Origin of the sequence: Nonomuraea sp. NPDC049714 (assembly GCF_044465295.1) — a bacterium.
Taxonomy (GTDB): domain Bacteria; phylum Actinomycetota; class Actinomycetes; order Streptosporangiales; family Streptosporangiaceae; genus Nonomuraea.
The window spans coordinates 284470-397394 of sequence record NZ_JBITLM010000010.1 but is presented as its reverse complement, the minus strand read 5'-3'; the positions used below and the strand labels follow the sequence as shown (position 1 = coordinate 397394).

General features: G+C 68.2%; 103 protein-coding genes, 2 tRNA genes and 2 pseudogenes (2 of these 107 only partly in view). 50 read left to right on the top strand and 57 right to left on the bottom strand.

The window, feature by feature from the left end:
• From ACIBQX_RS35115 to ACIBQX_RS35095, 5 genes are all read right to left on the bottom strand, one after another.
• Window positions 1-4617, bottom strand: partial view of an FtsK/SpoIIIE domain-containing protein gene (locus tag ACIBQX_RS35115; RefSeq protein ID WP_397012221.1) — the 5' portion only. Its footprint begins 414 nt before the window's first position; the window shows 4617 of its 5031 coding nt (coding positions 1-4617); it begins with the start codon at window positions 4615-4617; its stop codon lies beyond the left edge, outside the window.
• A complete protein-coding gene (locus ACIBQX_RS35110; RefSeq protein ID WP_397012219.1) occupies window positions 4614-6059 on the bottom strand; it encodes a hypothetical protein in 1446 nt (481 codons plus the stop codon). The genes ACIBQX_RS35115 and ACIBQX_RS35110 overlap by 4 nt, the downstream gene beginning before the upstream one ends.
• Complete coding sequence (locus ACIBQX_RS35105) at window positions 6059-7882, bottom strand: hypothetical protein (protein ID WP_397012217.1); 1824 nt, start codon at window positions 7880-7882, stop codon at window positions 6059-6061. Before ACIBQX_RS35105 ends, ACIBQX_RS35110 begins: the two co-directional genes overlap by 1 nt.
• A gap of 845 nt (window positions 7883-8727) precedes the next feature.
• The gene (locus ACIBQX_RS35100) at window positions 8728-9774 is read right to left on the bottom strand and encodes a DNA cytosine methyltransferase (RefSeq protein WP_397012215.1); all 1047 of its coding nucleotides are present in this window, start codon (window positions 9772-9774) and stop codon (window positions 8728-8730) included.
• A 288-nt stretch (window positions 9775-10062) separates the two neighbouring features.
• Window positions 10063-10266 carry a hypothetical protein gene (locus ACIBQX_RS35095; protein WP_397012213.1) on the bottom strand — a complete coding sequence of 68 codons (204 nt, stop codon included), beginning with the start codon at window positions 10264-10266 and terminating at the stop codon, window positions 10063-10065.
• On the opposite strand from ACIBQX_RS35095, the gene ACIBQX_RS35090 reads away from it, so the two are divergent.
• Window positions 10168-10416 carry a transposase gene (locus ACIBQX_RS35090; RefSeq protein ID WP_397012256.1) on the top strand — a complete coding sequence of 83 codons (249 nt, stop codon included), beginning with the start codon at window positions 10168-10170 and terminating at the stop codon, window positions 10414-10416. The two genes, ACIBQX_RS35095 and ACIBQX_RS35090, sit on opposite strands and share 99 nt — an antisense overlap.
• Before the next feature lie 516 nt (window positions 10417-10932).
• Here the strand turns inward: ACIBQX_RS35090 and ACIBQX_RS35085 are convergent.
• Together ACIBQX_RS35085 and ACIBQX_RS35080 are read right to left on the bottom strand one after the other, a co-directional pair.
• Entirely contained in the window at window positions 10933-11886 is a 954-nt protein-coding gene (locus ACIBQX_RS35085) for a hypothetical protein (protein WP_397012211.1), read from the bottom strand.
• Window positions 11887-12442: 556 nt separating this feature from the next.
• On the bottom strand, window positions 12443-12667 hold the full coding sequence (locus tag ACIBQX_RS35080; RefSeq protein ID WP_397012254.1) for a GntR family transcriptional regulator: 225 nt from the start codon (window positions 12665-12667) through the stop codon (window positions 12443-12445).
• 770 nt (window positions 12668-13437) lie between these two features.
• Between ACIBQX_RS35080 and ACIBQX_RS35075 the strand changes: the two genes are divergently transcribed.
• Window positions 13438-14652, top strand: a complete 1215-nt coding sequence (locus tag ACIBQX_RS35075; protein ID WP_397012209.1) for a helix-turn-helix domain-containing protein — start codon at window positions 13438-13440, stop codon at window positions 14650-14652.
• A 186-nt stretch (window positions 14653-14838) separates the two neighbouring features.
• Here ACIBQX_RS35075 and ACIBQX_RS35070 read toward each other — a convergent pair whose 3' ends face one another.
• Window positions 14839-15222, bottom strand: a complete 384-nt coding sequence (locus ACIBQX_RS35070) for a GntR family transcriptional regulator (RefSeq protein WP_397012207.1) — start codon at window positions 15220-15222, stop codon at window positions 14839-14841.
• 143 nt (window positions 15223-15365) lie between these two features.
• Between ACIBQX_RS35070 and ACIBQX_RS35065 the strand changes: the two genes are divergently transcribed.
• The 8 genes from ACIBQX_RS35065 (at window position 15366) to ACIBQX_RS35030 (ending at window position 21411) form a co-directional block, all read left to right on the top strand.
• Window positions 15366-15695, top strand: coding sequence for a hypothetical protein (locus tag ACIBQX_RS35065; protein WP_364233279.1), 330 nt, complete (start codon window positions 15366-15368; stop codon window positions 15693-15695).
• Window positions 15688-17022 (top strand): FtsK/SpoIIIE domain-containing protein, encoded by a 1335-nt coding sequence (locus ACIBQX_RS35060; protein ID WP_397012205.1) that lies wholly within the window; start codon window positions 15688-15690, stop codon window positions 17020-17022. Before ACIBQX_RS35065 ends, ACIBQX_RS35060 begins: the two co-directional genes overlap by 8 nt.
• A 25-nt stretch (window positions 17023-17047) precedes the next feature.
• Window positions 17048-17758, top strand: coding sequence for a DUF2637 domain-containing protein (locus ACIBQX_RS35055; RefSeq protein ID WP_397012203.1), 711 nt, complete (start codon window positions 17048-17050; stop codon window positions 17756-17758).
• Window positions 17759-17771: 13 nt separating this feature from the next.
• A complete protein-coding gene (locus tag ACIBQX_RS35050) occupies window positions 17772-18101 on the top strand; it encodes a hypothetical protein (RefSeq protein WP_397012201.1) in 330 nt (109 codons plus the stop codon).
• A gap of 12 nt (window positions 18102-18113) precedes the next feature.
• The gene (locus ACIBQX_RS35045) at window positions 18114-18275 is read left to right on the top strand and encodes a hypothetical protein (RefSeq protein WP_397012199.1); all 162 of its coding nucleotides are present in this window, start codon (window positions 18114-18116) and stop codon (window positions 18273-18275) included.
• 255 nt (window positions 18276-18530) lie between these two features.
• Window positions 18531-19862 (top strand): replication initiator, encoded by a 1332-nt coding sequence (locus ACIBQX_RS35040; RefSeq protein WP_397012252.1) that lies wholly within the window; start codon window positions 18531-18533, stop codon window positions 19860-19862.
• A complete protein-coding gene (locus ACIBQX_RS35035; RefSeq protein WP_357690089.1) occupies window positions 19859-20050 on the top strand; it encodes a helix-turn-helix domain-containing protein in 192 nt (63 codons plus the stop codon). The genes ACIBQX_RS35040 and ACIBQX_RS35035 overlap by 4 nt, the downstream gene beginning before the upstream one ends.
• A complete protein-coding gene (locus ACIBQX_RS35030; RefSeq protein ID WP_397012197.1) occupies window positions 20047-21411 on the top strand; it encodes a tyrosine-type recombinase/integrase in 1365 nt (454 codons plus the stop codon). Before ACIBQX_RS35035 ends, ACIBQX_RS35030 begins: the two co-directional genes overlap by 4 nt.
• A 932-nt stretch (window positions 21412-22343) precedes the next feature.
• Here ACIBQX_RS35030 and ACIBQX_RS35025 read toward each other — a convergent pair.
• Entirely contained in the window at window positions 22344-23087 is a 744-nt protein-coding gene (locus ACIBQX_RS35025) for an AAA family ATPase (RefSeq protein ID WP_397012195.1), read from the bottom strand.
• A 220-nt stretch (window positions 23088-23307) separates the two neighbouring features.
• Here ACIBQX_RS35025 and ACIBQX_RS35020 point away from each other — a divergent pair, with 220 nt between their 5' ends.
• Together ACIBQX_RS35020 and ACIBQX_RS35015 are read left to right on the top strand one after the other, a co-directional pair.
• Complete coding sequence (locus ACIBQX_RS35020) at window positions 23308-25071, top strand: hypothetical protein (protein ID WP_397012193.1); 1764 nt, start codon at window positions 23308-23310, stop codon at window positions 25069-25071.
• Between the two features lie 2 nt (window positions 25072-25073).
• Window positions 25074-25367 (top strand): hypothetical protein, encoded by a 294-nt coding sequence (locus ACIBQX_RS35015; RefSeq protein WP_397012191.1) that lies wholly within the window; start codon window positions 25074-25076, stop codon window positions 25365-25367.
• A gap of 6 nt (window positions 25368-25373) precedes the next feature.
• Here the strand turns inward: ACIBQX_RS35015 and ACIBQX_RS35010 are convergent, their stop codons facing one another.
• The 4 genes from ACIBQX_RS35010 to ACIBQX_RS34995 form a co-directional block, all read right to left on the bottom strand.
• A complete protein-coding gene (locus ACIBQX_RS35010) occupies window positions 25374-25745 on the bottom strand; it encodes a hypothetical protein (RefSeq protein WP_397012189.1) in 372 nt (123 codons plus the stop codon).
• 360 nt (window positions 25746-26105) lie between these two features.
• Complete coding sequence (locus tag ACIBQX_RS35005) at window positions 26106-27029, bottom strand: hypothetical protein (protein ID WP_397012187.1); 924 nt, start codon at window positions 27027-27029, stop codon at window positions 26106-26108.
• Between the two features lie 397 nt (window positions 27030-27426).
• Entirely contained in the window at window positions 27427-27834 is a 408-nt protein-coding gene (locus ACIBQX_RS35000) for an ACT domain-containing protein (RefSeq protein ID WP_397012185.1), read from the bottom strand.
• A gap of 349 nt (window positions 27835-28183) precedes the next feature.
• Window positions 28184-28256: transfer RNA gene (locus ACIBQX_RS34995), tRNA-Arg, on the bottom strand.
• 965 nt (window positions 28257-29221) lie between these two features.
• On the opposite strand from ACIBQX_RS34995, the gene ACIBQX_RS34990 reads away from it, so the two are divergent.
• The gene (locus tag ACIBQX_RS34990; RefSeq protein WP_397012183.1) at window positions 29222-30274 is read left to right on the top strand and encodes a D-alanyl-D-alanine carboxypeptidase family protein; all 1053 of its coding nucleotides are present in this window, start codon (window positions 29222-29224) and stop codon (window positions 30272-30274) included.
• Here ACIBQX_RS34990 and mscL read toward each other — a convergent pair.
• From mscL to ACIBQX_RS34975, 3 genes are read right to left on the bottom strand one after another with little or no spacing between them, the layout of a single operon-like run.
• Window positions 30271-30672: a large conductance mechanosensitive channel protein MscL gene (mscL, locus tag ACIBQX_RS34985; protein ID WP_397012181.1), complete on the bottom strand. Its 402-nt coding sequence runs from the start codon at window positions 30670-30672 to the stop codon at window positions 30271-30273. The two genes, ACIBQX_RS34990 and mscL, sit on opposite strands and share 4 nt — an antisense overlap.
• 23 nt (window positions 30673-30695) lie before the next feature.
• A complete protein-coding gene (locus ACIBQX_RS34980) occupies window positions 30696-31268 on the bottom strand; it encodes an SAF domain-containing protein (protein ID WP_397012179.1) in 573 nt (190 codons plus the stop codon).
• The gene (locus ACIBQX_RS34975; protein WP_397012177.1) at window positions 31265-32071 is read right to left on the bottom strand and encodes an S-methyl-5'-thioadenosine phosphorylase; all 807 of its coding nucleotides are present in this window, start codon (window positions 32069-32071) and stop codon (window positions 31265-31267) included. Before ACIBQX_RS34975 ends, ACIBQX_RS34980 begins: the two co-directional genes overlap by 4 nt.
• A gap of 133 nt (window positions 32072-32204) precedes the next feature.
• Here ACIBQX_RS34975 and ACIBQX_RS34970 point away from each other — a divergent pair, with 133 nt between their 5' ends.
• Window positions 32205-34172: an MFS transporter gene (locus tag ACIBQX_RS34970; protein WP_397012175.1), complete on the top strand. Its 1968-nt coding sequence runs from the start codon at window positions 32205-32207 to the stop codon at window positions 34170-34172.
• Here the strand turns inward: ACIBQX_RS34970 and ACIBQX_RS34965 are convergent.
• From ACIBQX_RS34965 to ACIBQX_RS34955, 3 genes are all read right to left on the bottom strand, one after another.
• Window positions 34169-34474, bottom strand: coding sequence for an FmdB family zinc ribbon protein (locus tag ACIBQX_RS34965; RefSeq protein ID WP_397012173.1), 306 nt, complete (start codon window positions 34472-34474; stop codon window positions 34169-34171). The two genes, ACIBQX_RS34970 and ACIBQX_RS34965, sit on opposite strands and share 4 nt — an antisense overlap.
• A gap of 68 nt (window positions 34475-34542) precedes the next feature.
• On the bottom strand, window positions 34543-36048 hold the full coding sequence (locus ACIBQX_RS34960) for a potassium/proton antiporter (protein WP_397012171.1): 1506 nt from the start codon (window positions 36046-36048) through the stop codon (window positions 34543-34545).
• Window positions 36049-36072: 24 nt separating this feature from the next.
• On the bottom strand, window positions 36073-36642 hold the full coding sequence (locus tag ACIBQX_RS34955; RefSeq protein WP_397012169.1) for a 5-formyltetrahydrofolate cyclo-ligase: 570 nt from the start codon (window positions 36640-36642) through the stop codon (window positions 36073-36075).
• Between the two features lie 24 nt (window positions 36643-36666).
• Here ACIBQX_RS34955 and galU point away from each other — a divergent pair, with 24 nt between their 5' ends.
• From galU to ACIBQX_RS34920, 7 genes are all read left to right on the top strand, one after another.
• Window positions 36667-37569, top strand: a complete 903-nt coding sequence (galU, locus tag ACIBQX_RS34950) for a UTP--glucose-1-phosphate uridylyltransferase GalU (protein ID WP_397012167.1) — start codon at window positions 36667-36669, stop codon at window positions 37567-37569.
• Window positions 37556-38743 carry a gephyrin-like molybdotransferase Glp gene (gene glp, locus ACIBQX_RS34945; protein WP_397012165.1) on the top strand — a complete coding sequence of 396 codons (1188 nt, stop codon included), beginning with the start codon at window positions 37556-37558 and terminating at the stop codon, window positions 38741-38743. The genes galU and glp overlap by 14 nt, the downstream gene beginning before the upstream one ends.
• Window positions 38740-39210 carry a cyclic pyranopterin monophosphate synthase MoaC gene (moaC, locus tag ACIBQX_RS34940; RefSeq protein WP_397012163.1) on the top strand — a complete coding sequence of 157 codons (471 nt, stop codon included), beginning with the start codon at window positions 38740-38742 and terminating at the stop codon, window positions 39208-39210. Before glp ends, moaC begins: the two co-directional genes overlap by 4 nt.
• Window positions 39207-39683, top strand: a complete 477-nt coding sequence (locus ACIBQX_RS34935; RefSeq protein ID WP_397012161.1) for a molybdenum cofactor biosynthesis protein B — start codon at window positions 39207-39209, stop codon at window positions 39681-39683. The genes moaC and ACIBQX_RS34935 overlap by 4 nt, the downstream gene beginning before the upstream one ends.
• 72 nt (window positions 39684-39755) lie before the next feature.
• Complete coding sequence (locus ACIBQX_RS34930; protein WP_397012250.1) at window positions 39756-40409, top strand: GNAT family N-acetyltransferase; 654 nt, start codon at window positions 39756-39758, stop codon at window positions 40407-40409.
• Window positions 40410-40533: 124 nt separating this feature from the next.
• Window positions 40534-41118, top strand: a complete 585-nt coding sequence (locus tag ACIBQX_RS34925) for a hypothetical protein (protein ID WP_397012159.1) — start codon at window positions 40534-40536, stop codon at window positions 41116-41118.
• Window positions 41119-41165: 47 nt separating this feature from the next.
• A tRNA-Ala gene (locus tag ACIBQX_RS34920) sits at window positions 41166-41239 on the top strand.
• Between the two features lie 84 nt (window positions 41240-41323).
• Here ACIBQX_RS34920 and ACIBQX_RS34915 read toward each other — a convergent pair.
• On the bottom strand, window positions 41324-41608 hold the full coding sequence (locus ACIBQX_RS34915) for a tyrosine-type recombinase/integrase (protein WP_397012248.1): 285 nt from the start codon (window positions 41606-41608) through the stop codon (window positions 41324-41326).
• 66 nt (window positions 41609-41674) lie between these two features.
• Here ACIBQX_RS34915 and ACIBQX_RS34910 point away from each other — a divergent pair, with 66 nt between their 5' ends.
• Window positions 41675-42124 (top strand): 2'-5' RNA ligase family protein, encoded by a 450-nt coding sequence (locus ACIBQX_RS34910; RefSeq protein ID WP_397012246.1) that lies wholly within the window; start codon window positions 41675-41677, stop codon window positions 42122-42124.
• Window positions 42125-42717: 593 nt separating this feature from the next.
• On the top strand, window positions 42718-43071 hold the full coding sequence (locus ACIBQX_RS34905; protein ID WP_397012157.1) for a hypothetical protein: 354 nt from the start codon (window positions 42718-42720) through the stop codon (window positions 43069-43071).
• Window positions 43072-43935: 864 nt separating this feature from the next.
• On the opposite strand, the gene ACIBQX_RS34900 is transcribed toward ACIBQX_RS34905, so the two are convergent.
• The 8 genes from ACIBQX_RS34900 to ACIBQX_RS34865 all read right to left on the bottom strand — a co-directional run bounded on the left by ACIBQX_RS34900 (window position 43936) and on the right by ACIBQX_RS34865 (window position 53927).
• Entirely contained in the window at window positions 43936-44763 is an 828-nt protein-coding gene (locus ACIBQX_RS34900; RefSeq protein ID WP_397012156.1) for an ankyrin repeat domain-containing protein, read from the bottom strand.
• A 474-nt stretch (window positions 44764-45237) separates the two neighbouring features.
• Window positions 45238-45879 (bottom strand): response regulator, encoded by a 642-nt coding sequence (locus ACIBQX_RS34895; RefSeq protein WP_397012154.1) that lies wholly within the window; start codon window positions 45877-45879, stop codon window positions 45238-45240.
• On the bottom strand, window positions 45872-47068 hold the full coding sequence (locus ACIBQX_RS34890; RefSeq protein WP_397012152.1) for a sensor histidine kinase: 1197 nt from the start codon (window positions 47066-47068) through the stop codon (window positions 45872-45874). Before ACIBQX_RS34890 ends, ACIBQX_RS34895 begins: the two co-directional genes overlap by 8 nt.
• Before the next feature lie 13 nt (window positions 47069-47081).
• A complete protein-coding gene (locus ACIBQX_RS34885) occupies window positions 47082-47786 on the bottom strand; it encodes an ABC transporter permease (protein WP_397012150.1) in 705 nt (234 codons plus the stop codon).
• 13 nt (window positions 47787-47799) lie between these two features.
• Window positions 47800-48723 carry an ABC transporter ATP-binding protein gene (locus ACIBQX_RS34880; RefSeq protein WP_397012148.1) on the bottom strand — a complete coding sequence of 308 codons (924 nt, stop codon included), beginning with the start codon at window positions 48721-48723 and terminating at the stop codon, window positions 47800-47802.
• Between the two features lie 119 nt (window positions 48724-48842).
• Window positions 48843-51470 carry a DUF6493 family protein gene (locus tag ACIBQX_RS34875; protein ID WP_397012146.1) on the bottom strand — a complete coding sequence of 876 codons (2628 nt, stop codon included), beginning with the start codon at window positions 51468-51470 and terminating at the stop codon, window positions 48843-48845.
• A 178-nt stretch (window positions 51471-51648) separates the two neighbouring features.
• Complete coding sequence (locus tag ACIBQX_RS34870) at window positions 51649-53121, bottom strand: MFS transporter (RefSeq protein WP_397012144.1); 1473 nt, start codon at window positions 53119-53121, stop codon at window positions 51649-51651.
• Window positions 53118-53927, bottom strand: coding sequence for an SDR family oxidoreductase (locus ACIBQX_RS34865; RefSeq protein ID WP_397012142.1), 810 nt, complete (start codon window positions 53925-53927; stop codon window positions 53118-53120). The genes ACIBQX_RS34870 and ACIBQX_RS34865 overlap by 4 nt, the downstream gene beginning before the upstream one ends.
• 79 nt (window positions 53928-54006) lie before the next feature.
• On the opposite strand from ACIBQX_RS34865, the gene ACIBQX_RS34860 reads away from it, so the two are divergent.
• A complete protein-coding gene (locus tag ACIBQX_RS34860) occupies window positions 54007-54615 on the top strand; it encodes a TetR/AcrR family transcriptional regulator (RefSeq protein WP_397012140.1) in 609 nt (202 codons plus the stop codon).
• A gap of 41 nt (window positions 54616-54656) precedes the next feature.
• Here the strand turns inward: ACIBQX_RS34860 and ACIBQX_RS34855 are convergent, their stop codons facing one another.
• Window positions 54657-55571: an SDR family NAD(P)-dependent oxidoreductase gene (locus ACIBQX_RS34855; protein WP_397012138.1), complete on the bottom strand. Its 915-nt coding sequence runs from the start codon at window positions 55569-55571 to the stop codon at window positions 54657-54659.
• 67 nt (window positions 55572-55638) lie between these two features.
• Between ACIBQX_RS34855 and ACIBQX_RS34850 the strand changes: the two genes are divergently transcribed.
• From ACIBQX_RS34850 to ACIBQX_RS34840, 3 genes are all read left to right on the top strand, one after another.
• Complete coding sequence (locus ACIBQX_RS34850; RefSeq protein ID WP_397012244.1) at window positions 55639-56553, top strand: helix-turn-helix transcriptional regulator; 915 nt, start codon at window positions 55639-55641, stop codon at window positions 56551-56553.
• Between the two features lie 103 nt (window positions 56554-56656).
• Entirely contained in the window at window positions 56657-57505 is an 849-nt protein-coding gene (locus ACIBQX_RS34845; RefSeq protein WP_397012136.1) for an oxidoreductase, read from the top strand.
• Window positions 57505-58128, top strand: coding sequence for a TetR/AcrR family transcriptional regulator (locus tag ACIBQX_RS34840; protein WP_397012134.1), 624 nt, complete (start codon window positions 57505-57507; stop codon window positions 58126-58128). The genes ACIBQX_RS34845 and ACIBQX_RS34840 overlap by 1 nt, the downstream gene beginning before the upstream one ends.
• Before the next feature lie 119 nt (window positions 58129-58247).
• Here the strand turns inward: ACIBQX_RS34840 and ACIBQX_RS34835 are convergent, their stop codons facing one another.
• A complete protein-coding gene (locus ACIBQX_RS34835) occupies window positions 58248-59471 on the bottom strand; it encodes a cytochrome P450 (protein ID WP_397012133.1) in 1224 nt (407 codons plus the stop codon).
• Window positions 59472-59573: 102 nt separating this feature from the next.
• A complete protein-coding gene (locus ACIBQX_RS34830; protein ID WP_397012132.1) occupies window positions 59574-60515 on the bottom strand; it encodes an RNA polymerase sigma-70 factor in 942 nt (313 codons plus the stop codon).
• 231 nt (window positions 60516-60746) lie between these two features.
• Here ACIBQX_RS34830 and ACIBQX_RS34825 point away from each other — a divergent pair, with 231 nt between their 5' ends.
• Entirely contained in the window at window positions 60747-61598 is an 852-nt protein-coding gene (locus tag ACIBQX_RS34825; RefSeq protein ID WP_397012131.1) for an SDR family NAD(P)-dependent oxidoreductase, read from the top strand.
• A gap of 44 nt (window positions 61599-61642) precedes the next feature.
• Here the strand turns inward: ACIBQX_RS34825 and ACIBQX_RS34820 are convergent, their stop codons facing one another.
• The 4 genes from ACIBQX_RS34820 to ACIBQX_RS34805 form a co-directional block, all read right to left on the bottom strand.
• Complete coding sequence (locus ACIBQX_RS34820; RefSeq protein ID WP_397012130.1) at window positions 61643-62599, bottom strand: sigma-70 family RNA polymerase sigma factor; 957 nt, start codon at window positions 62597-62599, stop codon at window positions 61643-61645.
• 10 nt (window positions 62600-62609) lie between these two features.
• Complete coding sequence (locus ACIBQX_RS34815; protein ID WP_397012128.1) at window positions 62610-63830, bottom strand: NAD(P)/FAD-dependent oxidoreductase; 1221 nt, start codon at window positions 63828-63830, stop codon at window positions 62610-62612.
• A 113-nt stretch (window positions 63831-63943) separates the two neighbouring features.
• Window positions 63944-64867 (bottom strand): RNA polymerase sigma-70 factor, encoded by a 924-nt coding sequence (locus ACIBQX_RS34810; protein WP_397012126.1) that lies wholly within the window; start codon window positions 64865-64867, stop codon window positions 63944-63946.
• Window positions 64864-65256 (bottom strand): hypothetical protein, encoded by a 393-nt coding sequence (locus ACIBQX_RS34805; RefSeq protein ID WP_397012124.1) that lies wholly within the window; start codon window positions 65254-65256, stop codon window positions 64864-64866. The genes ACIBQX_RS34810 and ACIBQX_RS34805 overlap by 4 nt, the downstream gene beginning before the upstream one ends.
• A gap of 186 nt (window positions 65257-65442) precedes the next feature.
• On the opposite strand from ACIBQX_RS34805, the gene ACIBQX_RS34800 reads away from it, so the two are divergent.
• Window positions 65443-66138, top strand: a complete 696-nt coding sequence (locus ACIBQX_RS34800; RefSeq protein ID WP_397012122.1) for an NAD(P)-dependent oxidoreductase — start codon at window positions 65443-65445, stop codon at window positions 66136-66138.
• A 34-nt stretch (window positions 66139-66172) separates the two neighbouring features.
• Here ACIBQX_RS34800 and ACIBQX_RS34795 read toward each other — a convergent pair.
• Window positions 66173-66301: pseudogene (locus ACIBQX_RS34795) on the bottom strand (ATP-binding cassette domain-containing protein); the annotation flags it as partial.
• Between the two features lie 62 nt (window positions 66302-66363).
• On the opposite strand from ACIBQX_RS34795, the gene ACIBQX_RS34790 reads away from it, so the two are divergent.
• The gene (locus ACIBQX_RS34790) at window positions 66364-68298 is read left to right on the top strand and encodes a hypothetical protein (RefSeq protein WP_397012120.1); all 1935 of its coding nucleotides are present in this window, start codon (window positions 66364-66366) and stop codon (window positions 68296-68298) included.
• Window positions 68299-68417: 119 nt separating this feature from the next.
• Window positions 68418-68876 carry a hypothetical protein gene (locus ACIBQX_RS34785; protein WP_397012118.1) on the top strand — a complete coding sequence of 153 codons (459 nt, stop codon included), beginning with the start codon at window positions 68418-68420 and terminating at the stop codon, window positions 68874-68876.
• Here ACIBQX_RS34785 and ACIBQX_RS34780 read toward each other — a convergent pair.
• Entirely contained in the window at window positions 68870-69037 is a 168-nt protein-coding gene (locus ACIBQX_RS34780) for a hypothetical protein (RefSeq protein WP_397012116.1), read from the bottom strand. The genes ACIBQX_RS34785 and ACIBQX_RS34780 overlap by 7 nt on opposite strands.
• 298 nt (window positions 69038-69335) lie before the next feature.
• Here ACIBQX_RS34780 and ACIBQX_RS34775 point away from each other — a divergent pair, with 298 nt between their 5' ends.
• The gene (locus ACIBQX_RS34775; protein WP_397012114.1) at window positions 69336-70298 is read left to right on the top strand and encodes a quinone oxidoreductase family protein; all 963 of its coding nucleotides are present in this window, start codon (window positions 69336-69338) and stop codon (window positions 70296-70298) included.
• A 16-nt stretch (window positions 70299-70314) separates the two neighbouring features.
• Here ACIBQX_RS34775 and ACIBQX_RS34770 read toward each other — a convergent pair whose 3' ends face one another.
• The 4 genes from ACIBQX_RS34770 to ACIBQX_RS34755 all read right to left on the bottom strand — a co-directional run bounded on the left by ACIBQX_RS34770 (window position 70315) and on the right by ACIBQX_RS34755 (window position 73405).
• Complete coding sequence (locus tag ACIBQX_RS34770) at window positions 70315-70923, bottom strand: TetR/AcrR family transcriptional regulator (protein WP_397012112.1); 609 nt, start codon at window positions 70921-70923, stop codon at window positions 70315-70317.
• Window positions 70924-70992: 69 nt separating this feature from the next.
• Window positions 70993-71163 carry a hypothetical protein gene (locus ACIBQX_RS34765; protein ID WP_397012110.1) on the bottom strand — a complete coding sequence of 57 codons (171 nt, stop codon included), beginning with the start codon at window positions 71161-71163 and terminating at the stop codon, window positions 70993-70995.
• Between the two features lie 28 nt (window positions 71164-71191).
• Window positions 71192-72256, bottom strand: coding sequence for a helix-turn-helix transcriptional regulator (locus tag ACIBQX_RS34760; protein WP_397012108.1), 1065 nt, complete (start codon window positions 72254-72256; stop codon window positions 71192-71194).
• Window positions 72257-72304: 48 nt separating this feature from the next.
• Window positions 72305-73405, bottom strand: a complete 1101-nt coding sequence (locus tag ACIBQX_RS34755; protein WP_397012106.1) for an epoxide hydrolase family protein — start codon at window positions 73403-73405, stop codon at window positions 72305-72307.
• Window positions 73406-73535: 130 nt separating this feature from the next.
• Between ACIBQX_RS34755 and ACIBQX_RS34750 the strand changes: the two genes are divergently transcribed.
• Window positions 73536-74102, top strand: coding sequence for a hypothetical protein (locus tag ACIBQX_RS34750; protein ID WP_397012104.1), 567 nt, complete (start codon window positions 73536-73538; stop codon window positions 74100-74102).
• On the opposite strand, the gene ACIBQX_RS34745 is transcribed toward ACIBQX_RS34750, so the two are convergent.
• Entirely contained in the window at window positions 74010-74879 is an 870-nt protein-coding gene (locus ACIBQX_RS34745) for a hypothetical protein (RefSeq protein ID WP_397012102.1), read from the bottom strand. The genes ACIBQX_RS34750 and ACIBQX_RS34745 overlap by 93 nt on opposite strands.
• A 45-nt stretch (window positions 74880-74924) precedes the next feature.
• On the opposite strand from ACIBQX_RS34745, the gene ACIBQX_RS34740 reads away from it, so the two are divergent.
• Window positions 74925-76040 (top strand): SMI1/KNR4 family protein, encoded by a 1116-nt coding sequence (locus ACIBQX_RS34740; RefSeq protein ID WP_397012100.1) that lies wholly within the window; start codon window positions 74925-74927, stop codon window positions 76038-76040.
• Between the two features lie 125 nt (window positions 76041-76165).
• Here ACIBQX_RS34740 and ACIBQX_RS34735 read toward each other — a convergent pair whose 3' ends face one another.
• The 3 genes from ACIBQX_RS34735 to ACIBQX_RS34725 form a co-directional block, all read right to left on the bottom strand.
• Window positions 76166-76594, bottom strand: coding sequence for an SgcJ/EcaC family oxidoreductase (locus tag ACIBQX_RS34735; RefSeq protein ID WP_397012098.1), 429 nt, complete (start codon window positions 76592-76594; stop codon window positions 76166-76168).
• Window positions 76595-76628: 34 nt separating this feature from the next.
• The gene (locus ACIBQX_RS34730; RefSeq protein ID WP_397012096.1) at window positions 76629-77132 is read right to left on the bottom strand and encodes a hypothetical protein; all 504 of its coding nucleotides are present in this window, start codon (window positions 77130-77132) and stop codon (window positions 76629-76631) included.
• A gap of 531 nt (window positions 77133-77663) precedes the next feature.
• Window positions 77664-78620: an NAD(P)-dependent alcohol dehydrogenase gene (locus tag ACIBQX_RS34725; protein ID WP_397012242.1), complete on the bottom strand. Its 957-nt coding sequence runs from the start codon at window positions 78618-78620 to the stop codon at window positions 77664-77666.
• Between the two features lie 194 nt (window positions 78621-78814).
• On the opposite strand from ACIBQX_RS34725, the gene ACIBQX_RS34720 reads away from it, so the two are divergent.
• The gene (locus tag ACIBQX_RS34720; protein WP_397012094.1) at window positions 78815-79711 is read left to right on the top strand and encodes a hypothetical protein; all 897 of its coding nucleotides are present in this window, start codon (window positions 78815-78817) and stop codon (window positions 79709-79711) included.
• Window positions 79712-79805: 94 nt separating this feature from the next.
• Complete coding sequence (locus tag ACIBQX_RS34715) at window positions 79806-80333, top strand: hypothetical protein (protein WP_397012092.1); 528 nt, start codon at window positions 79806-79808, stop codon at window positions 80331-80333.
• Between the two features lie 13 nt (window positions 80334-80346).
• Here ACIBQX_RS34715 and ACIBQX_RS34710 read toward each other — a convergent pair whose 3' ends face one another.
• Together ACIBQX_RS34710 and ACIBQX_RS34705 are read right to left on the bottom strand one after the other, a co-directional pair.
• Complete coding sequence (locus ACIBQX_RS34710; protein WP_397012090.1) at window positions 80347-81525, bottom strand: hypothetical protein; 1179 nt, start codon at window positions 81523-81525, stop codon at window positions 80347-80349.
• A 113-nt stretch (window positions 81526-81638) separates the two neighbouring features.
• A complete protein-coding gene (locus tag ACIBQX_RS34705) occupies window positions 81639-83273 on the bottom strand; it encodes a dolichyl-phosphate-mannose--protein mannosyltransferase (RefSeq protein WP_397012088.1) in 1635 nt (544 codons plus the stop codon).
• Window positions 83274-83330: 57 nt separating this feature from the next.
• Between ACIBQX_RS34705 and rsmI the strand changes: the two genes are divergently transcribed.
• Together rsmI and ACIBQX_RS34695 are read left to right on the top strand one after the other, a co-directional pair.
• Window positions 83331-84200, top strand: coding sequence for a 16S rRNA (cytidine(1402)-2'-O)-methyltransferase (gene rsmI, locus ACIBQX_RS34700; RefSeq protein ID WP_397012086.1), 870 nt, complete (start codon window positions 83331-83333; stop codon window positions 84198-84200).
• Between the two features lie 52 nt (window positions 84201-84252).
• Window positions 84253-85797, top strand: a complete 1545-nt coding sequence (locus ACIBQX_RS34695) for a dolichyl-phosphate-mannose--protein mannosyltransferase (protein ID WP_397012084.1) — start codon at window positions 84253-84255, stop codon at window positions 85795-85797.
• Here ACIBQX_RS34695 and ACIBQX_RS34690 read toward each other — a convergent pair.
• On the bottom strand, window positions 85691-87226 hold the full coding sequence (locus ACIBQX_RS34690) for a hypothetical protein (protein ID WP_397012082.1): 1536 nt from the start codon (window positions 87224-87226) through the stop codon (window positions 85691-85693). The two genes, ACIBQX_RS34695 and ACIBQX_RS34690, sit on opposite strands and share 107 nt — an antisense overlap.
• 150 nt (window positions 87227-87376) lie before the next feature.
• Between ACIBQX_RS34690 and ACIBQX_RS34685 the strand changes: the two genes are divergently transcribed.
• Together ACIBQX_RS34685 and metG are read left to right on the top strand one after the other, a co-directional pair.
• On the top strand, window positions 87377-88606 hold the full coding sequence (locus ACIBQX_RS34685) for a glycosyltransferase (RefSeq protein WP_397012080.1): 1230 nt from the start codon (window positions 87377-87379) through the stop codon (window positions 88604-88606).
• Between the two features lie 45 nt (window positions 88607-88651).
• Window positions 88652-90433: a methionine--tRNA ligase gene (gene metG / locus ACIBQX_RS34680; RefSeq protein WP_397012078.1), complete on the top strand. Its 1782-nt coding sequence runs from the start codon at window positions 88652-88654 to the stop codon at window positions 90431-90433.
• On the opposite strand, the gene ACIBQX_RS34675 is transcribed toward metG, so the two are convergent.
• Window positions 90402-91604 (bottom strand): FAD-dependent monooxygenase, encoded by a 1203-nt coding sequence (locus ACIBQX_RS34675; RefSeq protein WP_397012076.1) that lies wholly within the window; start codon window positions 91602-91604, stop codon window positions 90402-90404. The two genes, metG and ACIBQX_RS34675, sit on opposite strands and share 32 nt — an antisense overlap.
• A gap of 39 nt (window positions 91605-91643) precedes the next feature.
• On the bottom strand, window positions 91644-94829 hold the full coding sequence (locus ACIBQX_RS34670; RefSeq protein ID WP_397012074.1) for a BTAD domain-containing putative transcriptional regulator: 3186 nt from the start codon (window positions 94827-94829) through the stop codon (window positions 91644-91646).
• On the opposite strand from ACIBQX_RS34670, the gene ACIBQX_RS34665 reads away from it, so the two are divergent.
• Together ACIBQX_RS34665 and ACIBQX_RS34660 are read left to right on the top strand one after the other, a co-directional pair.
• The gene (locus tag ACIBQX_RS34665; protein ID WP_397012072.1) at window positions 94816-95703 is read left to right on the top strand and encodes a TatD family hydrolase; all 888 of its coding nucleotides are present in this window, start codon (window positions 94816-94818) and stop codon (window positions 95701-95703) included. The two genes, ACIBQX_RS34670 and ACIBQX_RS34665, sit on opposite strands and share 14 nt — an antisense overlap.
• 80 nt (window positions 95704-95783) lie before the next feature.
• Window positions 95784-96704: a ubiquitin-like domain-containing protein gene (locus ACIBQX_RS34660; protein WP_397012070.1), complete on the top strand. Its 921-nt coding sequence runs from the start codon at window positions 95784-95786 to the stop codon at window positions 96702-96704.
• On the opposite strand, the gene ACIBQX_RS34655 is transcribed toward ACIBQX_RS34660, so the two are convergent.
• Both ACIBQX_RS34655 and ACIBQX_RS34650 read right to left on the bottom strand, forming a co-directional pair.
• Window positions 96690-97889, bottom strand: a complete 1200-nt coding sequence (locus ACIBQX_RS34655) for an FG-GAP repeat protein (protein WP_397012068.1) — start codon at window positions 97887-97889, stop codon at window positions 96690-96692. The genes ACIBQX_RS34660 and ACIBQX_RS34655 overlap by 15 nt on opposite strands.
• Before the next feature lie 11 nt (window positions 97890-97900).
• Complete coding sequence (locus ACIBQX_RS34650) at window positions 97901-99604, bottom strand: protein kinase (RefSeq protein ID WP_397012066.1); 1704 nt, start codon at window positions 99602-99604, stop codon at window positions 97901-97903.
• Between the two features lie 91 nt (window positions 99605-99695).
• Here ACIBQX_RS34650 and rsmA point away from each other — a divergent pair, with 91 nt between their 5' ends.
• On the top strand, window positions 99696-100535 hold the full coding sequence (gene rsmA / locus ACIBQX_RS34645) for a 16S rRNA (adenine(1518)-N(6)/adenine(1519)-N(6))-dimethyltransferase RsmA (RefSeq protein ID WP_397012240.1): 840 nt from the start codon (window positions 99696-99698) through the stop codon (window positions 100533-100535).
• A 120-nt stretch (window positions 100536-100655) separates the two neighbouring features.
• Window positions 100656-101237 carry a C40 family peptidase gene (locus ACIBQX_RS34640; RefSeq protein ID WP_397012064.1) on the top strand — a complete coding sequence of 194 codons (582 nt, stop codon included), beginning with the start codon at window positions 100656-100658 and terminating at the stop codon, window positions 101235-101237.
• A gap of 34 nt (window positions 101238-101271) precedes the next feature.
• Here ACIBQX_RS34640 and ACIBQX_RS34635 read toward each other — a convergent pair whose 3' ends face one another.
• On the bottom strand, window positions 101272-102072 hold the full coding sequence (locus tag ACIBQX_RS34635; RefSeq protein ID WP_397012238.1) for an arginase family protein: 801 nt from the start codon (window positions 102070-102072) through the stop codon (window positions 101272-101274).
• 385 nt (window positions 102073-102457) lie between these two features.
• Between ACIBQX_RS34635 and ACIBQX_RS34630 the strand changes: the two genes are divergently transcribed.
• The 3 genes and pseudogenes from ACIBQX_RS34630 to ACIBQX_RS34620 all read left to right on the top strand — a co-directional run.
• A complete protein-coding gene (locus tag ACIBQX_RS34630) occupies window positions 102458-103486 on the top strand; it encodes a 4-(cytidine 5'-diphospho)-2-C-methyl-D-erythritol kinase (RefSeq protein ID WP_397012062.1) in 1029 nt (342 codons plus the stop codon).
• A 109-nt stretch (window positions 103487-103595) separates the two neighbouring features.
• Window positions 103596-105401, top strand: coding sequence for an ABC-F family ATP-binding cassette domain-containing protein (locus tag ACIBQX_RS34625; protein WP_397012060.1), 1806 nt, complete (start codon window positions 103596-103598; stop codon window positions 105399-105401).
• Window positions 105402-105530: 129 nt separating this feature from the next.
• Window positions 105531-106193, top strand: a pseudogene (locus ACIBQX_RS34620) (alpha/beta fold hydrolase); the annotation flags it as partial.
• Window positions 106194-106303: 110 nt separating this feature from the next.
• On the opposite strand, the gene ACIBQX_RS34615 reads toward ACIBQX_RS34620, so the two are convergent.
• Window positions 106304-106804, bottom strand: a complete 501-nt coding sequence (locus ACIBQX_RS34615) for a MarR family winged helix-turn-helix transcriptional regulator (protein WP_397012058.1) — start codon at window positions 106802-106804, stop codon at window positions 106304-106306.
• Between the two features lie 56 nt (window positions 106805-106860).
• Between ACIBQX_RS34615 and ACIBQX_RS34610 the strand changes: the two genes are divergently transcribed.
• From ACIBQX_RS34610 to ACIBQX_RS34600, 3 genes are read left to right on the top strand one after another with little or no spacing between them, the layout of a single operon-like run.
• A complete protein-coding gene (locus ACIBQX_RS34610) occupies window positions 106861-107637 on the top strand; it encodes a methyltransferase domain-containing protein (RefSeq protein ID WP_397012056.1) in 777 nt (258 codons plus the stop codon).
• A complete protein-coding gene (locus ACIBQX_RS34605; RefSeq protein WP_397012054.1) occupies window positions 107634-107795 on the top strand; it encodes a VOC family protein in 162 nt (53 codons plus the stop codon). The genes ACIBQX_RS34610 and ACIBQX_RS34605 overlap by 4 nt, the downstream gene beginning before the upstream one ends.
• Before the next feature lie 53 nt (window positions 107796-107848).
• On the top strand, window positions 107849-109324 hold the full coding sequence (locus tag ACIBQX_RS34600) for a CHAD domain-containing protein (RefSeq protein WP_397012052.1): 1476 nt from the start codon (window positions 107849-107851) through the stop codon (window positions 109322-109324).
• Window positions 109325-109340: 16 nt separating this feature from the next.
• Here the strand turns inward: ACIBQX_RS34600 and ACIBQX_RS34595 are convergent, their stop codons facing one another.
• The 3 genes in view from ACIBQX_RS34595 to ACIBQX_RS34585 are tightly spaced (at most 53 nt apart) and all read right to left on the bottom strand, a layout consistent with a single transcriptional unit that may run on beyond the window.
• A complete protein-coding gene (locus ACIBQX_RS34595; protein WP_397012050.1) occupies window positions 109341-110174 on the bottom strand; it encodes an NUDIX domain-containing protein in 834 nt (277 codons plus the stop codon).
• The gene (locus tag ACIBQX_RS34590; RefSeq protein WP_397012048.1) at window positions 110164-112224 is read right to left on the bottom strand and encodes an RNA degradosome polyphosphate kinase; all 2061 of its coding nucleotides are present in this window, start codon (window positions 112222-112224) and stop codon (window positions 110164-110166) included. Before ACIBQX_RS34590 ends, ACIBQX_RS34595 begins: the two co-directional genes overlap by 11 nt.
• 53 nt (window positions 112225-112277) lie before the next feature.
• Window positions 112278-112925 carry the 3' portion of a TetR family transcriptional regulator gene (locus tag ACIBQX_RS34585; protein WP_397012046.1) on the bottom strand. 270 nt of this gene lie beyond the right edge of the window, so 648 of the gene's 918 nt are visible here — the last part of the coding sequence; its start codon lies beyond the right edge, outside the window; it ends in the stop codon at window positions 112278-112280.

Sequence of the window (112925 nt, the reverse complement as noted above, 5' to 3'; positions counted from 1 at the left end):
CTCGGTCATCTCTTCGACGGTTGCCTTAAGAATTTCGATCGCATCGGCGGCGTCCATACCGATCACGCCATCAAGGTGAGGGTCGTCCTCGAAGTCGACAAGCTCGGTGCCCTTAGGATCAACGAGACGGAGCCGCAGGGCACTCTTGTCATACCGGATCAAGCCCCTGAGGATCGTGTCCAGGGCAACGGACTTTCCCGATCCGGTCGTGCCGGCCACCAGCAAGTGCGGTGAGTCCGCGGAGGAGAGGTCAATAGTGACCAGGTTGCCCTCGATGTCGGCGCCCAGTGGGGCGATGAGACTCTCGGGATCGACTGGGCACTGCTGCCACAGCACCTTGGCGTCAACCCCGTACATTTCGTCGTCGATCTTGGGGATTTCAAATAGTACGGAGCCGCGGTCGCTGCGGGTGCGAATGCTGAACCCGGAGGGTAGCGCCAGAGCCAGGAAGATCTCGTCTCGCCGGTTGGTCAGTTTGTCAACGGTGACCCCAGGATGGGGGATGAACCGGAAGATGTAGAAGCCGGGCCCCTCCTGCCACTTGCCGACCTCCGGGGAGGTGACGTCGACCTTGTGGCGGACGAAGACGTCAAGGACCTTGTTGTATCGAAGCCTCAGCTCCTCCTCGGAGAGCCCACCGTGGTGAGCCTTCCGAGGGAAAAGATCCGCCTCGGGGGCAGAGTGGCGCGCAACTACCACTCCCGGCCCGTTTGTTGGAGCAGTCGTTCCGACAGCCTCGGCAGGTGCCGTCGGTTCTTCCGAGGTAGGAATGATGGTGGAGATGTCTGTCGAGGTGGTCTGGGCGGCGGGGTCAGAGACCTTCACGGTCCCGCCGAGGTCAACAAGGGGGTCTGCGTTGGCGGGGTCCTGATTTGCCCGCAGAGCGCCGATGAGGTTCAGCAGCTCGTGCTTGTTCAGCCTCACCAGAGCGTGCTTGCCGAGGCTTCCGACCATCGGAGCCGGCTGGTCGTCCTCGGCCGAGATAGCCACGGCAACGCCAGTAACCTGACCGAGCTGGACATCCGCGGAGCGTAGGGCGTCAAGGACCTTCGCCTCGATCTGACGGTGGTCGTCGTAGCCGATCACGGTACGAGCTGGAAGGTCTGCAGCCCTTAGGACGTTTCCACTCGTTTGAGCGATCGCGGCGGCAAGCTCGTCCAGCCAGAAGGGACGGTCGTGGCGAACCTCGCCATCCGAGCGAAAAGCATCCCTGCATAGGTCGGTGGTGCGGTTGAGTTGTTCCTCGGCCGAGCCGACGTCGTAAGCCTGGCGGAACTTGGACTCGGCGACCAGGACATCCAGGCGAACTATGCCGTCATCTTGGACGGTCAGCACGAAGCGGCCCAGATCGGCACGAGTCTTGAGTCCCCGGCCGAACCAGCGGTGGTGCTCGTCGAAGCTGATCCAGGTGACCAGGCTCGTGTCCCGCGGAGGGACGGGGAACTGCTGGTCAATGACGAACCGGGTGGCGACTAGGCCGACGACTTCGTTGACCGTGGTGCCGATGCCGAGGGAGCGCAGCACGGCGCCAGGGGCCACGTTGCGGCCTACCTCATAGATCCGCTTAGCGGTGCCTTCGGAGTCCTGCGGAGTAACGACCCCGATCTGCTCCAACCGGCGCCGCAGTCGCTGGACGACGAACTGCTGGCCGGTCTGCGAGCTGACAATAAGGGTGTAGGACTCGTTCTTGCCGACACTGGGCTTGACGAGGATGACGTCAGGACGGTTACGCAGGGCATCAATCTGCTCGCGTCCGATGAAACTGTCGAGGGTGACGACCCAGTGGGCCACGCGGTGCAGGGTGGTGAACAAGCCTTGGTGCTGGTCGAACTGCACCTGCATCTCGAAGTAGTCGATGCCGTCGACGCTCTCTCTGGAGACCGGAGAACGGCGGTCGTAGCGCACGCACAGGGTTGACCAGGACTCGAGTGTCTCGTCGGCGGTCTCGGGCAACAGCGCTCTTACGACGTTCTCGCTGGTTTGCGCCAGATTGTGGGAGGCCGGGTGCTTCCAGGAGTTGAAGGAGCCCGACAAGGATTCCTTCTTCGTGCTCTCCTTGATACTGGTCTGGGTGCCGAAGAGCGCCGGGGCCAGGGCGAGGTCAATGGTGTCTTCCAGCTCTGACAGGTCTGCTTCTTGTTCGGGCTCCCATGCTTGCAGGATGAGTTGGACGTCAGGCAGGAAGCTGTCCTCGGACATCTCCGCGCTGGAGAACTGCGGGTCGAAACCCTGGATGATCTCGTGATGGGTTGCTTGGGGAGCCAGCACGACCAGATCGACCTTCAGACGAGGGTTCTTGGCCCGCAATTGCTTTGCCACGCGCATGGGCAGTACGGGGTCGCCGTTGCGATCCAGGAGCAGTAAGCGTAGGCCGTCGAGCTTATGGGGGTAGGTCGTCAGGTAGTCGGTGATGACGCGAACCATCTCATCGATCGCGGTCTCATCAACGCTGGAGAGCCAGTCCTTGGACTCATTGCCGCCGTGGCGGACAGGCGCGTACTCCTCGTGCCCGGCCGATTCCCGCATCGGAATGGCAATCGTGCCGCCGGGCCCGACGAGGATCGCAGGTGTCCCATGTGGGGATATACGATCGATGGCGTCAAAGAAGAGGTCCTCGTTCTCCTGGTTGAGGCTCAGCCCTCCCTCCTTGTTCAGGGCCGTCTTGATGCTGTCGGCGGCCTCCGCGTAGTTTTTTGCCAGCCAGCGCAGCTTCAGTGGGTGGGTGGCCAGCATCATCATGCGATGGTCGGCCAGCCCGACGACGTCGGTCAGGACGACGGCCTCGAGATCTGCGTTCGGGGCGTTGTTGGGGATCAGGGCGGTGCGAGCTGCGCGAAGTATGCCTTCCCATTCACGTACGTACTCGTTGATGTTCTCGGCGTCGAGCCCGTCCGAGAACCGCTTGAAGTGATTCTGTTTGAGGCGCTCCATCTGGCCGGCGAAATGTGATGTGAGTTCGGGCACGGGCTCGCCGACCCGCCAGTGCCTGGGCTCGTTGAACTGCTGAAGGAAGGCGTCGAAGGTCAGATTGCTGGCATGGCCGGGGGGAGGTCTCCAGCCGCGGATGAGGGCCGCCATAGCGATCTGACCAGGGATGCCCAGGGGGTCCCAGCGGAAGCGCCGCTGGGCGGCACCGTCCACCTCGACCAGGATGCGCAGCGGGGCCCACTCGATGTTCGGGTCGAACGGCTCGTCTTCCTTCGGCAGGCACGGCATGTTCAGGTCCAGCAGGCACTCCCTGACCTCGAGAGTCAGGCGAAGTCCGGTGGAGTCCTGGACATCTCGCAGGGTGCGTGCGTGCAGAAAGGCGAACAGCCAGCGGCTCCACTGTCCGGTTTCCTGGTTGCCTTCAAGCCCGACGACGACAGAGCCTTCCTCTTCGTCGGAAAAATAGGTCAGCTCCCGCAGCAGGGCACGCAGTGGGTCATAGACGAATTGAGAGTCCGGAAAGGCGAGCTTTTCCACTTTGCGGCGACATCGCTTGGACAGCAGGTCGGCTAGCGGTTCGGTTCCTCCGACGGGAGCCTCGTCAAGGAAGCGCTGTGCGGATTCCTGATCGCCGCGGTCGAGCGCGTCTTCGATCACCATGTCGTCGTACTCGTTGATCCGCTCTGCGGCGGTCCGCTCGATCTCTTGACGGATCTGCTGGCCCAGGCCGATCTTCTTGGACTTCTGCTCGAAGACTTCGAGCCAGAGGGTCAGGTCCTGCTCGCGGCGAAGCTGACGAGGATCCTGTGGGCTAGAGCCACTGCGGTTGAGGTTGAGTACGAGGCTGCGCATGCGCATTTTGGCAGTCTTGGAGTCCGTACCGATGTACTCCAAGGACTCCTTGCTGAACTCGGTGGTGGCAATGCGGTCTATCAGGTCGTCTTCGGTGATCTCCTTGCCAGTGGGCTGTTTGAAGGCACTGACCCAGACGTTCTTCTTGATTCGGGCGGGCAGCGCGGCGAGCTTGATGGAGAGCCCTCGGTCCGGAAAGAGGTCAAGAGCGGGCAGTGCTGCAGAGATCTCGGGATAGACCGCTTCAGGGGTGTGGACGTGAGTTGCTGCGACTCTCTGCGCGGTTTCGACCAGGAAGGTCGCCCAGCGGTGCAAGGACCGAGGCTCCTCATCGGTGACAGCACGCCAGATCTCCGGGAGTAGGGTGGCCATGAGGGCCGGAACGGTACCGATGCCACCGGCTTCCCGCCACGCTTCTGCCATGAACCTTTCGAACCCGTGCTCGCCAGAAGTGTTGTGGTGGTCCCCCAGGATTGCAGCATCGTCAAGGGCGTTCATGGCCGCCAGCCCCTGTGCGTCCGGAGATTCTCCCCACTCGAAGAGCAGCACCGCCGCACCCTGTCCAAAGTTTCGCCACTTGGTCAGCTGGTCCTGCGGGTCCAGCAGGTAGTCAACCGGTACGCCTTCGATTGGCTCCGAGGTGCCGACCTTGACGACAACCTGACGGCCCGGCGACTCCGACAGCCTCTGGGCGGTTCGACGGAGCGCTTCGGCTACGGTCGGCCGATCGAATCCGCTGACTCGCAGGACGGCACGGGCTCCACTGATGTCGGTGACCTTGCGGAGCGCTTCGTCGGCGACGAACCGACCGAGCGCTCTGATACTACTGTCGGTCACCGGGGCTCCCCTCGGACCATGCTGGTCGCATCTGAATACTGAGTGAGCAAACCGATAGCGGCCAGCTTTTCCCTGAACGCCTTGCCATTGTGGTCAAGGAACGATGAGTCGACCTCGTAGGCCAACGGGCTCGCAGACGCGACCTTGTTCTCTACTACGAGCCCGTACTTCTCGTACAGCAGTTTACAGAACTGGTCGAACTCCATCTCAGTTCCTTGCGAGATGGTGGCGGATACCAGACTCTCGAGCATCGGGGGCTTCATGGTGAAGTGTCGGCGGCCGGCCGTCGCGTTCAGGGCCCCCACAGCGGCTAAAGTCTCGCTGAAGAATGCTCGGGGCGAGGCGACCGCGTTGCCCGCCTCCTTGGTGAATCTCTCGTAGCGGCGCCTCTTGTCCTCGTCGCCCTCGGCTTCGTCGATCATTTCTCGAGCCTGAACGTTGATCGCGTTGACGATGTCGTTACGGAAGCGGGTTAGGCTCTTCTGCGACTCTGTACGCAGCGGGGTTGCCTCGTTGCCGAAGTCCAAAAGGATCGACACCTGACCGGTGGCGCCGAGCTTCATGCGTGCGAGATGCAGCTGGTGGCGCGCCAAGCAGTACGGGACCCAGTGCATGAGGCTCTCGGTGCGCTTGGCTCTGGGGACCGTTGCGATCCGAGCGACGATGTTGCGAGTTCCTTCCCGGAGCAGATCGGGCCACGGGCTGAGATCCTCGTGCAGCGTGATTCCCTTGTCCATGCCCTCCACGGGTGCTTCGTCGTAATCGAAGTCATGCGCGCTGAGGGCTTTGGCAAGATTGCCCAACGGGGTGCCACTGTCCTGCACGAGGTCGGCCATACCCTTTCGAGTCGCTTCCTTGCGGTCGGGATCAGGGTCGCTGCGCAGGACTTTGTAGGCCCATTCCCCGCCATCGCGGAAGAGGTAACGCTCGATACTCGGAGCATTAATGCCAGGGGCAACCTTACCGGCCTGCTTGCGCTTCTTTTCGCTGTTCTTGGAGGAGGCATCGGATTGCTTGATTCGTCGTTCGACTGCGTCGTAGTGGATGAGCTCACCGACGAACGGATAGATGTGCACGCCGAACCAACCGGGTTGGCTACGACGCCCGGGGATTTCGACCAACAGGGAGGAGAACAGGGCGTGGAGCGTTGCCATCGTCTCGGGGGAATCCAGCTCGACGGCCTTGCTCAGTTCCTCGTCGCCCTCGACGATGTAGGCCTTGGTCGCGATCCGCCGGGCCAGGTCGTGCGAGGTCCTTCTATAAACCATATCGGCTCCGCCGTCCAGGAGCCCTGCGAACTTCTCCGGGTTTTCCTGATGCGCCAGGTAGACGCCGCGGGCGATCGCGAGCATCTCGAGCGGGACGTAGAAGCCGCGGCCCTGTCGTTCGAGATTCACCCCGAAGAGCCGAAGGACGACCTCAGCCTTGGAACGATCAGCCATCAGGCGCGCACCGACCTGATCTTATCGCCGACGTCGATCATGAGCTTTCTCATGGTGTTGCCCGCCAATACCTGGATCTCGTCGTCCTTGTTCGACGAGTCGGCCAGCTCTGCCAGGGATCCACTCAGACCGCGGATCTCTGCCTCGTGCTGGACCTCGCTGCGCAGGCCAGCGGCCCACCGTGTGAGCAATTCAAAGCGCAACAGGTCTGCTTCCACCGAGACCGCGTCATGCCCAGGCACGACGGCCGGGATACGGATGTAGATGGCTCGGTTGAGCCACTCGACGGCGTTCTGCATCTCAGGGGCGACGCCCGTCTGTTGCCACTGGGTGACCTGGTCAACAACCTCGACACCCTTGCTTGGTACTCGACGAGAGATCACGGCCGCACGGCCGCGGTGGGTGAAAAAGGCTGGGTCTAGTATCAGGAAATCGGGGTTGCTCCCCGCCCGGTGGATGCCCTGGACGGCCTCCAGCCCCTTGAGAAAGCGGTCTCGTACCCTGGTGTCCGCCGGGTCCCGATTCTTGTCCTGGACAATGACAAAGTCGTCGCCGGCCAGCAGGCCCATACGGGCGAACCGGTCCCTATCGTCGTCGCTGTTGAAGAAGTCAGCTCGCCGCAGGAACGTGTACACGCTTCGCAACTGTTCGGCCTGTTTCTGGGCGTCCCGACTCGTACGGACCTTCTGCAGGTAGCTGCCAGTGTCCGCGGGAGGGAAGTCGCCGGCCGTGTCCGGGTCCAGCCGGTCGTCGACCTGGCGGCGGGAAACCTTGCCGGGGTCCAGTTTTCGTAGTGCGAAGAAGGCAGGTACCAGATGACGCTGTTGCTGTGTCAGCCGGTCACCGAAAAGGGCCTGATGGTACAAGTGAGGTGCTTGCCATAATCTGTTCGAATGTGACCGCTGGTACCTGGCGTGAACGTTCTCGCAGGAAAGGCCACCCGTGAGCATGTAGCTGATCACCGATAGCGCCTGACGGGTCGTAACCACGGCCCCGGTGCGCTCGGCTGCGGCGAACAGGTCCCGGACCGCGGTCCGGCGCTGAGGCCCACGGGTGGGATCGCTGAGCTCGATGCGGTTGGCCAGGATGGGGCAGACTACCCGTGCATCGCAGGTCTCGCAGGACTTCCATCGCGACCATTTAGGCGTCGTCCACTGCTTCAGGACCCACAGGATGAGCCCGCCGTTGGAGCTGTCGGCCGCTACGGATTGGTAGTTGAGGTTGATGACAGTGACTGTGTCGTCGGGGTCGCTCACCTGCCCGCAGAGGATGCCTTGAGTGAGGGTCGTCACCAGGATCTTGGCGCGCCCTGTACCGCCTTTGTCGAGGTTATCGTCTTCAGCGGCGCACTTGCGTAGCTGGCCCTCATTCGCGCAGATGATCGCGATACCCCCATCTGCAGGGTCGAGCAACTCCACGAGCTTGCGAGCGCCGGCCTGCACGCTGAGCTCGCTGAGATCCTTGAGGATGTAAAGCGGACGTCCGCTATGGGTCCGGCCTATGGGGCGGCTGGCATCGCCAGCGTCGGACAACTCGCGGAAGACCGTCTTCCGGGTCTCTGATGTGATCGCCTCGGCATCGCCCCGCAGCCTGGCCAGGAGGCTGGCGCACAGACTTGTCTTGCCATGCCCGGCGTCCCCGGTCAGGACGATGGTCTTCGTGGTTGGGCGTTCGATGGCATCGAGCAAGTAGGTCAGCGTAACGACGGGGAACAAAGACTGCGTCCAGTCCGCCTGCAGCTCGTAGATCATCTCGGAGCTGTCGACGTCGAACGGCTGGTACCGACGTATCCGTTGGACGTGTTTGTTGACCTCTAGCGGCATGCTGCTGTCCTTTGTCGACCCGAGCCGAGAGCGTTGTGAAATTCTAGCGGTGGGGGCCGCTACCGGTAGATCAAATTCCCTGACCGATCGCTGAAGTTTGCCTGGTTCACGCTGTGTGACTGTGTTGGAGACCACGAGGATCATTGATCACCATGCTTGGTGATGAGGCACTCAATGTTGATTGCGATCGCGCTTACGATGTGTGCGACGTGGGCTTTGACGACCTCTGGGTGGCGATGGTTGTTGATGAGTTTTATTCAGGATGCCCGGGATGCCGGCAGATGAGGTGTAGAACCGCTGCGATCAGCGCGTCAGGTTACATTTAGATATCGGTCGACGCACGCACTCATCCTTGATCCTGCGGTGACCGCTCGTTCCGCCAGTTCAGAGAGGCTCGGACCGGTAGGGGATCACGCATGGATGAGCGGTGCCCCTTGCGGGCCAAGCAGAGACCGAAGTTTGAGAGGGCGTCGTTCCCTCGCTATTCGTGAACCTTGCGCTGACTGCGGTAGCTCATCCTCGGTATCGCCCAGGGCGGCCCAGAAGCATGACGTCTTGCTCGATGCTGGTCCCGCAGTTGTCTTAGGGCAGCTCTGTACGCCTCATGTGCTGGGCTACCAACGGGCTGCTCCGGCTATAAACCGTCGGAAATAATGTTGCTGTTGAGCTGCAGTCGTTCGATCGAGAACTTGTTCGTTTCAGCGCTCAGGTGATTTCCGTCAGCCTAGACGGGTCGGCAACAGAAGTGCTGGAAAGGACGATTTTTCTGCGGCCCGATGACCGTCATTTCGACGATTATTCAAACCCGGAAGAGTCACCGCTTTTGGCCGCTATTCGTAAATCCCCTAGCGGGCCTGCTGATTGACTGCCGCGAGAAGGGCGCTCCCCACTGCTTGTGCGATCGCAGGAGGAACAGCATTTCCGATCATCCGACCTATGGAGTTGAACTCCACGCGTTCCCCTGGCCGGACGAACTGGTAATTCTCTGGAAACCCTTGAAGTATCGCCGCTTCTCGCAGGGTAATCGCACGATCTTGCTCCGGATGGCCGAACCTTCCGGTGCCGAAATTGTACGACATGGTCGTGATAGTCGGAGACGGCTTGTCCCATTCCATGCGGGCGTAGACATTCTTGAACGTAGCGCCAGAAGGTCTAGTGTGGCAAGGAGATAGCAGCTCTGTTGGCCAGTCATGCCATGTCCCCCCTGGCCTGGATGCTTTGATTCGCCTCAGGTTCAGAGGGCTTAAGGCTCTTGCCTTATGCAGGCTATCAAGGTCATGCGTTCTCCCTTGAGGAACTGCCGGGAGGCCGGAAATCGCATCTCTCACCGTCGTGAATTCTTCGGGCTTGCGACTACCTCCAGGGACCCGAATGTGTCCGATGCGCGACGCAATGAGAACAAGTCGACGGCGCTCTTGCGGAAGGCCATATTCCGGGCCGTAGCAGCTCTTGAAGGAAACTTCGTAACCAATTTCTTCGAGGGAGTCGAAAAACTCCCTGAAGATCTTGGAACTCGCAATCCGAGGGACATTTTCCATGGTTACAAGCTCAGGGCGAGACTCTTTGACGAGTCGTGAAAATTCACCAAGGAGCGACCATTGCGGATCTGAAGACGTATCTACGCCTCGCCTGTATGGCGAGAAGGGTTGGCAAGGCGCGCATCCTGCCAAGAGGCGTATTGAACCTGGCTCCCATAGAAGTTCAAGCTGCTCTTTAGAGACCGTCCGGACATCTTGCTCAATGAACGGAGCCTTAATATTCTTCTCGAATGGGTATTTGCATCGAGGATCTATATCAAAACCGGCGACTACGTTCAGCCCAGCCTGCATCAGCCCATGCGACAGCCCGCCCACTCCGCAGAAGAGATCTATCGCTGAGATGCGCTTCGCCATGTCGCCCATACTCTGAACTTAGCGTAGATCGCGCGCCTCGTCGACGGGTGGAGGAGGACGACACGAGCTCATCATCGCAGTGCTCCTTGGCTGCCAGCGGCAGCCCTCTCCTGCCCCAGGTCTTGGGGGACGGGAACAGGCACGGCATTGGAGCGCTTGGGGTTCGGTGGGAATACGGAACGTAGTCGGTTGATAGTCGGTACGTGACCTTCCTGCTGACCTACGGTCTGGTCATGTCCTGAGACACCATCCTTCAGGCCTGACCAACCTTATCGTCTGGGCCGCTGTTCACCGGCCCGCACCGCGTTCCGTCTTCGGCGGCCTGGTCCGCGCCTTGCTCAGCGACGTACCACGCAAGAACTCCTGGCAACTGCCGACCACACCGGCCACTCCATCGCCAACCGCTTCGAGCACCTGCTCGCCCGAGCCAAATGGGACGCCGACCCTGTCCGCGACGAGGTCCGCCGCTACGTCGTTGACGATGTCGCCCACCCTCAAGCGGTCCTGATCGCCGACGACACCGCAGCCATCAAACGCGGCGACAGATCCGCCGGCGACGCCTGCGAGTATTGCGGCCCACTGGGCAGGTCGAAACTGTCAAGTCATGCCCATGCTGTTCATCTCTGCCTCAAACTCTATTGATCACGTGCTCGCATGGTCCTAGTTCCGGCGCCTACACCAGACACGAGTGCTGCTCGGCCGATGCGAAACTACGGCCACACCATCCCAGCGAATCTGCGGATGTAGTACCGCCGAGGCCGGTCTGGGGCAGCCGATCGCCTGTCGAGACATAAGAATCAAAGTCGGCGATCGTCCCCGGCTCAGCTGAACACTTCATTACGAGTGAAGCGGAGGACCGTCGTCGAAGGCCGACGCTGCTGCTCAACCGTGCGATGCCGTACGAGACGATTAGGCTACGTGAGGCGGTGGTGCTGTACTTCCCTGCTGTACAGCAGATCACAGCAACCCGCGTGTCCGGTGGCAAGCCGACCCGGAGCGCAGGGCCGCCAGGCCCGAGCACCGGAAGCGGTGCGGCAGCCTTGATCTTCCGCATTCAGTCAGTTCATCAGGAGAAGCAACAGCAATGCGTGCGAGCCCGCAGTCTGCTGAACTGTTTGCTGTTGATGGGGCACCGTACGGCTTGACACATACGTATCACTACGACGCATCGGATGCGCCATCAGGCGATGGAGTCAACTTGGGCGGGAACCCATCAAGATAGGCCGTCTCACTTTCGCCTTTATGCTCAACGGTCAAGCTGTAACGGGTTTTATGGGTGTTAGCTTGGATCGTTATGATGACCGGCTCGCCATCTTTTTCTAGCACCACTTTGGCTCCCCTGCCAAGGGTATCGTCATTAACCACATATTCCAGATGCTGAAGCAGATTTAAAGGAATAGCCCCTACGGTGCAGTCACCGGCGATCCTGATTCCCGTCAGATGTGCCGGACCGTCCTGTGTCTCAATGACGTATCCACGTTCTGGTGCCGCTACCTTGATGGTGTAGCCATTAGGCCGGTGCGACACCGGTTCATCTATAAAGTGCTTCTCTCGGTGCCACACCTCACGCCAAACGTCATGCGGCGTCACTAGCTCGCCGTCGAGTACTCGAATGATACGGGGAGGCGATGGGAGCTTCGGATGGACGATGGACTCAGGTCTATCCATGTTGTTAAATTGCAGGGTAATAGCATCCAGCCGATGTATCTCGAAAACGGTCTGTTTAACAGATACCCATGGCGAGACGGTGCCGTCGTCGACATCCGTGAAGGCGCGCAGGTCGACATCCTTGGCCTTGGCCATTTTTTTGGCTGCAATTGAGAAACCGGTGCGAGATACCGCTATTGCTTTATTGGCGCCTACATCTTCCCGTTTCGTCGCTATTTCTTCTATCCAGCGGACATCTTGCACGGCGTTACGGTCGCGACACTCGATGATGACAAGCAGCTGAACTGAGCCAACGCGAGCACATAGGGATATATCTACCTCTCGAAGCACGCCGGTGATCTTGCCCATAATGAAGTCCGGGGAGGAAATTTCAACGGGAGTGTCGGCGATTAGGCGTTCGAGTTTGCATACGAACTCCTCGAAAGCGCGTCCCTTCTTTTTCACGGAAGCTCCCTTCGATATGTTCGTAGGTTGGCTCAGTCTACGCCATGCGATGCACGGCCAGAGTGCGATGCTTACGTAGGTCCGATTAGGAGGCAGGCTGCAACTTATGATGTTGTTGGCAGCCCCTGGTCGCGTCGAAGGCAACGCGCGGAGTGTTAGCGTGTGGGCGGTGCTGGCCGCGACCGGCCGAAGAGCCGCAGCGCGGCCAGCGACCGCCCGACGCGCGGCAGGCCGCCGCAGGCGGGCTGCCCTTGAAACCGTAGAGAAAGTTCTCATCCGGTCGCTAGACGGACTGCCTGACCTGCAGTTTCGTCGACTTCTCGCCTCAGAGCAGTCTCAGTTGATGCTTGACGCCGTTGGGTCGAAGAAGTGCCACTGTGCCTTCAGCAGCTCGCGTCTGACGCCGGAGCAGGGTGGGCTCTTGGCCGGCGACTGGTCGGTGTCGGTCTCGTCCCGATGGCGCACTCGGAGAGGAAGATGTCGCTGGTTGTCATGGCCTGATGTCTGTGGGCACCGTCCGAGGTGTCGCTACTCAAGGATCACGCGTGGCCACTACTTACTGTGGGGCCACGATGGAGCCCTTGCCCGGCTTGGTGGTGATCAGCTCTCGTTTCCTGAGGGCTTCCATAGCCTTGCGGACGGTCACTCGTGCAACGTCGAACTCCTCTTGCAGCTTCACCTCGGAGATGAGGGTGAGGGGCGGGTAGGTGCCGTCTGCGATGCGCTCGGAGACGACGTTGGCGATCTGTTCCCACTTGTAGAGCCGTGGGTCCCATTCCATCACGGGACGACTCTAGGTATCCCTGGACCTAGCGGCATAGAACAGGCATTGCTAGGAATGCCGTAGACAGGTTAAGACAGGTTGAGTTAGGTTATGGCTATGGCGTTGGTGAGCGACGGTCCAGAGCTCCTCCGGGTGGGGCTCCGCGTGTGCGCTCAGGCCTGCCGCCCCGTGAGGGTGCATCGCGCGGCCAGAGCTGGCTACCGCTCACCAACGCCTCCCCCCGACGTTCGCGACCTGGCCCGGCGTCGCCGATCAGGGCACCCCCCGACCTACGGAGGTTGATGGACCTGTGACCGCGCTCGACGACTTTCACAGCATGCATCCCGCTTCACCCCGGCCCGATGCGCTCCCCGTGAGCTGGTCGTCCCCTCAGCCACGCTCGGTCAGAATCCGCGTCCGGGACTACACCTGCGAATGCCTGCCCCTGGTCTTCGAGCAGTGCCTGGCCGGCGGGCTGGCCTTCGTCCGGCGGCATGACCGGTCGGTCTTTCCTTGGGTCATCACTGAGGGCCCGTGGCAGAGCGTCAGCGACACCGAACTGTTGTGGCGGCAGCTCATGGCCGGGAAAGCGAGGTAGTGACACACCGAATCAACCACCAGCACACACTCAGCGTCACGATTTATCACTGATCTGTGACGGCCATTACCGCAGGTCGAAGGCTGACCTGCGGTTTCGCGCGTCCGCCGACTGGCAGTTTTTCTGCCAGTGACGCAGATCACCCGCCTTATCGTCGAAGCAAGCGACGGCGAGAGGAAGGGGCTCGGACGTGGCAACAGAGTATGTGACGCAAGGCCAGCGGATCGCGCGGGCTCGTCACCGCAAGGGCTGGGATCAAGCAACGCTCGCCGAGAAGATCGGCCGTTCTGTCTCCTGGCTGTCGAAGGTGGAGAACGGACGGATGCCGCTGGACCGGATGAGCGTCGTCGGCCAACTCGCCGAGGTACTCGGGACAGAGGTCGCCGAGCTGACCGGCCAGCCGTACCGACACGAGACAGCCGAACTCGACTCCGGTCACGCGGCGGTTCCAGGACTACGGCTTGCGCTTCAGCAGGCCTCGCTACCCAGTGGCGTCATGGTGTCGACGGCCCGGGAGCCGCGGACCTTGCAAGAGCTGGAGGCGAACGTTCGCCTGGCCGAGCAGCTCCGCCAGGACGCCAAGTTCACCGCCCTGGGTGAGGTGCTGCCCAGGATCCTCACCGACCTGATCGCGATCACCAGCAGTTCTCCAGACGATCGCGACCGGGCCGAGGCGCTGATGCTGCGGGCCTGCCACATGGCGCGGGTGTCGTCGAACCTGCTGGGACACCATGACCTTGGCTGGACGGCCGTCCAGCGAGAACTCGTCGCCGCGCAGCGCGTGGGCTCGCCTGATCTGATCGCGGCGGCAAGCTGGGATCTGTGCGGGGTGTGGCTGCACGAAGCGCAGCTCGACCCCGCCAAGGACGCGGCTCTGTCGGCGCTGAACCAGATCGAGCCGCATGTGAGCGGAGACGACACGATCAAGGCGATGTGGGGCGCCCTGCATCTGCGGGCCGCCGTGGCGTACTCCCGGCTGTGGGATCAGACAGAGGCGGAGGGCCACCTTGCGGAGGCCCGCCGCGTCGCCGAGGTCCTGCCGCGCGACGGCAACGCGTTCCAGACCCAGTTCAACCGCGTCAACACCACCATTCACGCCGTCGAGGTCAGCATGGAGCTGGGCCGGCCGCGTGAGGTCATCTCGCGGGCCGAACACGTCGAGATCGCCGAGATCGCCTCGTCCGAACGCCAGGCTCACTACTGGACCTGCACCGCTGCGGGCTACCACATGAACAGAAAGGAGAACGAAGCCGCAGATGCTCTGCTGCGTGCCGATCGGATCGCTCCTCAGCACGTCCGGAACCGTCCGTTGGTCCGCAACATCGTGCGCGACCTGCGAGACAGCGGCAAGCTGCATCGTCAACGCGAGATCCTCACCCTCGCCAAGGTGATGCGCCTGCTCTGAGTACGACAACGGAGGGCTATCCGCGCATGGCTCCCCACCCATCAGGTAACCCGGGGGCGCTTCGGCGTCCTACCTACACAATGGGGTGGTACGTGAGTCTCAGTGAGACGGAACGACAGATCTTGCTTCGCGAGCTGGCGGAAATCACGGTCGACCTGGCTGAACTCCACCAGCGCGCGATCAGCATCACTTCTCGGCTTGATCAGGGCGAGTCCGAGCGTCGAGCTCGTCCAGCCTGACCGCCAGCTTGCCCATGTGCTGACGGATCTCGCGCAACTGCTCGGAGATGATGCGGAACTCTTCGCTGTGCTCGCCGGGAGCGGGGGTGGCCTCGACATCGTCAGGGGTACGGGTGACGAAACTGCCCGACCCCTGACGGGTCTCGATGAGCCCTTCGTCGCGGAGTACGGCCAGGGCGTTGCCGATGGTCATCATGGCCACGCCGTACTGTTCGGACAGCTCGCGCGCCACGGGGAGCTGCTCCCCCACGGCATACCGGCCTGAGGCGATGTCGCGCCGGATGTCTTCGGCAATCCTCAGGTACGGCCGGCGCCGATCAGTAGGTGCCATGACTCCACATTAGAGGTTCTAGATGCCTAGGTCTCTGGGCAACCTGTAACCAATCTCGAAACGATCACGGCGTTCTCGGTTTGTAGAGCTAGATATCTAGGTATCTTGATAACCAGTACAGTCACTCGAAGGAGATCAGCCCCATGCGCACCGTCCCCATCCCCGTCGACACGAACAAGCTCACCATCACCTGCGTGAAGGCCCCACGCCCGCGCGTCCTCAACCGCGACACCGGCGAGATCAAGACCGACAAGAACGGCAACACCGTCTACGAGGTCACCGTCTCGGTGGAGGACGAGTTCGGCCGGATCGAGCTCGTCAAGATCGGTATCACCGGTGAGCCGCCCATCAAGGCCGGTGACCCGGTCAACGCGGTCGGCCTGCTCGGCTACGTCTGGGAGATCGCCGGCAAGTGGGGCATCTCCTACCGCGCCACCGCGCTCCTGCCCTTGCGGGAGGCCGCCGATGTCTGACCAGCACTGGTGGACGCTCGCAGTCCTGGCCGCTACGGCGGCCGGGCTGTGGGCCTGGCGCCGCTGGCACTACCGCTCCTTCTGGCTGACGCTCGGCTACCCGATCACCGCCGTCACCGTCGTGGCCACCTGGCGCAAGGTCGCGCTCGGCTGCGGCTTGACCAAGAAGCGGCAGCGCTTCTGGTTCACCACCGTCCCCGGCCTGGTCGCCTCCACCGGCGTCGTCCGCGTGCGGCGCAAGTGGCAGCGCATCGCCGTGGACACCAAACCGTGGATGTGGCTGCCGATGCCCACCCGGCACGGCTGGCGCGTCACCCTGCACACCCTGGAAGGACAGATCCCCGCCGACTACGCCGACGCCGCCGAACGGCTCGCCCACTCCTGGGGCGTGCACGCCGTCCGCATCACCTCCGACAAACCCGGACGGGTCCGGCTGGCCGCGACCATCCGCGACCCGCTCGTCACGGTCGACGACCTGCCGCCCTCGACCGAACTGCTCAAGGTGACCGTGGGCCGGTTGGAGACCGGCGGGCCGTGGGTGGTCGACTTCCGCACGGTGCCGCACTGGCTGAATGCCGGCGCCACCCAATCCGGCAAGTCCAACCTGGCCAACGCGCTGATTGTCGGCCTCGCGCCGCAACCGGTCGCGCTGGTGGGCTTCGACCTCAAGGGCGGGGTGGAGTTCACCCCGTACGCGCCTCGGCTGTCGGCGCTGGCCACCAGCCGGGCCGAGTGCGGCGGGCTGCTGGATGACCTGGTGGCGCTGATGACGGACCGGATGGGCGTGTGCCGGATGGCCGGCGCGCGCAACATCTGGCAACTGCCGCCCGCTATGCGGCCGGTCCCGGTCGTGGTGCTGGTGGATGAGCTGGCCGAGCTGTATTTGATGGCCGACAAGAGCGAGAAGGACGAGATCGCCAAGACCTCCACCGCGCTCCTGCGCGTCGCCCAGCTCGGGCGGGCGTTCGGCATCTACCTGTTCTGCTGCGGCCAGCGCATCGGCTCCGACCTCGGCCCCGGCGTCACCGCCCTACGCGCCCAATGCTCCGGCCGGATCTGCCACCGGGTCAACGACCCCGAGACCGCGACCATGACGCTCGGCGACCTCGACCCGGCCGCACTCGACTCCGCCCGCACCATCCCGTCCGAGACACCCGGCGTCGCCATCGTGGCCGGCCAGGACGGCCAGTGGTACCGCGCCCGCTCCTTCTACGTCTCCGAAGCCGCGGCCGAACACGCCGCCCGCACCTACGCCGACCGAACTCCGGCCTGGGCCGAGGTGATGGCCACCCAGCCGTACGAGGCCCCCGACTCCCGAACCGCCTGACCCACCAGAAGGGAGGGAAACGCTGATGCGCCGCTTGGCCGCCTGGCTGCTCGACACGGGCCCTGTTCTCGTCCTGGCCCTCATCGCCGGAGCCGGGTCGTTCACCCACATCCGCGACACCGCCACAGAACACGGCCAGCACGGCTGGATGGCCTGGGCCGTAGCCGTCTGCATCGACCTCACCTGCGTCATGGCCGCCCGCGAACGCCAACGCGACAAGCACACAGGCCGCACCCGGCGCGGCCCGCTGTCCTGGCCCGTCCTCGTCCTGACCGGCGGCATCATCCTGTCCCTGGCCGCGAACCTGCAACAGGCCGACCCGACCGTGTGGGGCTGGATTACCGCAGCTACCCCGGCCGCTGCCTTCCTCGTCGCGGTCTCCATGCTGGAGCGCCGCGCTACCGGCACCAGCGAATCGTCCCCGGACGTCTCGCAGACGTCCCCGTCCTGGACGGCGGCGTCCCCGTCCGTCCCCGACCGTCCCCAAGCCGTCCCGCCAGCGGTCCCGGCGGCGGACCGTCCCGCGCTCGTCCCCGCCCACCACGACGACCGCCAGGCCGACCGCCAGGACGACGGACCCGCACCCGACCCGGCGCTACTCGACTACGCCCGCCGCGTCGCCGACGAACACCACGCCGCTCACGGCAAGCCCATCACCCGCGACCAGCTCCGCGCCCGCCTGGGCGTCTCCAATCACCTCGCCGCCGCCCTGCTCCACACCCTGACCACCCGCTGAAAGGAGATCACCATTGACCGACGACCGGACCGCCCTCGTCCACGGCCTTATCCAACTGGCCGCCTTCCTCCAGGCCAACCCCGACGTGCCGGCCCCTCGCGGCGTCACCGTCCACCACTTCATCCCACGCGGCGAGGACGACCAGATGCGCGCCCAGCTCGACCACCTGGCCGCCCTGCTCGGCAGCGACATCGACGCCGAGGGCGGGCATCACTGCGCCTCGCTGTTCTTCGGACCCGTCGAATACCGGGCCGTGGCCATCCTCGCCGACGCCCGCGCCAAGTACGCCGCCCACGACAGCTACCGCGACTGCGTCACACCCGACACCACCGACACCCACTGAGGAGATCCGATCATGCGCATCCGCCTCGAAGGAAACCGCGCCGAGCTCACCCTCGGCCTGACCCACCTGCGCGAGGTCTTCACCGTCACCGCGATGTCGCGGGCCTACCCCGACCGCTCCCGTCCGCGCAGCTACCGCGTCTACGTCCGCATCACCCCGCGAAAGGAGCGCTGAGCATGGACGACACCTTCATGTACTACCGCTGCTGCACCTGTAGCGGCACCGGTCTCACCGACAACGACACCTGCGCCGACTGCTCCGGCACCGGCACCGGCATCGAAACCCACGGCGCCTGAATCGCTGTAGCGCCCCCCGCCTGGCCACACATCCGCCAAGACCTGTGCCAGGCCGGGGGCCATCCCACACCAGATGACTGGAGAGGACGGTCCCATCTTGCCCTGCCTTGCCCACTCCCACGCCGTCGCCGGGATGATCGACCGGCTCAACCAGCCCGACTACGACCGCTGGGCCAACCAGATCAAACGCGCCGGAGGATGCCGACAGCCCATCCACCTACGCGGCAAGGTCGACCACTATGACCAGGCCACCGGCCAACTCCTGCACCGCTACACCACCCGTACCGAACCGGACGGCATCCTGCGCGTGCCGTGCAAGACCCGCCGCGCCTCCCGCTGCCCCGCCTGCGCCGAAACGTACCGGGCCGACACCTACCAACTCGTCCGCGCGGGCCTGGTCGGTGGGAAGGGCGTTCCGGAGACGGTCAGCGCGCACCCGTGCCTGTTCGTCACCCTGACCGCGCCGTCCTTCGGCACCGTGCACACCCGGCGGGAGAAGAACGGCAAGGTCCTGCCCTGCCACGCCCGCCGCGACGCCGAGACCTGCCCGCACGGACAGGTGATGTCCTGCACCGACCGGCACGGCCCCGATGACCCCCGGCTCGGTGAGTCCCTGTGCCCGCACTGTTATGACTACGCGGGCTCGGTTCTGTTCAACGCCATCAGCCCGGAATTGTGGCGGCGCTTCACCGAAGCCCTGCGCCGGCGCTTCGCCAAGCTCTCCGGCCTGACGCTGAAGGCCCTGCGTGAGCAGGCAACGATCTCGTTCGCCAAGGTCGCCGAGTACCAGCGGCGCGGGGTCGTCCACTTCCACGCCGTCGTACGCCTCGACGGACCGGACGGACCGCAGACACCGCCACCGGCCTGGGCCACCGCCGACGCCCTGACCCAAGCCGTACAACACGCGGCCTCAGTCGTGACCGCGGATATCAAGCCGCTGAGCCGTACCTTCCGGTGGGGCACACAGCTCGACGTCCGCCGTATCACCATGACCGGCGACCTCACCGAGCAGGCAGTAGCCGCCTACATCGCCAAGTACGCCACCAAGGCCGCCGAATGCGTCGGCACCCTGGACCGGCGCATCCAACCCCTCGACAACCTCGACGCCCTACCGATCCGTGAACACGCTCGACGCCTGATCGCCGCGTGCATGCGCCTGGGCGCCCTCGACGACCTGGCCGATCTCCGGCTCACTCACTGGGCGCACATGCTCGGATTCCGCGGCCACTTCTCCACTAAAAGCCGCCGCTACTCCACCACCCTCGGAGCCCTCCGCGCCGCCCGCGAAGAACACATGCGCGCCGAGGAGATCACCACAGGTCGCCTGCCCCTCTTCGAGGAAGACACCGTCCTCGTCATCGCCCACTGGCAGTACGCCGGACAAGGCCTCTCCGCCGGAGACCAACTCCTCGCCGCCGCCATCACCGGCACCCCGCTTCCCACAGAGAGAGGCGATGCCCGATGAGCAGGCGTGACGAACTGCTGACCGTCCCGGAGGTCCTCGCCGAACTCGGCGGAGTCTCCCGCCGCACCTTCTACCGCTGGCGCGAACTCGGCCGCGCGCCGGTCTGCATCCAACTACCCAACCTCGAACTTCGCGTCTGGCGGAGCGACCTCATGGCCTGGCTCGACTCTCGACGGGAGGCAGCGTGAACACCACCTACGACGTGAAGCTCGGCGGGATTCAGCACCGCTCCGACCGCGATACTCCCACCTACATCGCTCGCTGGCGGGTGGCCGGCAAGCAGAAGTCCAAGAGCTTCAGGACCAAGGGTTTGGCCAATGCCTTCATGTCCGACCTGCGGCAGGCCGCCAAGGCGGGGGAGGAGTTCGACGTTGCCACCGGTCTGCCGGTGTCAATGCTGGCACCGCAGTCTTCCGGTCCGTCGTTCCTGGAGTTCGCCCAGGCGTACACCCTCCAGCGCTGGAACACCTCGGCGGCCAGGACCCGAGAGACGGACGCGTACGCGCTTCTCAGCCTCATCCCCGCCCTGGTTGCCGACGCGCCGCGCCGTCCCTCCCCGGCAGATCTGCGGGAGGTTCTCCGTATTCACGCGCTGCTTCCGGAGAAGCGGAGGGCTGGCCTGACCACGGTACAAGCCGCGGTTCTGAACTGGCTGGAGCGGGCATCGCTCCCGCTGTCGGCACTGGGGGAGGCGCATGTTCTTCGCGCGGCCCTCGACGCCATCTCGGTCACTTTCGCCGGTGTCCCGGCGGGCGCGAACACAGTGCGACGTAAGCGGGCAGTCCTTCGTCACCTGCTGGAGCACGCGGTTGAGCAGAAGGTGTTCAGCTGCAACCCACTGGACGAGATCAAGTGGACGGTTCCGAAGGCTGTGACGGTTGTTGACCCTCGCACGGTGGTCAATCCGGCCCAAGCGCGACAACTCCTCGACGCCGTCCCGAAGGTGGGCCGCAAGCGAGGTCTACGGCTCAAGGCGCTGTTCGGCTGCATCTACTACGCAGCGCTTCGGCCGGAGGAGGCAGCGGACCTGCGGCTGAGCAACTGCACGCTGCCGGAGGCCGGGTGGGGGCTGATCGTCCTGGAGCGGGCAAGGCCCCAGAGTACGAAGCGATGGACGAACTCAGGTAAGACTCACGAATCCCGGAGCTTGAAGCACCGCGCGGACAAGGAGACGCGAGAGGTTCCGATTCCGCCCGTCCTGGTCGCCATGCTCCGCGAGCACATCGCCGAGTACGGCACTGCGAAAGACGGCCGGATCTTCCGCACCGGCACCGGTGGAACGTACTCCAGCTCGGCGCACTCTTACGTCTGGCAGGAAGCTAGGAAGCTCGCCCTCACTCCCGCCCAGGTGACGTCATCCCTCGCCGCGCGTCCGTATGACCTACGTCATGCGGCGGTGTCGCTCTGGCTGAATGCGGGCGTCCCGGCGCCCGAGGTAGCAAAGCGGGCTGGCCACGGCGTGGACGTCCTGCTCCGGGTTTACGCCAAGTGCATGGACGGCCAGCAAGAGCAGGTCAACGGGAAGATCAATGACGCTCTCGACGAGTAGAGAAACTGTCTTCGGCCCCGGCTGCGGCTGGGGCCTTCCCTCTACGCGTTCCAGCGGTCCTGCTCCAGGCGACACGCGACACGTGGTTGTGATCGCGTCGGATCTCGGAATCTTCCGGCACGCTGGCAAACACTCTGTGAGCTAGGAGGACTATGCACGGTGATCGCTCCTCAGCCGGGGCCCCTCGGCCGCTTCGACGGCCGCCGTACGGCTTGCCCATGCGTAGGCGCACCACGCTCCATGAAGATCCCGGCTCACCCGCCGAGTCGCCGTCGCCCGATGCTCTAGCCAGCCATAGAGACGCGTCCATCTTGGGGAGGAACCCCCATTGGCCTCGGATGTACTCGACTCCAACGCCGCCGGGGGGAGACCTTCACGGCCTCAAGGACCGCTGGCTGAGGCCGGTGCTCATCGCCGGCTTCCTCTCCTGTCTGGCCCTCGGGATGTGGTCCGGTGTGCCCGGAGTGGGGACCGTATCACCAGAGACAGGTGTCGTCCCCACGCCCAATCCCCGTCCCCACACAACCGGCCACACCATGGCGATCACTCCGAGGCCGACTCTTACCTCCACCTCCCGCCCGCGGCCCTCTGCCATGGCGCGGCCAGAGCGTAAGAACGCGATGAAGACCTCGAAGAACAGGGCCACGCCGTCTGGGCGGAGTCACGGACATAGAAACCGGACCGTACGACACACCGAGCAGAACGCGGCAGGCAGGCAGCGCAGCACGAAGAAAGCGAAGCGCGGAGATCACGGCGGACGCATCGGAAAAGGATCATCTCGATCGGTTGCGGCGAAGTGTGACCGGCTCTTCCCGCCATCTGCGCCCAAGTTCCGGGTCCGCAATCGGGTGTGCCACCAAATCTACGGTTAGCGCCCAACCCTGCGAGACACGGCGCCCCTCTAGCATGTGGGTCGCGAAACGGGTTGCCAGTCATTTGAGGATTCGCTGCCACTTGTCGCCGGTCTGATGAATCAGACTGATCGCGGCACCGAATCGGTTGTCGACGGTGATGTGTGCCGAGGGTGGGCTGTTGTCGATGTCCAGGCCACTGGCGTAGGCGTCCCAGTTGGCCAGCTTCCAGGCATCGCGAGGGGCTCCGCGGAGCTCGATGTGCCGGCGCATGGACGCAACGTCGCAGCGCATCCAGATAATCGTCACTTCGACGCTCATGGCTGTGCACTGGTCAGTCAGCCGGTACGTCCAGCGGGGGTCGGTCAGTTCGGCGATGAACGGCGCGGACAGGATGGCCGAGGTGCCCGCCCGCAAGTTCGCGAAGGCGGTCTCCAGCAGGCACCGGTACTCCAGTGGCCGCACTTCACGCAGGTAGAGTTCGGTGTGCCGGTCGTGAGGATCCCCGCCGAGTGAGAGCAGCAGGCGTTCGGCCATGGCGCCGGACAAGGAATCCTTGTCGAGGAGGGCCCATCCGGTGATTTCGGACAGATATCGAGAGAACTCGCTCTTTCCGGACCCGGCATAGCCACCCACAAGGACGAGCGTCGGCGCGGGGGCGTCCCGGCCGTTACGGCCACGCCATGCGTCCAGAACGCGGCCGAGGAGTCCCGCCTGTTCGGCATCTGATACGGCTTGAGCAACCCTCGTAAGGCTTTGCTCGATGACCTTGGCGGCGAGGTCGCTGGTGGCTGGCGGGGGCAGAGCTGATTCGGAATTCTGCACTGCTTCATCTTTGCCGGGTGTGCCTGGCGCGCGGACCGTGATCCCGCGATATCTCCGCCAGTCCGCGATGAGAAGTCGGGCAATGAGGCCAAGATCTAGACTTATCGTGACTAACCGTACATGAGCTATTCCACTTTAATATGAGGAGGTATTACGGGTTCACCTGAGAAGTCCTTTGTGTTTGACTCCTGGCGTGTAGCCACGCCCTCTGGGAGGGGCCATGGGGGAGTTCGTCGGGATCGATCCCCTCGGGGCAGAGAAGCTGATCCGTCAGATGGAGGCCGGGAAGAACGTCCTGGCCAGGGCGCGGCCGGGGCTCGAAGCGGCGATCAGGGAGGCCGGCGATGAGTGGGCCGGCCGCGAGGGCGTTGCAGCCATGCATCGTAGTTGGGCGTTCTTCCACGAGTCGCAGCAGGATCTCAAATGGCGTATCGGGACCATCAAGCGGATCGTGCCGACCCAGCAGAAAGGCATGCTGACCGGCACCTTCCCCTTCACCAGCGGGACTGAGGCCGCGGAGGCGGCCAAGCGGGACGCGAACGCCATCACTGCCGCGCTCGATTACCACGACCAGTTCCTGTCCGGGCCAAGCTGGGCCGGAGTGGAGAAGGCCCTGTCAGCGCTCAAGGGCAGGATCGACGATCCGAACTACTCAGCGGCCCTGCTGACCGCGCTCGGTCCCACAACCTTCCAGAAGTTGCTCCGTGACTGGATGAACACACAGGCCCCAGGGGCTCGTAGAGGACTGACACCGGACGCACTCAACCGCGCCGGTGAGGCCTCGCCTGGACTGCTGACCAGGGCCTTCGCCAGCGCTGAGAGCTCTGGACGGCTCGGGAACGAGTGGCAGAAGATGGTGGAGACAGCACCCTCGGACATCCTCACGTCCCTCGTCGCACTGGCTCCCCAGTCCGGCACCTTCCTCAACCGGGTAGCGACCAACCTGCTGAACCGCCCACCGAACTCCGACTCGTTTCCAACTGATCCCAACTGGAACCTGCACAACCTGGCGAAGGCGTACGAGGCGAATCCAGAGGCGTTCCGGCGCCTGCTGGCCGAGCAGCCGAACGAAGCCGGCGTCATGCTGGACGCCTACACCATCAGGTCGTCAGGCGTCCCTGCGTACGAGGAGGCGTTGGCCAAGGCGCTGCACGGGGCGTTGAAGCCCGGCGCCGGGGCTGACGACATGCGAGAGCGGGCCTGGATCACGGTCATCAACAGCATCGGATCCGAGCACACGTTATGGGTGGGTGGTGGTATCGGCACCTTCGCCGATTCGCCGATCAGCCGGGTTCTGGCCCAGGACATCACGCCCATCCTCGACAAGCTCGCTAGGGGCCAGGCTGAGCGGAACTCGCCAGACGTGCCGTACCTGGAGCCCAGGGCGCCTTGGGACAAGCTCGATCCCACGGTGAGCGCCCGGTTCCTGGGTGCGCTGATGCAGGACTCCGCCGCGGCCGACACGTTGATGAAGGCGGGTCAGAACTACACCTGGGAACTGGACATGGGCCGCTTCCATCCCTTCGACCCAGATCTCTACGGGCGGGCGGCACATGTGAACTTGGCCGCGCGGACGGGGGCGCTGTCGAACCTGCTGCTTTCCGGCTCGACATACGCCGAGTGGAGCGACGACGAGTATGCCGAGCGAATAGCCGGTTACCTCCTCATGCCCGTCGACTTTTTCAACAACAAGTCGATACCCATCGACAGCGCGCTTGTGTCCACTGGTAAGGACAAGGGCCTCGACGACGTCAAGGACGTCATGAAAGGAATGATCACGGACTATCTCGACAAGAAGACGCCCAAGGACGCCGGAGTCGTTGCCAACGCTCTGGTGGAACAGCAGGCGAACTTCCTGGTCAACTCTCTCAAGGAGCACGGGCAGGCCCCGCTCGCCGCAGAAGACAGAGAGTTGATGCGGGAAGCAATCAAAGGACGACTCCTTAGCGCCCTGCTCCAAGCGCTCCAAAGGCGGGGTGGTTGAGCATGCCCGTCAAACATCAACTGCTTCGCGAGGCCGACGAGAAGGAGGCGCTCGCCTCCACCTTCACCAGATACGCGCGTACCTTGGCCGAAGCGTTCGAAGGCATCCCGTCGAAGCCTGGCGACAGCGAGTCCTACTGGAAGGGGCCCGCCTCAGAGCGATATCTCACGCACGCCGTGCGGCTCAGACGCGAGATGAGCGACCTGGAGAACTCGTGCCTGACCACAGCCGAGAACCTCCGTCGCCGCGCGAGGCAACTTCGTGAGGACGCCGCGAAGGTGCCCGACCCCATGTGAGCGCGTTCAGCCGGCGCGAGGATAGCACTCCGTCTTACCGACGATCACCAGGTTGGGAGCCTCAGAGGCTCGTCCGACCAGCACGAAAGTTAGATGAGCTTCCGCATGGTGTGTCACCACGACGCCAAGCTCGTCCTCGGAGACGTCAAGCTCGTCCACTACCTCCCGATAGCCCAACGCCTGAAGCTTGCCTTTCAGTAGCCCGATGCGGCTGATCGGATCCTGGCCGGCCAAATTCGCGAAGTTCCCCTTAGCCGTGAAATACCGCTGGATCTCGCTCGGCTTGCATGAAGTCGTCCGGTCCTGGTTGGCGCGCTCTTCAGTGAGCCCGGTCAGGTCCGTCTTGACCATCGACAGCAGTGCGTTCCCGTCGTTCACGAGCTGCTGTGTCGCTTTCTCAAGCGTCGGCCGCTCTGGCTCTCCCGAACAGGCCGTCAGGGCTGCGAAACATACGAGTAACGCAGCAACTGACCTCGAACTGGCATCAAGGCGCACGACCCGGACCTTATCCCGTCCGGCCCTGCCCGTACATCGATTCGTTGCAGCTATAGCGAGCCGTGATAAAGGTAGGCACACGCAGTCGACACGGTGCCGGTCCCGGTCAGCATGGGGCACAGCCGCGACTTGAAACCGTCGCTCACTTCGGAAAACGCAGCCAAGTTCGTCCGCCCGTATGTCCTTGATCAGATCAACGGCACCTGTACCCAAGTCGGACCTGTGGCGGCTGTGCTCGTACGGTCATCGCACCCACGTCTGCGGCTCAGATGATTGAAAAGGAAGGATGAGCGTCTGGCCCGCCTCGACCGCCTCCCTGACGCTCTTTGCGAGGACCTCACTCGCCGCCAGTGACTGCTGGGTCAGGTACCGCATTCCCTCGGCGTCATCGGTTTGTGCCAGCAGGGCGCGATACCGCTCATTGTCCCCCAGCATCTCCTGCGCGCGGAGCGCGGCGTCGGCTTCCTGGACACGCCGGGCGTACTCTTCGACGATTCCAACGCGCTGCATCGTTGCCCGGACCGAGCGTGACAGCGCCGCCTCCTGAGGAGCCAGGACCGCCTTAAGTTCGGGGGTGAGCACAACACCGCGGCGGGCCTCTAACTGACGCTGTGTCAACAGAGTCTGCGTGAGCAGCAGTCGGGCGATCTCCCAGGTCTCGCGAGGCAGGATGACGTCGTTAGCTACGTCATCCAGCAGCCTCAAGCGTTTGACATGTGAACCATGCACCGTCAGCGCGGCCTTCCGGACGCGCTCCAGGAGCATTCTGGATTTAGGCGTGAGATCGTTTACGACGACGAGTCGGTCATTCAGAGGCCCGAACCGGGGGTCGGGCACGCCTTGCGCGCGGAATTCGGGGATGAATCCATCGATGATGCGGAGTTGTTCCTCCTCAGTCAGGGAGGGATCCAGCACCATGTCGACGGATCGCCGAACGCGGTCGCGGGCTGCCACCAGCCTGCGCGCGGCTAGGTCACGCTCGATCGCCGCACGATTTCGTTCTCGTATGATGCAGATCCCGGCAACAATCGCGCAAGTCAGAACGAGCGTCCCAAGCACGGCGAAGAGGTCGAGATACCGACCGATGTTGACCAGTAAGCCCAGGTAGAGATAGATGCCCAGGAGTGCAAGAAGCATCATCCCCCAACTCGGACGTCTCTTGGCCATAACTTCCCCATCCTGGCGGAAAGCGCTGATTTGAAGGACCGGAGACGAAGAATAGTGTGCGTTATCTCCCCGCGCCAGGCACGAGGCGAACGTACACAGGCAGGTGCGCGCGGCCTGCGAGGCTCGGCGTCATTTGACCGAGGCCCCCTCTAATGCGTATCTCATTATGGCGCTGGGTCTGGGAGATGTGGGTCTGGGCCGCGTCGATGGGCTCGTGGCACTCGGCCCCCGCGCGGCCACTGGGTGCGACGCGTCATACATGACTCTTCAGCCTCAGTCGGATACGTCCTCGTGCCGCTCCCCTCGGTTGTCTGCAGGGGCGCTGACAGTGTGCACGTGTTGGCGCGATCATCTGCAACAACGCCCCAGGCTGCGCTCCACCGGCGGCAGGTGATCGCTAGTGCTGTGACCAGAAAGGTCCACCGGCCTCGGCATCCCCGCTTTCCACCTGGTGTCCCGCTTCCGCCAGGACGATGACGGCCCGCTGCTCTCTCTGCTGGGGAACCAGAACCAGGTCGGCGTGGGAAGTCGAGGCGACGAACACCGGTATCGCCGCCTCTGCCAGCGGCTGGACAATCGCCGCCAACATCCCGGGAATGTCCAGACCATGAGCGGTGGCGTCACCGTAGAAACCGATCCACCGTTCCCCTGAGTCCAGAGGCCGGGCCGCACGGACAACGGTCAGCCCTTCCGGTCCGCGGACAAGCACGACCCAGTCGTCCCCGGGCGACGCCGCATGCGGCAGTTGCTCAATGACGAACGCTGGGGAAACGACGCGCAGGTGTTGAGCCGTAGGCGAGTTCATGGACGGGTGTCTACCAGAGATCCTGCGACCCACGCTTGTTCGGCCAGCGGTACCCGGCGAACGTTTCCGGTCACAGCACTAGGCGGCCTCCCGGGCGGGTGTAGATCCGCTGTTCTGATCTTCTTCGGGCTCGTCCCGGACGGTGATAGCGGGTTACGGGGAACCCGAGTAACCCAGAATCAGGGCCTGACTTGGGGAAACACCATAAAGATCATCCCCCGTATGTCCCCTGATCAAGGTCCTACGGCTGCATACGGGGGCCTTCGGCGGCATAGCAACGGTCTGGAAAGCAAAAGACCTGCGGCCAAGAAACCGCAGGTCAGCGTACGAAAAGCCTGGTGGAGATGAGTGCCCCCGGCAGGATTCGAACCTGCGGCACCCGCTTTAGGAGAGCGGTGCTCTATCCCCTGAGCTACGGAGGCGGACGACGTAAGCCTAGCGAAAGTTCGGCAGTGCGTGTGCCGTCGGGCTGGGGTGAGTTCTAGGGGTGTTGGTTATGGGTGGTGTGAGCTGCGGTAAAGCCATGACAAGTGATCACCTTCCGGTGTGTGTCCGGTGGGTACCGTCGGCGCCGTGGATGCGAGGCGACGTACACAGGTGCGCAGGCGGCCCGTCGTGCTGTTTGCGGCGTTGCTGGCGCCGGCGATCTTCGCTGGCGGGCTGATGGCGGGAGAGGCGGGCCGGTACGAGGGCTCGAAGGTGCGGCTGGACTCCAAGGGGGAGGAGTGGGTGGCGTTCGAGCCCGTGTTCGTGCCTGCTCCTGCTCATCCCAGCCGGCGGTATGTGGCAGCGGTGCCTGCGCCGGTGGTGGAGGCGCCGGTTGTCCGGGTGGTCGCGGCGCCTCGGCAGGTTGAGCCGTCCGTGCCGGCGCGGGAGTCTGTGCCGACTCCGACCGTGGAGGCGAGTCCCGATGCGTCTGCGACCTCCCGGTCTCAGTGTCCGGGGGCGTGGGAGGACACGTGGCTCTGGGAGTTGTGCCGGGAGAATGAGCAGCGGCCCGGGCGGGGGCAGTCTGGGGGATTGCTCGGTGGGCTTTGAGGGAGACGCCGTCCTGTTCTGCGGCATGGGTCAGAGATACGCCGTCGGGGCCGCCTTGCGAGCGAAAGCTTGAGCGGGCGAACGAACCCGGCCACCTTCCCAGCCGTACTGACCATGTAAGAGCCGACATGAACCGCGCCGAGCCCCCGAGAGGGCCCACGGGCGCAGACAAGGAGCTTTCACGGCCGAGCCGTACAAAAGCGTCGTTCGTGTCCTAACGGCTCTTCGGAGTTCGGTCCGGACACTCGGAGGGCTGTAGTAACGTGCGTGCCGGACCCGGGTCACGAGTTTGCAAACGGAGGAGTCGAACGTGCCAGCCCCTCGATCAGCAGGTCTGATCGCGGTCGTCATGGCGATGACTTCGCTGTTCGTGCTGCCCGACCAGGCGCAGGCTCAGGTCATGACTCAGGCCGAGGCGGCGGAGCAGCGCCGGCAGGACCCCTCGAACCTCACCGAGCTCCGCAAGGAGGCCGAGCAGGCCGCCAAAAAGCTCGAAGACGCGACCAAGGCGCTGGAGAAGCGGCAGGCCACCGCCAAGGCGGCCCGGGATCAGCTCACGACCAAGCTGAGGCTCCTCCGGGAGGCCGAGCTGCAGTTGGGGCGGATCCGCCAGCCGGTTTCGGAGCTGGCCGAGCTCCTCTACGAGCAGCCGATCGGAGCCGACGGGGTCGTGCCCTTCCTGTCGGGTGACGCCGACATCGACATGCTGCCGGCCATGGGCAGCGTCAATTACATGTTGTCGGTCCGCCAGCAAGCGGTCGAGCGGACCAGTGCCCTGGCTCAGCAGACGGAGACCCTGGCCGGCGAGGCGCAGGAGCTCAGGGCGGGCAACCTGCTGGCCGAGGCGCAGTTGGCGGCCGAGGTGGACCTGCTCAGGAAGCAGTCGGACAAGATCGTCAAGTCGCTCACCGCGGCTCTGGTGAAGCTGGGGATCAAGATTGACAAGGTGGGGCGGGCGGCGCTCGGCTGCAATCCGCTGAGGGCGGCGACAGCCGGTAACTATCCCAACGGGCTCATTCCCCGGGCGATGCTCTGCCCGTTGCAGCAGAAGGGCCACAGCCTGCGGGCCGACGCCACGATCGCGTTCGTCAGCCTGAACGAGGCCTACAAGCAGACCTTCGGGCGGCCGATCTGCGTGACCGACGCCTACCGGAACCTGACCGAGCAGCAGTCGATCTACTATCGGCGGCCCGGTTTCGCGGCCGTGCCCGGGCGGAGCAACCATGGGCTGGGGCTGGCCGTGGACCTCTGCGGTGGGGTGGAGAGATTCCGGTCGGCGGAGTTCAACTGGATGGAGAAGAACGGCAAGAGGTATGGCTGGTTCCACCCGGACTGGGCCTACAGCAGCCCGTTCGAGCCGTGGCACTGGGAGTATGACCCGAAGATGGACAAGCTGCCCTAGGCGGCGGCGTCGAGCTCGGTGGTGCAGAACGCGCAGCGGGTGGCCGCCAGGGGGATCTCCGACAGGCACTCCGGGCAGTCGCGGTGGGTGAGCTCCTCCTGGGCTTGCGCACGGTCCTTGAAGTGTGTGTACGGCTTGACGATCAGGAAGTAGAGCACCAGCGCCACCAGCAGGAACGAGATGACGGCGTTGATGAAGTCGCCGTACATGAAGTTGGACCGGCCGACGGTGAGCCTCAGCGACGAGAAGTCGGGCAACCCGCCGAACGCCGAGATCAGGGGCGTCAGCAGGTTGCTCACGAAGGAGCTGACCACGGCGGTGAAGGCCGCTCCGATGACGACCGCCACGGCGAGGTCGATGACGTTTCCGCGCATGAGGAACTTCTTGAAACCACTCATGGCTACAGATCGTAAATGATCGGTCACTTTAAGTGTGGTTGGATCGTGATCGACAGGTGTCCGCCGGCTTGGGCGCCTGCCAGCTCGTTGGCCTGGGACGGGGTGGTGGCGAGCACCACCAGGGCGCCGTGGTCGTCCTTGGCGGCCGGGATGGTGAGCACGGTGACCTGCTCGGCCACCGGCCTGGCGGGCCGGCCCTCGTGGGCCGCGAGCACGCTGATCGTCGAGCCGGGGGAGATCAGGCGCACCGCGTCGGGGTCGGCGATCCGTACGGGCGTCGCCACGGCTCCCGGCGGTAGCCGCAAGGAGTCCAGCAGTCGCACGTCCGTGAGCGGCTCGCCGCGCCGCATCGCGGTCGCGAGCACACGGCCCGTGGCGCCGGTGCGCAGCGCGCCGTCGGGCGGGTGCGGCAGGGAGACTGCGCGGAGGTCTCCAGGGCGGAGTACGCCGGGGGACAGGTCGCGGGCGGCGACCAGCACCGCAGGGCCGGCCGCCGGACGTAGCGCCAAATATCCGGATGTGACGGCGACGGCGGCGAGCGCGGCGGCGATGAGCCGGCGCCGCCGCTCGCACCGTCGTAGCCAGATTCGGATCACGGCAGCTCGAAGGGGAGCTTGACGCCGTCGAGCGCCGAGCCGCAGGCGCACGTCCGGTGCTCGGGCAGCGCCCGCACCGCCTCGGCCACCAGGGTCCGCATCCGGGTCACGTTTCGGCCGAAGAACTCCAGCACCTCTTCGTGGGTGACCCCCTGGCCGGCCTCCACTCCGGCGTCATGGTCGGTCACCAGCGACAGCGACGTGTAGCACAGGGCCAGCTCCCGGGCCAGGACCGCCTCGGGGAAGCCGGTCATGCCGACGATCGTCCACCCGTTGCCCTGGAACCACTGTGACTCGGCCCGCGTGGAGAAGCGCGGGCCCTCGATGACCACCAGGGTCCCGCCGTCGACCGTTTCCCACTCGCCTGAGCGGGCGGCCGCCACGGCGACCGCGCGGCCCGACGGGCAGTAGGGGTCGGCGAACGAGACGTGCACGGCCCCGCCCAGGTCGTAATAGGTCTGGACGCGCCCCGAGGTCCGGTCGACCAGCTGGTCGGGCACCACGATCGCGCCCGGCCCCACCGCCGCCCGCAGCGAACCGACGGCACTGGGCGCCAGCACCTGGCGCACCCCGAGGGAGCGCAGCGCCCACAGGTTGGCCCGATAGGGGATGCGGTGCGGGGGAAAGCGGTGGTCGCGGCCATGCCGGGGGATGAACGCCACCGAGCGCGAGCCGATGCGCCCGACGGTGACGACATCGCTGGGCGGGCCGTAAGGGGTGCTGAGCTCGACCTCCTCCGCGTCGTCGAGCAGGGAGTAAAAGCCGGAACCGCCGATGACGCCGATATCTGCGCGATTAACCATGGCGCAGAGGGTAGCCGCATCGTGGTCGGGCCAGGAGGGGCCGAGCGGAGTTCTGTGGATAACGGCTTTTCAGCCTGTGGACAACCATCGCTCCGTAAAGTGATCGTTCCGGCACAGAGAGTATGATCAGCGCATGCGGCATCGGGGTCTTGGGCTCATCATCATCGCGCTCATGCTCGGCATGCTGCTGGCCGCACTCGACCAGACCATCGTGTCGACGGCGCTGCCGACCATCGTCAGCGACCTCGGCGGCCTGGCGCACCTGTCGTGGGTGGTGACGGCCTACATCCTGGCCTCCACGGTCTCCACCCCGCTGTGGGGCAAGCTCGGCGACCAGTACGGCCGCAAAAACCTGTTCCTGGCCGCGATCGTCATCTTCCTGGCCGGTTCGGCGCTGTGCGGGCTCAGCCAGAGCATGGCGCAGCTCATCGTCTTCCGGGGGATCCAGGGGCTCGGCGGCGGCGGGCTGATGGTGCTGGCGCAGGCCATCGTCGGCGACGTCGTGTCGGCCCGCGACCGGGGTAAGTACCAAGGCTACTTCGGTGCCGTGTTCGCCGTCTCCAGCATCGTCGGGCCGCTGCTCGGCGGCCTGTTCGTCGACCATCTGTCGTGGCACTGGGTGTTCTACGTCAACCTGCCCCTGGGGGCGGTCGCGTTGTTCGTGATCGTCGCGGTGCTGCCGGGCGACAGGACCCACACCAGTCACCGGATCGACTACGCCGGCGTGGTGCTGCTCGGCGGCGCCACCTCATGCCTGGTGCTGATCGCCACCTGGGGTGGCACGGTCTTTCCGTGGCGCGATCCGGTGATCGCCGGGCTCGCCGTGGCGGCCGTGGCGATGCTGGCCGGGTGGGTGGTCGTGGCGCGGCGGGCGCGGGAGCCGGTGCTGCCGCTGGAGCTCTTCCGGATCAGGGCGTTCACGATGTCGTCGATCGTCGGGTTCGTGGTGGGGTTCGGCATGTTCGGCGCGCTCACCTATCTCCCGCTCTACCTGCAGATCGTGCACGGGGTGAGCGCCACGCTGTCCGGGGTGTACCTGCTGCCGATGATGGCGGGCATGCTGACGATGTCCGTCATCAGCGGGCAGGCCATTTCCAAGACCGGCAAATACCGCTATTTCCCCATCGTCGGCACGGCGTTCGCGACCGTGGGCATGTTCCTGCTGTCCACGCTCACCGAGTTCAGCAGCCTGGCGGCCCTGGGCGTCTACCTGCTGGTGCTCGGAGTGGGCCTGGGCATGACCATGCAGGTGCTGGTGATCGTGGTGCAGAACGCCGTCGACTTCAAGGATCTCGGCGTCGCCACCTCGGGCGCCACGTTCTTCCGGTCGATCGGCGGCTCGTTCGGGGTGGCGACGCTCGGGGCGGTCTTCACCGGGCGCCTCGCCGCCGACGTCAGCGAGGTGCTCACCAGGACGACGCTGCCGGCGGGCTTCGATCCGGCGACCGTCCAGCAGGACCCCACGGTCATCCAGCGGCTGCCGTCCGATCTGGCCGCGGAGTTCCTGCATGTGTACGCCGACTCCGTCGCCACCGTGTTCCGGGTGGCGGCGCCCATCATGCTGGCCGCGTTCGTCCTGACCTGGTTCATCCCGCAGCAGCGGCTGCGGCAGACCACCAAGGCCGCCGACATCGGCGAAGGGCTGGGCGCCACGTCCGCCGAGCGGTCGTCGCTGGCGGAGGTCGAGCGAGGCCTCGTCCGGCTCGCCGACGCCAACCTGCGCAAGGGGTTCTACACGCGGATGGGCGACTTGGCGGGGCTGGAGGGCATGTCGCCCGAAGGGGTGTGGATCATCGCCAGGCTGGGCGGCGAGGACTGGGTCTCGGCCCAGTCGCTGGCCGAGCGCGCGCAGGTCAGCAGGAGCCACGGCAGGCCGTACGCCGACCAGCTCATCGACGACGGCTTCGTCGAGCGGTCACGGGACGGCGACCACCTACGGCTCACCACGCGCGGCCAGGAGGCCGCGCTGCGGCTGCTGCGCAGCTCACGCGAGGCGCTCAGCCGGCTGGTGGCCGACTGGGGGCCTGATCCACAGCTTGAGCAGCTCCTCGACAGGATCGCTCCGGAGCTGCTCGGGGCGCTGGGGGACCGGCCTCGCTAGTTGGCGGCGGCGGCGGGAGCCGGCGTCGAGGCGGCGGGCTTGCTGCTCTCGGCGGGCTTGCTGTCGCTGGACGACGATGAGCCGGTCTCGGCGGGCTTGCTGGAGGGAGCCGAAGAGGTCGACGACGAGCGGTTGTCGGTGCGGTAAAAGCCCGACCCCTTGAACACGATGCCGACGGCAGAGAACACCTTGCGCAGGTTTCCCTCGCAGCTCGGACATACGGTCAACGTGTCGTCGCTGAACTTCTGGACGACCTCGAGCTGCTCACCGCAGTCGTTGCAGGCGTACTGGTAGGTCGGCACGCGCTCCTCCTAAAGGCTTTGGCACTCGAGTGATGCGACTGCTAATGGTAACTGATGCGTCCAAACTCCTATTCCAGTCCCCGCTCGCCGTACCATCCGGCCAGTTTCCCGCGGCGGCTGACGGCGCGCAGACGGTGTTCGACCTGGTCGCGGTAGGCCACCGTGGTCACGATCAGGAGCTGGTCGTCCGACCTGATCCTCGTGTTGTGCGACGGCACGAACGACTTTCCTTCGCGGACGATCAGCGTCACCTGGGCCCCGGGCGGCAGCCGCAGCTCGAAGATCTCCACGCCGTGCAGCTGGGAGCCGGGAGGGACCCTGACCTGCAGCAGGTCGGCGTTCAGCTCTTCGAGCGGCGCGGCCTCCACCTCCAGATCGTGCGCCTCGCCGGGGGCGGTCACCCTGAGCAGCCGGGCCACCAGGGGCAGCGTCGGCCCCTGGAGCAGTGTGAACACGATGACGATCACGAAGACCTGGTTGAAGATGTCCTTCGAGCCGTCGACCCCGGCCGCCCACGGGATGGTCGCCAGCACGACCGGGATGGCGCCACGCAACCCCGCCCAGGACAGGAACGCCTGCTCGCGCAGGCTCACTGTGCCCAGCCGCGCCAGCTGGGCGACCAGTGAGCTGGCCAGGACCGTCAGCGGCCGCGCCACCAGCACGAGGATCGTCCCGGTGATCAGGCCGGGCACGATCGACGACGGCATCTCCTTCGGGCTGGCCAGCATGCCGAGCATCACGAACAGCCCGATCTGCGCCAGCCACGCCGAGCCCTCCGCGAACCCCCTGGTCGCCGCCCGGTGCGGCAGTCGCGAATTGCCCAGGATCAGGGCGGTCAGGTAGATCGCCAGAAACCCCGAACCGTGCAGCAGCACGGCCCCGGCGTAGGAGACCATGGTCAGCGCGAGCACGGCGATCGGGTAGAGGCCGGAGGCCGGCAGGGCGAGGCGGCGCAGCGCGTACGCCCCGGCGGGGCCCACGGCGAGGCCGACGGCGGCGCCGATCAGCAGCTCGACCGTCGTCTCCAGCAGGAAGACGCCGACGCTCGGCGCCGCGTGTGCGCTGCTGCTCAGCAGCACCACGGCGATCACCGTGGGCGCGTCGTTGAACCCGGACTCGGCCTCCAGGATGCCCGCCAGCTTGGGCGGCAGCGGCAGCCTGCGCAGCACGGAGAACACCGCGGCCGCGTCGGTGGGGGCCAGCACGGCCCCCAGGATCAGCGCGGTGGTGACGTCGACGCCCAGCAGGAAGTGCACCGGCAGTGCCACCGCCGCGATGCTGACCGCGACACCGAAGGTGGCCAAAATCAGCGCAATAGGGACCGATCCACGTACGTGGGTCCAGTTCGTGGTCAGGCCGCCCTCGGCCAGGATGATCGCCAGCGCGAGGAAGCCGATCTCCTTCGCGATCCCCGGGTCGCTGAACGGGATGCCGGCTACGGAATCGCCCAGGACGAGACCGAGTCCCAGGAACAACAGCAGACTCGGCAGACCGCTGCGATGCGCCACCCGTACGGAGACGATGGCCGCGATGACGATCGCGGCACCAAGAAGGAGCCAGACATCAAGCGTCATCTGGCCCCCTCTATGTGTGTGTGGTCACTTAAGACTAATGAGTCCCGATGGTGTGACCGCAAAGCGGATCGGCCTGTCATGCGGCTCGGCCGGCACGTCGTCCCTGAGCTCGCCGTCGTGCAGCAGCGCGACCGTGGGCACGTTCGGCCCCACCCGGCTCAGCGCGCGGTCGTAGGAGCCGCCGCCCCGGCCGAGGCGTACCCCGGTCACTCTGTCCACGGCCAGCGCGGGGACGATCACCAGCGCCGCCGTGCGGATCGCGTCGATCCCACGCCGTGTGTCCACCGGCTCCATCAGGCCGAACCGGCCGGGCGCGAGCGTGTCGGGACCGTCGTACACCGCCCAGTCGAGATCATTGTCCTCCCGCAGGACCGGCAGCATCACGGTGGCCCCGTGTTTCCACAGGGCGAACACCAGCCCGTGCGTCTCCGGCTCGGTGCCGATGGACCAGTAGCAGGCGACGAGCCCGGCCATCTGCGCCCAGGGCTGGTCGAGGAGCGTTTCACGGATATTGGTGGCGTTCGAGCGCAGTTGCTGGGGTGTGAGTGAGGCGCGCGCCGAAATCAGCTCACGGCGCAGGTTCAGCTTGTCCACAGGTACCTCCACTAGGGTCTACTCATGGCTGACTTCGACCCTGTGACGAAAGCCGTCGTGCCCGCCGCGGGTCTGGGCACCCGGTTCCTTCCGGCGACCAAGGCGACACCCAAAGAGATGCTGCCCATCGTCGACAAGCCCGCCATCCAGTATGTCGTCGAGGAGGCCGCCTCCGCCGGGCTGCTCGACCTGCTGATGGTGACGGGCAAGAACAAGCGGTCGATCGAGGATCACTTCGACCGCGCGTTCGAGCTGGAGGAAGTGCTCGAGGCGAAGGGCGACGAGCACCGGCTCTCCCAGGTCCGCGAGCCGGCCGCCCTGGCGACCCTGCACTACGTACGGCAGGGCGAGCCCAAGGGGCTCGGCCACGCGGTCCTCTGCGCCAAGCACCACGTCGGCGACCATCCGTTCGCGTGCCTGCTCGGCGACGACCTCATCGACCGGCGCGACCCGCTCCTGCAGCGCATGATCGAGGTGCGCAACATGTACGGCGGCAGCGTGATCGCCCTGATGGAGGTCCCCAAGGAGCAGGTCTCCCTGTACGGCGTGGCCACGATCGAGGCGACCGGCGAGGACGACGTGGTGCGGGTGACCGACCTGGTGGAGAAGCCGCCGGTGGACGAGGCGCCCTCCAACTGGGCGATCATCGGCCGTTATGTCATCGACCCCGCGGTGTTCGAGGTGCTGGAGAACACCCCGCCGGGCCGCGGCGGCGAGATCCAGCTCACCGACGCGCTGCGCACGCTGGCCGGGCAGAGCGCGGCGGAGGGCGGGCAGGTGCACGGCGTGCTGTTCCGCGGCCGTCGCTACGACACCGGTGACAAGCTCGACTATCTGCGCACGGTGGTGAAGTTCGCGGCGGACCGGCCGGACCTCGCGCCCGACTTCCTGCCCTGGTTGCGAGAGTTCCTCGATGAAATCAGTTGACGCGCACCTGGCCGACATCCTGGCCACGGTGCGCCCGCTCGCGCCCCTTGAGCTGGAGCTGGAGCAGGCTCTCGGCGCGACACTGGCCGAGCAGATCACCTCCCCGGTGCCGCTGCCGCCGTTCAACAACTCCGCCATGGACGGCTATGCCGTACGGTCCGTCGACATCACGCAGGTGCCGATCACCCTTCCGGTGATCGACGACGTGGCCGCGGGCTCCGGCGAGCTGCGTGCCATCGGCCCCGGTCACACGATGCGGATCATGACCGGTGGCCCGCTGCCCGCGGGCGCTGACGCGGTGGTGCCGGTGGAGTGGACCGACGGCGGCACGGCCTCGGTCCGGATCGACCGCGTGGTCGAGGCCGGCAACGCCATCCGGCACGCGGGCGAGGACGTGCCGTCCGGCGCGGTCGTGCTGGAGGCCGGCACGGTGATCCGGCCCGCCCAGCTCGGCATCATCGCCGGGGTGGGCCGCCGCCGCGTCCTGGCCCGTCCCCGGCCGCGCGTCGTCGTGCTCGCCACCGGCGCCGAGCTGGTCGAGCCCGGTCTTCCGCTCGGCCACGGGCAGATCTGGGACTCCAACAGCTTCACGCTGACCGCCGCCGCCCTCGAAGCGGGCGCCGACGCCTTCCGCGCGCCGACCGTGGGCGACGACCCGGCCGCCTTCCTGGAGCAGCTCGACGCCCAACTCCTCAGGGCCGACGCCGTCATCACCAGCGGCGGCGTCTCCATGGGCGCCTACGAGCCGGTCAAGGAGGCCCTCGCGCCTCTCGGCACCGTACGCTTCGAGAAGGTCGCCATGCAGCCCGGCATGCCCCAGGGCTTCGGCGTCGTGGGCGACGACGAGGTGCCGGTCTTCGCGCTGCCCGGCAATCCGGTCTCGTCGTTCGTCTCTTTCATGCTCTTTGTACGGCCTGCGCTCGGCAGGATGCGTGGGCTGCCCACCAGGCAGGCCGAGACGGTCACCGCCCGGGTCGCCGGAGCGTTGCGCTCGCCCGCGGGCAGGCGGTCGTTCCTGCGCGGGCAGCTCGACGACGGCGGCGAGGTGACGCCGCTGCGCGGGCAGGGCTCCCACCAGCTCGCCGCCCTGGCCTCGGCGAACGCCCTGATCGTGGTGCCCGAGGACGTCACCGACGTGCCGGCCGGCGAGAAAGTACAGGTGATCAGGCTGTGAGTGAGTTCACCCATCTGGACGAGACCGGGGCCGCGCGGATGGTCGACGTGTCGGCCAAGGACGTCAGCGCCCGCACCGCCACCGCCACCGGGCGGGTGCTGCTGACCGGCGAGGTCGTCGAGCTGCTGCGCTCCGGCGAGGTGCCCAAGGGCGACGCCCTGGGAGTGGCGCGGATCGCCGGCATCATGGGGGCGAAGCGGACACCTGACCTCATCCCGCTCTGCCATCCCATCGCCCTGCACGGGGTGAAGGTGACGCTGGACGTCGAGGACTGGGGCGTGGGCATCACCTGCCGGGTCAAGACCGCCGACCGGACGGGTGTGGAGATGGAGGCGCTGACGGCCGTCACGGTCGCGGCGCTGGCGCTGATCGACATGGTCAAGGCCGTCGACCCGGCCGCGGTGATCAGCGACGTGCGGGTCGAGGAGAAGACCGGCGGCAAGACCGGCCTCTGGACGCGGCCATGATCCGGGCGCTGGTGGTCACGGCGTCGAACCGGGCATCCGCCGGGATTTACGAGGATAAATCCGGACAACTGCTGGTGACGCTGCTCGGCGAGGCGGGCTGTACGGTCGACGGTCCCGTCGTGGTGCCCGACGGCGAGCCCGTGGAAGGCGCGCTGCGCGACGGGGTCGCCGGAGGCTACGACGTGATCGTGACCACGGGCGGCACCGGGCTGACCCCCACCGACCTGACGCCCGAGATGACCGCCCGAGTCATCACCCGGGAAATTCCCGGCATCGCGGAGACCATCCGCTCGGCCAACCGCGACAAGGTCCCCGCCTCGATCCTCTCCCGCGGCCTCGCCGGTCAGGCGGGTGCCACCCTGATCGTCAACCTGCCCGGATCCAGCGGCGGCGTACGCGACGGCGTCGCCGTGCTCGCCCCGATCCTCCAGCACGCCGTCGACCAGATCCGCGGCGGCGACCACCCCCGTTGATCCCCACTGATTCCCGAGTGCACGAAGTGACCGGAATCGAGCCGTGGCGGCATCGGGCGTGATAGGGGGATGATGAGAGATGTGGATCGACTACGCGGCTGGCCTGCGACGCTGAGCGAAGGTCCGGTCGGCCTCCGGCCGCTCCGGCTGGGGGATGTGCGCGCATGGCGCGACACCCGGGTGCGCAACGCCGACTGGCTACGCCCCTGGGAGCCCAGCAACCCCGAAACGCCCTTGTTCAAGACCGGACTCGGACCGTACATCTCCATGGTCGGCACGCTGCGCCGCGAGGCCAGGCAGGGCCTCGCCCTGCCCTGGGTGGTCACGTACGGTGGTCGCTTCGCGGGACAGCTGACCATCGGCGCGATGGTCTGGGGCTCGGCCCGCTCCGCACAGGTCGGCTACTGGATCGACGGCGCGCTCGCGGGCCGGGGCATCACCCCCACCGCGCTCGCCCTGGCGGTCGACCATTGTTTCTTCACCACGGGATTGCACCGGCTGGAGGCGAACATCCGACCCGAGAACCAGGCCAGCCGTAGGGTGGTTGAGAAACTCGGATTCAGGGAAGAAGGCATTCGGCGTCGTCAACTCCACATCGATGGAGCCTGGCGCGACCACATCTGTTACGCGTTGACCGTTGAGGACGTTCCTGGCGGGCTGCTCGTGCAGTGGCGTCGCGCTCGTGAGGCAGCAGCTCACGGCGGGTCTCCAGTAGAAGAGGTTTGACGATCTCGCGACACACCGCATCGAATGCTCGTCAACTAGTGACACACGGTCTTACGGTGCGTGACGTGAGCACATTGAAGGCGCCAGAAGCACAGAGGCGCTTTCGTGCTGCCCGGAGGTGCCCATGAGCGGCGCCTTCCTCTACCTCGCCATCGTCGTCATGTGGCTGTGTGTCCTGATCCCGATGTGGCTGCGCAGGGACAAGACAAACCTCGCCGAACTGGCCGAACTCGAGGAACACTACACCGGCGAGCACCAGCTCCCCGACCTCGCCGAGGCGGACGGCACGCAGGAGTTCGAGACCGCGCCGGCGGAGTACGAGCGCGTCGACCCCCGCCAGTTCCGGGCCAGACGGCGAGCCATCATCGTCGCCCGCCGCCGCCGGCTGCTCTTCTTCACCGGCCTGCTCGTGGTGGCCACCGTGGTGACGGCCGCCGTGCGGGTGATCCCCTGGTGGGCCGTCGCGCCGGCCTGCGGCATCATGCTCGGCTACATGGTGTTCCTGCGGATCGCCGTACAGGTGGACCGCGAACGGCGGCAGCGGGCCGTACAGGCGCGCGAGCGGGCGCGGCGCGTGCGCGCACAGCGGCGCGCGGCGGAGATGGCGGCGCAGGCGGAGGCGGAGATCATCGAATTCGCGGCCCGGCAGGGGGACGTCCTCTTCGACCAATACGCCGAACCGCCCAGGCGAGCGGTGGGCGACGGGTAAGTGTGGCGCGGGGACCCCTGGAAGTTTGCTAACCTGGTCGAGTCCTTGGGGATGTAGCGCAGTCCGGTAGCGCACTTCGTTCGCATCGAAGGGGTCAGGGGTTCGAATCCCCTCATCTCCACCCAGGTAAAAGGCCACTTCCGATCATCGGAAGTGGCCTTTTTGATCTTCTGAGTGACAAACTGAGTGACATGCTGGCGAGCCGCTAGGCATCCCCGAGGTCGTCGAAGATACGGTCCATGGCCAACGCGCCGGTTTGGATCACGGGCCGGATCTGATGCCGGTAGACGGTCTCGGTCACAGCTGTGCTGGCGTGTCCGCACGTCTTTGCGATCTCGTCTATCGACAGACCGCCGTCGTCGGAGAGCAGCGACACGAAGCTGTGTCGTAGCTCACGAGGTGTCCAGGCGTTGGCATAGATGCCCTTGATGCCTCTGATCGCGTTGCGGAACTCGCGCCGTACGTTGTGGGCATCAAGCGATGTGCCGATGCGGCTTGTTGATCGTTACCAGGAAACGTTGAGGACCTTCCCAGTTCTAGATCTGATCCCGCGCCCCTGGCTACATCTCACCATGCAGGGCATCGGATTCACGGACGAGATCGGCAATGGGGCAGTACAGGCGATCGAAGACGCCCTTCGATCAGAGCTACGGCGGACAACTCCTCCTGTCGTGACCTTCCATCGGCCAGTCATCGTGCCGAAGCTATCTACCTACCGGCCGTACCTGCCACGCCGATCCAGAATCTCCGGGCGGCTTGCCGCAGGGCCATCACGACGACACGGACCATAGATCCTGACTCACGCCCATACCGTCCGCATGTCAGCATCGCGTACGTCAATGGGGAGAGTCCAACGGACCGCATCGCGCAGGCACTCACCATGACCGACACGGACGCCATCGAGGTCACGATCTCACACGTGTCACTCATGGTGTTCCACCGTGATCGCCGCATGTACGAGTGGACTAAGGCAATCCACATCCCCATTGGCGACAACCCAGCATGACGGCGGCACGGCCGTAGAACCTGTGAGAACTTTCTCTACAAACTGAACCTGTGAGAACTTTCTCTACAAACTTAAAGCGGCCCTGACCGGGCCCGCACGCGCCGCCGACTCGGCGCGGGCCGGACACGTCCACTTAGGCTCCCGTGCCGTCCCGCAAAACGCCGGTCGGCAGGCGCGGACGAGAACAGGGCCGCAAAGCTGGGAAGAGCAGAGCTCGGGTCACGGGGTCGAGCTCATCAGCGCAAGCACACGTGATTACGGCGCCGGCCTTACCGCATTGCCTCCGGCGGGGGCGCTCCGGCTCCGGGCAGGCCGAGATCGTCAGCTGAGGTGGCTTCGGGTTGCGGTGGAAGCCTGCCCGCCTACCGCCGTCCCAGAGCAAGCCCTAGCAGACCAGCCGCGGGGCCGCCTTCGCTCCATCACGGCCCTGGGCGCCGGGCGACCGGGGGCAGCCCCGCGGCTGGCCCGCTACCCCTACGGATGGGACGACGGCAGACGGGCAGGCCAAGGGTGATGCTGGCGGGAACATGCGCATCCTTCGTGAGCCGTCGAAAACGTATCCACGACATACCAGAAATATACCGCCGCACTCTATGGTTGCATCCACAACCTTGGCAGGACATCCAGGATGCTATCCGGTGATTGTCGGGTGTTCGCTCGACATTTATTCGGCCATCGTTGAACTAGCCTCTAGTATCAACTTCAAGGGAAGGCGTTTTGTGAAGCGATTCTTTACGATTGCCATGCTGGCAGCAGCGACTTGTTTGACGCTGACGGTCAACGCGGCCCCGGCCAGCGCAGATACTTTCGTGAAGTACTACCCCTCTAGTAAGGCGTGCTACAATGCCGCCAAGATTATGAACGCGCTCGCTATCGGGAAAACGCGGTACTATTGCTCGTCCAATTCGCGCCTCGCCATCTATAAAGTGATGCGTGTGACGAAATAGTGCGGTTGTCTGGCCAGGCAACACATGTGCTCAATCGATCCCCTCGGATGCTTCACACCGAAGCGATCAGAAGTCGCTGCCGGTAAGCGGCCAAGTGACAAAGTGAGTGACACCGAGGGTGCCCAGAGTGACCCGGCGGCACACTACGATGCACATGAACAGGCGGATTGACCTGGCAATACGCAAGGTGGAGCGATCAACTCGAATGCTTCGCATCGAAGGGGTCAGGGGTTCGAATCCCCTCATCTCCACCCAGGGCCGTTCTTGAGACGGCCGGACTGAAGTTGATGGATCCCGTCTGATCATGGCGATCAGGCGGGATTTTGTCGTTTCAGGGGTTTCCGAATTTGGTTCGTCCTGGTTGGGGACCGTGGAGCGGGTGTCTGGGAAGGCCCGTGTGGTGTCAGGCCGCTGGCGGGGGAGCGAGATCAGGCGAGCACCTCCTGGCGATCGACGCACTCTTCCCCAGGCGGCAGGAACACCATGCCGGCCTGGCCCGATGGCCCGAGCTGCAGGGGATGACAGACTTCTTCGCCGAGCCCTTTCCGAGGGCCTCCACGAGGACGAGGACGACCTCGACGACCGCGCCGACTACGACTGGAGAGCCGCCTGCCTCGCGGTCATCCGACCGCACCACCGGGGCGCGGCTGACCGGCGAGTGGCTGGAGCGGCCGCATCCTTACGTCACGGTCCGCATGCCCGACGCGACTCGCTGACCCCCGAACGGTCAACGCCCGGGCTGCGTACGCGGGAAGCGATCTTCTCAACCCTCTTGCGCCCCAGACCAGCCTGTTCGTGAACGCCCCAGCAGGTGGGAAGGCCTGGTTCCAGAACATGGAGCCGGGCCTTTCGTCATGCCGCTGATTAGCTCCACCAGTCCTTGTCGGGCAGCGTGAGCCACACGTCAGGTTGATCTGTGATCGACCGGGCGTCGGTCGGTCGCAGGCTTGCACCGGCGAAGCAGTAGGCCACGGCTTGGCCGTGGTAGAGGTAGGCGGTGAGGATGTCTTCCGCGGGTTCGTCGGTGGAGGCACTGCCCCCGCCGGGGTGGGTGTCCCATTCCTCGATGACGCCGTTGCGGGCGACGGCTCCCTGGTTGCCGCTCTTGGGGTTGGCGAACATTCCGTAGCAGACAGTGCCGACCGACAAGCGCTCCATGACGCCGGGGGTGGACGCGTTGTATCCCCACGGCTGGAAAACGACGCATCCGCCGGGCACGTCCGTCATGCCGATGACGGCCAGGCTGCCATCGAGGTCCGAGAAGGGATCATCCATGATCTCTTCGATGTCGTCGTCATCGGCCGGTATGGCCTCCAGTCGCCGGGCCGCCTCGGCGGCGGTGATGCCGGCCACGCAGGCGACGCTGAAGCCGTCGTCCTCAAAGCGGCCCAACGCGGTGATCAGATGCCTGGCCTCGGCCACGGCGGCGGTCTCGGCGGCAGACAGGCCGGCCTCGCCGGCCGGAAGAGTGAACAGACCAGGGGTGGGAGTGGCCTGGCTGAGCCGTCCGGGGGACCAGCCGTTCATCATCGGCCGCCACGGGTCCGCTCCGGCGGCGACCAGGGCGCGGGCGTTGTCGGGGCGGTTGTTGAAGACGGCTTCCCACATGATGCACGGGGCCGACAGTTTCGGGCCGTAGCCGTTGACGCGCCCGCGGACGCACGCTGCTTCTGGCCGGACTGTCCTGGGCATGGGGGATCTGGCAGATCCTGCGCGGGCCGTTGGCGGGGCCGCTGCCTCAGCAGGACCGGAACACCCTGTGGTTGCGCGTGGCGCTCTACGCCGCGACGGCTACGACGTGGTTGCTCCACGTCACCGCGTCGTGGGCCTGGGCGTATGCGACGGTGATCGACTCTGCGGTGATGTGGGCGGTCGTGCTGTTGTTCATGCGGGTGTTGGGCGGTGACCGGCCGTACACGCGGGGCGCGGGGGTGCTGGGGGACGGCGACCGTCGCGTATGGTATCGCCGCCCTGGTAGTGCCGATCTTTCTGGTATTGGCGGCATTGCCGTTCCCGGACGAGGGAAGCGCCGTCGAGGCTCTCGGGGTGGTCTCGAGCGTCCTGATCTGGCTGGCCCGCTCCGCTCACGATTTTGCCGCGCCACGCCACCAACCGGCTGCCCAGACCACGCTGGGAGCATGAGCCGAAGAGCAGCGGCGCAACAGGTCAGTCGTTCTCCAGGGTGAGCAGGCCGCGCCGGAAGGCCACGGCGACGGCCGCCGCTCGGTCGTTCACGCCGAGTTTCGCGTAGATGTGCAGCACGTGGCTCTTGACCGTGGCCTCGCTGATGAACAGGCTGCGGGCCGCCTCGCGGTTGGTGGAGCCCTGCGCGATGAGGCGGAGCACCTCCAGTTCGCGGGCGCTCAGCGAATCGGCGGGAGCGCGTACCTGGCCGAGGAGGCGGGTGGCGACCGATGGGGAGAGCACGGCCTCACCTCGTGCCGCCGTGCGGACCGACCGTACGAGATCTTCGCGCCCGGTGTCCTTCAGGAGGTAGCCGGTCGCGCCTGCCTCGATGGCGGGCAGGACGTCCTTGTCGGTGTCGTACGTGGTGAGGACCAGGACCCGGGCGGGGAGGCCCAGCCTGGCGAGCTCCGTGATGGCGGCGACGCCGTCCATGACGGGCATGCGCAGGTCCATGAGGATCACGTCGGGGTTCAGCGCCCGCGCGAGTTCGACGGCCTGCGCGCCGTCGGCGGCCTCGCCGAGCACGTCGAAGTCCGGGTCGCCGGCGAACATGCCGCGGATGCCGTCGCGCACGATGGGGTGATCGTCGGCTATCAGCAACCGGATGGGCGTCTCAGCCATGTACGGTCTCCCGCGCGATCGCGGGCACGCTCGCGGAGATCGCGGTGCCGCCTCCGGGCTCCGACTCGATCTCCAGGGTGCCGGCCAGGCGGCTCACGCGCTTGCGCATCGACGTCAGGCCGAAGCCGCCGCCGTCGGTGACGCGTTCGGGGTCGAATCCGGCGCCGTCGTCACACACGTCCAGGGTGACCACGTCGTCCATGTACGACAGGGTCAGCCCGACCCGGCGGGCGCTGGCGTGCTTGGCGGCGTTGGCCAGGGCTTCCTGAGCTGTGCGGAGCAACGTCTCCTCGACCTCCGGATGCATGGGACGGACCGTACCAGTTGTGGTGAAATCAGCACGGGTCGCGTTGAGCTCCGACCATTGGGCGACGACGGCCTCCAGCGCCTCGGGCAGGGGCGCGGCCTCCAGCTGGCCGGGGCCGACCGCGTGGACGGAGCGCCGGGCCTCGGCGAGGCTCTCGCGGGCCAGCCGGACGGCGTTGCCGACGTTGCGCCGCCAGTCCTCGGCCTGCTCCGCCGCCTGGAGCTGGGTGATGATGCCGGTCAGCCCCTGGGCGAGGGTGTCGTGGATCTCGGCCGCCATGCGCTGGCGTTCGTCGAGCACGCCCGCCTCCCGCGCCTGGACCAGCAACTGGGCGTGCAGGCCCGCGTTCTCCCGCATCGCTTCCTCAAGCTGGATCACCATCCGGCTCCGCTCGGCGCTGCGCTCGGCCGTGATCTCGCCGACGAAACTGAACAGGCTGACCGCCAGCACGATGGCGACCGTGAAGAACAGAAAGGTGAGGATCCCGTACGGGGTGAGCTCGGGCGGCTCGCCGTTGTAGGCCGTGACGCTGATCGCCGCCGTGGCGGTGATCCCGGCGAGTCTGGCCTTTCCCCGCAGGTACTGCGACGAATGGAAGAACCCGGTGAAGCCGAAGAAGCTCGCGAACCACATCCCCCGCGTGCTGAGCACCGCGATGAGAATCACCAGCCCGGCGACGTAGAGACCCTTCCTGTCGCCCCGCGACATCACCCAGATCCAGGCCGCGGCCAGCAGGGTCAGGCCGAGCGTGGTGAAGCGGTGACTCCACGCCTGCTCCCCGGTGACCCAGACGAGCCCGGCGGAGAAGACCAGCAGGACGTACGGCGCGGCGGCCATCTGACGCGCGAGACGCCTCTCCCACAGGTCCAGATGCCCGTTCACCGAGGTCACCTTTTCACTCCCATCGGAAAAGTCTGGCGGCGGCGACACTCATGATCACCGCGTACGCGGCCAGAACCCCCCACAGGAGGAGGCTGGGCGAACTACCCGCCCAGACGTCCTGCAGCGCTTGCCTGAATGCCCCCAAAGGGGTGTATCGGCCGATTGACGCCAAGATAGTGGGCATCTGGTCCACGGGCTGCATCAGGCCGGCGAGGAAGGCCATCGGGAAGTACAGCAGGACGCCGATCCCGTTGGCGGCCCGCCCGTTGGGGGCCAGGGCCGCGATGAGCAGGCCGACCGCGAACATCGCCGCCGTGCCGAGCAGGAAGGTCACCACGGCCGGCAGTGCCGCGCCGGGCAGCCGGGCGCCCAGCACGGTGCCGGCGACCGTCAGGAGCAGCCCGCAGGCGGCCACCACGAGGACGAGCTGCAGGATCAACTGCACCACCAGCATGCTGCCGGGACGTACCGGGGTGGTGGAAAGCCTGCGCAGGATGCCCCTTTCGCGATAGGTCGCCAGGGTAGTGGGCATCAGGTAGAGCCCCACCAGCCCGACGGCGATGGCCAGCGACATCGGCACGAGCACTGTGTCTCCCGGCTCGATCGAGCTGCCGAAGACCACCAGGATGAACAGCGGGATGAGGAGCGCGAACATCGCCCCCGGCTCCCTGACCAGCAGCTTGATTTCGACGGAGGTGAGTTTGGCGAGAGCGGTCATGAGGGGTTCTCCGTCAGTTGTCAGAGGTGAACGAGCGGCCGGTGAGTGCGAGGAAGGCGTCGTCGAGCGTGCGCTTGTCGATGCGCAGGTCGCTGACCAGCACGTGGTGGCGGGCGAGCCGGGCGGTCACGGCGGTGGCGAAATCTCCCCGGCCGGTGACCACCACCCGGTTGCCCGTCCTGCTCACGCCGGAGACGCCGGGTACGTCGTCGAACAGGCCGGCCGGGTCGGCGCCGTTCTCCGTCATCACCGTGAACCGCATGTGGTGCTCGGCATCGATCCCCTCGATCAGCCCGGCCGGGCTGTCGAGCGCGATGACGGAGCCTCTGTCGAAGACGGCGACCCGGTCGCACAACTCCTCCACCTCGTCCATGAAGTGGCTCACCAGCACCACGGTCACGCCGCTCGCCCGGACCTGCTTGATCAGCTCCCAGGTCGTCCGGCGGGCCTGCGGGTCGAGTCCCGTGGTCAGCTCATCGAGGAACGCCACCCGGGGATTGCCGACCAGCGCCAGCGCGATGAACAGCCGCTGCTTCTGACCGCCCGACAGCTTGCCGAAGCGGGCATTTCGCTTATCAGCCAGCCCCCACTGCTCCAGCAGCTCACGCCAGTCACGAGGCTTGGCGTAGAAGGAGGCGTACAGGTCCAGCGCTTCCCAGACCTTGAGGTTCTCCGGCAGTTGCGTGTGCTGGAGCTGTACCCCGATCTGCTCGCGCAGCGCCCGGCCGTCCTTGACCGGGTCGAGCCCGAGCACCCGGATCCGCCCGGCGTCCGGCCGCCGCAGCCCTTCCACACACTCCACGGTCGTGGTCTTGCCGGTGCCGTTGGGGCCCAGGATGCCGAAGATCTCGCCGTCCTCCACGGAGAACGACACTCCGTCCAGAACTGTCAGATCCGCGTACCTCTTGGTGAGGTCGGTGACTTCGATGACTGCCATGCCTCAAGCATCTTTCACCTGGTCAGCAGGCGAATCGACTGAGCGGCCACGATCGGACATGGATGCGGCTGACGCCAAAATCAGCCGTTCGGTTGATGCGCTGCGAGGCCGGAAGGATGCTACCTCGACAGCACCTCGTACAGGTGCCGGGCCTCGTGCAGCACGAGGCTCGACCCCTTGCGTGCGGTCATTTCCGCCAGCCCGTCGATCTCCCCTCTCGCGTCCGCAAGCGTGGCCGCCCGTGCGGCGACGCTCAGCAGTTCGCCCAGCCCGGTGCGCGGTCGTTCGCCATCGGGGGGCATCAGGTGGGGCAGGGCCACGGTGAGCATCTGCCACACCTCGGCGTGCGCGCCGGCGTCCGTCAGGTGGCCGAGCGCTGCGGCGATCCGCTTGAGTACGACGAATTCGAGCCGGATCAGCTTGACGAGGGCCGCCCCGAACGCGGCGGCCGGGAACCGCCCGCGCGCGGCCAGCGTGAGCGCCGCGTCGGCCGCCGCCGCCCGCTGCTCGTCCCGCCGGTGGCCCAGCCCGCTGACGAGCACGGACGCCGTGGCCGCACCCACCGGGCCGTCGCCGTGGACCAGGGCTGCCAGGGTCTTCATCCTGGGGTCGTTCGAGCTGGACAGGCCAGGCCCGGAGCGGATGAGCCAGGCGGCCACGATCTCGCTGTGCGACGGCATCATCACCGGCCACCACAGGACGTCGTTCCGGTAGGAGAGGTAGAGGTAAGGGGAGTCGAGGACCCACAGCTCCTCCAGCCAGTCCGGCAAGCCCTCGGGCGGCACGACCTTGGGCAGCAGCCGGCGGTCGGACAGGTAGTACGCCTGCCCGTTCTGCACCGTCCAGTCCACGTCGGGATCGGGCTGACCGCCGTCGCGCAGCCAGGCGGCCAGTGTGCGGCCCGCCTGTGAGGGCAGTTTCTCCGCTCGTACGAGCAGGCCGGGATCGGTGCTCCGGGGCAGCCGCAGCAGCGCCTGCTTGAAGTCGGTGGGCAGCGGCTCGGTGCTCGCCAGCCGTTCCATGCGCTCCACCAGGGTCGCGGCGTCCACCTGGCCGGTGGGAGCGGTCGGCGTGGCGAGCAGCGCGGGGATCGTCTCGCCGCGCTCGAAGAGCGCGATCACCTCCTCCAGGCGGTGCCGGAGCAGACGCTGGGGTGGCCAGTCCTCAGAGCCGTGGTACGTACGCGTCTCGGCCAGCGACGCGCTCACGCGCCGGCTTTGCTCGGGCGCCACGATCGCCAGGGCGCAGCGGGCCAGCAAGGTACGGGTGTCGCGGTCGTAGGCGTTGCGATCGAACACCTGCCTGTCCGGGTCGCCCGGCAGTGATCGGGTCTCCTCCCACCACTGCCATAACGCCGCCGTCATCGCGTCACGATCGCCATGGGTCAGCTCGACCAGCCCGGCCAGGACGCGTTCGCAGCGCAGCGGTTCATCGATCCAGCCCAGCGCCCGCAGCTCCGTGACCAGCTCGGCCGGTGAGGTGAACGGCGGCGCGAGCCCGGGCAGCGGCGGCACGCGCAGCACGGCGGCGACCGGCCGCTCCGGCTCCATCTCGTCGATCGGGCCATAGGCAGCGGCGACGCGTTCGCGCAGGGCGCTGGGCAGCCTGGTCGCGGCCTCACGGATCGACTCGCGGCCGGCGGAGTCCGCGTAGGGGGCCAGCTTGACCGCGAGCCGTACCGCGCGTTCGCGCAGGGCAGGGGTGTCCGCATCGAACACGGCGGCCAGCGCGGGCACCGCGCCGCCGCTCCTTGACGCGGGTGTGCGCGCCAGCCACTGTACGGCGGCCCGCAGGAGGCCCTTTTCCGGCCGATAAACCAGCGACCCCATGACCTCGGCGAACAGCTCGTCGTCCAGCAGGTCCGCGGCCTCGGCCCGCTGCAGCTCGTCCACCGCGAGCTGCGCCAGCGGCGGGGCGGCCGACGGCATCAGGCGCACGAAGTCCAGGACCGGGATGTCCGCCGGTGCGGGCCGTAGCAGCCGCCACAAGCGTACGAACGGGGTGATCTCCTCATCCGGGCCGCCGCCCATGAACCGCCTGACGCAGCCGCCGAGGAGCGTCGCGAGCGGCACCCGGCCTGTGGCCGCCAGTTCGGCCAGCTCGCCGATAGTGCTCCTCCCCAGGTCCCAGCGCAGCTCCAGGGCCAGGGGAGCGGCCACGCCCTGCGCCTCGAACAGGCGTGGCAGCAGGGCGTCGAGCAGCGGATCGCCGTCGAGTCGGTTGCCGCGGACGCGTCGCCGCCAGACCTGCCGCCAGACCCATCCGGCGACGAACGCGTCGCCGTCCGGCGGCACAGCGCCCGTCTCGGACACCAGTGCGGCGGCCAGCTCCCAGCCCGGCATGCCGTCGCTGCGCCGCGACGCCCTGCCGGTCGGCGGCCTCAGCCGGCCCGCCAGCCGGGCGGCCAGGTCACGCCGCCACTCCAGGGGACGGTGCCGCAGCAGGGACACGATGTGGGCGGCGTCCTGCTCGGGGGCGCGCGGCTCGCGCAGCTCCCTGCGGTTCAGCCAGGTCGCCACCTGCTCGGCTCCCGGCAGGCAGGCCGCCCCCGCCAGCCGGTACCCGGACGCCAGCGCCTCGACCTCCCATCGGGCCTCGAACCCGCCCCGGAGCTCCTCAGCCAGATGCGCGGGAAGCTGTCCAGCGACCGCTTTGCGGCCCAGGTCGTTCAGCCCGTCCAGGAAGGCCGCCAGATCCTCGTCGTCACGCGCTTCGATGCGGTCGAGGACCTCCTGCCACGGGTTCATCCGGGCACCTCACACAAAGAATCGATCATGGTCCCGGACCCTAACCACCGGCTCCGACAATCCGACGGTGCTCTACGACCGGAATCCCGGGGCGGCTGGACGAAAAATGACGTGATCCCGGCTGATCATGGTGATCAGCCGGGCTCCCGCCACGGATCGCCGGGGGATGAGGCAGATGTCAGGCCGCCGGCGGAGATCCGCTCGTCATTCTCGTGGGTGTGTCATCGGGGGGGCGGATGAGTCGGGTCAGGAGGGCGGCGACGAGGGCGGTACCTGCAGCGGTGGCCAGTGCCGGGGAGTAGCCGGAGACCTGTGCGGCAGTCTGGCCGGTGGTGGCGATGGCGACCAGCGCTGCCAGGCCGATGGCGCCGCCTACGTACTGGTTGGTCGTGGCCATGCCGGAGGCTGCTCCGGCGATCGCGCCGGTGACCCCTGCGGTGCAGGCCGCGAAGGCGCTGACGAGGGCGATGCCGGCGCCGAGCGACCACAGCGCGGTAGGAGCGAGGAACTCGGTGACCAGCTGGTCGTCCGGGCCGACCGCGGTGGCCCACCAGGCCAGCCCGGCAGCCTGGATCGCCAGGCCGATCAGCAGCGCGTTGCGGGGCCCCCGGCGGAGGAGTCTGGGGGCAAGCTGGGTGCCCGCCAGCATCGCCAGCGGGATCGGCAGGTAGATCACCCCGGTCATCAGGGGGGTGTAGCCGCGTACCCGCTGCAGGTACAGGGTGATCAGGAAGAACGTGCCGATCATCACCGCTCCCACCAGGGCGATGATGGCGTTGCCCAGGACCAGATCCCGCCGGCGCAGCAGCGCGGTGGGCAGCAGGGGCGCGCGGGCGGTGCGCTGGCGGATGCCGAAGGCGGCCAGCAGTATCACCGCCAGGGGCAGGACGACCAGCATCGGGGTCGAGGTCCAGCCTTGGACGGGGCCTTGGGTGACGGCGTAGGTCAGCGCAGTGACACCGGCGGTGCCGGTGAGGGCGCCGATCAGATCCAGGCCCCCGCTCGCCTGGGGCCGGGTAGCCGGGAGCGTACGCAGCCCGACGGCGACCACGGCCACGCCGACAGGGACGTTGACCAGGAATATCCACGGCCAGCCGACCGAGGTCAGCAGGCCGCCGAGCAGCACCCCGGCCGCCGCGGCGACGCCGCCCATGCCGGTGAAGATGCCGAACGCCCGGGCGCGGTGGGGGCCTTCGGGGAACAGGTCGGTGATCAGGGCCAGCGCCGAGGGAATCACCAGGGCACTGCCCAGTCCCTGGACCAGCCGCGCGATGATCAGTTGCCAGTCGGCGACGGCCATCGCGCAGCCCAGCGACGCCACCGTGAACAGCACCGTTCCGGTGATGAACAGCCGGCGTCGGCCCACCAGGTCGGCGGCCCGGCCGGCCAGCAGGAGGAAACCGGCCAGCCCGAGCAGGTAGCCGTCGACCACCCAGGCCAGTCCGCCGGTGGAGAATCCCAGGTCGTGCTGGATCGACGGCAGGGCGACGTTGACGACCGAGGTGTCGAGCACGGTCATGAACTCGATCAGCGCCAGGACCGAGAACGTCGTCCAGGGGCTCCTTCCCGCCCGAGCCTGTGCCGGGGTCTCCGCCTCAGCTCCCCGTTTCCGCCCCCGGCCCGCGGATTGGCCGCCCGTTCGCAGGCTCACTCGAAGCCGCCGTTGACGCCGATGACCTGGCCGGTGATCCAGCGGGCGTCGTCGGAGGCCAGCAGGGCGACCACATCGGCCAGGTCGGTCGGCAGGCCCAGGCGGCCCAGCGGGGTGGAGCCGATGATCTGCTCGACCATCGCACGCGCTTCCTCGGCGAGCATCTCGGTGTCGGTGGGGCCGGGAGCGATGGCGTTGACGGTGATCTTCCGTGGGCCGAGCTGGTGTGCCAGTGACCGGGTCAGCATCTCCACGCCGGCCTTGGTGGCACCGTACGCGCCCATGAAGGCCACCGCGCCGTTGGGAATGCCGGCGGAGACGTTGATGACGCGGCCTTGCTCGCGCAGCCGGGAGGCCGCCTGCTGCCCGGTGAGGTAGACGCTCTTGAGGTTGGTGGTGACCAGGGCGTCGAACACCTCCTCGGGCAGATACTCGATCGGCGCCCCCGCGAACATCGCGGCGTTGTTGACCAGGATGTCGACGCCTCCGTACTCGCGCTCGGCCGTGTCGAACAGGCCCGCCACATCGGCGGCCCGGCCCACGTCGCCCGGAGCCGCGACCGCGCGGCCACCCGTGCGGGCGATCTCGTCGACAATCTGGTCCGCCTGGTCGGCGGCCCCCTGCCGGGCCGCCCGGTAGTTGACCACCACGTTGGCGCCGTCGCGACCGAGCCGCTGCGCGATCGCCCGGCCGATGCCCCGGGTGGCCCCGGTCACCAGCGCCGTCTTGCCGGCCAGCCCGGTGGATCCAGGGCCTTCGGGCGTGGAGGACGCGTTGGGCTCAGGGGTTGTGGGGTGTGCGGTCATGGCCGCCTCCGTTTCTCTAAAGGTCTTTACAGAAAAGGACCGTAGCAGATTCTGTAAAGGCCGTCATAGAATGGGGGGCATGGCCACCCACCGACGAGGACGCCCCCGCGAGTTCGACCGGCAGGCCGTGCTGCAGGTGATCTTGCGTCAGTTCTGGGAGCACGGCTACGAGATGACCTCCTTCCCCAAGCTCACCCAGGTCACCGGCATCGGCGCCCCCAGCCTGTACGCGGCCTTCGGTGACAAGGAGTCGCTGTTCGAGGAGGTCGTGCAGACCTACGGACGCACTTACGGCGACTTCTCCAACCGCGCGCTCGCCAAGGAATCCACCGCCCGTCAGGCGGTCGCCCGGATGTTGTACGAGGCCGCCGCCGAGTACACCGATCCTTCTCATCCGCCCGGCTGCCTGGTGATCACCGCCGCGACCAACGTCAGCGCCAAGACCGCCGGCATCGCCGAGCGGTTGCGTGGCCACCGCAACCAGACGGTCCGGGACGTCCAGGCCAAGATCCAGGCCGACATCGACGCCGGGCGGCTTGCCGCCGACACCCAGGCTGCGGCGTTGGGCCGGTTCTTCGCCACCGTCCTGCAGGGCATGTCCCAGCAGGCATGCGACGGCGCGACCCGCGCCGAGCTGGAAGCGGTCGCCGATACCGCGCTGGCAGCCTGGCCCGCCGACAAGCAGTGAGAGGAGCCTTCGGCCGGGCCCGCCGGGGGTGCGTACCCGCGCTACACCTGTTCCAGCCAGTCCCACAAAAGCCTCTCGCGTTCGGCGTCGTAGGACTCGGCAGACGACCTTGCGGCCCGGGTGCGGTGGATGTAGGCCCCGGTGGGGGCGGGTGTGAGGCCGAGGATGGTGTCAGCGAGCTTGCGGCCTGCGACCCGCGGGGTGTCGACGAGTGGTGTGGCCAGGAACAGCGGGACGATCCATTTCATCGTGAACCGAAGCCTCCGTCCGGCGTCCCGCGCGAGACCGGTGCCCGACACCAGGCTCGGGTTGTAGGAGACGATGTCGATGCCGTCGGGCAGGCGACGGGCCCACTCGTGGACCAGATGGATGCCGCCCAGCTTGCTCGTGGTGTACGCACGGCGGCCTGCCCTGATGCGTGCCGGGCGGTCGAACGCGCCCGGCCTGGAGAGGGTTTCCGGGCCTGCCCAGTGTGGCGCCGGCATCGTGCCGCCCGTATGCCGGAGGTCGCCGAAGTGGGCGTCGCTGACCGTGACGACGACGCGCGCCGGACTCTGGAGGTGGGGGTGCAGCCGCCTGAGTAGCAGGTGGGTCGCGATGACGTTGACCGCGAAGGTCAGCTCGTATCCGTCGACGCTCGTGGTGAGGGCGTTGGAGAGGTGGACGCCGGCGTTGCAGACGATGCTTCGCAGCGGGGGAAGGTCTCCCGCGTCGAGAAGGTCCTCCACCTGTGCGGCGGCCGCTTCGACGCTCGCCTTGCCGGCGAGATCCGTGTCGATCAGCGAAACGTACGGGGAGGCCTCTCGCAGGCGAGGCAGCGCCCTGGTGCCGGAGGCTCCTCGCGCGAGGATCACCAGATGGGTCTCGGGGCTGCGGCGAAGTACGTCCTGCGCTGCTTCGAGACCGATGCCTCGGGTGGCGCCGGTCATGACGACGGTCCGGGTGGCTGCGCTCATTGCTGACTCCAGGTGGGGTGCAGGCGCGAGGACCGCTAGGTGGTCGGTCCGGGCGGCGCTCTGCCTCGTGGTCCTCGACGACTCTGCGGGACCTGACGTAGGTGAGGAAGACCTCGTCGAGCCTGGTACCGGCAGGACCAGGCACGTGAGCTCCACAGCCGGCGGCGGACGGCACAATGGCACTGTGCCGAAAAATGATCGGGTGGACTTCGGCGGGTTTCTGCGTCGTCGGCGAGCTGCGATGACGCCCCCGGATCGCCCGGGCGACGGGCGGACGTCACACCGGAGGGTTCCGGGGCTGCGGCGCCAGGAACTGTCCGAGATCGCCGGGATCTCCGTCGACTACTACACCCGCCTTGAGCAAGGCCGGGCGCCGCGTCCGTCGCGCGAGATCCTTGCGGCGCTGGCCCGAGCGTTCGAGCTCTCGGGCGCCGAGCGAGATCACCTGTATCGGCTGGCCGGTGAACTGCCCCCCGAGATTCACGCGCCCGGCACCGAGATCCGGCCAGGACTCCTGCGACTGCTGCGCAGCCTTGAGGACACCATGCCGGTCACCGTTCACGACGGGCGCCTGGACCTGCTGGCACGCAACGCCGCCGCCGCGGACCTCCTCGGGCCGCTCCCGGACAGTGGGCGGTACGGGCGCAACATCGTCCATCAATCCTTCACCGCTACCGCGCTGTGCGAGGTCCTCGGCGATGAAGGGGCCGACCAGCTTGCCCGGGTGGCCACGGCCGAACTCCGCTCGGCGCTGGGCCGATATCCGGCCGACGAGTACCTTCAGTCCCTGCTTGAGGAGCTGTCGGCGACGAGTGCCGCCTTCCGGAGCTACTGGAAGCGAGACGAGGTCGGAGCGCTACGGTCCGCGGCGAAACGCGTGCATCACCGGACCCGGGGGTGGCTGGACTTCGACATCGAAGTGCTGCACGACCCCGAAAGGGACCACTGGGTCATGCTCTATGCCCCCGCAGGCACTGGGTGACAGGCGTCCGCCAGAATCTACACGATGATGATAAAAATCGACGTCGTGTAGAATTTGAGCTAGGGGGCGGTTCAGCCCCATTCGAGTCCTCTCTGGAGGAGTAATGCGGAAGCAGAAGTGGCTCATCACCGGCGTCAGTACAGGCCTTGGGCGTGCCTTCGCCCAGGCCGCCCTGGCCGCCGGGCACACCGTCGTCGGAACGGTCCGCTCGGAGGAGGACCTGCGGGCCTTCGAAGGGCTCGGACCCGGGTACGCTCACGGCCGCATCCTGGATGTGACCGACGACGACGCCGTCTCAAGGGTGGTCGCGGAGGTGGAGCAGAGCGTCGGCCCTCTGGATGTCGTCGTCGCCAACGCCGGTTACGGCCTGGAGGGCACCTTCGAGGAGACCCCGCTGGCCGAGGTGCGGCGGCAGTTCGAGGTCAACGTCTTCGGGGCCGTGGCCACTCTGCAGGCGGCACTGCCCCACATGCGCCGGCGCCGACGCGGGCACCTGATGGCCGTCACCTCCATGGGCGGGCTCATGGCCGTGCCCGGCATGTCCGCCTATTGCGGCAGCAAGTTCGCCCTGGAAGGCATTCTTGAGGCACTGGGCAAGGAGGTCGCGCAGTTCGGGATCCACGTGACGGCGATCGAGCCCGGCTCCTTCCGCACCGACTGGGCCGGACGATCCATGACTCGCGCCACGCGGTCCATCGACGACTACGACGAGCTGTTCATCCCCATTCGTGAAAAGCGGCAGAAGGCCAGCGGGAACCAGCTGGGCAATCCGGCCAAGGCCGGGGACGCCGTTGTGCACATCGCGTCGGTCGACCGGCCGCCGTCCCATCTCGTCCTGGGCTCGGACGCGCTGCGACTGGTCACCGCCGCGCGCACGGCCGTGGACGAGGACATCCGCGCATGGGAGACGCTCTCCCGTACGACCGACTTCGCCGAGGGCGCTCAGCTCTGATGCCCGGCCACCACCCCGCGCGCAGCCGACGCACCACCGAACGCAAGGGCGACGTCCGGGAGCGGGCCATCCTGGACACCTGCGAAGCCCTGCTGGCGCAGAAGGGCTACGACGCCATGACCGTCGGCGACATCGCCCAGGGCGCCGGCATCACCCGCGGCGCCCTGTACTTCTACTTCGGCTCCAAGCAAGAAGTGGTCACGGCACTCGTGGCCCGGACCGTTGAGCACCTGTGGGAACGGTCCCGCGCCACCGCGGAGACCGACGAGCCGCGCCAGGCCATCACAGCGGCCATGCAGCGCACGGTCGAGCTGTGGAACGAGCACGGCCTGGTCATGCGCACGGCGATCGACCTGTCGTTGACCGTGCCGGAGATCGGCGAGCTGTGGAGCCGTACAGCTGACCTGTTCACCAAGGCCATCACGGCTGTCCTGGAACGAGCCGGCGTTCAGGCCGGCACCGAACCAGACCAGGCGTCAGCGATGGCACGCGCCCTGTGCTGGATGATCGAGCGGACCTTCTACCACGCCTCGCAAGAGTCCCGCGAGAAGCTGCAAAAGGCCTCTTCGACCTGCGAACACATCTGGCTCACCAGCGCCGGCCTGACGCAAGGGAACCGGTGAAGGAGACCTGGAGCCGGGGGAACAGGAGGCGATCGTCGGCGCCTTGAGGGGCCCGGTTCGGTGAGTTGCCTCCGACCGGTGCGAAGGGCTTACACCGGCAGGGTGGACAGGTGCCCTGCTCACCAGGTGACCGGGAGTTCGTGAACGCCGTAGATGACGGCGTCGTTCTTGAACGGCAGGTCCTCGGCCGGTGCGGCGAGCCGCAGGGTGGGGATGCGGCGGAACAGCGTGTCGAAGACGATCTGCAGTTCCATCCGGGCCAGGTTCTGGCCGAGGCACTGGTGCGGGCCGAACCCGAAGGCGACGTGGTGGCGGGCCCCGCGCTCGATGTCCAGCTCGGCCGGATCCCTGAACACCGCCGGGTCCCAGTTGGCCGACAGCATCGAGACGATGACGCCCTCGCGGGCCTTGATGCTCACCCCGCCGATCTCCACGTCTTCGGTGGCCACCCGGGAGGTGACCCCGTCGGCGATGGTGAAGTAGCGCAGCAGTTCCTCCACGGCCATGGGCGTCCGGCTCGGGTCGGCCGTGATCAGGGCGAGTTGTTCCGGATGGGAGAGCAGCCCGACCACGCCGAGCGAGATCATGTTGGCGGTGGTCTCGTGGCCGGCGGTCAGCAGCAGGAAGGCCAGGCTCACCAGGCCCTCGTGGTCGACGGTGCCCTCCTGGCGCTGCCGGGCGATCTGCCGGCCGAACAGGTCGTCGCCGGGCTCGGACTCCTTGCGGGTGATCAGGTCGTCGATGAAGGCGCGCAGCTCGGCGAGGGCTCGCAGGCGGTCTTCCATCGAGTTCCGGCTCACCATCATGGTGGTGCGGCTCTGGAAGAAGTCGTGGTCGGTGTAGGGGACGCCGAGCAGTTCGCAGATCACCAGGGAGGGCACCGGCAGGGACAGCGCCTGCACCAGGTCGACCGGCCGTTGGTCGGCGGCGAGCAGGTCGTCGATGAAGTGGTCGACGATGTCCTGGATCCGCGGGCGCAGCGCGGCCAGTCGTTTCACGGTGAACTCGCTGATCACCGGGCGGCGGGCCGCGGCGTGTTCCGCGCCGTCCATGCCGAGCATCAACGGCGGCTGGCTGCGGAACTGCCGCAGGGTCGCCGCGTCGAGGGTGTAGAGAGGGAAGCCGTCCTTGCGCTTGTCGGAGGAGAAGCGGCCGTCGGCGAGAACGGCACGGGCCTCCTCATGCCCGGACACCCACCACGCCTCGCCACCGCTGGTCAGGCGGATCTTGTTGATCGGCGCCTGCTCGCGCAGTCGCTCGTAGGCGGGGGGCGGGGCGAACGGGCAGCCCCGCTCGACCGGCAGTTCCAGACCGGCGAGTTCGTCGGCGACGTTCTTCGTCATGAATGATCTCCTGGTAATGGATCTGGCGGAGTTGGTCGTGTTCGTCGGCGGCGTCGGGAGCATGATCGACGCCGAGGCTGCGGGCCGGCTCGGCGCCGGTGTTCACCGCAGGGTGAGCGGATTCTCGGCGGCGATGCGGGTCAGCTTCGCCGGGTTGCGGACGTAGTAGAGGCCGGTGATGCGGGCGCCCTCTACATCGATCGCTATGACGCCGTCGATCTCGCCGTCCACGCGGACGAGGAGTGCCGGGTTGCCGTTGACCACGGTGGACTCACCGGTGAGCGCGACTTCGGCCTTGCCCAGGCCGGCGACGATGAAGCGAGCCACCTTGTCGGCGCCGGTGATCGGCCGCGGCGCGGCCCGCTTGACGCCGCCGCCGTCGCTCACCAGGACGATCTCGGGGGCGAGCACGTCAAGGAGGCCCTGCAGGTCCCTGGCTTCGAGCGCGCGCTGGAACGACTCCAGGGCCGCCCGCGCCTGGCTCGGGGAGACCACCTCGCGAGGGCGGCGGGCATCGACGTGCCGGCGGGCGCGGTGCGCGATCTGGCGGACGGCCGCGGGGCTCTTGCCGACGGCGGACGCGATCTCGTCGTAGCTGACGGTGAAGGCTTCGCGCAGCACGAAGACAGCCCGCTCGGTCGGCGACAGCATCTCCAGGACGAGCATGAGCGCCATCGACACGCTCTCGGCGAGCTCGACGTCCTCGGCCACGTCCGGCGCGGTGAGCAGCGGCTCGGGCAGCCAGGAGCCGATGTACGCCTCCTTGCGGCGCCTCATGGTGCGCAGCCGGTCGAGCGAGCGCCGGGTCGTGATCCGGACCAGGTAGGCGCGCTGGTCGCGTACCTGCCCCATGTCGACCTTCATCCACCGCAGCCAGGTTTCCTGGAGAACGTCTTCGGCGTCGGCCGCCGATCCGAGCATCTCGTAGGCGACGGTGAAGAGCAGGTTGCGGTGGGCGACGAACGCCTCGGTGGCCGAGTCCACCCGATCGCCACCGGCGAGGGGCTCGGCCGCGCCCGTCGTCGGCTCGCTGCGTTCGTTCATGGCCCGGCTCCTGCCTGTTGGCTCTCAACTCCTGCTCCATGCACAAGACGCCGGCCCTCGCCGCTGTGTGACACCCGTGACCGGTGGCGTACGTCACAAGACCGCACTGTCACAGGGATCGGGTCGCCGACGCCTCATGTTCGTCAGAACGCAGCGCGAACGATCCGCATGGCACACAACGCCACGAGTGACCGCGCCGCAGCCGCCCGTACAGAAAGAACGGAAACAATCATGAGCAAGGTTTGGTTCGTCACCGGTTCGTCCCGCGGCCTGGGCCGCGACTTCGTCGAGGCGGCGCTGTCTCGCGGTGACAAGGTGGCCGCGACCGCCCGGAACATCGGAAGCCTCGACGAGCTGGTCGCCGCCTTTGGCGACGCGGTGCTCCCGCTGGAGATGGACGTGACCGACAAGGCCGTCGTCTTCGAGAGCGTGCAGCGGGCCAAGGAACACTTCGGCCGTCTGGACGTCATCGTGAACAACGCGGGCTACGCCCAGCTGGGCGCGATCGAGGAGCTGACCGAACAGCACCTGCGCGACCAGCTGGAGACCAACCTGTACGGTGCGGTGTGGGTGATTCAGGCCGCCCTGCCCTACCTGCGTGAGCAGGGCGCCGGGCACATCATCCAGCTCTCCTCGGCGGCCGGGCTCATCGCCATGCCGCTCGGCGGCGCTTACCACGTCTCCAAGTGGGCCCTGGAAGCCCTGAACGACTCCCTCGCCCAAGAGGTCGCCGACTTCGGCATCAAGGTGACCGTGGTCGAGCCCGGCGGCTTCGCCACCAGATCCGGCAAGAACCCGGATCCCCTCGACAACGGCCACATGGCCGAGGCCGACCCGGTCTACGACGGCCTCCGTCAGCGCATCGCCCAGTTCGCGGGAAGGCAGCCCGCCGGCGACCCGGCCGCCGCGGCCCAGGCACTCCTCAAGATCGTCGACTCCGACAGCCCTCCCCTGAGGGTGCTGTTCGGCCAGGGCTTCTACCCGCTGCTCCAGCAGGTCTACGCCGAGCGGCTGAAGACCTGGGCCGACTGGCAGGACCTTTCGGTGGAGGCTCACGGCAAGCTCGATCAAGAAGGTCGCTGACCCTCCGGTGGTCCGCACCGCGCCGGGCCGCGGGCGGTGTCGGGTCACCACTGGGCGATGAGCGGTGTGTCCGGTTCGTGCTGCCGCCAGGCTTCGTTGAGTCGGGCGAGACGGGTGGGGGCGGCGATGCCGCGCACGGTCGCGATCTTGCCGTTGGCGAGGTCGAACGCCACGGCGCCGATGACCCGGTCGTCGCCCAGCACGAACAGGAGGGCGGGGGCGCCGTTGACGAGCGCGTAGTGGATGGCGGGCGTGCCGCCGGCGAAGCGCCGTTTCGCGGGGGTGGGTGTCAAGCCGGCCCGTGCGACGGCGGCGATACGCTGCGGAGTGTCGTACCGCAGCAGCTTTTCGGTCAGGCCGGCGCCGTCGGAGATCGCGGTGGCGTCGTCGGTGAGCAGCGCGACCAGCCGTTCGGTGCGGCCCGAGGAGACGGCGGCGAGGAACTCCTCGACGATCCTGCGGGCGGCTGCCGGGTCGACTTCCCCGCCGCGGCGGTGCGCGGCGGTGATGCGGCGCCTGGCCCGGTGGAGGTGCTGCTGACTTGCGGATTCGGTGATGTCGAGGATCTCGGCGATCTCGGCGTGGCTGTAGGAGAAGGCCTCGCGCAGGAGGTAGACGGCCCGCTCGAAGGGTGACAGGCGCTCCATGAGCGTCAGCACGGCCAGGGAGACCGATTCGCGCTGCTCGACAGTGTCGGCCGGGCCGAGCATCGGGTCGCCGTCGAGGAGCGGTTCGGGCAGCCAGGCGCCGACGGTGCGTTCGCGCCGGGCGTGTGCCGAGCGGAGCCGGTCGAGGCACAGGTTGGTGACGACCTTGGTCAGCCATGCTTCCGGCACCTTGATCCGCTGGCGGTCGGCGGCCTGCCAGTGCAGGAACGCATCCTGAACGGCGTCTTCGGCGTCGGCGGCGGAGCCCAGGAGCCGGTACGCCAGCGAGGCCAGCCGGTTCCGGCTGGCCTCGAACCGACTGGTGTCGAAGCGCTCAGCGGCGGTGCTTTCCACGCAAATCACCCTAGGCGGGTACGCGAGCGCCTTCTCGGCGGGCGGCATCCGGCACGTCGAGGCAGCCCGCGGCCAGGCGGAGCTTGCGCTTGGGCAGGCCGAAGGTCGGGTGCGAGGTCGCCCACAGAGAGGTCTTGAGGATGCCGGACTTGATCCGCGCGACCTTCCGGCCGCCCATGTACGTCGGCTTCGCTTGCCCTTCGTCGTCGACCATCTGCAGGATCCCGTCCCGCCGCCCGAGGCTGATGTGGTTGTAGGAGTAGACCAGCTTGGTGTTCACGATCTTGCGGCCGGTCAGGCGTCCCACGATCGCGTGGATCGCCTGCCCGCCGGTGAAGCCGGCCGAAGCGCAGGACATCGGCAGCGGCAGGCCGGTGTCGCCGATGGCGTGGGCGCTGTCGCCGGCGGCGTAGACGTTCGGGTGCGAGACCGACCGCATGGTGCGATCGACGATGATCTGACCGTTCTCGGCGACCTCCAGCCCGCCGGCGGCGGCGATGGGATCGACCGCGAACCCGGCCGTCCACACGGTCGCGTCGGACGCCAGGGAGGTGCCGTCGGCGCACAGCACCCGCGTCGCTTCGACGGCTTCGACGCTGGTGTGCTCCAGGACGGTGACGCCCAGCCGGTCGCAGGCCTGACGCAGGTGGCTGCGGGCTCCGGCGGCGAGCTGGGCGCCCAGCTCGCCGCGGGCGGCCAGCGCCACCGACAGGCCGGGCCGGGATTCGGCGATCTCGGTGGCGGTCTCGATGCCGGTCAACCCGTCGCCGACGACCAGCACGTTCCCGCCTTCGCCCCGCCTGTCCAGGCTGTCGAGGCGCTCGCGCAGGCGCAGCGCCGAGGGCCGGGCGGCGATGTCGAAGGCGTGCTCGGCCACGCCGGGGACGCCGCGGTCGGCGCCGTGGCTGCCCAGCGCGTACACGAGCGTGTCGTAGGCGAGCTCGCCACCGCCGTCGGCGTCGGCCACGGCGACGGCCTGGCGTTCAGGGTCGACGGCGGTCACACGGGCCAGGCGCAGCCGTATCCCCGTGCCCGCGAAGACGTCGGCGAGCTTTTGAATCTCGATCTCCTGGCCGGCCGCCAGCTGGTGCAGCCGTAGCCGCTCGACGAAGTCCGGCTCGGCGTTGACCACGGTGATCTCGGTGTCCGCCGGGGACAGCCGGCGGGCCAGGTTCCCGGCCACGTAGGCCCCGGCATAGCCGGCGCCGAGGACGACGATGCGATGCTTCATGTGCTGCTCCTGTCGGTTCGCTGGCTTCTGTGAGTTGAGCGGAACGGCGCCCCGATTGCTGACAGAAACTGCATGTGGCATGGCTCACAGAGCGGCAGGAGCGCCGGTTCTGGTCAATTCGTGGGCCGGCGGGCCTGGTTCGCCTCGCGGATGACCGCCCAGGCGTCCCCGACCGGGCCCAGGTGCCGGAGCTTGTCCGGGTTGATCACCGTTCGGATCGTCTGGATCTGTCCGTCGAGGATGTCGAGCGCCAAGGTGTTGAGGACCCTGCCGTCCCGGTCGCGGAAGATCGCGCCCGGCTGGCCGTTCACCTCGCGCGGCTCCACGACGGCGCCGGCCCTGACGAACAGCGAGACGAGCGTGGCGAGCACCCCGGCCACGTCCTCGGCGCCGAGGAAGACGGGCCTCCAGAGCGGGGCCTTGCCGCCGCTGTCGCCGATCAGGCGAACGTCGGCGGCGAGCAGCTTCCGCAGCCCGTCGACCTCTCCTTCCCTGAAGGCGTCGAAGAACCGTTCGGCGAGCTGTTGGCGCTCTTCGCGGTCGGCCTCGAACCGGGGCCGGCCCGCGTCCATGTGGCGGCGCGCCCGTACCGAGAGCTGGCGGCACGCCGCCTCCGAGCGCCCCACCGCCGAGGCGACCTCACCGAAGCCGAACCCGAACACCTCGCGCAGCACGAAGACCGCCCGCTCCAGCGGGCTCAGCCGCTCAAGCAGCAACAGGGCCGCCATCGACACCGAGTCGGCCAGCTCCGCCGACCGCGCCGGGTCCGCATAAGGGTCGGTGAGCAGCGGCTCCGGGAACCACTGCCCGACGTATTCCTCCCGCCGGACGCGGGCCGACCGCAGCACATCGATCGAGATCCGGCTCACCACGGCCGACAGGAACGCCTTGGCCGAGGCGGGTTGTGCCGGGGTGGCCTCGTAGCGCAGCCAGGTCTCCTGGACCGCGTCCTCGGCCTCGCTCACACTGCCCAGGATCCGGTAGGCGATCGAGAACAGCAGAGGCCGCAGCTCCTGAAACTCCTCGGCCCTGCTCACGCCGACTCCTCCTTGAAGCCCTCGCGCCAAGAGGGATAACGCAGCTTCCAGCCGAGCTCCCGCTTGGCCTTGGCGTTGGAGAAACCGCGCCCCCCGGTCATCATCGTCACCGCCGTTTCCCCCGCCAGCGGCCGGGCCAGCAGCGGGTCCTGCTCGGTCTTCACCCATCCGCCCTTACGGATGCCGTGCCAGGCGGCGTAGCTCTGCGCGACGAAGTGGACTACGCCGACCGCCTCGGCCACGGCCAGCAGGTGGTCCGTCCCGTCGGTGCCCATCCGCTCCAGCAGGCCCAGCTTGGCCGTGCTGGTCGTCGTCGTCACCTGGTGGCCACGGGCGACCAACTGCGGCACCAGACGCCGCCCCAACACCCCGGCTACGAACACCCACATGATCATCACCTTCCTGGTGTAAGCGTCTCCCCCTCCCGAGACGAGACAGCCCGGCCGCCTGTGACAGGGGAGGCGGGGCTGCACTGAATCTTCGACCGCAGCCCGGATGTCACAGAACGGCCGGGCTGTCTCGTTTCGGGGGACAGGAACCGGAAACTCGGACATAACCAGAGAAGGACCGTCGTCATGCGTATCGCAGTCTTCGGAGCCAACGGCCCCACCGGCCGCCTGCTCACCGACCAGGCACTCGCCGCCGGACATCAGGTCGCCGCGGTCACCCGGCGGCCGGACTCGTTTCCACTGCGCCATGATCGGCTCGCGGTGGTCGGGGCTGACGTGCTCGATCCGGTGGCCGTCGACGCCGCCGTGGCGGATCGGGACGCGGTGCTGTCGACGCTCGGGGTACCCGCTGGGAAGGAACCGATCAGCACCTATTCGCAGGGTGTGGCCAATATCGTCGCCGCGATGAAACGGCATCGGGTGCGTCGGCTCGCCGTGGTCAGCTCAAGCGGGGTGGAGCCGCACCCGTACTCCGACGGCGGTTTCCTGTTCAACCGGCTATTCCTGCCATACGTGACGCGGGTGCTCGGTAAGACGTTGTACGACGACATGCGGCGGATGGAAACGCTGGTCCGCGCCGGCGATCTGGACTGGACGATCGTGCGCCCGAGCGGGCTCTACCACCTGCCGTCGGTCACCGACTACACCCTTGTGAAGGGCCACGCCGACGGCAGGTTCACCGCCCGTGCGGACCTGGCCGCGAGCATGCTGGCCCTGCTGGACGGCGACCGCTACGTCGGCGCCACCGTGGGCGTCATCACCACCGTCGACAATCCCACCTTGCTCCAGTGGATCCGCCGCGAAGCACTCGCCAAGAACTGACGCGCGCCTGACCCTGGGACAAGCACTCAGCCGCGAGGAACCGCTCGCGGGCCGCGACGTCCAAGCCGGTCGACGGCTCGTCCAACAGAAGCAGCGGAGGATCGGGCAGCAGTGACCGAGCGATCAATGCGCGCCCTCGCTCGCCCTGGGACATCGTCGGCCACGGCGTTATCGCAGCAAAAGCTTGGGCCTGGTGTGTTACTGAAAACGAGAGCTCTTCCTGTCGTGGCTCCGCATGACAGCGTTTACGTCGCCTGCGAAATGCTGGGCCCCCAGCGCCTCACCATCATTGAAACAAGCATCGCGTCGAAAACAATAACGGAGTGGAACCGCTTGTTCCGCTGGGTGCGCCTGTGGGGTGGTGCCGCGCTAAGATCACGTCCCGTGCTTTCGGATGGTTTCTGGCGGGTTATAAGAATTGGATTAGCAGGTCTGATTCTTGCGGCGGCGGTCGCGGGCCTGGCGCTCGGCGACGCCTGGCTCTGGGTGGCCGTCGAATGGTCGCCGCCGGCCTATGCGGGGCTCTACGAGCGCGGCGGGTTCGACACTCTGACGACCGGTGCGCTGCTCGTGGCCGCCCTGGTGAAGGCCGCGCTCCTGTGGCTGATCCTGCGTGCCCCCGCGCCTGGACCGCTGGACCGCGGAGAGAAGGCGCTGCGCCGGCTGCTGTACCTGGCGGTGGTGTACGCCATGCTGTGGTACCCGATCGCGTTGCTTCCCGACGTGGTGGACGCGGCATTCCAGCTCGCGCTGTGGACCGCGGTCTACGTCCTCTATCTGCTCGTCATCCGCTGGCGGTCCCGCATGCTGCGTGTGGCGGCCGCCGTGATATTCGCGGTCGACCTGGCCGGGACGGCCAACGAACTGCTCGACGAACTCGACCTACCAGAGTTCGGATCGGGCGACATCTTCGTACTGGTTCTGCTACTGAGCGGGGTGACGGCGATCATCATCACGGTCGTCGGGCAGCGGCGCGACGGCCGGTGGAGCCGGGGCACGCAGGCAGCCGGGTGGTTGTCGGTGGGCGTCTACGTGCTGGCGATCGCGTTCAGTTTTCTCTTCGTGCGGATCTTCAGCGACGGCCATCTGGCGATGCTGGTCATGATGGACGCGCTGGGGCTCGTCAGCACCGTGTGGCTCGCGGCGACCGCCCGGGAAATGCCCACCGAGAACCGCCCGGTGGACCTTCCGCCCGCGCGGCGGCGCGTGCTCCGCGTCGCGGTGGCGGCCGTGGTCGTACTGCCGATCATCGCACTGATCCCCCCGGAGCGGACCGCGCACCTCACCTACACCGGCTGGTCGATGGACTGCTACGACCGGCCCAGCTTCGGCGACCTGAAACCTGCGGAACGCGACGCCGCGTTCCTGTGCCGGGCGCGGAGCACAGAGGCCGGAGTCGCGCCCATGTTCCCGGACAGCCTGGCGGACCAGGAGGTCCTCGCGTACGGGCGGGCGCTGTGCCGGGCAAAGGACCGCGACGAGCAGGAGGCGATCCTGACGCGGGCCGGGAGCGCGCGGCCCGCCTGGGGCGCGGACCCGTGGGATCTCGTCTACGTCTGCCCGGAGATCATCGGGGCGACCCGTCCGGAACTGCTGCGGTCCTCCAGGGAGACGAAGGAGGCGAACGCCGCCTACATCGCCGAGCAGAACGCGAGGTGCCGCGACCCGTGGCCCCGCAAGAAGGGTGTCGTCCAGGCGACGGCCAACTACTTCCTGTTCGTCGACGGCGATCATGGCTATCTGGTCCACGACCCCAGGGACGAAGCGGCCGACAAGGCGGCGGAGCAGGCGATCGACAAGCTCTACGACGACCGCGCCCTCGTCGGGGTGGCCGGCAGCGCGGTGCTCGTCGGGCACCTTGAAGACGTCTCCGACGTGTGCCTTACGGTGAAGGCCTTCCGCACCGCGCCGCCACGGCGGACGGCCGGGTGGGATCAGGTCACCGAGGTGCCGATCGTCAGCCGCAGCGGCCGGCTCACCGTGCCGGAGAAGGGCGAGGGCGGAGACGTGGGCGCGGGTGCCCCGATGCCGAACCTGGCGATCAGGGGGAAGGGCCGCTACCGGCTCCGTGTCTACGTGCGGGTCGGCGACGCAGGGGAGGAGCACCTGGTCGTCGTGTTCCCGGGTACGTCGAGGAAGAGGCTCAAGCTGAAGCAGTGAGCTCGTCGGGACTGACTATTCGTGGGGGCAGGTCGTGAGGCGTAAGACTCCGCACCCGGTCGTACGGAACCGCCTTCAACGCAGGGTGACTTGATTCCCGGGGTGAGACGATGACCGCCATGTCGAGAATCGAGTTCTCCTACGGAGTGCCAAAGCATGGATGGGCTGTCGTCACCATTGTTCACGAGAATCGTGAAGCCAGGATGGTCGTGTCCTATGTGACGGATGCTCTCCGGGATCTCCTGTACGGCCTGGTGCGGATCACTCAGGGGGATGACTTCCGCTTCTCCTGGGATGACGAGCCCACCGAGTATCGATGGGTATTCGCACATGAGGGCGGTGCGGTACGGCTGCGCATTCTTACGTTCATAGACAGGATGAGGCCGGAGCCGGACGAGGCGGGGCGGGAGGTCTTCGCACTCCTGTGCGAGGTGGGTCCGCTTGTGAGGGCGGTGGTCCGGTCAGTGAGGCGGCTGCTGTCCGAGATGGGCGAGGAGGAGTACGCCCGGCAGTGGGGAGGCCAAGCCTTTCCATCGCGCGAGCTGAATGTCCTGGAATCTTGGCTCAAAGATCACTGAACCAGATCGACTTCAGACGTCAGGAGGAACAGCAGGCCGGTCAGATCTTCGCCTTGGGGCACGCGAGTGCAGGCTCCGCGTGCGATGAGCTGTTCGGTGATCTCCCAGATCAGCTCGTGGGAGATGATCGCCTGTGTAGGTGGGCAAGCAATGCCGATCATGGCGTGCGGGGACGACGAATTCGGAGCGGGTCACGCCTTCGTTTTTCCCTAAGGACGATCCATGGTGCCCGAGGACTTCCCCGGCCGCTACTCCAGCGGGGATAGGCAGCCATGCCACGTCCAGCGAATCAGCGTACGACTTGATAAGGAATCTCATCCGGAACAGGTTCCTTGAACGAGTCGCCGTCTCGTAATTCCGTTTGAACTTGCTGGTCCATTTTTCGCTCACTACCTTGTGACCGTCCGGAATACAGGCGCCGGATGTGCGACATATGGCGATGAGAAACCGGGGTTTCCCATGCATGCGATTCGTATCAGCGAGTACGGCGGTTCCGAGGTCATGAGCTGGGCCGAGTTGCCCGATCCTGTGCCTCGGCCGGGAGAGGTGCTCGTCCGGCTCGGTGTCGCCGGGGTGAATTACCTGGATGTCGGGGCCCGGACGGGGCCGGCTCCTGGCTGGGCGATGCCCGCGATCCTGGGGGTCGAGGGCATGGGGTACGTGTCCGCCCTCGGTGACGGCGTGCGGGACTTCGCCGTCGGTGACAGGGTCGCCTGGTATTACCGTCCGGGCAGCTACGCGGAGCGACTCGCCATCCCGGCGGAGTCGCTGGTGCGGGTGCCCGAGGAGGTGGAGGACGAGACGGCGGCGGCGGTCATGATGCAGGGGCTCACCGCCAACCATCTCACCACCGAGACCTACCGGATCAGGCCGGGTGACACGGCGGTGGTGCACGCCGCCGCCGGTGGCGTGGGGCTCATGCTGACCCAGATGATCAAGGCGAGGGGTGGCGTCGTCGTCGGCCTGGTCTCGCGGGAGGAGAAGGTGCGGGTCGCGAAGGAGGCCGGGGCCGATCAGGTCATGGTCTCCAGCGGTGGCGGCTTCGAGGAGCGGGTGCGGGAAGTGGTCGGCGGCGAGGGCGCGCACGTGGTGTACGACGGCGGCGGGGCGCCGACGTTCCGATCGTCGCAGGCGGTTCTGCGCCGACACGGTGTGCACGCCTTCTACGGTCCCCTCATGGGTGTTCCCTCGCTCACCCCGACGGAGTTGCCCAACAGCATCCTGCTGTCCCATCCACTCGTCCGCGATCATGTGCCCACCCGGGAGGCGCTGCTCGCGCGTACGGCTGAGGTGTTCGACTTCGTCAGGAAGGGGCTGCTCAGGCCGATGATCGGCGGGCGCTACGCCCTCGCCGACGCGGCACGGGCGCACACGGACCTCGAATCCCGCCGCACCGTGGGGAAACTGCTGCTGCTGCCCTGAACGGATGACCGGAGAATCAACCGGCCAGGGGGATCGCCGCCCGCAACCGGGTGATCCACCAGTCGATCGCGGTACGCAGATGGCTGGAGTCCCCGGTGGACAGCATGATCGACACACCGCCCTGGATGGCGGCGAGCAGTGCGGCGGCGCTCTCGTCGGCGTCGACGGACATGGGGAGCAGGCCGTTTCGCTGCAATGCCCTGATCCCGCCGGCGAGTTTCTCCTGCCATCGTCTCAGGAACTCGATGACGACCGCCTGCGCGCCTGGCGTGTTACGTCCGACCTGCAAGAACAGCGAGTACAGCGGGCACTGGTCGCCCTGCGACTCGTAGCGCTCCACGAGGGTGTCCCGCCAGCGGTACCAGGCGTCCCAGGTGTCGAGGCGGCCCAGACGCGGCAGCTGATCGTTCAGTATCTGGTCCGCCTCGTACCGCGCGACCGCGAGCAGCAAGGCGTCCTTGCCTTCGGGAAAGTAGTGGAAGAGCTGGCTCTTGCTGGTGCCGGTTCGCGATCGGATGTCGTCCAAGGTGACGTCGGCGACCCCCTTCTCCCGGAGGATCTCGGCGGCGCCTTCGATGATGCGCGCCCGGGTGGCCTGCCCTTTCGGCGTCAGCACACGTTGCATGGCCTCGCTCCCCGCCTTGCTGCACTTGGCGGTCCACTTTAGTGCGCTTCGGCCGATGGCGATCAGCCCTCACCGGACGGAGGCAGGGCGGAAGTCCCGGAGGTGGTGGCGCTGGATGTGTGCATGGAACGCTGACATGCAGTCGGACAGGAACCGGGCGGTGGCGGGCACGGTGACCGTGCCCGTCTCGTCGATCAAGCCTTGGGTGAACTGGATATAGGCCTCCGGCTGGGCCAGCACCGGCGGGGGGCTTGAGTCTCCAGCATGATCACCCGAGCGGCCGGCCAAGGCCTTGTTCATGGCCGAGCAGACCGCTCTTCTCGCTTCGGTCCAGTGAGGATTCCTCAGGTGGGCCGGAAAGGGGAGAGGCCAAGCCGTTCCGCTGCGCGGCCCGCTGCAGGCGGGCGGTCAGCGTGCGGAGGTGGTCCACCAGTTCGGGCGGCTCGCGGACGTCGAACTCGAAGCCGAACGCGGCGACCCACACCGCGAGGTGGTCGAGGCTGTCCGAGCCGATGCGCAGGATGCAGGTACGGTCGTCGACGGGTTCGACCACCCCGAGCGTGGGCGGCACCTCCTCGGCCACTTCCGCGGCCGAGCCGTGCATGGTGAGCACCGCCCGGTAGCGGTGGCCGTTCGCGGGCGTCCGCATGGCGAAGTAGTCCACCAGGTCCCCGGCGGGCAGCGACCTCGGGAGGAACCGGGGGCCGGTGGGGACGCGCGTCGACAACCTGTCGGCCCGGAACCTCCGCCAGTCCGAGGCGCCGGTGTCCCAGGCGAAGAGATACCAGCGCCGCCCGTTCTGTACCAGTCTGTACGGTTCCACATCCCGTACGCTCGCGGAGTCGTCATGCGAGACGTAGTCGAAGCGCAGCCGTTGGTGGTCACGCACCGCCGAGGCGATCGCGATCAGCGTCGACGGGTCGGCCGTCGAACCGGGCATCGGCAAGATCACCATGGCCGAGCTGAGCGTGTCCACCTGGTGGCGCAACCGTGCGGGCAGCACCTGGTCCAGCTTGGCCAGCGCCCGCACGGAGGTCTCGCCGATGCCCGTGATCGCGCCGCCGGCCGCCGTGCGCAGCCCGACCGCCACCGCGACCGCCTCCTCGTCGTCGAGCAGCAAAGGGGGCAGGGACGCGCCGGCGCCCAGCTGGTAGCCGCCCCCGACGCCGCCGATCGCGTTGATCGGATAGCCCAGAGTGCGCAGTTTGTCGACATCGCGCCGAACGGTTCTGGGACTCACGCCGAGACGCTCGGCCAGCTCCTTCCCCGACCAGTCGCGGTGGATCTGGAGCAACGCGAGCAGGCGGAGCAGCCGGGCCGAGGTTTCCAACACACGATGATGCTGGCACCGATCGCGGTCAGAACATGACCGCGACAGGTCTCATCCGAGGCTCTCGAAGAACCGCCGCACGTCCTCGGCGAACACCTCAGGCTCCTCCATGGCGAAGAAATGACCGCTTTCGTCCTTCTGTGACCAGTGCACGATGGCGTGGTCGCGCTCCGCGTAGGGCCGGATGGCGTACTCATGCGATCCGGCGAGCAGCACGCCCGTGGGTACGGTGCCGCGCGGCTTCGGCACCCAGGCCATCGGGTCGTTCATCTGCTCGTAGTAGATCTGGGCCGAGGAGCCCGCGGTGCCCGTCAGCCAGTAGATGCTGACGTTGGTCAGGAACCGGTCGCGGTCGATGGGAGCCCCGGCCCACCGGTGGAAGATCTCGGCGATCCAGGCCAGTTGCCCGGCAGGGGAGTCGGTCAGGCCGAACGCGAGCGTCTGCGGCGAACGCGACTGGATGGAGACGTAGCCGGAGGTGGCCTCCTCCAGGTCCGCCGAGCGCCGGCGCTCGATCTCGGACAGCCGCGCGTCCTCTTCCTCGATCCCCGCCGGGAACGACAGGACGCCGTTGAGGTGAATGCCGACGACGCGCTCGGGGGCGAGGTGGCCCATCTCCGGGGCGACGAACGCGCCGGTGTCGCCGCCCTGAACGCCGTACCTCTCATACCCGAGCACGGCCATGAGCTCGACGAACGCCCCGGCCATCCGCGCGGCCGTCCAGCCGGGCGTGGCCGGCGGCGACGAGAACGCGAACCCGGGAAGCGAGGGGATCACCAGATGGAACTCCTTGGTCAACGGCTCGATCACGTCGAGGAACTCGACGAACGAGCCGGGCCAGCCGTGCAGGAGCAGCAACGGCAGCGCGCCGGGATCATCAGAACGGATGTGGACGAAATGGATGGTCTGCTCGTCGATGACGGTCGTGAACTGCGGCAGCTCGTTCAGCCTGCGCTCCTGCGCCCGCCAGTCGAAGCCCGTGAGCCAGTATTCGACCAGTTCCCTGGTGTACGCCACCGGCGTGCCCCGGCTCCACCCGGTCCCGGGCAGTTCCGCGGGCCAGCGGGTCCGGGCCAGCCGGTCCCGGAGAGCGTCGAGCTCGGCCTGCGGCACGTCGATACGGAAGGGGATCACGGAGGTGTTCTCGGTCATGAGCGTGACCGTAGGATGAATCGCGGTCAGGTCGCGTCCGCCGGTCACGCATGATCGAAGGTCCCGTGAGGCGGCGGTGGGCGCGCCGGCTCTCAACGGCCGGTGACCCCTTCAGCCGCCCGGAGGTGCAGTGTCCACACGTGAGGAGCCGGCGCCACCGAGGACGAGGGCTCTGACACGGACGAGGCTGTGCTGGGCGAGTGCCGCGCTGCTGTCGCTCCTTCCGCATGGCGGGTTGCTGATCGCCGACTGGGGGGTGCGGATCTGCGCCTATCCGGACACCGAAGGCGGGCACGCCGGTCGTTACGTGCTCGGCCTGGGGTTCGGCGCTCTGGCCACGCTCCTGCCTTTCGGGTTGATGGTGTCGGCGGTGGTCGTACGGCGCGTGTCGTACAGCACGGGCCGCCTGCTGGCGTGGCTGGCGGCCGGGGGAGCGGTCATGACGGCGGCCTACTACGCGCTCTCGGTCTTCGCCTTCTTCTTCCCTTACTGTCCTTCGGGCTCGCAGGGGCTTGTGTTCGTGCTTCTCCTCTACGGCGGCATAGCCGGGCTCATCCTCATCGCCGGTACGTCCGCGCGCCGGGACCAGGTGACGCCTGAGCGATCAGGGGCGCAGCATGCGGGCGGGGCGGGTGGCGTACAGGAAGAGCAGGAGGAGGGCGGAGCCGAGCAGGGCGGCGCAGTACCACAGCGGTGAGAGGCCGAAGGCGAGCTCGCCCTGCGGGCCGGTGCCGAACAGGCCGTCAGGGTACAGGGGGAGGGCGAAGCCCCAGGCCTGGCCAGGCTCGGTGGGGAGCGCGCCGGCCACGGCGATCAAGGTCAGGGTCAGGATTGTGGCGTGGACCAGGCGCTTGGTGCGGTGCAGGACGGCGGCCAGGATGAGCAGCGCGGGGGCGCCGACCCCGACGAGCAGGTCGAGGGCGAGCCAGGACAGGGCCGCCGTGTCGCCGGCGATGCCGAGGAGGTAGCTCTGGATCGGGCCGCTGGGGCCGATCCAGAACGGCATGCCGTGCGCGAGGTTGACGGCCGCGGGGATCAGCGGGAGGGCGATCGCCAGCGCGGGCAGCGGCCACCGCCGGGACGGCGCGCTGACGGGTGGCGACTTGGCCGGCCACGGGCGCGGGCCGGTCAGCTCGTGCGCGGAACGGGCCGCCCAGACCAGCCCGAAGACGCTGAGCGCCCGGAGCAGCGACAGGGCCACGAGGGTGTACGACACCTCGCCGTAGGCGAACGTCACATACGACGAGGGGTGCAGTAACGACGTGACCAGGGAGACGATGCCCATCCACACGGTGGCACGGGCCCAGCGGGGATCTCTTGCCTGGGCCACCAGGATCGGCACCACCCACGCCACCTCGAGCAGGCCGTCCAGCCTGACCAGGCTGAGAACCTGCGCGAAGGCTTCGAGCCCGAGGCTGTGGGAGAGGGTGAGACCGAATCCGGCCACCGCCTCGATCGTCCCGGTGACGAGCATGAATCCGGATCTCTGTGGAGATCAAATGAGGGTACTCTGCCGGACGTGCGGCAATTGATCAGGTCTCGTGGGGTATGGCTCGGGCTTTTGGCTGCCTTGGCGGCGGCGGCGATTGTTGTGTTCGTACGTTCCCGCCGGCACTCGACCGGTCCGGTCCGGCCCAGCGAAACTCCGGCACCGGTGGAACAGTGGCCTCCCACGCCCATTCTCGGCGCCCCCACCGCAGAGGACCTCAGCCGCTTCGCCGCCAGGCCTTCCGTTCTCGACCGTCCCGGGTTCATCAAGTTCTTCGAGCCCCGCGAGCCGAGAGAGCCGCTTGAGGAGCCCGTCCGACGCCGCCTGCTCCGCTGGGGCGTGGCCGGGTTCGCGCTGGTCCTGCTCGTTGCCGGCACTCAGATGCTGGAATCCGTGGTCTTCTCCAAAGAAACGGCGACGGTCGTCCGCGAAGAGCCTTACTCGGACGTTCCGAATGGCGATCGCCTTCCTCAACCCGTCACGAATGAGGAACCGCCGGACGCCGACGAGGACTGCAACCCCAAGAGCACCAGTCCGCGCGTTCGCAAGATCAGCACGAAGGTGACGAAAGCGGTCAACCGGCAATGGCGGCGGATCGAGACCTGGCTGAAGACCAACGCACCCGCGACGTATCGCACGCTCGGCGAACCGGGGGACGCCAAGGCCATCGCCGCGGCGGAGGCGCGCATGGGCCTGCGGTTCCCCGACCCTCTGCGGGCCTCACTGCTGCGCCACGACGGGGCCGAATCTTCGGAGAACACCTGGGCCTTCGGCTTCCTGGGCCACTCGAACTTGAGCGTCCGGCAGATCCGTGACGAATGGACGTCTCTCTGCCAGATCGACGGGGAGGACGAGGTGTTCTCCGATCCGCGAGCGGAATGGTGGGACGGGAGAATGATTCCGTTCGCCGCTGACGGAGTGGGTAACGACCTGGTGATCGACTCGCTGATGCGCGATGTCGGGGAGACCGATCATGAGGGCACCATGGGTTTCACGCCCGGAGAGGTCCGGATCCGCTCGTACTACGCCCTGCTGAAGAGCACCGCCGACGCCATGGAGAACGGCGGCTCCGTCGGCCGTTGGCGGCCCCGGGCGGTCGGCGGTGAGCTCGAATGGGACGTCACCGAGGCGGACCACAGCCGGTGACACGTCGATTCAGCGGGAGACCACGTCGGCGCCTCGCGAATGGACGCTGCGCGGGGCCGAGCCGGACGAGGTGTTCCGACGAGGTGTTCCCCGGCCTGCTCGACGCCGTCGTCACCGCCGAGCGGTCATCCGTCCGAGGGCTCGACCACCAGGGTGTTCTGGCAGGCGGTCAGCAGCCACCGCCCGTCCTCCTTCGCCATGACGAACAGCGGTGAGCCCGCGTTCGTCCCGTCGGAAGTCCGGTACACCTGACGGATCTTCACGGCGGCGACGTCGGGCCGGATGAACAGCACGTGCTCGATCTCGAACGTGACCGTCGACCCCTGCATCCCGCCGGGAAGCACCTGATGGGTGAAGGCCGAGATCGCGTCGCGGCCGAAGAGACGCTTGCCGTGGCCCGTCGTCCAGATGGCGTCGGCGTGGAAGAGGGCGAGGAACTCGTCGGGGAGCTCGTGATTCTGCGCGTGCTCGACCGTGGCGACCACCTGCCTGATCGCTGCGAGGTCGTGGTCGTGGTCGAGGTCGGTCGCGGAGGCCGGCTGTGTCGTCGTCATGGAGATGACGGTAGAACCCCAAGTCGACTTGAGGTCAACCCGGCTGATCGGCCGCGTCCTGGCCGCCGGGAACCCACCACTGCTCGCCGTCGAACGTCGATGCCCGGGTGGTCGGCGGCTTTCCAGGAGACTGGGGAAAGATACTCCCCTTGTTATCCCTGCGCCCTATTTGCGTGGCTATCGCGGCGAGGTCTTCGGGGGAATACAGGGTACGCGCGCCGGAAATGGAGAGCCCTGCGGCGGCTGCCAGTGTTCTCAGCCGGTACGGTTCGGGACGGATGAATTCTCTGCCATATGCGATGATTAATCGTATTTGGCGTTGTATGTCCTGCTTTTGCGTGGCCAGTTCGCTCAGTCTGGCCAGCACCGGGTCGTCCAGCACCGAGGCTCGCGCGGCCAGTAACAGCTCGCCGACCAGAGTGCGGCGTTGCTCGTGCGCCGTCTTGAAACGCTCCGCGAACTGCTCCTCTCCCTCGTCCCAGCTGCGCACGGGCGTGGGGGTCAGGATCTTGGCCAGCTCCCTTGCGATCTCTTCCATGGGGAAGAGCTTTCACCGAAGAGTGCGGAAAGTGCAAATTTGTGCGGGCGTCGTGAGAGGAAGTAGCTACCTCTGGGGTGGATGAATCCTCTACCCGCGTAGAGATTTCTACCTCTGGGCGGTTTTTATGATCCTAAGGCGGGACATTGAGCGCCGAGGAATGCTGATCTTGTGCGATTCTCAAATCGCGCGCATGCGGCGTGGGCTGCTCAGTGAATGAGCGGCCCTTCTGTTGGAGGCAGAAAGGCCGCTCGCACGGTTAGCCACGAATTCAACGAAGGAAAACCGCATGAAGAGACTACTAGGACAACGCCCCGAGCCGGAAGCGAAGTATGCAGAGGAGAAGGAGCCGATCCCACAGCGCTGGGTCGTCATCCTCGTCACGTCCGCCGTGGGCGGAGCGATGGTGGGAAACACCGCCGGGGCCCTTCCCTGGGGGCTCACGACGACGATCGCCATCATCGGGCTCCTCCATTCCGTGATGCGATGACCCGCCGCCATCGGAAGCCGGCCGCGGCTCGGGGTGAGCGGTCACACCACCTGGACCAGGTGCTTCCCGCGGACGCCGCCGGCCTCCAGCGCGCGGTGCGCGCCGGCGATGTCGTCGAGGGGGCGCACCGTGTCCACGACCGGGCGCAGTGCCCCGCTCTCCACCAGGTCGGCCAGGTCGCTGAAGAGCCGGTGGGTGGGGTTGCCGCTGAAGAACCGCACGCGGCGGGAGCCGTACACCGTGGACGCCAGGACGTAGGCGATCGACGTGACCATCCGGCGGGTGTCGAACGTGATCGACACCATCCGCCCGCCCGGCGCCAGCAGGCGGCGGTAGGCGCTCATGTCGGTGCCCGCGGAGTCGAAGATGACATCGAACGGGCCATCCCGAAGCAGGTCGGCAGGGCCGGTGGTGGCGTAGTCCAACGCCTCGTCGGCGCCGAGGTCCCGTACCAGGTCGAGGTTCTTGGCCCCGGCCAGCGCGGTGACGTGCGCGCCCCAGGCCCGGCCGAGCTGGACGGCGACGTAGCCGATTCCGCCGCTCGCACCCCGTACGAGCAGACGCTCGCCCGCCTTCAGGCGGGCCTTGTCGCGCAGCGCGGTGATCGCGGTCGTGCCGGCGGGCAGCGCGGCGGCCTCAACCAGGTCGAGGCCGGCCGGGACGAGGGCGACCTGCCGGGGGCGGACCACCACGAACTCGGCGGCGCTGCCGAAGGCCCCGCGCGGCAACGCTCCCCACACGCGGTCGCCCACCTTGAGCCCGGGGTGGGGGGAGCCGAGGGCGGCGATCTCGCCGGAGAAGTCGATACCCGCCCGCTGCGGGAACTTCCGGCCCGTCACCAGCTTCAGCTTGCCGGCCCGGCCCGCGACCTCGCCGCCGTTGACGCTGGTGGCATGGACCCGCACCAGCACCTCGCCGGGACCGGCGACCGGCCTCGGCAGCGTGCTCACGTAGAGCACCTCGGGTGGGCCGTATTCGGCGAACATCGCCGCACGCATCTCGCTCATCGTCATCCCGTCCATAGAGGCGTATCCCGAGGTCACGGGCGCTATGACTGCCAAGCTAACCGACAAAACGGACGAGGTCGTCCACTTAGCTCGATGTGAGAAATGTTGCCGCCGGTCGCTCTCGGATAGAAGATCGCGGGTTTACTCGTTGGCGCATCGCGGAGGGCGGGCGTAGCTTTCGTGAGATGGGAACCCTTGAGATCGCCTGCGACGAGTCCGGTTCCGAGGGGGAGAAGCTCATCGGGGGCAACACGGAGGTCTTCGCGCATGCCGGCGTGCTGCTGAGCGAGGAGGCGGCGGCCGAGTGCATCAGGGAGACGCGCGATCGGATCCGTTCCCCCGCCACGGAGTACAAAGCCAACCATCTCCTGCGCAGCAAGCACCGCGCGGTTCTGGTGTGGCTGCTCGCGCCGACGGGGCCGATCTACGGGCGGGCGCGCGTCTACCTCGCCGACAAGGCGTTCTTCGCCGTACAGAAGATCTTCGAGATCGCGTACGACGGTCCGCGCGGGCAGGCGCCGGCCGTCGAGCTCTACCGCACCGGGCCCGCTGCGTTCGGGCGGGAGCGGTGGACGGCGTTCCTGGAGACGTTCAACGAGGTGATGCGCGGCAGGGTGGACCCCGAGGCGTTCGATCTCGTCGTGGCGAGCCTGGCCGGGATGGGGGGACGCGCCGGGGAGATCGTCGGGTCGCTCGGCGGGCTGCCGGCGCGGCGGGGGGCGATTCCGCTGCTCGACCCGCTGATTCCGGCCATCGTCCAGGCCGTGGCGCACTGGGGGGAGGGGACACGGCCCGTTTCGATCATGCATGACCAGCACAACGGGTTGACGGAGGAGCGGATCGCGCACATCCGGCGGGTGGCGCCGCTGGCCGGGTTGCGGCTGGCGGACTCGTTCTACGAGCCGCGCGTCCAGGTGGCCGACTTCCTGGCGGGGGTGGCCAGGAAGATCGCGGAGGAGGAGCTCAACGGCCGGGGCGACACGGAGCTGGTCCAGCTGCTGCGGCCGTATGTGGATCCGGCGTCGGCGTGGGGGGACGAGCGGAGCTGGGCGTCTCTCGGGCTGGGGCAGGTCGCGGTGTGACGGTGTACGCGACAGCGGTTAAGGAGGCGTGCGCCTCTTATAGATAGTGCTACTATCCAAGTATTGGATAGCTTCCCTATCTAGAGGAGAGGTCATGTTCGTCGTCATCGGCGTACTCGTGGTCAGCCTGCTGGTCTTCCGGCTGCTGGGGGCGCTGGGCGTCCGCCGGTTCGCCACCTGGCGGGTCAGCGCCGCGCACGCGCTGGCCGCCATGCTCGTGCTCACCGCCAGCGCGCACTTCGTCCCCGCGGACGTCACCTTCATGCCCAACCACGCCGACATGGTGCGCATGGTGCCGCCGTTCGTCCCGTTCCCGAGCTTCATGGTGTACGCGAGCGGCGTGCTGGAGTTGCTGGGCGCAGCCGGGCTCGTCCTGACCGGCACCCGGCGAGCCGCCGGGATCAGCCTGGCCGTGCTCTTCGTGCTGCTGCTCCCGGCCAACGTCCACGCCGCGCTCTCCGACGCCCCGTTCGACGGCGGGACGGCCACGCCGCTGTGGCTGCGGATCCCCGAGCAGGTGCTCTACATCGCCATCGCCCTGTGGGCCGCCCGCTCCACGATGCCCGATCCGGCGCCGGCCGCCCGGGCGGATCGGCGCGCCGAGCACGCCGTCCGCGGCTGAGGGGCCAGCGCCGTCAGGTGGAGTTGACGTACTTCCTGGGCCGGAGCGCGTGCGCCCGCAGCGCGGCCAGGGCCGCGAACTGGCCGGGACGCGTCATCCGGATGGCCAGGTCGTCGCCGAAGGCGAGCTCAAGGGCGGTGAGCTGGCCGATCAGCGCCGTGATCGGGGCGGACACGTCCTCCAGGCCCGTCGCCGGGTGCCAGCCCTCGCCGCCGACCACCTCCGCGACGCGCTCACGCAGCTGGGCCGGCGACATCAGCACACCATCGGCGAGCAGCATCAGCGCTGCCTCGCGGGCCGACACCTCGAACTCGTGCTCGCCCCTGGCCAGCAGCAGCCTGGTGACCGACTCCCACATGGCCTCGGGCGAGCTGAGCAGGAACCGGCCGTGGTCGGTGAGGGCCAGCCGGGAGCCGTCGCGGCTGAGCGCGCCGAGCTCATGCTCGGCCAGTTCGCGCAGCCTGAGCGCCTCGGGCGACGGGGCCAGCCGCAGCGGCAGGCTGCCTTCGGCCAGCGAGAGCAGCCCGTGCAGGGCGGGCAGTGGTTGCGGGGTGACGGGCGCGTACAGCCGCACCTCGAAGGGCTGGGCGAGCTCGCGCCTGGCCGGGCCGCGGCCGAGCACCCAGCGGTTGAGCCGCTCGCCGTGCACGCGGTGCAGCCAGCTGTCGCCGCCCAGGTCGGTGCGGGGCTCAGTGAGCCAGCGCTGGGTCAGCGCGACCCGGTCGACGGTCTCGCCGGCGACGATGGCCAGCTCCAGCGCCGCCGAGCAGGCGACGTGCGCGCCGAGCTCTTCGGGGCCCATGATCATGCTCCACTGCAGCTCGGGCACGTCAGGCGGGAGGACGCCCGTGGCCTGGAGCGCCTCCTGGTAGGCGCCGGTGCCCACCTCCTCGCCCTCGTGGGCGTAGGCGTGCAGGATCCGCGTCGTGAGCGGCGACGTGCAGAGCGCGGCGTAGCGGTCGAGGCCGCCGAGCTCCAGCAGGCGGCCGAGCGAGTGAGCCAGCCGCTCGTGGTCGCCGCCGACTTTGAGCGGCAGCGTGTACCAGAGGAACTCGCAGACATCGAGCTGGGTCACCGTTTCCAGCGGCTCGCCGCCGGTCAGCCATTCGACAGCGGTCCTGGCGTCGTCGGCGAGGTCCGGGGCGGACCGCTCCAACTCGGCGAGAAGCGCGGTGACGTCTGGTGCACTCATGCCACGAAGTTTGCCGTATGGACCCCAGGCCTGACGATGACCGAATCCGGTGCGTATTGGGTCTTGCACAGCGACTACCCTACGAAACCACTATTTGGCGGACTGTGACCGGGTTAGATCCATCGTGTGTCGAACAACATTCTGGCCTTCCACTCAGCGTAGGGAATCAGTTCGGCCGACAGTACAGGATGCAGCCACCAGAAGTTGATCAATGCCAGCAGGGCGTAGGCACCGACGATGGCGGCCCCGAAGGTCCGCCGCGCCGGGAGCCTGCCGTCGGCGGTCTTGACCGCCGGGCCGATCAGCCATCCGGCGCACAAGGTGATGGCCAGCACCATGAACGGCACCATGGGGATCGCGTAGAACAGGAACATGGTGCGGTTGGCGGCGAAGGCGAAGTAGAACCAGGGCAGCCAGCCCACGCCGTAGGCCAGCAGCACCGCGCCCGCCCGCCAGTCACGGGTGGCGACGTACCAGACGACCAGCGCCACCAGCGCGGCCAGCGCGCCGAACCAGATGACCGGCGTGCCGACGCCGAGCACGGCCTCGGAGCAGTCCGTGGCGCCGGGGCAGGCGCCCTTCCTGCTCTCGTAGTGGAAGGCGACCGGGCGCAGCAGCAGCGGCCAGGACCACGGCTCCGACATGTAGGGGTGGGAGGTCTCCAGGCCGTTGTGGAAGGTGAAGACCTGCCATTGGTACTGCACCCAGGAGCGCGCCGAGTCGAGCACGAAGTAGAACGGGCCGGAGGAGGTGGCCTGGTCCCAGTTGCGGCCGTAGCCGAGCGCGGTGGCGAACCAGCCGGTCCAGGTGGCCATGTAGGTGACGAACGGCACGAGGGCGAAGGCGATCAGCCCGTTGGGCACGTCCTTGGACATGGCCCCCAGGTACGGGTGCCGCACACTGGCGGCGCGGCGCGCGCCGAAGTCCCACAGCAGCGACAGGAGGGCGAAGGCGACCGCGAACGCCAGGCCGGACCACTTGACCCCCATCGCCGCGCCGAGGCAGATCCCGGCGGCGATCCGCCAGGGCCGCAACCCCAGCGGGGGCCCCTGCGGCGACAGCGGCGAGGTCTCGTACCAGTCGACCAGCCGCTCCCTGGCCCGATCCCGATCGACCACCAGACACGCGAACGCCGCCAGCACCCAGAACATCAGGAAGATGTCCAGCAACGCCGTCCGCGACAACACGAAGTGCAGCCCGTCCAACGCCAGCAGCAAACCCGCGAAACACCCCAGCAACGTCGACCGCGTCATCCGCCGCGCCACCCGCGCCAGGATCAGGATCGACAACGTGCCCACCACCGCCGCCGCGAACCGCCACCCGAACGGCGTCATCCCGAACAACCACTCACCCACCCCGATCATCCACTTGCCCAACGGCGGGTGGACGACGTAGGCGGCGCACTCGCCGGCGTTCGAGGGGGTGCACTGCTGCCAGATGTCGGTGTTGCCGGCCAGGATCGCCTTGTCGGCGTCCTTGACGGGGGTGCGTTCGACGAGCCAGGTGATCAGGGAGAAGCCGTCTTTGGCGTAGTAGGTCTCGTCGAAGACGATTGCCTTGGGATGACCGAGGTTGATGAAGCGGATGATCCCGCCGAAAACGGTCACGATCAGGGGGCCGATCCAGCCCCACATCCTGCTGCCGCGCATCGGCGGGACCATCCGGTCGCGCACCGAAGGCATGCGAGGACCGCTCGGGTCAGACTCCGGCTCACCAGAGGTCTGGTACGGGAAATCGGTCACCGCCATTCGGACATCGTACGGGGCTGAAGCCGGTGGTTACCCAGGAAACACGGCTCAAAGGGGATGGCCTGCCACAATGGCCGGGTGACGAACGACGGCAGGTTGGTGCTGGCAGGAGCCCCTATAGGCCAGGTGGGGGATGTCTCGCCGAGGCTGAGGGAGGTGCTGGCCAGCGCCGACGTGGTGGCCGCCGAGGACACCAGGAGGCTGCGCAGGCTGGCGAACGACCTCGGCGTGGAGCTCGGCGGGCGCGTCGTGTCCTACTACGACGCCAACGAGGCCGGCCGGGCCCTGGAGCTCGTCGAGTCGCTCAAGCAGGGGCGCACGGTGGTGGTGATCACGGACGCGGGCATGCCGGGCGTCTCCGACCCCGGCTACCGGCTGACCCACCTGGCCGTCGAGGCGGGCATCACGGTCACCGCGCTGCCGGGGCCGAGCGCCGTCACCACCGCGCTGGCCGTCTCCGGGCTGCCCAGCGACCGGTTCTGCTTCGAGGGCTTCCCGCCGCGCAAGGCCGGCGACCGGGCCCGCCGCCTGGCCGGCCTCGCGCAGGAGGAGCGCACGATGGTGTTCTTCGAGGCGCCGCACCGGCTGCACACCTGCCTGGAGGCGATGGCCGAGGCGTTCGGCGCCGATCGGCGGGCGGCCGTCTGCCGTGAGCTGACCAAGACGTACGAGGAGGTCAGGCGCGGCGGCCTCGGTGAGCTGTCCGAGTGGGCGGCCGAGGGCGTCAAGGGCGAGATCACCATCGTGGTCGCCGGTCATGTGGCCGATGCGGGCGAGCTCGACGTGACGGCGCTCGTGGCCGAGGTCGACCGCCGGGTGGCCGCGGGCGAGCCGGCCAAGACCGCCGTCGCGGACGTGGCCAGGGGCGCCGGTATGCCCAAACGAGAGCTCTATGACGCAGTTCACAGAAGATCGGCAACGCCATAGGCTGCAAATCGTGAGGAACTGGGGGGTTTCCCGACAGAGTCTTGTCCCTGCGATGCAGGAGAGCGCTCTGTGGGGCTGGATCGGCACGCTGGCCGTGGCCGTCTTCGGCGGGATCCTCCGGTTCGTCAGGCTCGGCGAGCCCAAGGCCGTCGTCTTCGACGAGACCTACTACGCCAAGGACGCCTACGCGCTGCTCAAGTACGGCGCGGAGCGGGCCATGCTGGGCGACTCCGACAATCCGATCGCCGACAAACGCCTGATCACCGAGAACCTGGACATTTTCAAGGAGTGTCCGAGCGTCCCCGAGTGCGCCTCCTTCGTGGCTCATCCGCCGTTGGGCAAGTGGATGATCGGGGTGGGTGAGTGGTTGTTCGGGATGACGCCGTTCGGGTGGCGGTTCGCGGCGGCGGTGGTGGGCACGTTGTCGATCCTGATTCTGGCGCGGGTGGCGCGGCGGATGACGCGGTCGACGTTGCTGGGGTGTTTCGCGGGTTTGCTGCTGGCGTTGGACGGGCTGCATTTCGTGTTGTCGCGGACGGCGTTGCTGGACATCTTCCTGATGTTCTGGGTGCTGGCGGCGTTCGCGTGTCTGGTGGTCGATCGGGATCGGGCCAGGGAGCGGCTGGTCGACTGGTACGAGACCTCGCCGCTGTCGCCGCAGGGGCCCCCGCTGGGGTTGCGGCCCTGGCGGATCGCCGCCGGGATCTGCCTCGGCGCGGCCTGTGCGGTGAAATGGTCGGGGGTCTTCTTCCTGATCGCCTTCGCGGTCATGAGCCTGATGTGGGACATGGGCGCCCGCCGCGCCATCGGCCTGCGCGAGCCGTACAAGGCGACGTTCGCGCGGGACGTGCCCTCCTGGCTGGCCGCGGTCGCCGCCGTGCCCGCCGTCGCCTACGTGCTGACCTGGACCGGCTGGTTCGTCACCGCCAACGGCTGGGGGCGCAACTGGGACCAGGCCACCTCCTCGGGGCCGGCCTTCTTCGTGGTCGACTCGGTGCGGTCGTGGCTGAAGTACCACTTCGAGGTGCTCGGCTTCCACAGCGGACTGGACGACTACCACCAGAACATGTCCGACCCGTGGACGTGGCCGGTCCTGTTCCGGCCGGTGTCGTTCCACTACCCGGCCGAGCTCCCGCCGTCGGCGTGCGGGGCCGACAGCTGCTCACAGGCCGTGCTGGGGGTCGGCACCCCGGCGCTCTGGTACGGCGCCCTCCTGGCCCTGCTGGGCCTCGTCGTCTGGTACGTCGCCCGCCGGGACTGGCGGGCAGGGGCCGTGCTGCTCACCTACGCCGCGGGCTGGCTGCCCTGGGTCTACTACGCGACCGCGCAGAACCGGACGATGTACCTGTTCTACATGATCCCTCTGGTGCCGTTCATGGTGCTGGCCCTCACCCTGGTCGCCGGTCTGGCGCTGGGCAGGGCCGACGCCGAGCCGGCCAGGCGGGCGGCCGGGGCCGCCGCCGTGGGGGCGTTCGCGCTGATCGTACTGATCAACTTTTGGTGGTTGTATCCGGTTCTGTCGGCCGAGACGATCCCGCACTCGGACTGGTGGGCACGGATGCTGATGGACTCGTGGGTAGCGCCCGCACCGAAGTGACGCCCCTGCGCAGCGTGATCGCGGCCGCGATGCAGGCCAGCGGCACGGCCGGCAGCACGTAGCGGTAGTCGAACTCCGCCGTCGCGGCCGGCGCGAGCAGCAGCCCGAACGCGCCCAGCCACGGCAGCAGCACCGGGCCGCCGAACGACCGCCAGCGCACCACGATCCCGTACAGGCCGACCAGCATGATGCCGCCCAGCATGATGCCGCGCAGGTAGAACACCTTCTGGTAGCCGGACATGATGTCCGCCCACGGCGAGACGATCCTGGTCTCCGGCGGGCCGGCCTCGTAGGCGTACGCGTCGGTGTCGGTCCGGCCCTGGTAGGAGGGCCAGTTGGGCAGTCGCTTGTTGTTGCCGGTGCTGTCCAGCTCGTAGTACGGCTTGAACTCGTACATGTTGTACGTCGCGGCGTCGGGGAAGCGCGGCCGGCCCCAGTGGAAGGCGCGCAGGAAGTCGCGGGCCACGACCTGCAGATAGTCGCCGGGCTGCGACACGATCGCGCGGATGGCGAACGCGCTGGCCGCGTCGTTGGTGATGTCGGTGAACTTCTTGCCGCTGCCCCACCGGTGCAGCACCTCGCCGGTGCCCTGGCCGTCGCCGCTGCCCTGGCCCCACAGGTACCACTGGGCGTAGTCCTTGCGCTGGTGCACCGGGTCGTTGATGCACAGCAGGACCAGCTCAACCTCTTTGTACTTGTCGATGTCCATTTTGTCGCAGTCGGCGAAGATGGCCGTGCGCATGTAGAGGATGAGCCCGTCGCTGTTGGTCATCGCGAACTTGCCGAAGCTCGCCGCGAACCAGCTCATGTACGCCACCACCGGGATCGCGCACGCGGTCACCACGGCCACCACCGGCTTCCACCCGGTCCGCTTGATGAGCAGGTAGACCACCACGAGCGCGAGAATCGGCAGGCCGATCGAGCGGGTGAGCCAGGTGAGCGCCAGCAGCAGGCCGACGACCGCGCCGACCTTCCACGACATCCGCCGGTGCCACAGCACCAGCGTGATCACGCCCACGACCAGCAGCGTGAACATGGCGTCGGACATGATCAGCTGTTCGAGCTGGATCTGGTAGGCGTCGAACAGCACCGGCGCGGCGGCCAGCGTGGCGCCCCACTTCGGCAGCGCGAACTTGCGGCGCAGCAGGGCGTAGATCAGCACCGCCGTGGCCAGTCCCATCAAATGCTGCGTCAATGTGACCAGAGTGAGACTGTGGAACGGCTTGAGCAGCAGCAGCCAGAACCCGTAACCGTCGGGCCGGATCGGGTGTGGCCTGGGGTGCAACGCCACCGAGACGTACTCGTAGGAGTCGTTGAACCACATCGCCGGGCCGTAGCCGAGCATGGTGACGATCCGCAGCAGTCCGCCCAGGGCGAAGGCTGCGGCGAACACCCGATGACGGCGCAGGAAAGACCGTGCACGAGCCATCCGACCAGGGGCGGAGTAGTCCACAGGGGTAATCTCCGCGACGCTCACCATGCTGTAAAGAATGCCAGTCGTTTCCTGGACTTGCCCCGACCATTCCTGGGCACAGGGCATGATGGTGTGCTGGAAGAGCCTTAAATGAAGGGTTGAGACGTGGAACTGACGGTGGTCATGCCCTGCCTCAACGAGGCGGAGACCGTGGAAGTCTGTGTGCGCAAGGCACTGGCGTGCATGGCGGAGCACGGTATCGAGGGCGAAGTCCTGATCGCCGACAACGGCAGCACGGACGGCTCGCAGCAGCTCGCCCGTGAGGCGGGGGCCCGCGTGGTCCACGTTGACGAAAAGGGCTACGGCAATGCTCTGATGGGTGGCATCCGGGCCGCTCGCGGCACCTACGTCATCATGGGCGACGCCGACGACTCCTACGATTTCACCTCGTTGATGCCTTTTGTGGAGCAGCTCCGTGATGGAGCCGACCTGGTGATGGGCAATCGGTTCAAGGGCGGCATCGCGCCCGGCGCCATGCCCCCGCTCCACCGCTATCTCGGAAACCCGGTGCTGTCGTTCGTCGGCCGGCTGTTCTTCCCGTCGGCCATCGGCGACTTCCACTGCGGGCTGCGCGGGTTCCGCCGCGACTCGATCCTCAAGCTGCAGCTCCAGACGGGCGGCATGGAGTTCGCGAGCGAGATGGTGGTCCGCTCCACGCTGTCCGGCCTGGACGTGCGCGAGGTGCCGACCACGCTCTCGCCCGACGGCCGCTCCCGCCCGCCGCACCTGCGCTCCTGGCGTGACGGCTGGCGTCACCTGCGCTTCCTGCTTCTCTACAGCCCCAAGTGGCTCTTCTTCATCCCGGGTGTCCTGCTGATGGTGGTGGGCCTGGTCGCGGGCACCGCCCTGACCTTCGGCCCGGTCGAGATCGGCGAGCTGGCCTTCGACGTCGACACCCTGGTCGGCGCGTCGGCCGCGGTGGTGATCGGCTTCCAGGCCGCACTGTTCGCACTGTTCACGAAGGTGTACGCGGCCGAGGAGGGCTTTTTGCCCGAGTCGCCACGGGTGCGCAAGCTCATCGACATCGTCTCGCTGGAGAAGGGCCTGGTGGTGGGCGGCCTGCTGGCGCTGGCCGGCCTGGTCGGCCTGGTGATGTCGCTCGTGCACTGGCAGGTCCGCAGCTTCGGCGCGCTGGACCCGCGCGAGTCGCTGCGCCTGGTCGTGCCGTCGGCCACGGCGCTCATCATGAGCTTCCAGACGATCTTCGCGTCGCTGTTCATCAGCATCCTGGGCATCCGGCGCACCCGCGAGTCCTCCATCGACGTGGCGGCCAAGGCGGCGGAGGAGGCGGCCGAGGCCATCTCCCGCGAGGAAACCTCGGCGGGCTCGCGCTAGCGGTTCCGTTCGAGACGTGGGGCGGCGGCCCGTAGGCTTGGACTCATGTCCCAGCACATTCTGACCGCCGTCGCGTGGCCCTACGCCAACGGCCCCCGCCACATCGGGCACGTCTCCGGGTTCGGCGTGCCCTCTGACATCTTCAGCCGCTACCAGCGGATGGCGGGTAACAAGGTGCTGATGGTCTCCGGCACCGACGAGCACGGCACACCCATCCAGGTGCAGGCCGACAACGAAGGCGTCACAGCCAAGGAGCTGGCCGACCGCTACAACCGGGTGATCGCCGAAGATCTCACCGGGCTGGGGCTGTCCTACGACCTGTTCACCCGCACCACCACCAAGAACCACTACGCGATCGCGCAGGAGATCTTCAAGGGTCTCTACGACAACGGCTATATCTTCCCCAAGATCACCATGGGCGCCATCTCCCCGTCCAACGGGCGGACCCTGCCCGACCGCTACATCGAGGGCACCTGCCCCATCTGCGGCTACGACGGGGCGCGCGGCGACCAGTGCGACAACTGCGGCAACCAGCTCGACCCGATCCAGCTGATCAACCCGGTGAGCCGGGTCAACGGCGAGACCCCGATCTTCGTGGAGACCGAGCACTTCATGCTCGATCTGCCCGCCTTCGCCGAGGTGCTGGGCTCCTACCTGCAGTCCAAGCAGGGCGAGTGGCGGCCCAACGTGCTCAAGTTCGCCCTCAACCTGCTGGGCGACCTGCAGCCGCGGGCGATCAGCCGCGACCTCGACTGGGGCGTGCCGATCCCGCTCGACGGCTGGCGCGACCAGCCCAACAAGCGGCTGTACGTCTGGTTCGACGCCGTGGTGGGCTACCTTTCGGCCTCCATCGAGTGGGCCAGGCGCTCCGGCGACCCCGAGGCCTGGCGTCAGTGGTGGCAGAATCCCGACGCCCGCGGCTACTACTTCATGGGCAAGGACAACATCGTCTTCCACGCCGAGATCTGGCCGGCGATGCTGTCCGGCTACAACGGCGTGGGCGCCAGGGGCGGCTCACCCGGCTCCCTGGGCGCGCTCGACCTGCCGTCCGAGGTGGTCTCCAGCGAGTTCCTGACGATGGAGGGCAAGAAGTTCTCCTCCTCCCGCCAGGTCGTCATCTACGTGCGCGACTTCCTGGCCCGCTACGACGCCGACGCGCTGCGCTACTACATCGCCGTGGCCGGCCCTGAGAACCAGGACACCGACTTCACCTGGCAGGAGTTCGTCAACCGCAACAACGGCGAGCTCGTCGCCGCCTGGGGCAACCTGGTCAACCGGTCGGTCTCCATGGCGGCCAAGAACTTCGGCTCGATCCCCGAGGCGGGCGAGCTCTCCGACGCCGACCGGGCGCTGCTGGAGCGCTCGCGCAACGCCTTCGGCCCCGTCGGCGCGGAGCTGCGCCGCTCCCGGTTCAAGAACGCCATCACCGAGGCGCTCGACGTGGTCCGCGAGGCCAACAAGTATCTGGCCGAGCAGGAGCCGTGGAAGCTCAAGGACGACACGGCCCGGCAGAAGTCCATCCTGCACGTCGCCCTCCAGGTGGTGGACGACGCCAAGACCATGCTGACGCCGTTCCTGCCGGGCTCCTCCAACAAGGTCTACGCCATGCTCGGCGGCCAGGGCGTCTGGTCCGGCATGCCGGAGATGCGTGAGGTGGACGAGGACGGCGGCGAGCCGTACCCGGTGATCACCGGCGACTACGACGGGGCGGCCCGCTGGGAGCACCGGCCGATCAAGCCGGGCACCCCACTCGCGCCGCCCGTGCCGCTGTTCAAGAAGCTCGACCCCAAGGTCGTCAACGAGGAGCTCTCCCGCCTGGGCGAGTGAAGTCGTAGTCGGTGAGGGAGACGGCCTCGGCCGTCTTCCGCACCGACCTGGCCATCATCTTCTTCCACGGCAGATACGGCAGGACCTTGTAGTTCTTGTCCATGACCCAGGCCATGAACCGGCTCTCCGGCACCATCCACTTGCTCGCCCCCTGCCCCATCTTCTGGCAGCCGTCGGCGTAGTCGCGCATCACCCGCTCGTAGCGGGCGAACGCCGCCCGATGGTCGCCGCCGGCCGCCGCGAGCTCGCCCGCCAGCACGTACGCTCCGACGATCGCCAGCCCGGTGCCCATGCCCGACAGCGGCGACGGGCACCAGGCGGCGTCGCCGAGCAGCGCCACCCGCCCGCGTGACCAGCGGTCCATGCGGATCTGGCTGATGGAGTCGAAGTAGAAGTCCGGTGCCCGCACCATCTCGCCGAGCAGCCGCGGCGTCTCCCAGCCGACGCCCGCGAACGCCTCGCTCAGCAGTCGTCGTTGCTGGGCGACGTCGCGCCGGTCGTAGTCCAGCGGCGGCGAGGCGAACCAGAACACGGCCCTGGCCTCGGCGTTGTCCCTGGCGCTGTAGGAGCTGACCATCTTGCCGGGCGTGCTGTACGTCAGCCCGCTGTGGTCGAGCCCGAGGTGGTTGGCCGTGGTGAAGACGGCGCAGTACAGGCCCAGATGGTGGTTGTAGTCCTCCTCCGGGCCGAAGGCCAGCGCGCGCACGTTGGAGTGCACCCCGTCGGCGCCGATCACCAGGTCGAAGTGGCGCGTCGGGGCCTGTTCGAAGGTGACCTCCACCTTGTCGCCCACCTCGGTGAGCGAGGTGATGGAGTCGCCGAAGACGTAGGTGACGCCGTCGCCGGTGGCCTCGTACAGGATGCGGGCCAGATCGCCGCGCAGGATCTCCACATCCCCGGCGAACAGGTCCTCGGGCATGGCCGTCAGCTTCTTGCCCGCCTCGTTGACGCTCCACAGGGCGCCCATGTGGGTCTGCTCGCGCTCGACGTCGCCCAGGACGCCCATCCTGCGCAGCACGGTCAGGTGCGCCTCGCCGCGGAAGTCGACGGCGTAGCCTCCGTCACGCAGCTCGGGCGCCCGCTCGACGATCGTGACGGTGTGGCCGGACTGACGCAGCCAGTGGGCCAGGGCCGGGCCGGCGACGCTCGCGCCGGAAATCAGGATGTCCATGCCCGAGAGCGTGCTCGGCCCCGCTCACCGTGACCTCACCTACCGCTCACCGGTGAGCATCTCCATCGAGCGCCGCGGTGAGGCGTCGACGACCGCGGCGGAGACGCCGACCAGCCGGCAGACCTCCTCGTACTCCATCCGCGCCCCCTCCTCCCGGGCCCGCGCGAACCCTTGCTCCCCGAGCACTTCCCGCGCCACCGCACCCGTCCGCGTGTTCTCGGGCACGTCCACGCCGCGCATGGCGGCCGCCGCCCCGAGCAGGCGGGCAGCCCGCTGCGCGGCGGCGTGACCGGCGCCGCGGAGCTCCAGGGCGGCCAGGGCCTCGATCGCGCCGGCGCAGTCCGGCAGCGCGCCGATGGCGACCGCCACCTCCACCGCCTGCACGTAGGCCGTCCGGGCGGCGTCGACGTCGCCGTCGGCCTCGGCCAGCCCGCCCATCCCCACCAGCAGCCGGGTCCTGCTGCCCACGCTCTTCAGCCAGTGCGGGTCCGTCAGCCGCAACGCCTGCTCGTACAGGCCGCGCGCCCCCGCCAGGTCGCTCTCCCTGAACGCGGCGTCACCGAGCCCGCGCAGCGCCGAGGCAACATACGTCGGCAGGCCCGCCCGCCGGGCCAGCTCCGCCGCGCGTTCGTAGTCGGCTCTGGCCCCGGCCAGATCGTGGTCGATGCGCTGATCGCCCCGGTTGCAGAGCAGGTCGGCCAGTGCCTCGGTCGCGCCGAGCTGCTCGGCCAGCGCCAGCGCCTCCTCGGTGTGGGCCAGCGCGGCCCTCTCGTCGCCCCGGATGCCCGCGAGCCAGGCGAGCGCGTCGAAGACGTTCGCCGCCCCCCAGCGGTCGCCCAGCCCCCGGAATCCGTCCAGCGCCGCCACCAGCCCCTCCTCGGCGGCGGCGAAGTCACCGGCGGCCATCTGCGGGTAGGCCCAGATCAGGCCGGAGACCGCCCGCTCCCAGGGGTCCGGGCTGCCGGTCGCTCGCCCGATCACCGTCAGAGCGGCTTGGGCGTCGCTCGACCCGGCCGTGATCATCGGCCACAGGAACGTGATCAGCGGCCGCCGCCGCGAACCCGAACCGCTCACGACCATCGCCCGCGCGGCGGAAAGGTAGCGCTCCCACGAGAGAGCCTCGCCGGTGCCGCCGGCCGCCGCGGCCAGCAGGCAGAGCACGTAGTCGTCGCCGAGCGCCGGGTCGGGCTCGGGACCGGCCGCCTCCAGCAGGGCGAGCGCGGGAGCGGCGCCGATGCCGCGCATGCCGCGCATCCACAGGTAGGACGACTGGGCCGCGAGCAGTCGCATACCGAGCTCGACGGCGCCGGATTCGGCGGCCCAGCGCAGTGCGGCCTGCAGATTGTCATGCTCGGCCGTCAGCTTCTCCAGCCAGTCGAGCTGCTCGGCCCGGCGCAGGTGCGGGTCGGCCTCCTCGGCCAGGGCCAGGAAAAGCTCCGCGTGCGCACGCCGGACGGCGGGAGCCTCGGCGCCGAGCCGTTCGGCGCAGAATGCGCGGATGGTGTCGAGCATCCGGTAGCGGCCACCGGCCGCCTCGACGAACGACTTGTCGGCGAGCGAGTCGAGCACATCCTCGGCATCGTGCGGCGACCGGGCGCACACCTGGGCGCACACCTGGGCCACGGCCGCGGCGGTCGCTCCGCCGGAGAAGACCGTCAGGCGCCCGGCCATCTCCTGCTCGGCCTCCGTCAGCAGGTCCCAGCTCCAGGCCACCACGGCGCGCAGCGTCTGGTGGCGGGCGTCGGCCGTGCGGCTGCCACGCGCCAGCAACCGGAAGCGGTCCTGGCCGGCGAGGCGTTCGGCGATCTGCGCCGCCTCGTGGGTGCGCGTCCGGGCGGCGGCCAGCTCGATCGCCAGCGGCAACCCGTCGAGCGCGCCGCAGATCCGCTCGACGGTCTCGTCCGGGGTGAACCCCGGCCGGACCGCCGCCGCCCGCTCGCTGAAGAGGCGTACGGCGTCCTCGGGGGCGAGCGGACGTACGGGCCACAGGTGTTCGGCCGTGATGCCCAGAGGCTCCCGGCTCGTCGCCAGGATCCGCATCCCGGGGCAGGCGGTGAGCAGCCGCTCGGCCAGCACCGCCGCATCGGTCACGAGATGTTCGCAGTTGTCCAGGACGAGCAGCAGCGGGCGCTCTCCCACGGCGGCGATCAATCGCGCCAGCGTGGCGGGCTCGCCGCCGGGCGAAACCGCGCCCGCCGTGCCCGTGCCTGTGCCCGCGACCGTGCCTGTGCCCGTGCCCGCGATCGCCGGGCCGCTCAGGAGGCCGCTCTCGCGCACGCCGAGCGCGGCGAGCACGATCCGAGGGATGCCGGCGCCGTCGGGGAGCGCGGACAGCTCGGCCAGGCAGGCGTCCGGATGCGACCGGGCGGCCTCCACCGCCAGCCTGGTCTTGCCCGCGCCACCCGGCCCCAGCAGCGTCACCAGTCGCGCCGAGCCGAGCAGCCCGCGTACGGCCGTCACGTCCGCGTCCCGGCCCACGAAGCTGGTCAGCCTGGCGGGCAGGCCGGGCCCCGGGGTGTCGCCGCGGAGCAGGTCGCGGTGCAGCTCCGCCAGCTCGGGCGCGGGGTCGGCGCCGAGCTCCTCGGCCAGCAGCCGCCGGGTCCGGTCGAACACCACCAGCGCCTCGGCCTGCCTGCCGTCGGCGTGCAGCGCCCGCATGAGCTGGCCGCGCGGCCGTTCGCGCAGCGGGTGGTGCTCGATCAGCTCCCTCAGCTCGGGGATGGCCGCGCGGTGCGCGCCCCGGCGCAGGTCGGCCTCGATCCGGTCCTCGATCGCGGCCAGGCGCCGCTCCTCGAAAGGCACGGCGTGCGCGGGTCCGAGGTCGGCGACCGCCCGGCCATGCCACAGCGACAGCGACTCGCGCAGGAGCGCGGCGGCTCCGGCCGGGTCGCCGCCGGCGAGCGCCTGCCGACCGGCCTCGGCCAGCCGCAGGAACCGATGGGCGTCCACGTCGTCGGGGTCCACGGCCAGCCGGTAGCCCGAAGCGGCCAGTTCGACCCGGATGCCGTCGCGGCGCAGCCTGGACACCTGAGACTGCAGGGCATGACGGGCGTCGCTCGGCGGCTGCTCGCCGTACAGGATGTCGATCAGCCGGTCGCGGCCGACGATCTCGCCGGGGCTGAGGAGCAGGCACGCCACGAGCGCTCGCCTGGCCTGGCCGCCGAGGGGCACTTCGGAGCCGTCCGCGCGCCAGGCGCGGGTGCTGCCCAGGATGGCGAAGCGCATGGACGCTACTTTAGATCGCGTGAGTACGATTCCCGCCGCGCCGGAGCCGCTGTCCGCGCAGGTGTTCGACAGTCACTGCCATCTCGACATCATGGTGGGCGACCGGCAGGCGTCCTCCGGCGATCCGGTGGCGCAGGCCGCCCAGGCCGCCTCGGCCAGTGTGCGGAGCATCCTGGACGACGCGCGGGCCGTGGGGGTCACGGGCCTGGTGACGATCGGCTACGACCTGCCGTCCTCGCGCTGGAACGCCGCCGTGGCGGCCGGGCACGAGGACGTGCACGCGGGGGTGGCCGTCCATCCGAACGAGTCGCACGCCGCCACACCTGAGGCGCTGGCCGAGATCGAGGCGCTGGCCGGGCGGCCCGAGGTGCGGGCGGTGGGGGAGACCGGGCTCGACTACTTCCGCGACTGGGCGACCAGAGATGAGCAGCACGCGAGCTTCCGGGCGCACATCGAGATCGCCAAGCGCACCGGCAAGGCGCTGGTCATCCACGACCGCGACGCGCATGACGACGTGCTGAAGGTCCTCGCGTCCGAGGGAGCGCCGCCGGTGGTGGTGTTCCACAGCTTCTCCGGCGACGCCGAAATGGCCAAAAAGTGTGTCGAGGCCGGATACTTCATGTCATTTTCCGGGCCGGTGACGTACAAGAACGCCGGTTATCTGCGTGAGGCCGCGCGCGTCGCGCCCGTGGAGCTGATGCTGGTCGAGACCGACGCCCCCTACCTGCCGCCGGTGCCGCACCGCGGCAAGCCCAACGCGCCCTATCTCATCCCGCTCACCCTGCGCTGCCTGGCCGAGGTCAAGAATGTTCAACCGGATGAGCTGTGCGCGGCCATCAGCGCCAACGGAGTCACCGTCTTCGGCGAGTGGTGACCATCTTTCGGTGAAGTGACGAGGGCGGCCGGAGGGCCGTCACTAGCGTCGGGCGCCTCATGTATTTCCGGAGGTCGCCCGTGCGAGGAAAACGGCGTGCGCCGCGTCCCAAGATCCCCTGGCGTTCGCCGTGGACGCCGGTGATCTGCGTGGCGGGTCTGCTGTCCGTGACCGCCATCGCGGTCATCGGCAGCCTGGCCAAGGACGTGCTGCTGGTGGTCGACGGCAAGCCGATGGCGGTCCGCAGCTTCGCCGCGTCCGTGAGCGAGTTGCTCGGCGACCAGGGCGTGCCGGTCGGCGACCGCGATCTCGTCCGGCCGGCCGCGCAGGCGAGGATCGTCGACGGCGCCCGCATCGAGGTGCGCCACGCCCGCCCCATCAGGCTGACCGTCGACGGCCGCACCACCAACCGGCTGGTCACCGCCACCACCGTGCGCGACGCGCTGGCCGAGCTCGACCTGGCCCGGGCCGGCAAGCTGTCCGCGCCCAGGCACCGGCACGTACCGCTGTCGGGCATGTCGCTCACCGTCTACACCAGACGCACCGTGTACGTCTTCGCCGACGGCACCCGGCGCCGGACTACCACGACCGGCCGCACGGTGCGTCAGGTGCTCAAGCAGAGCGGCATCCCCCTCGCACCCGGCCATCTCGTACGGCCCGCGCCGGACACCTTCCCCGCCGAGGGCACCCTCATCACCGTCCTGCCCCCGCGCACCGAGCCGATCGAGCCGGCCGTCATGCAGCTGAACTGGGCGGCCCTGGCCCGGTGCGAGTCCGGCGGCGACCCGGTCGCCTACAACCCGAGCGGCCCCTACTACGGGCTCTACCAGTTCAGCCTGCCGATGTGGCAGCTCGTGGGCGGCACCGGCATGCCCCAGGCCTGGCCCGTGGAGGAGCAGACGTACCGGGCGCAACTCCTCTACCAGCGGGTCGACGGCAAGTGGAAGGGGCAGTGGCCCAACTGCGGCGCGCACCTGTTCGGCTCGTCAACCGGCCAGTGACACGCCGAAGTCGACCCCCTTCGTCGGCTGCACCGCCTCCAGCCCGTCGGAGTTGCGCGCCGCCACCGACACCTTGCCGTACGGGAGCCCGTCCGGCTGGCCCACGAACAACTTGTTGCCGCTGAAGGCCAGCGCATGCCCGAACAGCCCGTCGGCAGGGGCGAACCGCCTGGCGTCCTTGCCGTCCGCGGCCGTGACGATCCGTACACTGCCGCCGTAAGGTGCGCCGATGGCCAGCCTGCCGTCCGCCGAGGCCGCCAGCGAGAAGCCGAACGCCTCAGCGCCCGGCTGCGCCACCCGCGTGGTCGGGGCCAGCTTGTCGTCGTAGAGCTGGACGTACCCGGGGCCCGGAGCGCCCACCGCGGGGCCCACGCCGTCCACCCAGGCCACCGCGTAGCCGTACCTGTCGCCGGAGGCGTCCGTAGGCGAGTCCAGCTTGACGCTCACCAGCTCCTCCGCCAGCACGTCCGCCACGACCACCACCGAGCCCGAGTCCACCTTGCCGGCGTCCACCTGCTGACCGGCGCCGTCGTCGTTCTCGTACGGCACGCCGACGACCAGGCCGTTGCCCTGCCCGAAGGCCAGCGACCAGCCGAACTGGTCGCCCACCTCGCTGTTGCCCCGCACATCCGTGGATCCCTGGCTGATCCTGATCAGCTCGCCGCTGCCCCGGCGCACATAGACCGCGCCCGCGTCGGCGATCTGCCCGTCATCCTCGTACGGTGCGCTGATCGCCACCAGGTCCCCCCGAGCGGCCATCGACCAGCCCAGGCGCGCGCCGCGCTGAGGATCGGGAGCGACGATCCGCTGCGTCGGCGGCGGCGCCGCGCCGCCGAAGATCACGTACGCCGCCCCGGCGTCCTCGCGTCCGTCCACATCGGTGTACGGCGCGCCCACGACCAGGTCGGCGCAGACATCGCCGTCGACCTTCGCCAGCCGCACCGACCAGCCGAAGCCGTCGCCCTCCGAGAGCTCGGGCGCGGGCACCGGGACCACCTTCCCGCCGGACAGCACATGCACGGCACCCCGCTGCCCCTCCGCGAACGGGTCGCCCACGGCCACGTCGTCCACGCCATCGCCGTCGAAGTCGCTCGCCCCGGCGCAGGCCGCGCCGCTGGCGCTGGCGCTGGCGGTGGCGGTGGCGGCCTGCGGGGCGAGCCAGGCGGCGGCCACGAGTAAGAGCACCGACAGTACCTTCACAGCTTGACCTCGATCTGCTTGCCGTCATTGAGCATGGTCGCCGACAGCTGCACGGGCCGGCGGTAGAGCGGCACGTCGAACACGAAGACCCCGTCGATCCGGTCGCCCGGCGCGATCGCCGCGACCGGCTGCGGGCCGTCCAGCGGGTCGTGCCGGGCACCCCGGTCGTCGAGCAGGCTGACGACGGGGTCGCCGATCTCCCGGAGCTTGCCGCCCGGGTTGACCATGGTCCAGCGCACGACGCAGAGCTGGCCCTGGGTCTGGGTCTTGTCCTGGAACTGCTTGAGCCCGCACTCGGGGGCGCCCGGCACGATCACCATCGGGTCGTCGAAGGCCGCGCCGAGGGCGAACCGCCGGCCGACGTCGTTCGGCCGGCCGTCCGCGGCCTGGGAGGCGGTCGCGGTGACGCCCGAGCCGCCGACGTTGCGGCTGGACGTCACGATCAGGACCGCTCCCGTCACGGTGATGGCCAGCAGCGCCGCCGCGGCCGCGATCAGCCAGCGGGTGCCGCGCGGCCGCTGGTAGGCGGGATCGGTGCTCGTGTCCGAGCTCGCGTCGGGCGGCGGGATCGTGGGCGTGGGCCGTAGCTCCTGCGGGGTGACGCTCGCCTGCCAGCTCGCCAGCTCCTCGCGGGCCGCCGCCTCCTCCCGCCGGGCCAGCTCCGCCACCGACACCTGCTGCCGCTCTTCCTTCTGGGGTCGCTCCTCGGGTCGCTCCGGGCTCTGCTTCTCGATCCGGGTGGCGTCACGCGGTGGCGGCGTCGCGAACGTGGCCGTGATGTCCGGCTTGTCGACGACGTTCTGTGGCGGCTCCCAGTCGGTGAGCAGCTCGTCGGCCACCAGGGTCGGGGGATTCTCCGTCACGGGCACGGGTTTCACGCCGCCGCCGACCAGCGCCAGCAGCAACTCCTGCGCCGTGGGCCGCTCGCCCGGCTCCATCGCGGTCGCGCGCCGTACCAGCTCGTCGAGAGGCGCGGGCAGCGCGCCCAGCTCTGGCGGCGTGTGCAGCACCCGGGTGGCCAGCGTGATGGGGTCGCCACGGCCGAAAGGGTGCCGGCCGTTGCCCGCGTAGGCGATCAGGCAGCCCCAGGCGAAGATGTCGGCCGCCGGGGTGACCATCTCGCCGCGTACCTGCTCGGGGGCCCACCAGCCGGGACTGCCGAGCAACTCGCCCGACAGCGTGAAGCCCGTCTCCCTGTCGAGCGCCCTGGCGATGCCGAAGTCGATCACGCGCGGCCCGGACAGCGACAGGATGACGTTGGCCGGCTTGAGGTCGCGGTGCACCAGCTCGGCGACGTGGATCGCGGCCAGCGCGGCCGCCACGCCCAGCGCCACTCCGTGCAACGGCCCCGGATCCAGTGAGCCGTACTTCGTGATCTGGTCCGACAGCGGCGTGCCGGCGATGTACTCGGTGACCATGTACGGCCGGCCGTCGCCGGTGTTGCCGTTGTCCAGCACCTGCGCCGTGCAGAACGACGCCACACGGCGCGCGTTCTCCACCTCGGCGTGAAACCTGACCGCGAACCCCTCCTGATTCGCGAACTCCGCCTTGACCACCTTGACCGCGACGAACCGCCCCGTCGGCGCCCGAGCGAGGAACACAGTGCCCATGCCGCCCTCGCCCAGCCGCCCGAGCAGCCGGTACGGGCCGATCTCGCGTAAGTCCGTCGGGCGTAGCGGGGCAGCGCCCGTTGGCTCCATGAGGGTCGTCCCTTCTTCGTCCACCCATCCTCCCCTTATCCCGTCCCCGTCCGCCATCACAGGTTGTTCGATGCGGGAGACTGGTTGGATGATGAGGCTTCTGGGCCCTGCAGAAATACGTATTTTGGCGGACAAGCTAGATCTGCGCCCGACTAAAAAGCTAGGCCAGAATTTCGTGATCGACGCGGGGACCGTCCGGCGCATCGTCCGCGTGGCCGGGGTGGAGTCCGACGACGTGGTCATCGAAGTGGGGCCGGGCCTGGGCTCCCTCACGCTCGCGCTGCTGCCGGAGGCCCGGCATGTGGTGGCCGTCGAGATCGATCCGGTGCTCGCCGGACAGCTCCCCCTGACCGTCGCCGAGCGTGGCCTCGCCGAGAAGCTCACCGTCGTGGCCGCCGACGCGATGAAGATCACCGCCGCCGACCTCAGGGGGTTCGCGCCCACCGCCCTGGTGGCCAACCTGCCCTACAACGTGGCGGTGCCCGTGGTGCTGCACGTGCTGGAGGCGCTGCCGTCGCTGCGCAAGGGGCTGGTCATGGTGCAGGCCGAGGTGGCCGACCGGCTGGCCGCCGCGCCCGGGTCCAAGGTGTACGGCATTCCGTCGGTCAAGGCCGCCTGGTACGCCGACGTACGCCGGGCCGGCCCGGTCGGGCGCACGGTCTTCTGGCCGGCGCCGAACGTCGACTCGGGCCTGGTCTCCCTCACCCGCCGGGAGCCGCCGTCGACCACGGCCAGTCGCGAGGAGGTGTTCGCGGTGGTGGACGGGGCCTTCGCGCAGCGGCGCAAGACGCTGCGGGCCGCGCTGGCCGGCTGGGCGGGGAGCCCGGCGCAGGCCGAGACGGCGCTGAGGGCGGCGGGGGTGGATCCGTCGGCCCGGGGTGAGCAGCTCGACGTGCACGCCTTCGCCAGGATCGCCGAACAGAAGCCCTAGCCCTTCTGTCCACAGGTGTTCGCGGGGGTGGGGCGTTCATCCACAGAACCGCGTTCGGCTCGATGGCGGCTCGAACATGTGAGCGATCCTGAGGCCTCCTTACAACGCAGGAGGCTGACCATGACCGCACACATCTGCTTCAGGTGGCTCGCGCTCAGCGGCGGGCTCGCCGTCATCCTGGGCACCCTCACGGGCACGGCCATCGCCACCGTGTCGGAGGACCCGGGCGCTTCATGCTCCGCACTCGTTCCGGACTGCTCGCCTGTCGTCAAGATCGAGCGTGACGCCCGCACCAGGGGCGGCATCGCGGCCGCCGCCGCCCTCAAACAGCTGGGCACCCCGTTCTCCTGGGGTGGCGGCTCCTCCTCAGGGCCCACCAGAGGCATCGGCGTGGGGGCGCTCACCATCGGCTTCGACTGCAGCGGCCTGACCATGTACGCCTGGTCCCGAGCGGGCGTCCGGCTCGGCCACTACACCGGGGCCCAGTTCCGCCAGGGCCGCCGGGTGCCGTTGGGTGACCTGCGCACCGGTGACCTGCTCTTCTTCGGTGGTGGCTCCGGCGACCCGACCCACGTGGGCCTCTACCTCCAGGGCGGGCTGATGATCCACGCCCCCAAGACCGGCGACGTGGTCAGGACCACCCAGTTCCTCGACTCCCCGTACTACCGCGCCGTCTTCCGCGGCGCGGTCCGTCCGGGCTGACGTGCCGGCCTGACCTGCCGGGCTGACAGGCCTCCTACCTCGTCGCACGCCCGTCGCCTGCACACACCTCGACCAGCGCCGCGACCAGGGGCGCCAGCAACTTCTGGTCCTCCGGCCTCGACGGCTCATACTCCGTGATCCCGAGCCCCGCCACCCCGAACCGCTCGGCCACGGCCGTGACCAGGGCGAGGAGCTGGTCAGGGCGAAACCCGTCGGGACTGGGCGACCCCACGGAGGCGAAGACCTCCGGATCCAGCACGTCAAGATCGATGTGTACGTACACGACCGGGTCAGTCGTCCCCCCGGCCGCGGCGATCGCGTCGGTCAGCGCGACCGGATCGGCCGCCCGTACATGCCGCACACCCGCGCTCCCCACGAACGCCGCCTCGGCCGGATCCAGGTCACGGACCCCGGCGAGCACGACGCGCCGCGGATCCACCGCCGGCGCGGCCACCAGGCCACGCGGTCCTTCACCGGTCAGCGCACGTAGCACCATCCCGTGAAACGCCCCCGAAGGAGAGGACTCAGGAGTGTTGAGGTCCCCATGAGCGTCGAACCAGACCACCACCAGCCGATCCCCATACCGCCGCCGCGCAGCGGCCACCGGCTCCAACTCGACCCCGCAGTCACCTCCGACGGCGACCCAGAGCCCGCCGTCCGCCTTTGCGAGGGCCTCCCGCACTCGCGCGGCCGTGCTCACCAGGTCGTTCTCTACCTCCACGAGCACCCGCTCATCGGCGGGCACCATGGCGGCCAGCAGCCGCGCCCCTTCCCGCAGCCGCTCGGCCGTCGGCGCACCCGACCCCCGCCACTGCGGCACCTGTACAACCGTCACCCTGGTCAACGCGTCTCCCTCACAGGCAGCCTGCCAAATCTCCATGCTGTCCTGCCGACCGGTCCAGCGTCCAACCGATTCCCTCGGTCAAGGCCGACGCGCAAGCTCCCCACCGACGGCCGGCGCTCTTCAGCTTCGCAAGTTCACCGGTGACCGCCGAGACCGCGAGACCGCGAGCCCGCCGAAACCGCCGAACCAGCCGAAACCACCGAGCCCGCCGAGAGCGCTGAGACCGCGAGACGGTCGTTGACCGGCGAGATCGGCGGTGGCCCGCGAGGCCGTCGGTGGCCGGCGAGGTGCCGGCGCGAGGCGCATGGGGCCCGACCGTGCCCCGCTAGGATTGACTGTCCTTGACCGCGCCGGCGACGAGAGTGGCAGAAGATCGATGAGTTCGGTGACCGTACGGGTGCCCGCGAAGGTCAACGTGCAGCTGTCCGTAGGCCCTCTCAGGGAGGACGGCTACCACGACCTGGTCAACGTCTTCCACGCCGTGTCGATCTTCGATGACGTGGTGGCGCGGACGTCCGACTCCATCACCGTGGCCGTGACGGGCGAGTGGGCCGACCAGGTGCCCGTGGACGACACCAACCTGGCGATCCAGGCGGCCCGTGCCCTCGCCAAGCACGCCGACGTCGGCTACGGCGCCGACCTGGTCATCCACAAGTCGATCCCGGTGGCGGGAGGCATGGCGGGAGGCAGCGCCGACGCCGCGGCCGCCCTGATGGCCTGCAACGAGCTCTGGGGCCTCGGCCTGCCCATCGACGCCCTCATGCGCATAGCCGCCGACCTGGGCAGCGACGTGCCGTTCCTCCTGATGGGCGGCACCGCCCTGGGCACCGGCAGAGGCGAGCTGCTCACCGAGCTCCCCACCACAGGCACCTTCCACTGGACCTTCGCCACCGCCGACGGCGGCCTCTCCACCCCCAGCGTCTACGCCGAATGCGACCGCCTCCGCGCAGCCGCCCTCACCAACGCCCCCTCTACCGGCGGCTCCTCGTCCGGTGTGCCCTCGCCGGGCGGTGCTTCGGGCGGTGCTTCGGGCGGGGTTCCCTCCGCCGGCGGAGGCTCCACCGGAGGGCCTGGCTCCTCGGTCGGTGGGGTCTTCTCGGCTGAGCCTGACCCCGGTCTGCTCGCCGCCTTGCGCGCCGGTGATCCGCACGCCCTGGGCCGGCACCTGTCCAACGACCTTCAGCCCGCCGCTCTGTCCCTTCGCCCCGGGTTGGCCGCCACCCTGGAAGCGGGTCGCCGTCTGGGTGCTCTGGGCGCGCTCGTCTCGGGCTCCGGCCCCACCTGCGCCTTCCTGGCCGAAGACGCCGCCCACGGCGCTCGCCTGGCCCAGGCACTCCCGGGGCGGGCCCCCATCCGCAGCACGATCACGGCCCACGGCCCCACTCCCGGCACCACCGTCCTCTGACCCTCCGCCGTGCGCATGGCCACGGCACGCGGACCGCCGCGGCGGTCGTCTTGCCGACGCCGCCTTCGCGGAGGATGCGCTCACCGTGAGCCGATACCCTGGGGACACAATGAACCTGGTCAATCTCGAGTCCGTCTCCCATGCCTACGGCCCCAAGCCCCTCCTCAGCGACCTGTCCCTCGGGGTCGAGGCCGGGGAGCGCATCGGCGTCGTCGGCCGCAACGGCGGAGGTAAGAGCACGCTGCTGAGCGTGATCGCCGGTGACGTGCGCCCCGACAGCGGCAGGGTGACGCACACGCGGGGCCTGCGGGTCGGCGTGCTGGCGCAGCGGGACCTGCTCGACCCCTCGCAGACCGTGCGCGAGATCGTGCTGGGCGAGCTGGCGGAGCACGAGTGGGCGGGGGATCAGCGGGTCCGGGAGATCCTCGGCAACCTGATCGGCGATCTGGAGCTCGACGCCAAGGCCGGCGAGCTGTCCGGTGGCGAGCGCAGGCGGACGGCACTGGCTCAGCTGCTGATCGCCGAGCATGACCTGATCATGCTGGACGAGCCCACGAACCACCTCGACATCGAGGCCATCGCCTGGCTGGCCGCCCACCTGGCCGGTCGCAGGAGCGCGCTGGTGGTGGTGACGCACGACCGGTGGTTCCTGGACGCGGTCTCCACGCGGACGTGGGAGGTCGTGGACGGCCGGGTCGAGCGGTATGAGGGCGGATATGCCGCCTATGTGCTCGCCAAGGCCGAGCGGGCGCGCATCGCCCAGTCCGCCGAGGAACGCCGCCAGAACCTCATGCGCAAGGAGATCGCCTGGCTCCGCCGTGGCCCGCCGGCCCGCACGTCGAAGCCCAAGTTCCGGGTGGACGCCGCCCAGGCGCTGATCGCGAACGAGCCGCCGCCGCGCGAGAGCGTCGAGCTGCTCAAGTTCGCCGCCGCACGCCTCGGCAAGACCGTGTACGACCTCGAAGACGTCACGCTCCACGCCGGGGGCCCCGATGCCGGGCCGCTGGTGCTCGACGACTGCACCTGGCAGTTCGGGCCGGGCGACCGGGTCGGGCTCATCGGCGTCAACGGGTCCGGCAAGTCGTCGGTGCTGCGGCTGCTCGCCGACACGGTCAAGCCCGACTCCGGGCGGGTAGTCCGAGGCAAGACCGTACGGCTCGCGCACCTGTCGCAGGAGCTCACCGAGCTCGACCCGGCCCGCAGGGTGCTGGAGACCGTCGAAGAGGTCCGCAAGTACATCCAGGTCGGCAAGAAGGAGTGGACGGCCTCCCAGCTCCTCGAACGGCTCGGCTTCAAGGGCGAGGCGCAGTGGAAGGTCGTCGGCGACCTGTCCGGCGGCGAGCGGCGGCGGCTGCAGTTGCTCAGGCTGCTCATGGACGACCCGAACGTGCTGCTGCTCGACGAGCCGACCAACGACCTCGACATCGAGACGCTGAACGAGCTGGAGGACCTGCTCGACGCCTGGCCCGGCACGCTCATCCTGGTCACCCACGACCGCTACTTCCTGGAGCGCGTCACCGACCGCTGCGTGGCGCTGCTGGGTGACGGCCAGCTGTCGTTCCTGCCCGGCGGGGTCGACGAATATCTTGAGCGCCGGGCCTCGGGCTCGGCCCTCACGGCCCGCGTGGCCGAAGCCGCCGCCACCCCCGCCACCCGGTCCGCCCCCACCGTCCCCGATGCTGACCAGGGGCTCTCCGCCAAGGAGGAGCGCGAGCTGCGTAAGGAGCTCAACCGCCTGGAGCGTCAGCTGGACAAGCTCGGCGACCAGGAGGCCAAGCTGCACGCGCAGATGGCGGAGGCGGCCAGCGACTACGCCAAGCTCGGCTCCCTGGACGACCGGCTGCGCGACATCCTCGCCCAGAAGGAGACCGTCGAGGCCGAGTGGCTGGAGCTGGCAGACCGCCTCGGTGACTGACCTCGGCTCCTGACTCCGCCGGACCAGGCAAGGTGCGCACCACATCGGTGTGCACGCCGGGGGCAGAAGCACTCATCGGCGCCCGCCCTCTGTCCTGGCTGGGGGCGGGTCGCCCTGGGAAGTGCCAGTATGGCCGTTATGGCGATCTTCGTGCATGAGGCAGGGCCTCTGGATACCCCGGCGGTGGTGCTGCTCCACGGGGTGGGCACCAGTGGCTGGATGTGGACCAAGCAGGTGCGCGTGCTGGCCGAGAGCTTACGCGTGCTCGTGCCGGACCTGCCCGGTCATGGGCGGAGCAACGCCCTGGACTGGGTCTCGATCGCCGACACCGCGGAGCAGGTGGCCGAGGTCATCGCCTCTCGTGCGACCGGCGGCAGGGCGCACGTCGTGGGCTTGTCACTCGGCGGCTACGTGGCCGTGCACCTGGCCGCGAGCGCCGGGCACGTGGTGACGACCGCCACGGTGAGCGGGGTGAACGTGCTGCCGTTCCCGCATCCGGGCAGGCTGCGGCTCATGGGCGCGCTGATGGCTCCGGTGATGAGATGGGGGCCGGTGCTGCGCGCCAACGCCCGCGCGCTGAACATCCCCGCCGAAGACGTGGGCGGTTATCAGGAGGCGGCGCGGGCGACCAGCCGCCAGGCCTTCCGCCGGGTCAACGAGGAGGCTCTCGCCTTCCGACTTCCGTCCGAGGCGGCCACCAGTCGATGCCCGGTGCTGGCGGTGGCCGGGGGAAATGAGCACGACCTCACCAAACGCTCATTGCCGGAGCTGGCCGCGGGCTTCCCGGAGGGGGAGGCGCGTCTGGTGCCCGGGGTGGGGCATGCCTGGAACGGGGAGAATCCCGACCTTTTCACGGCCATGATCATGGCCAGGGTCATGGCACCCCGCTCCCCGCGGGCCTGTCAGGTGTCGAAGGGGGCCAGCAGGGTTCGTAGCAGGGCGGCGAGGGTGTGCTGGTCGTCGGGGGTCAGGCTGCCGAGCAGGTCGTGTTCGCGCCTGAGCAGGTCGGAGAAGGCAGAGTCGACGCGGGTCAGCCCGGTCTCGGTCAGGGTGACGAGCACGCCGCGGCGGTCCTCGGGGTCGGGGCGGCGGCGGACGAGTCCGGCCTGGGCGAGGCGGTCGATGCGGTTGGTCATGGTGCCGGAGGTGACGAGCGTGGCACGGAGCAGCGCTCCTGGGCTCAGTTCGTACGGCTTGCCGGCCCGGCGCAGGGCGGTCAGCACGTCGAACTCCCAGGGCTCCAGGTCGTGCTCGGCGAAGGCGGCCCGTCTGGCGCGGTCGAGGTGCTTGGCCAGTCTGGAGACCCGCGAGAGCACCTGGAGCGGCTCGACGTCGAGGTCGGGGCGCTCCGCCCGCCATGCCGCGACGAGCCGGTCGACCTCGTCCTGCGGATCGTGCGTCATGCGAACGAGTGTACTGTCTTGACATCGAGATAAATATCTCGATACGAATTATCTTTATGTCAAGAGATATCTGGGACCCCGAGACGTACGGCAGGTATGCCGACGAGCGGTCACGGCCGTTCTTCGAGCTGATGGCCAGAGTGGCGGCGGATGATCCCGATTATGTCGTGGACGCGGGCTGCGGGAACGGCCAACTCACCAGTGAGTTGGCCCGGCGCTGGCCCAGGGCCACGGTGGAGGGGTTCGACTCGTCGCCGGCCATGATCACCAAGGCGCGTGAGCTGGACGGCGCGCCCAGGTTCACCGTCGCCGACGTCATGACCTGGCATCCCGACCGGCCCGTCGACGTGATCGTCTCCAACGCCGTCCTGCAGTGGGTGCCCGAGCACCGCCACGTCATCGAGCGCTGGATCACCGCGCTGAGCCCGCAGGGCTGGCTGGCCTTCCAGGTTCCGGGCAACCACGCCGCCCCCAGCCACGCGATCATCCGCGAGCTGTGCGCCTCGCCGGCCTGGTCCGACAGGCTCGGCGACTACGACAGGGGAGACCCCGTCGGCACCGCCGTCGATTATCTGGACCTGTTGAGCGGCTGCCCCCGGGTGGACGCCTGGGAGACGACGTACGTCCACGTCCTCCACGCGCCCAAGGGCGAGAACCCGGTGCTCAACTGGGTCTCCGGCACCGCCCTGCGGCCCATCCTGGACCGCCTGCGGCCGGACGAGGCCAAGCGGTTCACCGCCGAGCTGGCCGAGCGGTTCGAGGAGGCCTATCCGGCACGGGACTTCGGCACCCCCTTCCCGTTCCGGCGGATCTTCGTGGTGGTGCAGAAATGATCAACGGGCTGGCGCATCCGGCGTTCCTGGTCGACGACCTGGACGCGCTGGCCGCCAAGCTGCCCGGCGCGGTGCCGGGCGCGGCGTTCGGGGGGTTTCGCCGGGTCCACGTCTCGGATCCGGTCGGGAACAGGATCGAGCTGATGCAGCGCGCGTGATGTTCACCTTCGGGTGACATCATGGTTGAAAGCGGACTTTCTTATGAGGTGTCGTGGGCATTGAGATCGAGGACAAGTTCGACGTTCCGCCTGACTTCGAGGTGCCGGATCTGACCGGTCTCGCCGAGGCCACCGGTCCGAAGTCCTTCCAGCTCGTCGCCCTCTACTACGACACACCGGATCTCAGGCTGGCGGCCAGGGGCGTGACGCTCAGGCGCAGGCGCGGCGGCTCCGACCCCGGCTGGCACCTGAAGCTGCCCCAGGCCAGGGGCGTTCGGCAGGAGATCACGCACCCGCTCACCCGTACCAAGGCCGTGCCGGACGAACTGGCGGAGCTGGTCCGCGCCTACACGCGCGGCGCGGAGCTGGGGGTGGTCGCCGAGCTCGCCACCCGGCGCAGCGTGACCGTCCTGAGCGACGGCGACAAGCGGCTCGTCGAGATCGCCGACGACCGGGTCAAGGGCACGTCCTTCCTCGGCGACGAGCCGTTGGTGGTCCGCTGGCGCGAGGTCGAGGCGGAGCTGCTCGACGGCGACGAGCGGCTGCTGGCGAAGGTCGGCAAGCGGCTCAGGAAGGCCGGCGCGACGCCGTCCGCGGCGGCCAGCAAGCTCGCCAAGCTCCTGGAGCCGCCCGCCGCCCCCCGCGCGGCCCTGGACGCGGACACCGCCGGCCACACCGTGCTCGGCTACCTGTCCGGGCAGGTGGCCGCCCTGCTCTCGCAGGACCCCCGGGTACGGCGGGCCGAAGAGGGCGGCGTGCACCGGATGCGGGTCGCCGCGCGCAGGCTGCGCAGCGCGCTCAAGGCGTTCAAGTCCGTCGTGCCCGACACCGGCGAGCTCCAGGAGGAGCTCCAGTGGCTCGGCACCGTGCTCGGCGAGGTCCGCGACCTGGAGGTCATCAGGGCCAGGTACGGCGACGAACTGGCCGCGCTGCCATCCGAGCTCGTGATCGGGCCCATCCGGACCCGGCTCTGCGACGACCTGGCCGAACGCGAGCGGGAAGGCTACGACAGGATCAGGGACGAGCTCAGCGGCGACCGCTACTACGCCCTGCTGCGCGCCCTCGACGCGCTGGTGGCCGAGCCGAAGCTGGGCAAGGCGGCGGCCGAGCCTGCCGCGGACACGCTCAGGGACGTCGCGGCGGCCAACTGGGCGCGCGTCACCAAGGCCTACGACACCGCCCAGGCCATCGCCGACCCCGAGCAGCGCGAGATCGCCATGCACGACGTGCGCAAGGCGGCCAAGCGCGCCCGCTACACCGCGGAGGCGCTCAAACCGACCCTGGGCAAGCCCATGTCCAGGCTCGCCAAGCTGGCGGAGGCCGTACAGGAAGTGCTGGGGACGCACCAGGACGGGGTGGTCGCGCAGGAGCGGCTGCTCGCGGAGGCCGGCCGCGCCCGTGAGGCGGGCGAGGACACGTTCACGTACGGGGTGCTCGTCGGTCTTGAGCGCGCGACGGCGGAGCGCGCGCACGAGGAGTTCCCCGGGGTCTGGACGGAGACCTGTGAGGCGGTCCGGAGCCTCCTCTGAGCGTCCCCTGAACGCCTCACGTGTCGTGCCGCTCGGCGCCGATCACCTGCCCGTCCAGCCGGTGCAGGACGGTGAAGCCGCCCTTGGGCAGGTGCTCCTCCTCGCCGCCGAGCGCGGCGAGGAGGGACGGCAGCACCTTGCCGTGGCTGCACACCACGGCGGGCGCGGTGAGCTCGCCGACCAGGGCGGACGTCTTGGTCGGGTCCCAGGTCTCCTCGCTGAGCAGCGGCTCCGGTGTGATGTCCGCGCTGTACGGTTCCAGCGTCTGAACGCATCGGAGGCTGGGGGAGCTCAGCAGGATCTCGGGCCCGTAGGCGGCGAGCACCGTGGCCAGGACCGCCGCCTGGGCCTGCCCCTCCGGATCGAGCGGGCGCCGGGCGTCCTCGCCCTGCCAGGTCTGCCGGGAGCCGGCCGAGCCATGCCGGACCAGGACGAGCGGGACGGTGGACAGGGGCGCGGCGGTCAGCGTGCCGAGCAGGTCCACGTCCCAGGCATAGCTGAGCAGCTCCCGTGCCCGGTCGAGAGACACCCAGCGCAGCTCGTCCACCTCGTCGCCGGGCACGAACCCGCCGTCGCCGGTCACCCGAGCCGCCCAGTAGTCGACCCTCTTGAGCAGGCCCTGGAGCGGGTAGCGGACGGTCGGCAGGGGGCGGCCGAGCACGACGGTGAGCCCGGTCTCCTCGCGCACCTCGCGGAGCGCGGCGGCGATCACGTGCTCACCGGCTTCGAGCTTGCCCTTGGGGAAGGTCCAGTCGTCGTAGCGGGGGCGGTGGATGACGGCCACCTCCGGCCCGCTCTCCGCACCCCGCCACACCACGGCTCCTGCGGCGCGTAGCGGGTCAGTCGTCAACGGTCCTCCAGCGGCGGGTCGCGATGAAGTGGCTCTGCAGGTCCTCGCCCTGACTGCGGCTCCAGGTGCCGTCCGAGTCCAGCGACCAGGCGGTCGTGGTGTCGGCCATGGCGTGGTCCATCAGGTCGATCAGGTACGCCTTGTGCTGCGCGCTGGTCACCTTGACCAGGGCCTCCACCCGGCGGTCGAGGTTGCGGCGCATCAGGTCCGCGCTGCCGATCCACACCTCGGGCCGCCTGCCCAGGCCGAACTCGTACACCCGCGAGTGCTCCAGGAAACGGCCGAGGACGGACCGCACCCGGATGGTCTCCGACAGGCCCGGGATGCCGGGGCGCAGCGTGCACACGCCCCGCACCCACAGGTCGACCGGCACGCCCGCCTGGGACGCCCGGTAGAGGGCGTCGATGAGCGGCTCGTCCACCAGCGAGTTCGTCTTGATCCGGATGCGGGCCGGGCGTCCCGCCAGCTGATGGGTGATCTCCCGGTCGATCCGGGCCAGCAGTCCGCCGCGCAGCGAGTGCGGCGCGACCAGCAGCCTGCGGTAGGCCGAGTGGTTGGAGTAGCCGGTCAGGTGGATGAACAGGTCCGTGACGTCCTCGCCGACCAGCGGGTCCGCGGTGAGCAGGCCGAAGTCCTCGTACTGCCTGGCCGTCTTGGGGTTGTAGTTGCCGGTGCCGATGTGGCAGTAGCGGCGCAGCTCGCCGGAGGACTCCTGGCGGACGACCAGGGCGAGCTTGCAGTGAGTCTTGAGGCCGACCACGCCGTAGACGACGTGGCAGCCGGCCCGCTCCAGCTTGCGGGCCCAGGAGATGTTCGCGTGCTCGTCGAAGCGGGCCTTGATCTCCACGACGACCACGACCTGCTTGCCCGCCTCGGCCGCGTCGATGAGCGCGTCCACGATGGGGGAGTCGCCGCTGGTGCGGTAGAGGGTCTGCTTGATCGCCAGGACCTTCGGGTCGGCGGAGGCCACCTCGATGAAGCGCTGCACGCTGGTGGAGAAGGAGTCGTAGGGGTGGTGCAGCAGCACGTCCCGCTCGCGCAGCATGGCGAACAGGTCGTCCTCGGCGCTGATGGCCTCGGCGGGGACGAACGGGCGGTAGCTGAGCTCGCCGCGGTCGAGGTCGGCGATGGCGTGCAGCCCGGTCAGGTCCAGCGGGCCGGTGATGCGGTAGATCTCGTGCGGGGCCAGCTCCAGCTCATCCACCAGCAGGTCGAGCACCTCGCGCGAGATGGTGTCCTCCACCTCCAGCCGGACCGGCGGCCCGAACCGGCGCCGCCGCAGCTCCTTCTCCAGGGCCTGCATGAGGTTCTCGGTGACGTCCTCGTCGACTTCGAGGTCCTCGTTCCTGGTCACCCGGAAGACATGGTGCTGAACGATCTCCATGCCCTTGAAGAGCTGGCCCAGATGGGCCGCGATGACGTCCTCCAGCGGTACGAACCGGTCCTGGGAGGCGGCCACGAAGCGGGGCAGCTGGGAGGGAACCTTGACCCTGGCGAACACCGTGTGATCGTTGGCCGGGTTACGCACCACGACCGCCAGATTCAAACTCAATCCAGATATGTACGGAAACGGGTGGGCGGGGTCGACGGCCAAGGGTGTCAGGACGGGCCTGATCCGCTCCCTGAACAGCTTGCGCAGCACCGTGCGTTCCTCGCGCCCCAGCTCGTCCCAGCGGACGACCTCGATGCCCTCAGCCGCGAGCTTGGGCCTGATCTGCTCGTGGAAGGCCGAGGCGTGCCGTTTGGCCAGCTTGTCGGCGACGGTGGCGATCCTGGCGAGTTCCTCGCTCGGCTTCAGCCCGCTCTTGGTCCGAAGCAGCAGGCCGGTCGCCATCCGGCGTTTGAGGCCGGCGACCCTGACCCGGAAGAACTCGTCCAGATTGCTGGCGAAGATGGCGAGGAAACGCACTCGCTCCAGCAGCGGCAGTGCGGGGTCTTCGGCCAGCTCCAGCACCCGCTCGTTGAACTGCAGCCAGCTCTCTTCGCGGTTGAGGAATCTGTCCTGAGGCAAGGCTAGATCGTTACCGGTTTGCAGCGGCTCAGCGGACATAAAGGAAATATGCCCCATTTGGTTGAACGGAACGTTAACAGGACCGCAACGACTTATTCCGGCTGATCCGGTTGCGCGAGCAGAGCGGCTCTCTCGGCCAGCCGAGCCTCCCGCTGGCGCAGCTTCTCCTCGCGCTCGCGAGCCTTCTCGGCCTCCTTCAAGAGCCTCTCACGCTCCTTCTCGGCCTCCTTCAGCAGTCTCTCCCGCTCCTTCAGCTCGCGCACCCTGGCCTTCTCCGCCTCGCGCAGCTCCCGCTGGCGGACCTTCTCGGCCTCCTTGAGCTCCCGCTCGCGCGCCTTGTCCAACTCGCGCAGCTCCTTGTCACTGGCGCGCGGTCCGGGCACCTTGGCCGCGACCTGGTCACGCGTCGCCGTGGTCGTCGCCGCGGTCATCGCCGGCTGCGGGTTGAGGCCGGTCAAGCCGTTCCAGGCCAGGTTCACCACGTGCGCCGCCACCTCCTCGCGGCCCGGTTTGCGCACGTCCAGCCACCACTGACCGGTCAGGGCCACCATGCCGACCAGCATCTGGGCGTACATGGGCGCGAGGTCGGGGGAGTAGCCGCGGGCCGCGAACTCGTCGGCCAGCACGTCCTCCACCTGGCTGGCGATCTCGCTGATCAGGCTCGCGAACGTGCCGGTGCCCGAGGCGGCGTGCGAGTCGCGGACCAGGATGCGGAAGCCCTCGCTGCTCTCCTCGATGTA

Coding starts and splice junctions, on each gene's coding strand:
- ACIBQX_RS34610 (WP_397012056.1), top strand. CDS start 106,861: ATGTCAAGAGATATCTGGGACCCCGAGACGTACGGCAGGTATGCCGAC.
- ACIBQX_RS34690 (WP_397012082.1), bottom strand. CDS start 87,226: ATGGCTCGTGCACGGTCTTTCCTGCGCCGTCATCGGGTGTTCGCCGCA.
- galU (WP_397012167.1), top strand. CDS start 36,667: ATGGCTGACTTCGACCCTGTGACGAAAGCCGTCGTGCCCGCCGCGGGT.
- ACIBQX_RS34695 (WP_397012084.1), top strand. CDS start 84,253: ATGCAGGAGAGCGCTCTGTGGGGCTGGATCGGCACGCTGGCCGTGGCC.
- ACIBQX_RS34670 (WP_397012074.1), bottom strand. CDS start 94,829: ATGCGCTTCGCCATCCTGGGCAGCACCCGCGCCTGGCGCGCGGACGGC.
- ACIBQX_RS34800 (WP_397012122.1), top strand. CDS start 65,443: ATGCGTATCGCAGTCTTCGGAGCCAACGGCCCCACCGGCCGCCTGCTC.
- ACIBQX_RS34780 (WP_397012116.1), bottom strand. CDS start 69,037: ATGATCGGCATTGCTTGCCCACCTACACAGGCGATCATCTCCCACGAG.
- ACIBQX_RS35105 (WP_397012217.1), bottom strand. CDS start 7,882: ATGCCGCTAGAGGTCAACAAACACGTCCAACGGATACGTCGGTACCAG.
- ACIBQX_RS34825 (WP_397012131.1), top strand. CDS start 60,747: ATGAGCAAGGTTTGGTTCGTCACCGGTTCGTCCCGCGGCCTGGGCCGC.
- ACIBQX_RS34730 (WP_397012096.1), bottom strand. CDS start 77,132: ATGGAAGAGATCGCAAGGGAGCTGGCCAAGATCCTGACCCCCACGCCC.
- ACIBQX_RS34755 (WP_397012106.1), bottom strand. CDS start 73,405: ATGACCGAGAACACCTCCGTGATCCCCTTCCGTATCGACGTGCCGCAG.
- ACIBQX_RS34885 (WP_397012150.1), bottom strand. CDS start 47,786: ATGACCGCTCTCGCCAAACTCACCTCCGTCGAAATCAAGCTGCTGGTC.
- ACIBQX_RS35005 (WP_397012187.1), bottom strand. CDS start 27,029: ATGGCCAAGAGACGTCCGAGTTGGGGGATGATGCTTCTTGCACTCCTG.
- ACIBQX_RS34665 (WP_397012072.1), top strand. CDS start 94,816: ATGGCGAAGCGCATGGACGCTACTTTAGATCGCGTGAGTACGATTCCC.
- ACIBQX_RS34970 (WP_397012175.1), top strand. CDS start 32,205: ATGCGGCATCGGGGTCTTGGGCTCATCATCATCGCGCTCATGCTCGGC.
- ACIBQX_RS35060 (WP_397012205.1), top strand. CDS start 15,688: ATGTCTGACCAGCACTGGTGGACGCTCGCAGTCCTGGCCGCTACGGCG.
- ACIBQX_RS34720 (WP_397012094.1), top strand. CDS start 78,815: ATGGGAACCCTTGAGATCGCCTGCGACGAGTCCGGTTCCGAGGGGGAG.
- ACIBQX_RS35020 (WP_397012193.1), top strand. CDS start 23,308: ATGGGGGAGTTCGTCGGGATCGATCCCCTCGGGGCAGAGAAGCTGATC.
- ACIBQX_RS34675 (WP_397012076.1), bottom strand. CDS start 91,604: ATGGACATCCTGATTTCCGGCGCGAGCGTCGCCGGCCCGGCCCTGGCC.
- ACIBQX_RS34905 (WP_397012157.1), top strand. CDS start 42,718: ATGGTTGCATCCACAACCTTGGCAGGACATCCAGGATGCTATCCGGTG.
- ACIBQX_RS35035 (WP_357690089.1), top strand. CDS start 19,859: ATGAGCAGGCGTGACGAACTGCTGACCGTCCCGGAGGTCCTCGCCGAA.
- ACIBQX_RS35100 (WP_397012215.1), bottom strand. CDS start 9,774: ATGGCGAAGCGCATCTCAGCGATAGATCTCTTCTGCGGAGTGGGCGGG.
- glp (WP_397012165.1), top strand. CDS start 37,556: ATGAAATCAGTTGACGCGCACCTGGCCGACATCCTGGCCACGGTGCGC.
- ACIBQX_RS34830 (WP_397012132.1), bottom strand. CDS start 60,515: ATGAACGAACGCAGCGAGCCGACGACGGGCGCGGCCGAGCCCCTCGCC.
- ACIBQX_RS35070 (WP_397012207.1), bottom strand. CDS start 15,222: ATGGCACCTACTGATCGGCGCCGGCCGTACCTGAGGATTGCCGAAGAC.
- mscL (WP_397012181.1), bottom strand. CDS start 30,672: ATGAGTGGTTTCAAGAAGTTCCTCATGCGCGGAAACGTCATCGACCTC.
- ACIBQX_RS34715 (WP_397012092.1), top strand. CDS start 79,806: ATGTTCGTCGTCATCGGCGTACTCGTGGTCAGCCTGCTGGTCTTCCGG.
- ACIBQX_RS34925 (WP_397012159.1), top strand. CDS start 40,534: ATGAGCGGCGCCTTCCTCTACCTCGCCATCGTCGTCATGTGGCTGTGT.
- ACIBQX_RS35055 (WP_397012203.1), top strand. CDS start 17,048: ATGCGCCGCTTGGCCGCCTGGCTGCTCGACACGGGCCCTGTTCTCGTC.
- ACIBQX_RS34975 (WP_397012177.1), bottom strand. CDS start 32,071: ATGGTTAATCGCGCAGATATCGGCGTCATCGGCGGTTCCGGCTTTTAC.
- rsmA (WP_397012240.1), top strand. CDS start 99,696: ATGAGGCTTCTGGGCCCTGCAGAAATACGTATTTTGGCGGACAAGCTA.
- ACIBQX_RS34840 (WP_397012134.1), top strand. CDS start 57,505: ATGCCCGGCCACCACCCCGCGCGCAGCCGACGCACCACCGAACGCAAG.
- ACIBQX_RS34880 (WP_397012148.1), bottom strand. CDS start 48,723: ATGGCAGTCATCGAAGTCACCGACCTCACCAAGAGGTACGCGGATCTG.
- ACIBQX_RS34725 (WP_397012242.1), bottom strand. CDS start 78,620: ATGCGTGCGGCGATGTTCGCCGAATACGGCCCACCCGAGGTGCTCTAC.
- ACIBQX_RS34625 (WP_397012060.1), top strand. CDS start 103,596: ATGAACCTGGTCAATCTCGAGTCCGTCTCCCATGCCTACGGCCCCAAG.
- ACIBQX_RS34745 (WP_397012102.1), bottom strand. CDS start 74,879: ATGCTCGTCACCGGGACGATCGAGGCGGTGGCCGGATTCGGTCTCACC.
- ACIBQX_RS34805 (WP_397012124.1), bottom strand. CDS start 65,256: ATGTGGGTGTTCGTAGCCGGGGTGTTGGGGCGGCGTCTGGTGCCGCAG.
- ACIBQX_RS35040 (WP_397012252.1), top strand. CDS start 18,531: ATGATCGACCGGCTCAACCAGCCCGACTACGACCGCTGGGCCAACCAG.
- ACIBQX_RS35000 (WP_397012185.1), bottom strand. CDS start 27,834: ATGAACTCGCCTACGGCTCAACACCTGCGCGTCGTTTCCCCAGCGTTC.
- ACIBQX_RS34900 (WP_397012156.1), bottom strand. CDS start 44,763: ATGCCCAGGACAGTCCGGCCAGAAGCAGCGTGCGTCCGCGGGCGCGTC.
- ACIBQX_RS34705 (WP_397012088.1), bottom strand. CDS start 83,273: ATGGCGGTGACCGATTTCCCGTACCAGACCTCTGGTGAGCCGGAGTCT.
- ACIBQX_RS34860 (WP_397012140.1), top strand. CDS start 54,007: ATGGCCACCCACCGACGAGGACGCCCCCGCGAGTTCGACCGGCAGGCC.
- ACIBQX_RS34650 (WP_397012066.1), bottom strand. CDS start 99,604: ATGGAGCCAACGGGCGCTGCCCCGCTACGCCCGACGGACTTACGCGAG.
- ACIBQX_RS34590 (WP_397012048.1), bottom strand. CDS start 112,224: ATGTCCGCTGAGCCGCTGCAAACCGGTAACGATCTAGCCTTGCCTCAG.
- ACIBQX_RS34770 (WP_397012112.1), bottom strand. CDS start 70,923: ATGCAACGTGTGCTGACGCCGAAAGGGCAGGCCACCCGGGCGCGCATC.
- rsmI (WP_397012086.1), top strand. CDS start 83,331: ATGGCCTGCCACAATGGCCGGGTGACGAACGACGGCAGGTTGGTGCTG.
- ACIBQX_RS34735 (WP_397012098.1), bottom strand. CDS start 76,594: ATGACGACGACACAGCCGGCCTCCGCGACCGACCTCGACCACGACCAC.
- ACIBQX_RS34865 (WP_397012142.1), bottom strand. CDS start 53,927: ATGACCGCACACCCCACAACCCCTGAGCCCAACGCGTCCTCCACGCCC.
- ACIBQX_RS34615 (WP_397012058.1), bottom strand. CDS start 106,804: ATGACGCACGATCCGCAGGACGAGGTCGACCGGCTCGTCGCGGCATGG.
- ACIBQX_RS35080 (WP_397012254.1), bottom strand. CDS start 12,667: ATGGAATGGGACCCACGGCTCTACAAGTGGGAACAGATCGCCAACGTC.
- ACIBQX_RS35065 (WP_364233279.1), top strand. CDS start 15,366: ATGCGCACCGTCCCCATCCCCGTCGACACGAACAAGCTCACCATCACC.
- ACIBQX_RS34855 (WP_397012138.1), bottom strand. CDS start 55,571: ATGAGCGCAGCCACCCGGACCGTCGTCATGACCGGCGCCACCCGAGGC.
- metG (WP_397012078.1), top strand. CDS start 88,652: ATGTCCCAGCACATTCTGACCGCCGTCGCGTGGCCCTACGCCAACGGC.
- ACIBQX_RS34935 (WP_397012161.1), top strand. CDS start 39,207: ATGATCCGGGCGCTGGTGGTCACGGCGTCGAACCGGGCATCCGCCGGG.
- ACIBQX_RS34875 (WP_397012146.1), bottom strand. CDS start 51,470: ATGAACCCGTGGCAGGAGGTCCTCGACCGCATCGAAGCGCGTGACGAC.
- ACIBQX_RS34710 (WP_397012090.1), bottom strand. CDS start 81,525: ATGAGTGCACCAGACGTCACCGCGCTTCTCGCCGAGTTGGAGCGGTCC.
- ACIBQX_RS34640 (WP_397012064.1), top strand. CDS start 100,656: ATGACCGCACACATCTGCTTCAGGTGGCTCGCGCTCAGCGGCGGGCTC.
- ACIBQX_RS34785 (WP_397012118.1), top strand. CDS start 68,418: ATGTCGAGAATCGAGTTCTCCTACGGAGTGCCAAAGCATGGATGGGCT.
- ACIBQX_RS34960 (WP_397012171.1), bottom strand. CDS start 36,048: ATGACGCTTGATGTCTGGCTCCTTCTTGGTGCCGCGATCGTCATCGCG.
- ACIBQX_RS34775 (WP_397012114.1), top strand. CDS start 69,336: ATGCATGCGATTCGTATCAGCGAGTACGGCGGTTCCGAGGTCATGAGC.
- ACIBQX_RS34845 (WP_397012136.1), top strand. CDS start 56,657: ATGCGGAAGCAGAAGTGGCTCATCACCGGCGTCAGTACAGGCCTTGGG.
- ACIBQX_RS34895 (WP_397012154.1), bottom strand. CDS start 45,879: ATGGCTGAGACGCCCATCCGGTTGCTGATAGCCGACGATCACCCCATC.
- ACIBQX_RS35015 (WP_397012191.1), top strand. CDS start 25,074: ATGCCCGTCAAACATCAACTGCTTCGCGAGGCCGACGAGAAGGAGGCG.
- ACIBQX_RS34605 (WP_397012054.1), top strand. CDS start 107,634: ATGATCAACGGGCTGGCGCATCCGGCGTTCCTGGTCGACGACCTGGAC.
- ACIBQX_RS34990 (WP_397012183.1), top strand. CDS start 29,222: ATGGCGATGACTTCGCTGTTCGTGCTGCCCGACCAGGCGCAGGCTCAG.
- ACIBQX_RS34630 (WP_397012062.1), top strand. CDS start 102,458: ATGAGTTCGGTGACCGTACGGGTGCCCGCGAAGGTCAACGTGCAGCTG.
- ACIBQX_RS34815 (WP_397012128.1), bottom strand. CDS start 63,830: ATGAAGCATCGCATCGTCGTCCTCGGCGCCGGCTATGCCGGGGCCTAC.
- ACIBQX_RS35045 (WP_397012199.1), top strand. CDS start 18,114: ATGCGCATCCGCCTCGAAGGAAACCGCGCCGAGCTCACCCTCGGCCTG.
- ACIBQX_RS35110 (WP_397012219.1), bottom strand. CDS start 6,059: ATGGCTGATCGTTCCAAGGCTGAGGTCGTCCTTCGGCTCTTCGGGGTG.
- ACIBQX_RS34835 (WP_397012133.1), bottom strand. CDS start 59,471: ATGACGAAGAACGTCGCCGACGAACTCGCCGGTCTGGAACTGCCGGTC.
- ACIBQX_RS34930 (WP_397012250.1), top strand. CDS start 39,756: ATGAGAGATGTGGATCGACTACGCGGCTGGCCTGCGACGCTGAGCGAA.